This window comes from Streptomyces sp. 7-21, assembly GCF_016741785.1.
In the GTDB taxonomy this organism is placed as follows: domain Bacteria; phylum Actinomycetota; class Actinomycetes; order Streptomycetales; family Streptomycetaceae; genus Streptomyces.
This window is the reverse complement of the sequence record NZ_JAERRL010000006.1, coordinates 113549-228630: the sequence shown is the minus strand read 5'-3', so window position 1 is coordinate 228630 and position 115082 is coordinate 113549. Positions and strand designations below refer to the sequence as shown.

The 115082-nt window shown below is 74.5% G+C and carries 100 protein-coding genes (1 of these 100 cut by a window edge); 53 read left to right on the top strand and 47 right to left on the bottom strand.

What is annotated here, in order from left to right:
- Positions 1-453 precede the first annotated feature (453 nt).
- Genes JK356_RS10330 through JK356_RS10320 form a run of 3 tightly spaced genes read left to right on the top strand, consistent with a single transcriptional unit; the run spans position 454 to position 2431 of the window.
- Positions 454-879 carry an RlpA-like double-psi beta-barrel domain-containing protein gene (locus JK356_RS10330; protein ID WP_201867325.1) on the top strand — a complete coding sequence of 142 codons (426 nt, stop codon included), beginning with the start codon at positions 454-456 and terminating at the stop codon, positions 877-879.
- A 10-nt stretch (positions 880-889) separates the two neighbouring features.
- Positions 890-1504, top strand: coding sequence for a cell wall protein (locus JK356_RS10325; protein WP_201867324.1), 615 nt, complete (start codon positions 890-892; stop codon positions 1502-1504).
- Between the two features lie 33 nt (positions 1505-1537).
- Complete coding sequence (locus JK356_RS10320) at positions 1538-2431, top strand: MauE/DoxX family redox-associated membrane protein (RefSeq protein ID WP_307815516.1); 894 nt, start codon at positions 1538-1540, stop codon at positions 2429-2431.
- A gap of 96 nt (positions 2432-2527) precedes the next feature.
- On the opposite strand, the gene JK356_RS10315 is transcribed toward JK356_RS10320, so the two are convergent.
- On the bottom strand, positions 2528-4057 hold the full coding sequence (locus JK356_RS10315) for a UDP-N-acetylglucosamine 1-carboxyvinyltransferase (RefSeq protein ID WP_201867323.1): 1530 nt from the start codon (positions 4055-4057) through the stop codon (positions 2528-2530).
- Between the two features lie 383 nt (positions 4058-4440).
- Between JK356_RS10315 and acnA the strand changes: the two genes are divergently transcribed.
- The 9 genes from acnA to dxs all read left to right on the top strand — a co-directional run bounded on the left by acnA (position 4441) and on the right by dxs (position 17662).
- On the top strand, positions 4441-7161 hold the full coding sequence (gene acnA / locus JK356_RS10310; protein ID WP_201867322.1) for an aconitate hydratase AcnA: 2721 nt from the start codon (positions 4441-4443) through the stop codon (positions 7159-7161).
- Between the two features lie 228 nt (positions 7162-7389).
- On the top strand, positions 7390-8811 hold the full coding sequence (gene ngcE, locus JK356_RS10305; RefSeq protein ID WP_201867321.1) for an N-acetylglucosamine/diacetylchitobiose ABC transporter substrate-binding protein: 1422 nt from the start codon (positions 7390-7392) through the stop codon (positions 8809-8811).
- A gap of 27 nt (positions 8812-8838) precedes the next feature.
- Positions 8839-9873 carry a carbohydrate ABC transporter permease gene (locus tag JK356_RS10300; protein WP_201867320.1) on the top strand — a complete coding sequence of 345 codons (1035 nt, stop codon included), beginning with the start codon at positions 8839-8841 and terminating at the stop codon, positions 9871-9873.
- A gap of 30 nt (positions 9874-9903) precedes the next feature.
- A complete protein-coding gene (locus JK356_RS10295) occupies positions 9904-10779 on the top strand; it encodes a carbohydrate ABC transporter permease (protein ID WP_201867319.1) in 876 nt (291 codons plus the stop codon).
- A 139-nt stretch (positions 10780-10918) separates the two neighbouring features.
- Positions 10919-12097 (top strand): ROK family transcriptional regulator, encoded by a 1179-nt coding sequence (locus JK356_RS10290; RefSeq protein ID WP_201867318.1) that lies wholly within the window; start codon positions 10919-10921, stop codon positions 12095-12097.
- A 130-nt stretch (positions 12098-12227) separates the two neighbouring features.
- A complete protein-coding gene (locus JK356_RS10285; RefSeq protein ID WP_201867317.1) occupies positions 12228-13325 on the top strand; it encodes a substrate-binding domain-containing protein in 1098 nt (365 codons plus the stop codon).
- Between the two features lie 84 nt (positions 13326-13409).
- The gene (locus JK356_RS10280; protein WP_201867316.1) at positions 13410-14234 is read left to right on the top strand and encodes an ATP-binding cassette domain-containing protein; all 825 of its coding nucleotides are present in this window, start codon (positions 13410-13412) and stop codon (positions 14232-14234) included.
- A gap of 41 nt (positions 14235-14275) precedes the next feature.
- Positions 14276-15580: a sugar ABC transporter permease gene (locus JK356_RS10275; protein WP_201867416.1), complete on the top strand. Its 1305-nt coding sequence runs from the start codon at positions 14276-14278 to the stop codon at positions 15578-15580.
- Positions 15581-15748: 168 nt separating this feature from the next.
- A complete protein-coding gene (dxs, locus tag JK356_RS10270) occupies positions 15749-17662 on the top strand; it encodes a 1-deoxy-D-xylulose-5-phosphate synthase (RefSeq protein WP_201867315.1) in 1914 nt (637 codons plus the stop codon).
- Between the two features lie 114 nt (positions 17663-17776).
- Here the strand turns inward: dxs and JK356_RS10265 are convergent, their stop codons facing one another.
- The 8 genes from JK356_RS10265 to hemE all read right to left on the bottom strand — a co-directional run bounded on the left by JK356_RS10265 (position 17777) and on the right by hemE (position 27439).
- Positions 17777-19921, bottom strand: coding sequence for a 3-hydroxyacyl-CoA dehydrogenase NAD-binding domain-containing protein (locus JK356_RS10265; RefSeq protein ID WP_201867314.1), 2145 nt, complete (start codon positions 19919-19921; stop codon positions 17777-17779).
- The gene (locus JK356_RS10260; RefSeq protein ID WP_201867313.1) at positions 19918-21132 is read right to left on the bottom strand and encodes an acetyl-CoA C-acyltransferase; all 1215 of its coding nucleotides are present in this window, start codon (positions 21130-21132) and stop codon (positions 19918-19920) included. The genes JK356_RS10265 and JK356_RS10260 overlap by 4 nt, the downstream gene beginning before the upstream one ends.
- Positions 21133-21243: 111 nt before the next feature.
- Positions 21244-22503, bottom strand: a complete 1260-nt coding sequence (locus tag JK356_RS10255) for an HRDC domain-containing protein (RefSeq protein ID WP_201867312.1) — start codon at positions 22501-22503, stop codon at positions 21244-21246.
- 101 nt (positions 22504-22604) lie between these two features.
- On the bottom strand, positions 22605-23183 hold the full coding sequence (locus JK356_RS10250; protein WP_307815514.1) for an ABC transporter: 579 nt from the start codon (positions 23181-23183) through the stop codon (positions 22605-22607).
- A 100-nt stretch (positions 23184-23283) separates the two neighbouring features.
- Positions 23284-24180, bottom strand: a complete 897-nt coding sequence (locus tag JK356_RS10245) for a metal ABC transporter ATP-binding protein (protein WP_201867311.1) — start codon at positions 24178-24180, stop codon at positions 23284-23286.
- Positions 24181-24223: 43 nt separating this feature from the next.
- Positions 24224-24931, bottom strand: coding sequence for a hydrogen peroxide-dependent heme synthase (hemQ, locus tag JK356_RS10240; RefSeq protein ID WP_201867310.1), 708 nt, complete (start codon positions 24929-24931; stop codon positions 24224-24226).
- A gap of 26 nt (positions 24932-24957) precedes the next feature.
- Positions 24958-26370, bottom strand: a complete 1413-nt coding sequence (hemG, locus tag JK356_RS10235) for a protoporphyrinogen oxidase (RefSeq protein ID WP_201867309.1) — start codon at positions 26368-26370, stop codon at positions 24958-24960.
- Between the two features lie 37 nt (positions 26371-26407).
- Positions 26408-27439 (bottom strand): uroporphyrinogen decarboxylase, encoded by a 1032-nt coding sequence (hemE, locus tag JK356_RS10230; RefSeq protein ID WP_374100640.1) that lies wholly within the window; start codon positions 27437-27439, stop codon positions 26408-26410.
- 91 nt (positions 27440-27530) lie between these two features.
- Here hemE and JK356_RS10225 point away from each other — a divergent pair, with 91 nt between their 5' ends.
- The gene (locus JK356_RS10225) at positions 27531-28178 is read left to right on the top strand and encodes a DUF3000 domain-containing protein (protein ID WP_201867307.1); all 648 of its coding nucleotides are present in this window, start codon (positions 27531-27533) and stop codon (positions 28176-28178) included.
- 157 nt (positions 28179-28335) lie between these two features.
- Positions 28336-28995: a response regulator transcription factor gene (locus JK356_RS10220; RefSeq protein ID WP_201867306.1), complete on the top strand. Its 660-nt coding sequence runs from the start codon at positions 28336-28338 to the stop codon at positions 28993-28995.
- Positions 28996-29099: 104 nt separating this feature from the next.
- On the opposite strand, the gene zapE is transcribed toward JK356_RS10220, so the two are convergent.
- Complete coding sequence (zapE, locus tag JK356_RS10215) at positions 29100-30167, bottom strand: cell division protein ZapE (RefSeq protein WP_201867305.1); 1068 nt, start codon at positions 30165-30167, stop codon at positions 29100-29102.
- Between the two features lie 45 nt (positions 30168-30212).
- Here zapE and JK356_RS10210 point away from each other — a divergent pair, with 45 nt between their 5' ends.
- The 5 genes from JK356_RS10210 to JK356_RS10190 all read left to right on the top strand — a co-directional run bounded on the left by JK356_RS10210 (position 30213) and on the right by JK356_RS10190 (position 34247).
- Positions 30213-30998, top strand: coding sequence for a pyrimidine reductase family protein (locus JK356_RS10210; RefSeq protein ID WP_201867304.1), 786 nt, complete (start codon positions 30213-30215; stop codon positions 30996-30998).
- A 133-nt stretch (positions 30999-31131) separates the two neighbouring features.
- Positions 31132-31599 carry an indole-3-glycerol phosphate synthase gene (locus JK356_RS10205; RefSeq protein ID WP_201867303.1) on the top strand — a complete coding sequence of 156 codons (468 nt, stop codon included), beginning with the start codon at positions 31132-31134 and terminating at the stop codon, positions 31597-31599.
- Between the two features lie 64 nt (positions 31600-31663).
- Entirely contained in the window at positions 31664-33103 is a 1440-nt protein-coding gene (murC, locus tag JK356_RS10200) for a UDP-N-acetylmuramate--L-alanine ligase (protein WP_236671072.1), read from the top strand.
- An 11-nt stretch (positions 33104-33114) separates the two neighbouring features.
- Positions 33115-33519, top strand: a complete 405-nt coding sequence (msrB, locus tag JK356_RS10195) for a peptide-methionine (R)-S-oxide reductase MsrB (protein ID WP_201867302.1) — start codon at positions 33115-33117, stop codon at positions 33517-33519.
- Between the two features lie 92 nt (positions 33520-33611).
- Positions 33612-34247, top strand: coding sequence for a LysE family translocator (locus JK356_RS10190; protein ID WP_201867301.1), 636 nt, complete (start codon positions 33612-33614; stop codon positions 34245-34247).
- Here the strand turns inward: JK356_RS10190 and treZ are convergent.
- Entirely contained in the window at positions 34210-36015 is a 1806-nt protein-coding gene (gene treZ / locus JK356_RS10185; protein WP_201867300.1) for a malto-oligosyltrehalose trehalohydrolase, read from the bottom strand. The two genes, JK356_RS10190 and treZ, sit on opposite strands and share 38 nt — an antisense overlap.
- Positions 36016-36699: 684 nt before the next feature.
- A complete protein-coding gene (gene treY / locus JK356_RS10180) occupies positions 36700-39147 on the bottom strand; it encodes a malto-oligosyltrehalose synthase (RefSeq protein ID WP_201867299.1) in 2448 nt (815 codons plus the stop codon).
- Between the two features lie 146 nt (positions 39148-39293).
- Here treY and JK356_RS10175 point away from each other — a divergent pair, with 146 nt between their 5' ends.
- The 4 genes from JK356_RS10175 (at position 39294) to JK356_RS10165 (ending at position 42794) form a co-directional block, all read left to right on the top strand.
- Positions 39294-40535, top strand: coding sequence for an SAV2148 family HEPN domain-containing protein (locus JK356_RS10175; protein WP_201867298.1), 1242 nt, complete (start codon positions 39294-39296; stop codon positions 40533-40535).
- Between the two features lie 225 nt (positions 40536-40760).
- A complete protein-coding gene (locus JK356_RS10170) occupies positions 40761-41681 on the top strand; it encodes a sulfite exporter TauE/SafE family protein (RefSeq protein WP_201867297.1) in 921 nt (306 codons plus the stop codon).
- 232 nt (positions 41682-41913) lie between these two features.
- Entirely contained in the window at positions 41914-42057 is a 144-nt protein-coding gene (locus JK356_RS22545; protein WP_374100639.1) for a putative leader peptide, read from the top strand.
- Between the two features lie 224 nt (positions 42058-42281).
- Entirely contained in the window at positions 42282-42794 is a 513-nt protein-coding gene (locus JK356_RS10165; protein ID WP_201867296.1) for a winged helix-turn-helix domain-containing protein, read from the top strand.
- A 34-nt stretch (positions 42795-42828) separates the two neighbouring features.
- Here the strand turns inward: JK356_RS10165 and JK356_RS10160 are convergent, their stop codons facing one another.
- From JK356_RS10160 to JK356_RS10125, 8 genes are all read right to left on the bottom strand, one after another.
- Positions 42829-43611 carry a sirohydrochlorin chelatase gene (locus JK356_RS10160; RefSeq protein ID WP_201867295.1) on the bottom strand — a complete coding sequence of 261 codons (783 nt, stop codon included), beginning with the start codon at positions 43609-43611 and terminating at the stop codon, positions 42829-42831.
- A gap of 55 nt (positions 43612-43666) precedes the next feature.
- Complete coding sequence (locus JK356_RS10155) at positions 43667-44998, bottom strand: sulfate adenylyltransferase subunit 1 (protein ID WP_201867294.1); 1332 nt, start codon at positions 44996-44998, stop codon at positions 43667-43669.
- Positions 44998-45933: a sulfate adenylyltransferase subunit CysD gene (cysD, locus tag JK356_RS10150; protein ID WP_201867293.1), complete on the bottom strand. Its 936-nt coding sequence runs from the start codon at positions 45931-45933 to the stop codon at positions 44998-45000. Before cysD ends, JK356_RS10155 begins: the two co-directional genes overlap by 1 nt.
- A gap of 46 nt (positions 45934-45979) precedes the next feature.
- Positions 45980-46540: an adenylyl-sulfate kinase gene (gene cysC, locus JK356_RS10145; protein ID WP_374100638.1), complete on the bottom strand. Its 561-nt coding sequence runs from the start codon at positions 46538-46540 to the stop codon at positions 45980-45982.
- A gap of 52 nt (positions 46541-46592) precedes the next feature.
- The gene (locus tag JK356_RS10140) at positions 46593-47312 is read right to left on the bottom strand and encodes a phosphoadenylyl-sulfate reductase (RefSeq protein ID WP_201867291.1); all 720 of its coding nucleotides are present in this window, start codon (positions 47310-47312) and stop codon (positions 46593-46595) included.
- A 12-nt stretch (positions 47313-47324) separates the two neighbouring features.
- Positions 47325-47537, bottom strand: coding sequence for a hypothetical protein (locus tag JK356_RS10135; protein WP_201867290.1), 213 nt, complete (start codon positions 47535-47537; stop codon positions 47325-47327).
- The gene (locus tag JK356_RS10130; protein ID WP_201867289.1) at positions 47534-49231 is read right to left on the bottom strand and encodes a nitrite/sulfite reductase; all 1698 of its coding nucleotides are present in this window, start codon (positions 49229-49231) and stop codon (positions 47534-47536) included. Before JK356_RS10130 ends, JK356_RS10135 begins: the two co-directional genes overlap by 4 nt.
- 315 nt (positions 49232-49546) lie before the next feature.
- Positions 49547-51220, bottom strand: a complete 1674-nt coding sequence (locus JK356_RS10125) for an acyl-CoA dehydrogenase family protein (RefSeq protein ID WP_201867414.1) — start codon at positions 51218-51220, stop codon at positions 49547-49549.
- A 186-nt stretch (positions 51221-51406) separates the two neighbouring features.
- On the opposite strand from JK356_RS10125, the gene JK356_RS10120 reads away from it, so the two are divergent.
- The 5 genes from JK356_RS10120 (at position 51407) to JK356_RS10100 (ending at position 57620) form a co-directional block, all read left to right on the top strand.
- Positions 51407-52300, top strand: a complete 894-nt coding sequence (locus JK356_RS10120) for a helix-turn-helix transcriptional regulator (protein WP_201867413.1) — start codon at positions 51407-51409, stop codon at positions 52298-52300.
- A 298-nt stretch (positions 52301-52598) separates the two neighbouring features.
- Positions 52599-55007 carry an endopeptidase La gene (lon, locus tag JK356_RS10115; RefSeq protein WP_201867288.1) on the top strand — a complete coding sequence of 803 codons (2409 nt, stop codon included), beginning with the start codon at positions 52599-52601 and terminating at the stop codon, positions 55005-55007.
- A gap of 122 nt (positions 55008-55129) precedes the next feature.
- Positions 55130-55594, top strand: a complete 465-nt coding sequence (locus JK356_RS10110; protein WP_201867287.1) for a PPOX class F420-dependent oxidoreductase — start codon at positions 55130-55132, stop codon at positions 55592-55594.
- Positions 55595-55662: 68 nt separating this feature from the next.
- Positions 55663-57141: an AlkA N-terminal domain-containing protein gene (locus tag JK356_RS10105; RefSeq protein ID WP_201867286.1), complete on the top strand. Its 1479-nt coding sequence runs from the start codon at positions 55663-55665 to the stop codon at positions 57139-57141.
- The gene (locus JK356_RS10100; protein WP_201867285.1) at positions 57141-57620 is read left to right on the top strand and encodes a methylated-DNA--[protein]-cysteine S-methyltransferase; all 480 of its coding nucleotides are present in this window, start codon (positions 57141-57143) and stop codon (positions 57618-57620) included. The genes JK356_RS10105 and JK356_RS10100 overlap by 1 nt, the downstream gene beginning before the upstream one ends.
- On the opposite strand, the gene JK356_RS10095 is transcribed toward JK356_RS10100, so the two are convergent.
- Positions 57613-58626 carry a DUF2637 domain-containing protein gene (locus JK356_RS10095; protein ID WP_201867284.1) on the bottom strand — a complete coding sequence of 338 codons (1014 nt, stop codon included), beginning with the start codon at positions 58624-58626 and terminating at the stop codon, positions 57613-57615. The genes JK356_RS10100 and JK356_RS10095 overlap by 8 nt on opposite strands.
- A gap of 175 nt (positions 58627-58801) precedes the next feature.
- Entirely contained in the window at positions 58802-59653 is an 852-nt protein-coding gene (locus JK356_RS10090; RefSeq protein WP_201867283.1) for a (2Fe-2S)-binding protein, read from the bottom strand.
- Between the two features lie 203 nt (positions 59654-59856).
- On the opposite strand from JK356_RS10090, the gene JK356_RS10085 reads away from it, so the two are divergent.
- Entirely contained in the window at positions 59857-60552 is a 696-nt protein-coding gene (locus JK356_RS10085) for a GntR family transcriptional regulator (RefSeq protein WP_201867282.1), read from the top strand.
- A gap of 44 nt (positions 60553-60596) precedes the next feature.
- Here the strand turns inward: JK356_RS10085 and JK356_RS10080 are convergent, their stop codons facing one another.
- Both JK356_RS10080 and JK356_RS10075 read right to left on the bottom strand, forming a co-directional pair.
- Complete coding sequence (locus tag JK356_RS10080) at positions 60597-61433, bottom strand: hypothetical protein (RefSeq protein WP_374100637.1); 837 nt, start codon at positions 61431-61433, stop codon at positions 60597-60599.
- 154 nt (positions 61434-61587) lie between these two features.
- Complete coding sequence (locus JK356_RS10075) at positions 61588-63213, bottom strand: PucR family transcriptional regulator (RefSeq protein WP_201867281.1); 1626 nt, start codon at positions 63211-63213, stop codon at positions 61588-61590.
- A 252-nt stretch (positions 63214-63465) separates the two neighbouring features.
- On the opposite strand from JK356_RS10075, the gene JK356_RS10070 reads away from it, so the two are divergent.
- The 4 genes from JK356_RS10070 to JK356_RS10055 are packed head-to-tail and all read left to right on the top strand — an operon-like array spanning position 63466 to position 68412.
- The gene (locus JK356_RS10070) at positions 63466-64401 is read left to right on the top strand and encodes a xanthine dehydrogenase family protein subunit M (RefSeq protein WP_201867280.1); all 936 of its coding nucleotides are present in this window, start codon (positions 63466-63468) and stop codon (positions 64399-64401) included.
- Positions 64392-64880 (top strand): (2Fe-2S)-binding protein, encoded by a 489-nt coding sequence (locus JK356_RS10065; protein WP_201867279.1) that lies wholly within the window; start codon positions 64392-64394, stop codon positions 64878-64880. The genes JK356_RS10070 and JK356_RS10065 overlap by 10 nt, the downstream gene beginning before the upstream one ends.
- Complete coding sequence (gene pucD / locus JK356_RS10060) at positions 64877-67258, top strand: xanthine dehydrogenase subunit D (RefSeq protein ID WP_374100636.1); 2382 nt, start codon at positions 64877-64879, stop codon at positions 67256-67258. The genes JK356_RS10065 and pucD overlap by 4 nt, the downstream gene beginning before the upstream one ends.
- Before the next feature lie 50 nt (positions 67259-67308).
- Entirely contained in the window at positions 67309-68412 is a 1104-nt protein-coding gene (locus JK356_RS10055; RefSeq protein ID WP_201867278.1) for an XdhC family protein, read from the top strand.
- Positions 68413-68427: 15 nt separating this feature from the next.
- Here JK356_RS10055 and JK356_RS10050 read toward each other — a convergent pair whose 3' ends face one another.
- Entirely contained in the window at positions 68428-69030 is a 603-nt protein-coding gene (locus tag JK356_RS10050) for a hypothetical protein (protein WP_307815511.1), read from the bottom strand.
- A gap of 399 nt (positions 69031-69429) precedes the next feature.
- Here JK356_RS10050 and JK356_RS10045 point away from each other — a divergent pair, with 399 nt between their 5' ends.
- On the top strand, positions 69430-69786 hold the full coding sequence (locus tag JK356_RS10045) for a DUF5955 family protein (RefSeq protein WP_201867276.1): 357 nt from the start codon (positions 69430-69432) through the stop codon (positions 69784-69786).
- Positions 69787-69993: 207 nt separating this feature from the next.
- Here the strand turns inward: JK356_RS10045 and JK356_RS10040 are convergent, their stop codons facing one another.
- Both JK356_RS10040 and JK356_RS10035 read right to left on the bottom strand, forming a co-directional pair.
- Positions 69994-70644 carry an NTP transferase domain-containing protein gene (locus JK356_RS10040; RefSeq protein WP_201867275.1) on the bottom strand — a complete coding sequence of 217 codons (651 nt, stop codon included), beginning with the start codon at positions 70642-70644 and terminating at the stop codon, positions 69994-69996.
- A gap of 7 nt (positions 70645-70651) precedes the next feature.
- A complete protein-coding gene (locus JK356_RS10035) occupies positions 70652-71443 on the bottom strand; it encodes an IclR family transcriptional regulator (RefSeq protein WP_201867274.1) in 792 nt (263 codons plus the stop codon).
- Positions 71444-71801: 358 nt separating this feature from the next.
- Between JK356_RS10035 and JK356_RS10030 the strand changes: the two genes are divergently transcribed.
- Positions 71802-72224, top strand: coding sequence for a ribonuclease domain-containing protein (locus JK356_RS10030; RefSeq protein WP_201867273.1), 423 nt, complete (start codon positions 71802-71804; stop codon positions 72222-72224).
- A 642-nt stretch (positions 72225-72866) separates the two neighbouring features.
- Here JK356_RS10030 and JK356_RS10025 read toward each other — a convergent pair.
- A complete protein-coding gene (locus tag JK356_RS10025; RefSeq protein ID WP_236671069.1) occupies positions 72867-73913 on the bottom strand; it encodes a LacI family DNA-binding transcriptional regulator in 1047 nt (348 codons plus the stop codon).
- Positions 73914-74506: 593 nt separating this feature from the next.
- On the opposite strand from JK356_RS10025, the gene JK356_RS10020 reads away from it, so the two are divergent.
- From JK356_RS10020 to JK356_RS10010, 3 genes are all read left to right on the top strand, one after another.
- The gene (locus JK356_RS10020; protein WP_201867272.1) at positions 74507-76054 is read left to right on the top strand and encodes an ABC transporter substrate-binding protein; all 1548 of its coding nucleotides are present in this window, start codon (positions 74507-74509) and stop codon (positions 76052-76054) included.
- Positions 76055-76338: 284 nt separating this feature from the next.
- Positions 76339-77487 (top strand): ROK family glucokinase, encoded by a 1149-nt coding sequence (locus tag JK356_RS10015; protein WP_201867271.1) that lies wholly within the window; start codon positions 76339-76341, stop codon positions 77485-77487.
- Entirely contained in the window at positions 77484-78044 is a 561-nt protein-coding gene (locus JK356_RS10010; RefSeq protein WP_201867270.1) for a hypothetical protein, read from the top strand. Before JK356_RS10015 ends, JK356_RS10010 begins: the two co-directional genes overlap by 4 nt.
- A gap of 21 nt (positions 78045-78065) precedes the next feature.
- Here JK356_RS10010 and JK356_RS10005 read toward each other — a convergent pair whose 3' ends face one another.
- The 4 genes from JK356_RS10005 to JK356_RS09990 all read right to left on the bottom strand — a co-directional run bounded on the left by JK356_RS10005 (position 78066) and on the right by JK356_RS09990 (position 84216).
- Positions 78066-79208 carry a glycerate kinase gene (locus JK356_RS10005; RefSeq protein WP_201867269.1) on the bottom strand — a complete coding sequence of 381 codons (1143 nt, stop codon included), beginning with the start codon at positions 79206-79208 and terminating at the stop codon, positions 78066-78068.
- 178 nt (positions 79209-79386) lie between these two features.
- On the bottom strand, positions 79387-80817 hold the full coding sequence (locus JK356_RS10000; protein WP_307815510.1) for an NAD(P)/FAD-dependent oxidoreductase: 1431 nt from the start codon (positions 80815-80817) through the stop codon (positions 79387-79389).
- A 135-nt stretch (positions 80818-80952) separates the two neighbouring features.
- Positions 80953-82008, bottom strand: coding sequence for a hypothetical protein (locus JK356_RS09995; RefSeq protein ID WP_201867268.1), 1056 nt, complete (start codon positions 82006-82008; stop codon positions 80953-80955).
- A gap of 375 nt (positions 82009-82383) precedes the next feature.
- Positions 82384-84216, bottom strand: a complete 1833-nt coding sequence (locus JK356_RS09990; protein ID WP_201867267.1) for a gamma-glutamyltransferase family protein — start codon at positions 84214-84216, stop codon at positions 82384-82386.
- A 23-nt stretch (positions 84217-84239) separates the two neighbouring features.
- Here JK356_RS09990 and JK356_RS09985 point away from each other — a divergent pair, with 23 nt between their 5' ends.
- Together JK356_RS09985 and JK356_RS09980 are read left to right on the top strand one after the other, a co-directional pair.
- Entirely contained in the window at positions 84240-85010 is a 771-nt protein-coding gene (locus tag JK356_RS09985) for a Sir2 family NAD-dependent protein deacetylase (protein ID WP_201867266.1), read from the top strand.
- Positions 85011-85068: 58 nt separating this feature from the next.
- Positions 85069-85893, top strand: coding sequence for a hydrolase (locus JK356_RS09980; protein WP_201867265.1), 825 nt, complete (start codon positions 85069-85071; stop codon positions 85891-85893).
- 278 nt (positions 85894-86171) lie between these two features.
- On the opposite strand, the gene JK356_RS09975 is transcribed toward JK356_RS09980, so the two are convergent.
- Positions 86172-87116, bottom strand: coding sequence for an endonuclease/exonuclease/phosphatase family protein (locus JK356_RS09975; RefSeq protein ID WP_201867264.1), 945 nt, complete (start codon positions 87114-87116; stop codon positions 86172-86174).
- 136 nt (positions 87117-87252) lie between these two features.
- Entirely contained in the window at positions 87253-88872 is a 1620-nt protein-coding gene (locus JK356_RS09970; protein ID WP_201867263.1) for an FAD-binding oxidoreductase, read from the bottom strand.
- A 233-nt stretch (positions 88873-89105) separates the two neighbouring features.
- Between JK356_RS09970 and JK356_RS09965 the strand changes: the two genes are divergently transcribed.
- Entirely contained in the window at positions 89106-89849 is a 744-nt protein-coding gene (locus tag JK356_RS09965; protein ID WP_201867262.1) for a hypothetical protein, read from the top strand.
- A gap of 79 nt (positions 89850-89928) precedes the next feature.
- A complete protein-coding gene (locus JK356_RS09960) occupies positions 89929-90744 on the top strand; it encodes a GntR family transcriptional regulator (RefSeq protein WP_201867261.1) in 816 nt (271 codons plus the stop codon).
- Here the strand turns inward: JK356_RS09960 and JK356_RS09955 are convergent.
- The 9 genes from JK356_RS09955 to JK356_RS09915 form a co-directional block, all read right to left on the bottom strand.
- Positions 90720-91145: a DUF6278 family protein gene (locus tag JK356_RS09955; RefSeq protein WP_201867260.1), complete on the bottom strand. Its 426-nt coding sequence runs from the start codon at positions 91143-91145 to the stop codon at positions 90720-90722. The genes JK356_RS09960 and JK356_RS09955 overlap by 25 nt on opposite strands.
- Before the next feature lie 114 nt (positions 91146-91259).
- Complete coding sequence (locus JK356_RS09950) at positions 91260-92039, bottom strand: exodeoxyribonuclease III (RefSeq protein WP_201867259.1); 780 nt, start codon at positions 92037-92039, stop codon at positions 91260-91262.
- A gap of 30 nt (positions 92040-92069) precedes the next feature.
- A complete protein-coding gene (locus JK356_RS09945) occupies positions 92070-92717 on the bottom strand; it encodes an MBL fold metallo-hydrolase (RefSeq protein WP_201867258.1) in 648 nt (215 codons plus the stop codon).
- Positions 92718-92757: 40 nt separating this feature from the next.
- A complete protein-coding gene (locus JK356_RS09940) occupies positions 92758-93543 on the bottom strand; it encodes a phosphatidylcholine/phosphatidylserine synthase (protein ID WP_201867408.1) in 786 nt (261 codons plus the stop codon).
- An 85-nt stretch (positions 93544-93628) separates the two neighbouring features.
- Positions 93629-94276 carry a phosphatidylserine decarboxylase gene (locus JK356_RS09935; protein ID WP_201867257.1) on the bottom strand — a complete coding sequence of 216 codons (648 nt, stop codon included), beginning with the start codon at positions 94274-94276 and terminating at the stop codon, positions 93629-93631.
- A gap of 372 nt (positions 94277-94648) precedes the next feature.
- On the bottom strand, positions 94649-95644 hold the full coding sequence (locus JK356_RS09930) for a CoA ester lyase (RefSeq protein ID WP_201867256.1): 996 nt from the start codon (positions 95642-95644) through the stop codon (positions 94649-94651).
- Positions 95645-95768: 124 nt separating this feature from the next.
- Entirely contained in the window at positions 95769-96542 is a 774-nt protein-coding gene (locus JK356_RS09925) for a TetR family transcriptional regulator (RefSeq protein WP_201867255.1), read from the bottom strand.
- 41 nt (positions 96543-96583) lie between these two features.
- On the bottom strand, positions 96584-97240 hold the full coding sequence (locus JK356_RS09920; RefSeq protein WP_201867254.1) for a response regulator transcription factor: 657 nt from the start codon (positions 97238-97240) through the stop codon (positions 96584-96586).
- The gene (locus JK356_RS09915; RefSeq protein WP_201867253.1) at positions 97237-98433 is read right to left on the bottom strand and encodes a sensor histidine kinase; all 1197 of its coding nucleotides are present in this window, start codon (positions 98431-98433) and stop codon (positions 97237-97239) included. The genes JK356_RS09920 and JK356_RS09915 overlap by 4 nt, the downstream gene beginning before the upstream one ends.
- A 121-nt stretch (positions 98434-98554) precedes the next feature.
- On the opposite strand from JK356_RS09915, the gene JK356_RS09910 reads away from it, so the two are divergent.
- From JK356_RS09910 to prcB, 3 genes are all read left to right on the top strand, one after another.
- Positions 98555-99499, top strand: a complete 945-nt coding sequence (locus JK356_RS09910) for an ATP-binding cassette domain-containing protein (protein ID WP_307815509.1) — start codon at positions 98555-98557, stop codon at positions 99497-99499.
- Complete coding sequence (locus tag JK356_RS09905) at positions 99496-100308, top strand: ABC transporter permease (RefSeq protein WP_201867251.1); 813 nt, start codon at positions 99496-99498, stop codon at positions 100306-100308. Before JK356_RS09910 ends, JK356_RS09905 begins: the two co-directional genes overlap by 4 nt.
- Before the next feature lie 581 nt (positions 100309-100889).
- On the top strand, positions 100890-101735 hold the full coding sequence (gene prcB / locus JK356_RS09900; RefSeq protein WP_307815508.1) for a proteasome subunit beta: 846 nt from the start codon (positions 100890-100892) through the stop codon (positions 101733-101735).
- Between the two features lie 77 nt (positions 101736-101812).
- Here prcB and JK356_RS09895 read toward each other — a convergent pair whose 3' ends face one another.
- Positions 101813-102046, bottom strand: coding sequence for a hypothetical protein (locus JK356_RS09895; RefSeq protein WP_201867249.1), 234 nt, complete (start codon positions 102044-102046; stop codon positions 101813-101815).
- A 73-nt stretch (positions 102047-102119) separates the two neighbouring features.
- On the opposite strand from JK356_RS09895, the gene JK356_RS09890 reads away from it, so the two are divergent.
- Positions 102120-103055, top strand: a complete 936-nt coding sequence (locus tag JK356_RS09890; RefSeq protein WP_201867248.1) for a LysR family transcriptional regulator — start codon at positions 102120-102122, stop codon at positions 103053-103055.
- A gap of 15 nt (positions 103056-103070) precedes the next feature.
- Here JK356_RS09890 and JK356_RS09885 read toward each other — a convergent pair whose 3' ends face one another.
- The gene (locus JK356_RS09885) at positions 103071-103571 is read right to left on the bottom strand and encodes a hypothetical protein (RefSeq protein WP_201867247.1); all 501 of its coding nucleotides are present in this window, start codon (positions 103569-103571) and stop codon (positions 103071-103073) included.
- Positions 103572-103800: 229 nt separating this feature from the next.
- Positions 103801-105936, bottom strand: coding sequence for an alpha-galactosidase (locus tag JK356_RS09880; protein ID WP_374100635.1), 2136 nt, complete (start codon positions 105934-105936; stop codon positions 103801-103803).
- A gap of 74 nt (positions 105937-106010) precedes the next feature.
- Between JK356_RS09880 and JK356_RS09875 the strand changes: the two genes are divergently transcribed.
- The 5 genes from JK356_RS09875 (at position 106011) to JK356_RS09855 (ending at position 112870) form a co-directional block, all read left to right on the top strand.
- Positions 106011-107057, top strand: coding sequence for a LacI family DNA-binding transcriptional regulator (locus JK356_RS09875; RefSeq protein ID WP_201867246.1), 1047 nt, complete (start codon positions 106011-106013; stop codon positions 107055-107057).
- Positions 107058-107084: 27 nt separating this feature from the next.
- The gene (locus tag JK356_RS09870) at positions 107085-108410 is read left to right on the top strand and encodes an ABC transporter substrate-binding protein (protein ID WP_201867245.1); all 1326 of its coding nucleotides are present in this window, start codon (positions 107085-107087) and stop codon (positions 108408-108410) included.
- 140 nt (positions 108411-108550) lie between these two features.
- Positions 108551-109465, top strand: a complete 915-nt coding sequence (locus JK356_RS09865; protein ID WP_307815507.1) for a sugar ABC transporter permease — start codon at positions 108551-108553, stop codon at positions 109463-109465.
- A complete protein-coding gene (locus JK356_RS09860) occupies positions 109462-110292 on the top strand; it encodes a carbohydrate ABC transporter permease (RefSeq protein ID WP_201867244.1) in 831 nt (276 codons plus the stop codon). Before JK356_RS09865 ends, JK356_RS09860 begins: the two co-directional genes overlap by 4 nt.
- 61 nt (positions 110293-110353) lie before the next feature.
- Positions 110354-112870 carry a CBM35 domain-containing protein gene (locus JK356_RS09855; RefSeq protein ID WP_201867243.1) on the top strand — a complete coding sequence of 839 codons (2517 nt, stop codon included), beginning with the start codon at positions 110354-110356 and terminating at the stop codon, positions 112868-112870.
- A 97-nt stretch (positions 112871-112967) separates the two neighbouring features.
- On the opposite strand, the gene JK356_RS09850 is transcribed toward JK356_RS09855, so the two are convergent.
- Complete coding sequence (locus tag JK356_RS09850) at positions 112968-114020, bottom strand: Rv2578c family radical SAM protein (protein WP_201867242.1); 1053 nt, start codon at positions 114018-114020, stop codon at positions 112968-112970.
- 215 nt (positions 114021-114235) lie between these two features.
- Between JK356_RS09850 and JK356_RS09845 the strand changes: the two genes are divergently transcribed.
- Together JK356_RS09845 and JK356_RS09840 are read left to right on the top strand one after the other, a co-directional pair.
- Positions 114236-114688 (top strand): SRPBCC family protein, encoded by a 453-nt coding sequence (locus tag JK356_RS09845; RefSeq protein ID WP_201867241.1) that lies wholly within the window; start codon positions 114236-114238, stop codon positions 114686-114688.
- Positions 114689-114758: 70 nt separating this feature from the next.
- Positions 114759-115082: the start of a M55 family metallopeptidase gene (locus tag JK356_RS09840; RefSeq protein ID WP_201867240.1), read on the top strand. 510 nt of this gene lie beyond the right edge of the window; the window shows 324 of its 834 coding nt (coding positions 1-324); it begins with the start codon at positions 114759-114761; its stop codon lies off the right edge, out of view.

Sequence of the window (115082 nt, the reverse complement as noted above, 5' to 3'; positions counted from 1 at the left end):
AACTCCTCAGCACAGCCGGGTGGTTACCGTCCCGTGATATGTCCCCCGTGAAGGCGCCGTTTAATCCGCGTCGACGAGGTGGCTGTTCGGTCATGAAACCGGACGGATTCGGTCACGAAGTGCATGTTGCTGTGAAGTTTTCTTCCAGCTTCTTGCTGGTTTCCGTTGCAGGTCGCGGTGGCCGCCGCGGGGAGGGGGGCGTGCCGCCGTCACAGCGCGGACCAATGGTGTTGCCGCGCCCCTCTGGCCATCGTCGCCGGGGCCGTGGATGATGAGCCCGTTCGGTGTTCCGCCTGTTCTGCCACGACAGTCCCGATGGCCTCGGCGCTACCCGCCGGCACAGGAGGAAGTCCCCCCACCCGCGCCACCCTCGCACGCCTGTGCGCGCCCGCCCTTTGAAATGTCATGTACAGAACAGGCTGCGTGACCATCTCACAGCGAAGGGAGTCCGCAGTGGCCTGCTCGACCACTCCCCTCTGGGCAGGGGAGACCACCTGGTTCTGCTGCGGCGCCGCCTGGGGTCCGTGCGACAGCGCGGGCGGCGGCGCCTGCGGCAACTGCAGCTCGGCCGCCAACCACGGCGCCTGGCCCAACGCCTCGCAGGCGTGCTGGGACATCACCCGCCCCGATCTCTGCGGCGAGGGCGGCCTGCCCCGACGCGGCTGCGGCTCGGTGATGAACGTCCGGCACCAGTGCACCAACGCGACCGTCTGCATCACCATCACCGACTGCGGTCCGCGCACCAGAAGCTTCTGCGGCGAGCAGTCCTGCTGCGGCGGGAACTGCCGCGTCAACCGGGTGCTCGACCTGACGCCCGCCGCGTTCTCCGCCATCGGCAGCCTCGACTCCGGCGTGCTGCCCGTCGTCATCACCGAGTGAGGAGGCCCGCATGTCGTCATCCGTCCCGGCCAGCCGCGTCGGCCGGAGAAGCTTCCTGACCTCCGCTGCCGTCGGCGGCGCCACCATCGTCGGCGCTTCCGCGCTCGGCGCCCTGGACGCCGACGCCGCCTTCGCCGCGCCGACGCCCTCCCTCGACCCGGCGATCGCGCGTACCTCGTTCGCCGAGGGCCGGATCAGCGCCGTCTCCGGGCGGCTGCTCCACGTCACCGGCTCCCACGGCGAGCGGCACCGCATCCAGCTCACCCACGCCACCAGCGTCTGGAAGGCGCGCCCCACCACCCCGGACGCCGTCGAGCCCGGCGACGGCCTGTACGCCCGGGGCGTCGAGATGCCCGATGGCACCCTTGCCGCCGACGCGGTGTGGGTCAACATCGTCAACCTCTACACGACGATCCAGGGCATCCAGCGGGACCGCCTCTACCTCGCGCACGGCAACCGGGAGCTGCTCGGCCGCACCCTCCCGGAGACCACCGCCTCCTACGCGGGGAGCGCGCTCACCTCGGACCTGTCGCGGCTGCGGATCGGCCAGCCTGCCCAGGTGCTCGGCGCCTGGCGCCCGGCCGACGACTCCATCGACCTGGTCCGTGTCACCGTCGGCCACTGACCCCGGCCGCACCCCGGAAGGAGGAATCCGCACGTGACCAACGTGACGCTGGTGGCGAGCATGGTGCCGCTGCTGCTGGGAGGACTGCTCGCGTGGACCGGCGCGGGGAAGCTGCTGAGCCGGGCGGCACGGGTCCAGGCGGCGCGCACCGCGCTGCCGCGCCTGACCGGCGGCCCCGGCCGGGCCGCGGTGGTGCTCCGGGCCGCCGGCGGCGCGGAGGCGGTGCTGGCGGCCGGGCTGCTGGCCGCGCCGGCCGCGCCCGTCACCGGGGCGGCCACGGCGCTGCTGGGCGCCGGGTTCCTGGCCTACCTGGCGTACGCCAGGGCCGTGGATCCCGGCGCGTCCTGCGGCTGCTCCGCCCGCGAGACGGACCCGGTGACCTGGCACTCCTTCGTCCGTGCCGCTGCCGTGGCGGGCGGCGGGGTGCTGGCGGCCGCGGCGGCGCAGCCCTGGTGGCAGGCGCTGGCCGAGCGGCCGGCGGCCGCCGCCGTGGTGCTGGCCGGAGGAGCGGCGGGACTGGCGTTCCTCTCGGCGGGCCCGCGGCGCCGCTGGGCCGTTCCGCTGCGGCGGCTGCGGCTGCGGCTGTCCGGTCACCCGCTGCGGGCGGCGGGACACGGCGGGACGGTGCCGGTCGCCGCCTCCGTGGAGCTGCTGGAGCGCTCCCTGGCCTGGGAGGCCGCCGCCCCGCTCATCCGCTCCGGGCTCGTCGAGCACTGGGAGGAGGACGGCTGGCGGATCCTGCACTACACCGGCGTGGACGCCACGGGTGAGCGGGAACGGCCGGTGTCCGTGGTCTTCGCCATGGACGCCACCGCCACGCTGGAGGCGGCGCGCGGCCACGTCATCCGCGTCAGCGTCGTGGACCAGGAGACGGAGGAGGTCGTGACCGGGCGGCTGATCCGCGAACCGCTGCGGCTCGCCGGCTAGGGCGCATCGGCAGGGGAGAACCGGGGGACCGGAGAACGCAAAAGCGAGGGGTGTCCCGTGCCCTGCCGCGGGACACCCCGTGCGGTGCCGGTGCCGTCAGATGTCGCGGAACGTCTCGATCTGGGCCCCTACGGAGTTGAGCCGCTCGGCCAGGTCCTCGTAGCCGCGGTTGATGACGTACACGTTCCGCAGCACGGACGTGCCCTCGGCCGCCATCATCGCCAGCAGCACCACGACGGCCGGGCGCAGCGCCGGCGGGCACATCATCTCCGCCGCGCGCCAGCGCGTCGGCCCCTCAACCAGGACCCGGTGCGGGTCGAGCAGCTGGAGCCGGCCGCCGAGGCGGTTGAGGTCGGTCAGGTAGATCGCGCGGTTGTCGTAGACCCAGTCGTGGATCAGGGTCGAGCCGTGCGCCGAGGCGGCGATCGCCGCGAAGAACGGCGCGTTGTCGATGTTCAGCCCCGGGAACGGCATCGGGTGGATCTTGTCGATCGGCGCCTCCAGCTTGGAGGGCCGCACGGTCAGGTCGGCCAGCCGGGTCCTGCCGTTGTCCGCCGCGTACTCCGGCCCCAGGTCGTGGTCCAGGCCCATGCCCTCCAGCACGGCCAGCTCGATCTCCAGGAACTCCAGCGGCACCCGGCGGATCGTCAGCTCCGACTCGGTCACCACGGCCGCGGCGATCAGGCTCATGGCCTCGACCGGGTCCTCGGAGGGCGAGTAGTCCACGTCGCGGTCGATGTCCGGCACGCCGTGCACCACCAGCGTGGTGGTGCCGACGCCCTCGATCCGCACGCCGAGCTGTTCCAGGAAGAAGCACAGGTCCTGGACCATGTAGTTCGACGAGGCGTTGCGGATCACCGTCACGCCGCCGTGGCGGGCAGCGGCCAGCAGCGCGTTCTCCGTGACCGTGTCGCCGCGCTCGGTGAGCACGATCGGCCGGTCGGGACGGATGTCCCGGTTGACCGTCGCGTGGTACATGCCCTCCGTCGCCGTGACCTCCAGGCCGAAGCGGCGCAGCGCCATCATGTGGGGCTCGACCGTGCGCGTGCCCAGGTCACAGCCGCCGGCGTAGGGGATCTTGAACCGGTCCATGCGGTGCAGCAGCGGGCCGAGGAACATGATGATGCTCCGGGTCCGGCGGGCCGCCTCCTCGTCGATGGCGTCGAGGTTCAGCTCGGCGGGCGGCACGATCTCCAGGTCGGCGCCGTCGTTGATCCAGCGGGTGCGGACGCCGATGGAGTTGAGTACCTCCAGGATCCGGAAGACCTCCTCGATCCGCGCCACCCGGCGCAGGACGGTGCGGCCGGAGTTCAGCAGCGAGGCGCACAGCAGCGCCACGCAGGCGTTCTTGCTCGTCTTGACGTCGATGGCGCCCGAGAGCTGTCTGCCGCCGACGACCCGCAGATGCATCGGCCCTGCGTACCCGAGCGAGACGATCTCGCTGTCCAGGGCCTCGCCGATCCTGGCGATCATCTCAAGGCTGATGTTCTGGTTGCCTCGTTCGATGCGGTTAACGGCGCTCTGACTTGTCCCCAGCGCCTCCGCGAGCTGGACCTGCGTCCAGCCACGATGCTGGCGCGCGTCCCTGATGAGCTGTCCGATCCGGGCGAGGTAGTCGTCGGTCATAGCTTCGACTTTATCTCACATATGAGATGAGCGCCCCTTGAGGGGGTGGTGTGTCGGGCTGTTGTCGTCCGGGGTGCTTTCCGGGTCCTGTCCGGGTCCTGTCCGGCTTGCCGTCCGGCTTCGGACCCAGTCAGCCATCTCATCTCATCATCTCCCCCGCACTCTCTCATCTGGAGGGGGTGCGTCCGCGCGCGGGGCGTCCCCGGCGTGTCCTGGCCCTGCGGTGCCCAACTGCCTGGCGGCAGGCGTCTGCCCGGTTTCCGCTGGGGCGGCTCCGGACACCCGTACGGGCGCGGGCGGGGCGGCATGACCCGGTGACCGCGATGTACTAGGGTGGTATCTCGACATCGAGATATCTGGCGAGGACGCTGAAGGAGACAGTCGTGTCGGCGAACAGCTTCGACGCCCGCAGCACGCTTGAGGTGGGCGGCGAGTCGTACGAGATCTTCCGGCTGGACAAGGTGGAGGGCTCCTCCCGGCTGCCGTACAGCCTGAAGGTGCTCCTGGAGAACCTCCTGCGGACGGAGGACGGGGCGAACATCACCGCCGACCACATCCGTGCGCTGGGCTCCTGGGACCCCAAGGCCCAGCCGAGCCGGGAGATCCAGTTCACCCCGGCCCGCGTCATCATGCAGGACTTCACGGGCGTGCCGTGCGTGGTGGACCTGGCCACCATGCGCGAGGCCGTCCGCGAGCTCGGCGGTGACCCGGCCCGCATCAACCCGCTGGCCCCGGCCGAGCTGGTCATCGACCACTCCGTCATCGCTGACAAGTTCGGCACGCCCGACTCCTTTCAGCAGAACGTCGAGCTGGAGTACGGCCGCAACCGCGAGCGCTACCAGTTCCTGCGCTGGGGGCAGACCGCCTTCGACGAGTTCAAGGTCGTGCCGCCGGGCACCGGCATCGTCCACCAGGTGAACATCGAGCACCTCGCCCGCGTCGTCATGGTGCGCAACGGCCAGGCGTACCCCGACACCCTCGTCGGCACCGACTCGCACACCACGATGGTCAACGGCCTGGGCGTGCTCGGCTGGGGCGTCGGCGGCATCGAGGCCGAGGCGGCCATGCTCGGCCAGCCGGTGTCCATGCTGATCCCGCGCGTCGTCGGCTTCAAGCTGACCGGTGAGCTGCCCACCGGCACCACCGCCACCGACCTGGTGCTGACCATCACCGAGATGCTCCGCAAGCACGGCGTGGTCGGCAAGTTCGTCGAGTTCTACGGCGAGGGCGTCGGCGCGATCCCGCTCGCCAACCGCGCCACGATCGGCAACATGTCGCCGGAGTTCGGCTCCACCGCGGCCATCTTCCCCATCGACGCCGAGACCATCAGCTACCTGCGGCTGACCGGCCGCACCGAGAGCCAGCTGGCGCTCGTCGAGGCGTACGCCAAGGAACAGGGCCTGTGGCACGACCCGGCTGTGGAGCCGGAGTACTCCGAGTACCTGGAGCTCGACCTGGCCAGCGTGGAGCCCTCCATCGCCGGCCCCAAGCGCCCGCAGGACCGGATCGCGCTGACCGAGGCGAAGAGCAAGTTCTGCGAGGACGTCCGCGCCTACGTGCCGTCCACCGACGCTGACGAGGCGGGCAAGGAGTCCTTCCCGGCCTCCGACTCCCCGGCCGTCTCCAACGGCGTGCCCAGCAAGCCCGTCCCCGTGAGCCTGGCCGACGGCACCACGTTCGAGCTGGACCACGGCGCCGTCACCGTTGCCGCCATCACCTCCTGCACCAACACCTCCAACCCCTCGGTCATGGTGGGCGCCGCGCTGCTCGCCAAGAAGGCCGTGGAGCGCGGCCTGACCCGCAAGCCGTGGGTGAAGACCACGCTGGCGCCCGGCTCCAAAGTCGTCATGGACTACTACGACCGCGCAGGGCTGACGCCGTACCTGGACAAGCTCGGCTTCAACCTGGTCGGCTACGGCTGCACCACCTGCATCGGCAACTCCGGGCCGCTGCCCGAGGAGATCTCGAAGGCCATCAACGACAACGACCTGGCGGTCGTCTCCGTCCTGTCCGGCAACCGGAACTTCGAGGGCCGCATCAACCCCGACGTCAAGATGAACTACCTGGCGTCCCCGCCGCTCGTGGTCGCCTACGCCCTGGCCGGCTCCATGAAGGTGGACATCACCAGCGAGCCGCTGGGCGCCGACAGCGAGGGCAAGCCGGTGTACCTGCGCGACATCTGGCCGTCGGAGCAGGAGATCGAGGAGATCATCGCCGGCGCCATCGGGCAGGAGATGTTCAGCCAGAGCTACGCCGACGTCTTCGCCGGCGACGCCCAGTGGAACGCGCTGCCCATCCCGACCGGCTCGACGTTCGAGTGGGACCCGGAGTCCACCTACGTGCGCAAGCCCCCGTACTTCGAGGGCATGACGCGTGAGCCGCAGCCCGTCTCCGACATCGAGGGCGCCCGCGTGCTGGCCAAGCTCGGTGACTCGGTCACCACCGACCACATCTCGCCGGCCGGCGCGATCAAGGCCGACACTCCGGCCGGGAAGTACCTCACCGAGCACGGCGTGGCCCGCCGCGACTTCAACTCCTACGGGTCGCGCCGCGGCAACCACGAGGTGATGATCCGCGGCACGTTCGCCAACATCCGGCTGCGCAACCAGATCGCTCCCGGCACCGAGGGCGGCTACACCCGCGACTTCACCCAGGAAGGCGCCCCGGTGTCGTTCATCTACGACGCCGCCCAGAACTACCAGGCGGCGGGCGTGCCGCTGGTGGTGCTCGCGGGCAAGGAGTACGGCTCCGGCTCGTCCCGCGACTGGGCCGCCAAGGGCACCGCGCTGCTGGGCGTGCGGGCCGTCATCGCCGAGTCCTACGAGCGGATCCACCGCTCCAACCTCATCGGCATGGGCGTGCTGCCGCTCCAGTTCCCCGAGGGGGAGAGCGCCGCGTCGCTCGGCCTGACCGGCGAGGAGACCTACTCCATTACGGGCATCACCGCCCTCAACGACGGCGGCATCCCCGAGACCGTGCGGGTGACCACGGACACCGGCGTCAGCTTCGACGCCGTGGTCCGCATCGACACCCCCGGTGAGGCGGACTACTACCGCAACGGCGGCATCATGCCGTACGTGCTGCGGTCGCTGCTGCGCAAGTAAGGCACACATCAGTCACTGCTGCGACGCCGCGGCGCGCGCAGGGCACCGGGCCGCTCCCGCCATGAGGCGGGGGCGGCCCGTGCGCATGCGGCCAGATTGCGACTCGGACACGCCTGCGCGCACAGGCTGTGCGCGACCTACCGCCGTTCGGGGGATTGGACTATACCTGTCGGGATCCGGGCCACCACCCGTCCCGCCCGGGTCCCGACAGAAGGCGAGGACGCGAACATGACCGCGAGTCCGCATGTCAACCGCCGCATCTTCCTGACGAGAACCGCCGCCGCGACCGCCCTGTCCGTACCGGCCCTGGGAGCGCTCAGCGCCTGCGCCAGCGGCGGCAGCAGCGGGTCCGGCACCGTTGAGACGGTCGACAGGACCGATGACAACCCGTTCGGCGTTCCCAGCGACGAGCAGCTCGAAGTCGTCATCTTCGACGGCGGCTTCGGCGACCAGTACGCTCTCGACACCGAGGAGCTGTACCAGGAGCGGTTCGGCCCGGTCGACCACACCGCCACCCAGGAGATCCAGTCCCGGCTCCAGCCCCGCATGGTGCAGGGCGAACCGCCGGACGTGGTCGACAACTCCGGTGCCCAGGCGATGGACATCGCCGCCCTCATCCGCAACGACCAGGTCCACGACCTGACCGAGCTGCTGGACGCCCCGTCGCTGGACGACCCGGAGGTCCCCGTCCGCGACACGCTCATGCCCGGCACCCTGGAGATGGGGCAGTTCGGCAGCGACGCCTTCTACCAGCTCAACTACGCCTACCACGTCTACGGCCAGTGGTACTCGCGCACCGCCCTGCAGCGGCTGGACGTCGAGTACCCCCGGACCTGGGACGAGATGATCGACGTCTGCCGGCGTGCCCAGCGGGAGGGCATCGCGGGCTGGACCTACCCCGGCGTGTACCCCTACTACCTGGCCTTCACGCTCTACCCGTTCATCGCCAAGATCGGCGGCATCGAGGTGCTGCGGGCGCTGGACAACCTGGAGCCCAACGCCTGGCGCCACGAAGCGGTCCGGGCGGCGTTCGAGGCCTACCACGAGCTCTACGCGCGCGGATTCATCCTGGAGGGAACCCCCGGCCTCAACCACGAGGACGCCCAGAGCGAGTGGACCGCCGGCCGGGCGCTGTTCATCCCCAACGGCTCCTGGGTGGAGAACGAGGCGAAGTCCACCACGCCCGAGGACTTCGACATGGCCGTCGGCCCGCCCACGGGCCTGGACTCCTCCGACGCCATGCCGTTCGAGACCCTCTGGGCCTCGCCCGGCGAGCCCTTCCTGGTGCCCGCCGACGCGCGCAACGTCCCCGGCGGCATGGAGTTCCTGCGCATCATGCTCGGCAGGCAATCCGCGCAGAACTTCACCCGCCTGGTCTCCTCGCTGACCTGTGTGCGCGGCGCCGCGGACGGCATGGAGCTGGGCCCCGGCCTGAGCAGCGCGGTCGAGGCGATCGAGGCCGCCGGCGACAACCTTGTGCTCTCCCGGCTGCCCGACTGGTACAAGCAGCTCAACGACGAGGAGATCGGCGGGGCCGTCGCCGCCATGATGGCCGGGGAGATCAACCCCACCGAGGCCATCGACCGCTGTCAGCGCGCCGCCGACGCCACGGCACGCGACGACTCCATCGAGAAGTTCCAGCACGCCTGACCACGACACGGGAAGGACCGGGGCGGCATGGCACCCTCGACCCGCATACCTGACAGCCCGTCACCGGGCAGCAGGCTCACGTTCGCGGCGGCGGCCCTCGTGGCTCTTCTCCTGCCGCCCCGGCTGACCCCGCGCCGGATACGCGCGGACCGGCGGTACCGCCGGCTGGACGAGTACCGGTTCATCCTCTGGTTCCTCGCCGCGCCGGTGCTCATCTACGTCGTCTTTGTCGTCTCGCCGTTCCTCCAGGCGTTCTTCTACTCGATGACGGACTGGACGGGCTACAGCAGCGCCTACACCTTCACCGGCTTCGAGAACTACGAACGGCTCTGGAACGACGACAAGTTCTGGGACGCGCTGCGCAACAGCCTGCTGCTGCTCGTCGCCGCGCCGGTGATCACGCTGGCGCTGGGCCTCTTCTTCGCCTTCATGCTCAGCGCCGGCGGCAGCAAGCGGCGCGGCGAGGCGGTCTCCGGCGTCGCCGGGTCCGCGTTCTACAAGGTCGTCTTCTTCTTCCCGCAGGTGCTCTCGCTGGCGATCATCGCCGTCATCTGGGCGCGGGTGTACAGCCCGCGCAGCGGCGCGCTCAACGAGACCCTGGAGCTGACCGGCCTGGGCGGGCTGCGGCAGAACGACTGGCTCGGCGGCGACCTCGCCATCTGGTGCGTGCTGGCCGTGCTGTGCTGGTCGTTCGTCGGCTTCTACGTGGTGCTCTTCTCGGCGGCGATGAGCTCCATCCCGCGCGAGACCTACGAGGCCGCGCTGCTGGACGGCGCCAGCCGCCCGGTGACGTTCTTCCGCATCACGCTCCCGCTGACCTGGGACACCGTCCAGACCGGCTGGATCTACATGGGCATCCAGGCGCTCGACGGCTTCGCCCTGGTCAGCGTGATGGTGCCGGAGCACGGCATGGACGTGGTGCCCACCTACCTGTTCGACAAGGCGTTCCGCGACGGGCAGGCCGGATACGCCACCGCCGTCGGCGTGGCCCTGTTCGTCGTGACCCTGCTCTTTGCGGTCCTGATGATGCGGCTCGCCCGGCGCGAGCGCATCGAGTACTGAAGCCGTCCGCGCGCAAGGGAGCCCCCAACGATGAGCCTCACCAAGTCCGCCCGCCCGCGCGGGGACCGGGAACAGACCACCGGCCGGGTGCTGAACGTGTTCTCCCACTCCTTCCTGGTGGTGTGGGCGGTGATGGCGGCCGGGCCGCTGCTGTGGGTGGTGCTGTCCAGCCTGCGGGAGCACGGCGATCTGGTCACCGAGCCCTTCGGGCTGCCGACCTCACTGCACTGGGAGAACTTCAGCAACGCCTGGACCTCGGCGAACATCGGCCGCTATACGCTCAACTCACTGATCATCCTGTCCGGTTCGCTCACCGGCACGATGCTGTTCGGCGCGATGGCGGCGTACGTGCTCGCCCGCTTCCGGTTCCCGGGCAACCGCGTGGTGTACCTGCTGTTCACCGGCGGGATGATGTTCCCCGTCTTCCTGGCGCTGGTGCCGCTGTTCTTCATCCTGGACAACCTCGGCATGCTCAACACCCGCCAGGGCCTGATCCTCGTCTACATCGCCTACTCGCTGCCGTTCACGGTCTTCTTCCTCGTCTCCTTCTTCCGCACGCTGCCCACGGCCGTCCAGGAGGCGGCCACGCTGGACGGCGCCTCGCACGCGCGGACGTTCTTCCAGATCATGCTGCCGATGGCGCGGCCCGGCCTGATCAGCGTCGGCATCTTCAACTTCCTGGGGCAGTGGAACCAGTTCGTGCTGCCGCGGGTGCTGAACATCGGCAGCGAGGAGGACGCGGTGCTGCCGCAGGGGCTCGCGGCCCTGATGGTGCAGCAGGGCTACGAGGGGGACTGGGGAGCGCTGTACGCGGGTATCAGCCTGGCCATGCTGCCGGTGCTCGTGGTCTATCTGGCGTTCCAGCGGCAGGTCCAGACCGGGCTGACGGCGGGCGCGGTCCGGTGAGACGGCACGCGTCCGGCCCGCCGGAATGCAAGCGGTTTCACTCCCGTTTCCCCGCGCCGGGCTCCGACTTCCTATAGTGGGCCCGGTCGGCGGGCGCCGCGTCCGCGCCCGCCCGGGAGACCGGGAAATGGAGTGAGCCGTGGAAACTCCGGGGTCGCAGTCCTCGCTGCACCGGGCCAATCTGGAACGAGTGGTACGCGCGGTGCGCGGGGCGGGTTCGCTCACCCAGGCCGAAATAGCCCGGACCACGGGCCTGTCCGCCGCCACCGTGTCCAATATCGTCCGGGAATTGAAGGAACGGGGCACCGTCGAGGTCAGAACCACCTCCGCGAGCGGGCGCCGGGCCCGGAGCGTTTCCCTTTCCCCGGATGCGGGCATTGTCGTGGGGGTCGATTTCGGCCACTCCCATCTCCGGGTGGCGGTCGGGAATCTGGCGCAGCAGGTGCTCGCCGAGGAGGCCGAACCGTTCGACGTGGACGCCTCGGCGGGCCACGGGTTCGACCGCGCCGAGAGACTCGTGACCCGGCTGCTGGCCGCCGCGGGCGTGGACCGGCGGAAGATCATCGGCGTCGGCCTGGGTGTGCCCGGCCCGATCGACGTGGCCACCGGCGCGCTCGGCTCCTCGGTCATCCTGCCGGGCTGGCGCGGCACCAACCCCCGTGAGGAGCTGGCCGCCCGCCTCGGCGTGCGGGTCCATATCGACAACGACGCCAACCTCGGCGCGCTGGGGGAGCTGGTGTGGGGAGCCGGGCGCGGCGCCTCGGACCTGGCGTACATCAAGGTCGCCAGCGGCCTGGGCGCCGGACTGGTGATCAATGGCCAGATCTACCGGGGGCCGGGCGGCACGGCGGGCGAGATCGGGCACATCACGCTGGATGAGTCGGGCCCCGTGTGCCGCTGCGGCAACCGCGGCTGCCTGGAGACGTTCACAGCCGCCCGCCACGTGCTGCCGCTGCTGCACGGCAGCCACGGCACCGGGCTGAGCATGCGCCAGGTGGTGCGGATGGCCCGCGACGGCGATCCGGGCTGCCGCCGCGTGGTCGCCGACATCGGCCGCCACATCGGCAGCGGCGTCGCCCAGCTGTGCAATCTGCTCAATCCCAGCCGGGTGGTGCTCGGCGGGGACCTGGCCGAGGCGGGGGAGCTGGCTCTGCAACCGATCCGCGATTCCGTGGGGCGTTACGCCATTCCAAGTGCGGCCCGGCAGCTGACGCTCGTGCCCGGGGCGCTCGGCGGCCGTGCGGAAGTGCTCGGAGCACTCGCCCTGGTTTTGCAGGAAATGGGAGAGAAGGCCTTTCTCGAACCACCCCGGCCGTGAGCGGTTTCGTTGATTTCCGGTTTGGTTCTTGAGTGCTTCAGGTATTGACGGCATCGGAGGTGAGGGAGTTAGCTCTCTGCCGATCCGTGGCCGCCCCCTCGCGGCCTGAGCGGGAAGGCGATGCCGAATTATGCGTAACCCACTGCGGCACCCGGTCATTGCAGCCACCGTACTGGCGCTCGCCGCCACCCTTGCCGCCTGCGGCGAAGCCGGAGGCGGGAACCAGGACGACGGGAATTCCCAGGAGTCGGGGACTATCGGCCTGCTGCTCCCCGACGATGTCACCGAGCGGTACGACACCTTCGACCGCCCTTACATCGAGGCCAAGATCGAAGAGCTGTGCCCGGACTGCGACGTCCAGTACAGCAACGCCGGCAACGACACCAGCAAGCAGCGGCAGCAGTTTGACGCGCTGCTGACCTCCGGTGCGGAGGTCATCATCCTCGACCCGGTCGACGCGGAGGCCACCGCCTCGTGGGTGGAGGAAGCCCAGGCCGAGGGCGTCCCCGTCATCGCCTACGACCGGCTGGCCGAGGGCCCCGTCGACGGGTACGTCTCCTATGACAACGAGCGGGTGGGCCAGCTCCAGGGCCAGGCGCTGCTCGACGCGCTGGGCGACGACGCCGAGGGCGCCGACGTCGTCATGATCAACGGATCTCCCACCGACCCCAACGCCGCCCAGTTCAAGCGCGGCGCCCACGCCGTGCTGGACGACCAGGTCAACATCGTCTTCGAGCAGGACGTCCCCGGCTGGGAGGCGGCCGGCGCCAACCAGGAGATGAGCGCCGCCATCGACGCACTCGGGCCGGACGGCTTCGACGCTGTCTACGTCGGCAACGACGGCATGGCCGCCGGCGTGGTCAATGCCCTGGAGGAAGCGGGCATCGAGGGCGTTCCGGTGGGCGGCCAGGACGCCGAACTCGCCGCGATCCAGCGGATCGTGGCGGGCCAGCAGACGTTCACCATCTACAAGGCGCCGCGGCCTGAGGCCGAAATCGCCGCCGAGATGGCGGTGCGGGCCATGCGCGGCGAGGAGTTCGGGGACGAGCTGGCCCCCGAGACCGTCGACAGCGGCACCGCCGAGGGCATTCCCAGCCAGCTGCTGGAGCCGGTGGCGGTGACCGTGGACAACATCGCCGACACCGTCATCGCCGACGACGCCCACGCGGCCGAAGATATCTGCCGAGGCGAGTACGCCGCGGCCTGCGAGGAAGCCGGACTCGGCTGACCGCGCCGCCGCCTGCCCGGGCCCGGCCGCACGCTGCGGCGGCCGGACCCGGGGCCCAGCCCACCCAAGGAGCTGACCCGAAGCATGACCGCCGCACCCGTTCTGGAGCTGCGCGGCGTCTCCAAGCGGTTCGGCGCCATCCAGGCGCTGACCGACGTCGATCTGGAGATACGCGCGGGAGAGGTCACCGCGCTCGTCGGTGACAACGGCGCAGGAAAGTCCACCCTCGTCAAGACCATCTCCGGGGTTCACCCCATCGACGCGGGCTCCATCGCCTTCAAGGGCGAGACCGTCCGCGTCACCCGCCCCCACGACGCCCAGGAGCTGGGCATCGCGACCGTCTACCAGGACCTGGCGCTCTGCGACAACCTCGACGTCGTCGCCAACCTCTTCCTCGGCCGCGAGATCCGCACCCGCCACGTCCTGGACCAGGTGGCGATGGAGCAGCAGGCCCGCGAGCTGCTCGACACCCTGTCCATCCGCATCCCCAGTGTCCGCGTCCCCGTCGCCTCGCTCTCCGGCGGCCAGCGGCAGGTCGTGGCCATCGCCCGCGCCCTGATCGGCTCGCCCGAGGTCGTCATCCTTGACGAGCCCACGGCCGCGCTCGGCGTGGAGCAGACGGCGCAGGTGCTCGACCTCGTCGAGCGGCTGCGCGACCAGGGGCTGGCCATCCTCCTCATCAGCCACAACATGGCGGACGTGCGGGCCGTCGCCGACCGGGTCGCGGTGCTGCGCCTCGGCCGCAACAACGGCGTCTTCCGCGTGGCTGACACCACCGGGGAGGAGATCATCGCCGCCATCACCGGGGCCACCGACAACGCCGCCTCCCGCCGGCTCAGCCGCGCCGGGACCGGGCAGCCGGACGCACCGTCCGGCGAGAGCGCCAGTGCGAAGGAGGGACAGCGGTGAGCGACACCACCGGCACCACACCTACCGGGACCGGCGGGCGGCTGGCCAAAGACGCGGCGCAGGACGGCACCGGTGCCGCGGCCAGCGCGTCCCGCAGCGGCGACCGGGCAGGCGGCGAGCCCGACGCCCTGGCCGCCGACCCCCGGCTGCTGGTCCGCGAGCGAGGGCTGGCGGGCTACTGGGAGGCTTTCGTGCGCCGCCTGCGCGCGGGCGAGCTCGGCTCGCTCCCGGTCGTCGTGGGCCTGCTGGTCATCGCCATCGTCTTCCAGGCGCAGACGGGCACCTTCCTCACCCCCCGCAACCTCAGCAACATCGCCGTCTATATCGCCGGTCCCGGCATCATGGCCGTCGGCATCGTACTGGTCCTGCTGCTCGGCGAGATCGACCTGTCCGTTGGCTCTATGGCCGGGCTGGCCGCCGCCATCTGGGCGGTCACCTCCGTCAACCACGGCGTGCCCGACCTGCTGGCGATCCTGCTGGCCGTCGCGGCCGGTGCGGTGGTCGGCGCCATCCACGGCACCTTCTTCGCGTACGTCGGGGTCCCGGCCTTCGTCGTCACCCTCGCGGGCTTCCTGGGCTGGTCCGGGCTCCAGATCTGGGTCATGGGCGAGGAGGGGACCATCAACATCCCCAACAACAGCCTCGTCAACGACTTCGGCGGCTACTACTTCAGCGACATCTCCGCCGCCTACGGACTGGCCACCGTGCTGACGGCGGCGTACGCGGCGGCGCTGTGGCGCGGCGAGCGCCGCCGGGAGCGGGCCGGGCTGCCGTTCCGTACCCGGGGCGAGATCCTGCTGCGCACCGGGCTGGTCGCCGTCGCCGCCTTCCTCCCGGCCTACACCTTCAACCAGCACCGCGGCCTGCCGCTGGCCCTGGTGGTGTTCCTGGGGGTGCTGCTGCTGGCCGACCTGATGGTGCGCCGGACGACCTACGGCCGGCAGATCTTCGCGGTCGGCGGCAACGCCGAGGCGGCGCGCCGCGCGGGGATCAACGTGGAGCTGGTGCGGATGAGCGTGTTCGCGATCGCCAGCGCCCTGGCCGCGCTCGGCGGGCTGTTCTACGCGGCCAACGCGGGCGGCGCCTCCAAGCAGCTGGGCTCCGGCAACCTGCTGATGAACGTGATCGCCGCCGCCGTCATCGGCGGGACCAGCCTCTTCGGCGGCCGGGGCTGGGTGTGGTCCGCGCTGCTGGGCACCCTGGTCATCCAGTCGATCACCACGGGCCTGAACCTGATGGGCATGGCGAGCGAGATCCAGTTCATGATCACAGGTGTCGTGCTTCTGATCGCGGTTGTCGTCGACTCGGTCTCCAGACGGACCAGAAGAACTGCGGGACGGACATAACCGTTCGACAATCGGCCGGTGAAGCGGTCTGGAACGCGCCGCGCGTTCCCGGCCGCCCCGCCCGGGTGACGCCGCTCACCTCCTGAGACGATAGTCATCCCGGGCGGAACACTAGACTCGACGGACCGGCCGAGCGCAGACCACAGTGCCCGACAGCGAGGAGGAACGGTGCCGCTGCTGACCCGTATCTCGGGACCACGCGATCTGGACGGTCTCACCCTGGAGGAGCTCGACGAGCTCGCCGCGGAGATCCGTTCCTTCCTCATCTCCTCGGTCGCCCGCACCGGCGGCCACCTCGGGCCCAACCTCGGCGTTGTGGAGCTGACCATCGCCCTGCACCGTGTGTTCGACTCGCCCGCCGACCGCATCCTGTGGGACACCGGGCACCAGTCCTACGTGCACAAGCTGCTCACAGGGCGACAGGACTTCTCCCGGCTGCGTGCCTCCGGCGGCCTGTCGGGCTACCCGTCCCGGTCGGAATCCGACCACGACGTGATCGAGAACAGCCACGCCTCCACCGTGCTGGGCTGGGCCGACGGGCTCGCCAAGGCGAACCAGCTGCGCGGTCTTGACCGGCACGTCGTCGCCGTCACCGGCGACGGCGCGCTGACCGGCGGCATGGCCTGGGAGGCGATGAACAACATCGCCGCCGCCAAGGACCGCCCGCTCGTCATCGTCGTGAATGACAACGCCCGCTCCTACGCCCCCACCATCGGCGGCCTCGCCAACCACCTCGCCACGCTGCGCACCACCGACGGCTACGAGCGCTTCCTGGAGCGCGGGCGCCAGGTCCTCGCGAAGACCCCCGTGGTCGGCAAGCCGCTGTACGGCACCCTCCACGGCGCCAAGAAGGGCCTGAAGGACGTCATCGCCCCGCAGGGCATGTTCGAGGACCTGGGCCTGAAGTACCTCGGGCCGATCGACGGCCACGACATCGGCGCCCTGGAGTCGGCGCTGCGCCGCGCCAAGCGCTTCGGCGGCCCCGTCATCGTGCACTGCCTCACCGAGAAGGGCCGCGGCTACCAGCCGGCCCGCGAGGACGAGGCCGACCAGTTCCACTCGGTCGGCGTCATCCACCCTGACACCGGCCTGCCGGTCGCGGCCTCGGGCGCCGACTGGACGTCCGTCTTCGGCGAGGAGATCGTCCGGATCGGCCGGGAGCGCGAGGACATCGTCGCCATCACCGCGGCCATGCTGCGCCCGGTCGGCCTCCAGGCGTTCGCCGAGGAGTTCCCCGACCGCGTCTACGACGTGGGCATCGCCGAGCAGCACGGCGCGGTCTCGGCCGCCGGGCTGGCCACCGGCGGGCTCCACCCGGTCTTCGCCGTCTACGCCACCTTCCTCAACCGTGCGTTCGACCAGCTGCTGATGGATGTCGCGCTCCACCGCTGCGGCGTGACGTTCGTCCTGGACCGGGCGGGCGTGACGGGACCGGACGGCGCCTCCCACCACGGCATGTGGGACATGTCGATCCTCCAGTGCGTGCCCGGTCTGCGCCTGGCCGCGCCCCGCGACGCCGACCAGCTGCGCGCCCAGCTCCGCGAGGCCGTCGAGGTCCGCGACGCCCCCACCGTCGTGCGCTTCTCGCGCGGCAAGGTCGCCGACCCGGTCCCGGCGGTCGGCACCGTCGGCGGCATGGACGTCCTGCGGGAGCCCGGCACCGACCAGCCCGACGTGCTGATCGTCTCGATCGGTGCCCTGGCGCCGGTCTGCCTGGAGGCCGCCGAGCTGCTGGGGCGGCAGGGCATCAGCGCCACGGTGGTCGACCCGCGCTGGGTGCGGCCGGTCGACGAGGCCCTGCCCGGCCTCGCCGCGCGCCACCGCGTCGTGGTGACCGTCGAGGACAACTGCCGTGCGGGCGGCGTCGGTTCCGCCATCGCCCAGGCGCTGCGGGACGCCGACGTGGACGTGCCGCTGCGGGACTTCGGCCTTCCCTCCCGCTTCCTGCCGCACGGCAGCCGTCAGGAGGTGCTCGAGAGCGTGGGCCTGACCGGACCGGCCATCGCCCGGCAGGTCACCGGCCTGGTGGCCCGGCTGGCGGGCAGCTTCGACGCCGACGAGGCCCGCCTGGCCAGCGACTGACCCCGCGGCGGCCCGGCGCCGGGTGCCGGGCCCCATGACACGGCACGGCGCCCGGCCGGGCCCCGCAGGGCCGGCCGGGCGCCGTGCTGCTGTCAGGTGCCAGCGGCGCGCGTCTTACGGCACGCTCGCCACGCCCCGGGGAAGGAACCGCGAGCCCGTCACCCGCTCGGAGATGCCGGCGCGGTCCAGGTACGGGGTGATCCCGCCGAGGTGGAACGGCCAGCCCGCCCCGGTGATGAGACACAGGTCGATGTCCTGCGCTTCGGCCACCACGCCCTCGCGCAGCATCAGCCCGATCTCCTCGGCGATCGCCTCCAGCGCCCGGCGCCGCACCTCCTCCTCGGTGAGCCCTTCACCGCGCTCGCCCTCCGGCGCGAACAGCGCCTCGACGGCCGGGTCCAGCCGCGGTTCGCCCTCACCGCGCAGGAACAGACTGGTCTTGCCGGACTCCACCAGCCGCGTCAGGCCCGGCGAGACGCCGAACCGCTCGGGGAAGGCGGCGTGCAGCGTGCCCGCCACGTGGTGCGCCACGGCGGGCCCGACCAGCTCCAGCAGCTCCACCGGCGACATCGGCAGTCCCAGCGGCGCCAGGGCGCGGTCCGCGACCGCCGGGTCGGTGCCCTCGTCGATGGCGCGCAGCACCTCGCCCATGAACCGCGTCAGCACGCGGTTGACGACGAAGGCCGGCGCGTCCTTCACCAGCACCGCCGTCTTCCGCAGCTTCTTGGCCACGGCGAGCGCCGTCGCCACCGCCGCGTCGTCCGTCTGCTCGGCGCGGGCCACCTCGACCAGCGGCAGCACCGCCACCGGGTTGAAGAAGTGGAAGCCGACGACGCGCTCGGGGTGCTTCAGCTGCGAGGCCATCCGCGTCACCGACAGCGAGGAGGTGTTCGTCGCCAGCAGCGCGTGCTCCGGCGCCACGGCCTCCACCTCGGCGAAGACCTTCTGCTTGACGTCCATCTCCTCGAAGACGGCCTCGATGACGAAGTCGGCGTCGCCGAAGGCCGCGGCGGTGTCCAGCGTGCCGGTCACCGATGCCTTGAGCCTGCTGGCGGCGTCCTGGCTCAGGCGCCCCTTGAGCAGCAGCATGTCCGCCTGCTCGTGCACCCACGCCACGCCCTTGGCCAGCCGCTCCTCACTGACGTCGGTCATCACCACGGGCACCTTCAGCCGCCGCGCGAACAGCAGGGCGAGCTGCGAGGCCATCAGCCCGGCGCCGACCACGCCGACCTTGTTCACCGGGCGCGCCAGCGAGGCGTCGGGCGCCCCCGCCGGCCGCTTGGCACGCCGCTGCACCAGGTTGAACGCGTACAGCGCGCTGCGCTGCTCGTCGCTGACGATCAGGTCGGCGAGCACGTCGTCCTCGGCCGCGAACCCGGCGCGCAGGTCGCCGTTGCGGGCCTGGCCGATGATGTCCAGCGCCCGGTAGGCCGCGGGCGCCGCTCCGTGCACCTTCTCGTCGGCGATGGCCCGGCCGCGCGCCACCGCGCGGTCCCACGCCTCGCCCCGGTCCGGGTCCTGGCGCACGACCTCGATCTCGCCGCGCAGCACGGCCGAGGTCCACACCAGCGACTGCGCCAGGAAATCGGCCGGCTCGAACAGCGCGTCGGCGATGCCGAGCTCGTAGACCTGCGGGCCCTTCAGCATGCGGTTCTGGTTCAGGGCGTTCTCGACGATGACGCCGACGGCCCGGTCGGCGCCGATGAGGTTGGGCAGCAGTGTGCAGCCGCCCCAGCCCGGCACCAGGCCGATGAACACCTCAGGCAGCCCGAAGGCGGTCACTCCGGAGGAGACCGTCCGGTAGGTGCAGTGCAGGCCGACCTCGACGCCGCCGCCCATGGCCGCGCCGTTGTAGTAGGCGAAGCTCGGCACCGGCAGCCCGGCCAGGCGGCGGAACACGTCGTGCCCGCCGCGGGCGATGACCAGGGCCTCCTCGCGTTCCCGCAGCGTGCCGATGCCCTTGAGGTCGGCGCCCACCGCGAAGATGTACGGCTTGCCCGTCAGCCCCACGCCCACGATCTCACCGGCGGCGGCCTCGGCCTCCACCTGGTCGAGGGCATCGCTGAGGTTGGCCAGCGACCTCGGACCGAACGTCGTCGGCTTCTTGTGGTCGTAGCCGTTGTCCAGGGTCAGCAGGGCGAAGCGGCCGCCGCCGTGCGGCAGGTCGAGATGGCGGACGTGTACCTGCGTCACGACCTCGTCGGGGAACCGCTCGGCGGCCTCCCGCAGCTTCGCGGCCGTCGGCGTGCTGGCTGTCATGCGCCCTCCCAGTGCGGGTTCTCCCAGATGACGGTTCCGCCCATGCCGAAGCCGACGCACATCGTCGTCAGCCCGTAGCGCACGTGCGGCTGCTCCTCGAACTGCCGGGCGAGCTGGATCATCAGCCGCACGCCCGAGGAGGCCAGCGGGTGACCGAAGGCGATCGCGCCGCCGTACTGGTTGACGCGCGGGTCGTCGTCGGCGATGCCGTAGTGGTCCAGCAGCGCGAGCACCTGCACGGCGAACGCCTCGTTGACCTCGATCAGGCCGATGTCGTCCATCGTCAGCCCGGCCCGGGCCAGCGCCTTCTCCGTGGCCGGCACGGGGCCGATGCCCATCACCTCCGGCTCCACGCCGGCGAAGGCGTAGGAGACCAGCCGCATCTTCACCGGCAGCCCCAGCTCGGCGGCGGTCTCCTCGGCCGCGATGACCGACGCGGTGGCGCCGTCGTTGAGCCCCGCCGCGGTGCCGGCCGTGACCCGGCCGTGCGGGCGGAACGGCGTCTTCAGGCCGGCCAGCGCCTCGCGCGTGGTGCCGGGCCGCATCGGCTCGTCGGCCGTCGCCAGGCCCCAGCCCAGCTCGCCGCCTTCCTCGGTGGTGCGGCGCACGGCGACCGGCACCAGGTCCGGCTGGATCTTGCCGTCGGCGTACGCCTTCGCGGCCTTCTCCTGGCTGCGTACCGCGTACTCGTCCGCACGCTCCCGCGTCAGCGCCGGGTACCGGTCGTGCAGGTTCTCCGCCGTCATGCCCATGATCATGGCGGACTCGTCGACCAGGCGCTCGGAGACGAACCGGGGGTTGGGGTCCACGCCCTCGCCCATCGGGTGCCGGCCCATGTGCTCGACGCCGCCGGCGATGGCCAGGTCGTAGGCGCCGAAGGCGAGGCCGCCGGCCACGGTCGTCACGGCCGTCATCGCGCCCGCGCACATGCGGTCGATGGTGTAGCCCGGGACGTGCTGCGGCAGGCCGGCCAGCAGCGCGGCGGCGCGGCCCAGGTTCAGCCCCTGGTCGCCGGTCTGCGTGGTGGCGGCGATGGCCACCTCGTCGATCTTCCCGGGCGGCAGCCCCGCGTTGCGGCGGAGCAGTTCGCGGATGCACGCGATGACCAGGTCGTCGGCGCGGGTCTCGTGGTAGATGCCCTTCGGCCCCGCCTTGCCGAAGGGAGTGCGGACGCCGTCCACGAAGACGACGTCCCTGAGGGTACGCGGCACGATGGTTCTCCTCCACACGTGGGTCCCGGTGTCCACCGCCCATGCTACTCGCGGGTAACTCGGTGGCAAGGGCTGCCCGGGAGGAGACGGATACCCGTCACAGAACCGGTGTCAGTCCTGCTGAAGGGCCCGCGCGAGCAGCTCGGACGTCTGCGCGATCTGCCACTCGCGCGCCCCCAGCGCGCGCAGCGCCGCCGCGACCGCCCCGGGCGTGCGCTCGGCGGGCGGGTCCCAGCACAGCCGCCGCACCACATCGGGCGCCACCAGGTTCTCCTGCGGCAGCTTCAGCCGCGCCGCGTGCTCCATCACCGCGGCCCGCGCCGCCGCGAGCCGGGCGGCGGCCTGCGGGTCCTTGTCCGCCCACGACCGCGGCGGCGGCGGCCCCGAGGCGGGCTGACCCGGCTGCGGCAGCTCCTCCTCCGGCATCTCCCGGGCCCGGTCGACCGCCGCCTGCCACAGCTGCAACTGCTTGCGGCCCATCCGGTGCCCGAAGCCGTGCAGCCCGGCGAGCGCCCGGTGGTCGCGCGGCATCGCCTGCGCCGCCGCGATGATCGCGGCGTCCGACAGCACCTTGCCGGGCGACAGATCGCGGCGCCGCGCGACCTCGTCCCGCGCCAGCCACAGCTCCCGGACCACCCCCAGCTGCCGGCGGCGGCGCACCTTGTGCAGCCCGGACGTCCGGCGCCACGGGTCCTTGCGCGGCGGCGGCGGGGGAGCGGCGGCGATGGCGGCGAACTCCTCCAGCGCCCACTCCAGCTTCCCCTGCCGGCGCAGCTCCTCCTCCAGGGCGTCGCGCAGGTCCACCAGCAGCTCGACGTCGAGCGCCGCGTACCGCAGCCAGGGCTCCGGCAGCGGCCGACTCGACCAGTCCACCGCCGAATGCCCCTTCTCCAGGCTGTAGCCCAGCAGGGTCTCCACCATCACGCCGAGGCCCACCCGGGCATAGCCGGCGAGCCGGGCCGCGAGCTCCGTGTCGAACAGCCGCCGCGGCCGCATGCCTATGTCCCGCAGGCACGGCAGGTCCTGCGACGCCGCGTGCAGCACCCACTCCGTCCCGGCCAGGGCCTCGCCCAGGGCGGACAGGTCGGGAAACGCCACCGGGTCGATGAGCGCGGTCCCCGCGCCGGCTCTGCGGAGCTGTACGAGGTAGGCACGCTGGCCGTACCGGTATCCGGAGGCGCGCTCCGCGTCCACGGCGACCGGCCCGCTGCCCCCCGCGAAGGCGGCGACCACGGCATCCAGTGCCCGCGCATCCGCGGTGACCGGGGGGATGCCGTCGCGAGGGCTCAGCAGGGGTACAGGCGCCGGACCGGACGGCTCGCGAGGGGAGAGGCCAGTAGAAGCATCGGCGGTCTGCTGAGCGTCGGTCACCCGACAAGGGTAACCGTTCGGCCCGTCCTCGTGACCAGCGGTAATACCCGCCGGTACGTTCTGACGTGCGAAAACGCCCGCAGGCCCGTTTCCGGCCCGGCTCAGCCGCCGCGCCGCGCCGCGCGGCAGGCCACCGCCGCGGCCCCCGCCACCAGCGCCGCCGCGGCCGCGCAGGGCAGCACCGGGTACGTCACCGCGCCCTGCCGGGAGCCGGTGACGAGCGTGCGCACCGCCGCGTTCGCGGGGGAGACCGGGCCCACCAGCAGCGCCACCGCGGCCACCACCGTCACCAGCAGGGACCGCGCCCGGCCGGGCAGCACCGGGCGGCTGCCCAGCGCGCCCAGCGCCACGCCCAGCAGCGCGCAGGTCAGCACCGCCAGCAGTCCGGATCCGGCAGCCGCCGCCAGCGGCACGCCGCCCGCTGAGCCGCCCGGCCGCCGTCCGCTCACCGCCACCACCACGCCGGTGGCGGCCGCACCCGCCGCGACGGCGCCGGCCAGCGCGGTCAGCAGGCTCGCCAGGTGCGCCCGCGCCGGGCCGGCCGCCGCGGCCGTGCAGGCCCGGGCGGCCGCGGGCTCGGCCGTGACGCAGACCCGTACCAGCCAGGCCGCCGCCGGCAGCAGCGCCGCCGCGGTGGTGCCCAGCGAGTCCAGCACCGGCTCCCCGGGGCTGACGCCCACGGCCAGTACGCCCGCGTAAACAGCAGCAGCGGCGGCAGCCAGCGGTTGCTGCGCAGCAGCAGCGCCGCCTGATAGCGCACCAGCGGCACCAGCCCGCCCCTCACCGCTCCTCTTCCTCTCCGGCGGCCCCCGGCCGCGGCATGCCGCCCGGCTGCGCACCGGGCCGCTGCCCGGTGGCGACGGCTCTGACGTGCCAGGCCGGCCGCGCCGCGAGCAGCGCCGCCAGCACCGCGTCCGAGTCCGCGTCGGCCACCGTCAGCCGCAGCGCTCCGTCCGGCAGCCGCCGCCAGCGGGGACGCCCGGGCAGCCTGGCCGGGGGCGCACCGCCCGGCGGCCCCACCGCCTCGATGACGGCCACCCGGTCCTGCGGCGGCACCGCCGCAGCCGGTGCCGCGGTGAGCCGCCCGCCGGCCAGCAGCAGCACGCGGGACGCCTCGCCCGCCAGCCGCCGCGGATCGTGGTCCACGAACACCACCGCGGCCCCGTCGGCCACCCGCTCCCTGACGGCGGCGTCCAGCGTCTCGCGGGCGGGCAGGTCCAGCCCGGTCCAGGCCTCGTCGAGCACCAGCAGCGCGGGCCGTGCCAGCAGCGCCTGCGCCACCGCGACCTTCTGGCAGCTGCCCTTCGACAGCTCGCGCAGCGGATGCGCCGCCAGGCCGTCCGCGCCCAGCCGCGCCAGCCACCTCCCGGCCTCCCGCGCGGCGTCCGCGCCGGGCAGCCCGTGCACCCGTCCCAGGTGGGTGAGGTAGCCGAGCGCCGTGAGCGGCAGACCGGGCGGGAACCGCTCCGGCACGTACGCCACCGCGCGGGGGCGGCCCGTGATCCGGCCAGCGTCCGGCGCGTCCACCCCCGCGAGCAGGCGCAGCAGCGTGGACTTGCCCGAGCCGTTGCCGCCCGTGACGCGCGTCAGGGAACCGGGCGTGAGCTCCAGGTCGACGTCCCGGAGCACCCAGGGCCCCGTCCGCCGGTACCGGCGGCTGACACCGCGCAGCCTCATGGCACGCACGCCAGCCGCCCGCGCACACCCGCGGCAGGGGCCGTCACGCCAGCTGCGCGACCAGCTCCGGCAGCGGCTTGCGGCGGCCGGTGAAGAAGGGGACCTCCTCGCGCACGTGCCGGCGGGCCTCCGAACCGCGCAGGTGGCGCATCAGGTCGACGATGCGGTGCAGCTCGTCGGCCTCGAAGGCGAGGATCCACTCGTAGTCGCCGAGCGAGAAGGACGCCACGGTGTTCGCCCGTACGTCGGGGAAGCCGCGCGCCATCCGTCCGTGCTCGGCCAGCATCCGCCGCCGCTCCTCGTCGGGCAGCAGGTACCAGTCGTAGGACCGGACGAACGGGTAGACGCTCACGTACGCGCGCGGCTCCTCGTCCGCCAGGAAGGCCGGGATGTGCGACTTGTTGAACTCCGCGGGGCGGTGGAGCGCCATGTTCGACCAGACGGGCTCCACGGCCCGGCCAAGCCGGGTGCGCCGGAAGAGGTTGTACGCCTCCTGGAGGGCGTCCGGGGTGGGGGCGTGCCACCAGATCATCAGGTCGGCGTCCGCCCGCAGCCCCGAGACGTCATAGGTGCCGCGCACGGTCACGTCCTTGGCGGCCAGCTGCTCGAACAGCTCGCTCACCTCCTCCGCCAGCCCGCCGCGCTCCTCGGGGAGCGGCTCGCGGAGCCGGAAGACGGACCAGAGCGTGTACCTGATCACCTCGTTGAGATCCTTGGCTCGCTTGCCCGCGTGGGCTGCTGGGGCAGTCATGAGTCCATTATCTCCGGCGTGCCCGGCTAGCTCCCCGCCGGGGCCTCGGTCCCGGGGGCCGGTCCCGGCGGCAGCGTCATCAGCAGTTCCCGCGCGGCGCGCCGGCCCGAGGCCACGCACGCGGGGATGCCGACGCCGTCGTATGCGGCGCCCGCCAGCCGCAGCCCCGGCAGAGCCGACAGGTACCGCCGGATCCGCTCCACGCGCGCCGCGTGCCCGACGGCATACTGCGGCAGCCCGTTGTGCCAGCGGGTCACCAGGCTGTCCACCGGCCGCCCCGGCAGGCCCGATGCCTCGTGCAGGTCGTGCAGGGCCGCGCGCACCAGGTCCTGGTCGTCCCAGCCCAGCGGCGCGTCGTCCCCATAGCGCCCCAGCGAGACGCGCAGCACGAACAGCCCGGGATCGGCCGCCGCCGCCCAGTCCCACTTGGAGCTGGTGAATGTCGCGGCCTTGATGGCGCGCCCGTCCACCGCCGGCACCAGGAAGCCGCTGCCGCGCGGCAGCGCCGGCAGGTCCTCGCGCCGGAAGGCCAGCGTGACGATCGCCATCGACGCGTACTCGATCGCCGACAGCTCCCCGGCCGCCGCCGGCGCCTCTGCGGCCAGCAGCCGCGCGGCCTCCTCAGCCGGGACGGCCAGCACGACGCCGTCCGCCGCCAGTGACCGCCCGTCGCGCAGGGACACGGCCCAGCCGCGTGCGGTCCGGCGCAGCCCGGTGGCGGGCGCGCCCGTCAGCAGGTCGGCGCCCTGTGCCCGGCAGGCCCGCGCCACCGCCTCCGGAAGCGTGCCCAGCCCGCCTTCCAGGCCGGCGAAGACCGGCTCGCCCGGCCGCGCCGGGGAGGCGCTGCGCAGCGCGCGCACCGCCGCCAGCAGCGAGTCGTGCTGGCGCGCCGCCTCGAACAGCCGCGGCAGCGCCGACCGCATCGATGTGCGGTAGGCGTCCCCGGCGTACACGCCGCCCAGCAGCGGGTCCACCAGCCGGTCCACGATCTCCGGGCCCATCCGGTCGGCTACCAGGCGGCCCACCGCGATGTCCTCACCCAGCTGCGGCGGCGGCAGTTCGGTGTCGCGGGCGATGCGCGCCAGCCCGGCGTCCGAGAGCACGCCCGCGAGGGAGGCAGCGGTGCTCGGCACCCCCATGACGTGGTCCTGCGGCATCGGCCGCAGCGCGCCCCGCGTCCAGATGGCCGACGACACCACCGCGGGCGGCCGCAGCGCGTCGCCGAGCCCCACGGCCTTCGCCAGGTCCGTTCCCTCCGGGCGGCGTGCCAGCATCGACTCCGCGCCGAGGTCGGTCTGGACGCCCGCGACGTGCCCCGTGCGGAGTTTGCCGCCCACCCGCTGTGAGCCCTCCGCCACGGTGACCCGGACGCCCGCGGAGCTGAGCTGGTGCGCCGCCGCCAGCCCCGAGATGCCGCCGCCGATGACGATCACATGCATCGCTGAAGCTCTCTCCCCGTGGACAGTCGGCCCGCTGTCAGCGGGCGGTCCGCTCGTGCACGTAGGCCACCAGCCGGGTGAGGGCGTCCGGGTCGGTGTCGGGAAGGACGCCGTGCCCGAGGTTGAAGATATGCCCCGGCAGGCCGCTCGCGGCGGCGAGCACGCGGTCGGCCTGGGCCTCGACCGCCTCCTGGGGCGCAAACAGCACGGCCGGGTCCAGGTTCCCCTGGAGCGCCACGCGGCCCCCGGTACGCCGGGCCGCCTCGTCCAGCGGCACCCGCCAGTCGACGCCCACGACGTCGGCGCCGGCCTCGGCCATCAGCCCCAGCAGCTCGCCGGTGCCGACCCCGAAGTGCACGCGGGGCACGCCGCGGTCCGCGACCGACGAGAAGACCTTCGCGGAGGCGGGCAGCACCGTGCGCCGGTAGTCCTCGGGCGCCAGCGCACCGGCCCAGGAGTCGAAGAGCTGGACGGCGGACGCGCCCGCGTCGATCTGCACGGCCAGGAACGCGGAGGTGATGACGGCCAGCCGGTCGAGCAGCTCCGCCCACAGCTGGGGATCGCCGTACATCAGGGCCTTGGTCCGCTCGTGGTTGCGGGACGGGCCGCCTTCCACCAGGTAGCTGGCCAGCGTGAACGGCGCGCCGGCGAAGCCGATCAGCGGCGTGTCCCCCAGCTCCCGCACCAGCATGCGGACCGCCTCGGTGATGTACGGGACGTCGCCGGGCTCCAGCGGCCGCAGCTGCTCCAGACCGGAGCGGTCGCGGATCGGCCGCTCGACCACCGGGCCGATGCCGGGCTTGATGTCCAGGCCGACGCCGATCGCCTTCAGCGGCACCATGATGTCGCTGAAGAAGACGGCCGCGTCCACGCCGTGGCGGCGCACCGGCTGGAGCGTGATCTCCGTGACCAGGTCGGGCCGCGTGCAGGACTCCAGCATCGGTATGCCCTCGCGTACCTTGCGGTACTCCGGCAGCGACCGCCCGGCCTGCCGCATGAACCAGACGGGGGTGTGGGGCACGGGCTCACGGCGACAGGCCCGCAGGAAGGGGGAGTCGGTCACAGTCACATCCTGAAGTCTCGCATGCCCGGGGATTGACCGGGGCCGGGTGGGTGTGGCAACCACCGGCCGGGGCGGCGGGCGCCTAGGGTTACCGGCCATGGCAGCGTCTCGAAGTCACACGGCGGGGGAACCGGGAGAAGTCCACGACGCCGCGACGAGGGGGCCGCTCCCGTTCCAGCGGGCCGTCGCCTCGCTGGCGGCCGCGCGGCCCCGCCCTGAGGTGCGCCTGGCCCCCCTGCCGGCCCCGCGGCGGCTGGCACCGTTCTCCTGCGCGCTCCAGGCGGGAGTCACCGCCGACGGCGAAGAGGTCGCGGACGGGCGCTTCATCCTGCTGCACGATCCCGCGGGCGACGAGAACTGGCGGGGCGAGTTCCGCGTCGTGACGCTGGCGCGTGCCGAGCTCGACCTGGAGCTGGGCACCGACCCGCTGCTGCCCGAGGTGGCGTGGTCGTGGCTGACCGAGGCGCTTGACGTGCGGGGGGTCCGGCGGCGCGAGCCCAGCGGCACGGTGACGCGCGCGGGCTCGGCGTTCTTCGGCGGCCTGGCGGGGCAGCCGCCGCGCGCGGAGCTGGAGCTGCGGGCGTCGTGGACGCCGGTCGATCCCGATGAGGCCGGGGCGCACCTGCTGGCGTGGTGCGGGCTGCTGGCCCACTGCGCCGGGCTGCCGCCCGAGTTCCCCGGGGACGGTGACGGTGCCGCCGCGGTGACGGCGCTGCCGCGCCGCCGGGGGCCGCGGCCTGCGTGACGCGGGCGTGATCTAGATGACGAATCACCGGTTCGTGATCGTTTTCTAAAGGCCCGGGGTTCTCCTGCCGAAGGATTCAGTGACCCTTCCATCCGGATCACCCCGACTTATGACCATAAGTCGGCTATGTCCCCGCTCCCCACTCTCAGGAGGCCCGGTGTCTGTTCTTCTAGAGCACCCCACAAGCCTGGTCGCCTACCGCCCCAACAAGCCGACCGCCATGGTCGTCGTGGCCGACCCTCGCGTCCGCTCCACCGTCACGCGCCACCTGTGGGCGCTCGGCGTGCGGGACGTGATCGAGGCGTCGTCCATCGCGGAGGCCCGCCCCCGAGTCGCCACCCCCCGGGACATCTGCGTCGCCGAGGTCCACCTGCCCGACGGCTCCGGGCTGACCCTGCTGTCCGAGACCCGGGCCGCGGGCTGGCCCAACGGGCTCGCTCTCTCCGCCGCCGACGACATCTCCGCCGTGCGGAACGCCCTGGCCGGCGGCGTCAAGGGGTACGTCGTCACCGGCACCCGCAACTCCCTGGGCCCGCCCGTCCGTCACGGCGCCGCCCACATCGGTGCCGCCGCCCGCATGCACCGGCGCCAGCCGGGCGCCCCGGCGCACCAGGGCGGGTACCGGGAGCTGTCGGGCCGGGAGGTCGAGGTGCTCCGGCTGGTGGCGGAGGGCCAGTCGAACAAGGCCATCGGCGTCTCCATGGGGCTGTCCGCGCTCACCGTCAAGAGCCACCTGGCCCGCATCGCCCGCAAGCTCGGCACGGGCGACCGGGCCGGCATGGTCGCCGTCGCCCTGCGCACCGGCATCATCCACTAGCACCATCCCACGAGCACCATCCGTCAGCCCGGCTCACGGGCACGGTTCCTCAGCTGAACAGGTCATCAGCACCTCGCCTGCTCCGGCGCATGGCCACGGGTTTCTCAGCCCGTGGCCGCTTCGCGTGCCAGGGCGGTCAGCCGGGATATGGCCCGGTAGTACTTCTTGCGGTAGCCGCCCCGCAGCATGTCCTCGCTGAACAGGCGGTCGAACGGCACCCCCGAGGCCAGCACCGGGATCTCCCGGTCGTACAGCCGGTCGGCCAGCACCACCAGCCGCAGCGCCGTCGCCTGGTCCCGCACCGGCTCCACGCCGGTCAGGCACACCGCGGCCACGCCCTCGCACAGCGCGCCGTACCGGCTGGGATGGACCCGCGACAGGTGGGTGAGCAGCGCGGGGAAGGAGTCGAGCGAGGCGCCGGGAAGCCGGTGCGCCGCGGCGGTCACGTCCTCCTCGGGCGGCGGCTCGGGCGCCTCCGGCAGCCCGCGGTGGCGGTAGTCCTCGCCGTCGATCCGCAGCGTCGTGAAGTGGGCGGCCAGCCCCTGGATCTCGCGCAGGAAGTCGGCGGCGGCGAAGCGGCCCTCGCCGAGCCTGCCGGGCAGCGTGTTGGACGTGGCCGCCAGGGCGACGCCCGCCTCGACGAGCCGGGACAGCAGCGAGGACACCAGCACCGTGTCGCCGGGATCGTCCAGCTCGAACTCGTCGATGCACAGCAGCCGGTGCTCCGAGAGCGTCTGCACGGTCCGGGCGAAGCCCAGGGCGCCGGCCAGGTTCGTCAGCTCCACGAACGTGCAGAACGCCTTGCGTGCGGGCGGCGCGGGCGCCGCGTGCCACAGCGACGCCAGCAGGTGCGTCTTACCGACGCCGTAGCCGCCGTCGAGGTACACCCCCCGCCGCGCGGGTGCGGCGGCCGCGCGCCGCCGCCGCCACGGCAGCCCCCGGCCGGCCCGGCCGCCGCCGCGCGCGGGGGCACCGAGCCCGGCGGCGAAGCCGCGCAGCGCCTCCACCGCCTCGCGCTGGCTGGGCTGCCCGGGGTCGGGCACGTAGGTGTCGAAGCGCACCGCGTCGAAGCGCGGCGGCGGCGCCAGCTCCGCGACCAGGCGCTCGGCAGGCACGTCGGGCACCCGGTCGCACAGCGACAGGGGAGCGGCGAGGGGGGCGGCGGCTGACACGGTGTCCCACTGTAAGCCCGCCCGGCGTGTGCCACACTGCGCCCCATGCGACGCCTGTATCCCCCGCCCGCCACCGCGGACAGCGCCGAGGACCGCGAGTGGACCCTGGCCGAACTGGCCGAGGCGTACGCCTACCCGGACCCGAGGCCCGGCGGCGCGGCGGACCGGACGGCCTGGCTGCGCGCCAACATGGTCGCCTCGGCCGACGGCGCCGCGCATCACGGCGGGCGCTCCCAGCCGCTGTCCGGCGCCGCCGACATGCGCGTCTTCGGGGTGCTGCGGGCGCTGGCCGACGTCATCGTCGTGGGAGCGGAAACGGTCCGGCGCGAGGAGTACCGGCCGGCCAAGCGGCGCGCGGACTTCGCGGCCCGGCGCGCGCGGGACGGCCAGGCGCCCGTGGCCGCCATCGCCGTCGTCTCCGCCAGCCTGCGCCTCGACTTCGGCGCGCCGCTGTTCACCTCGCCGCTTGTCCCCACCCTGGTGCTGACCGGCGGTGACGCGCCCGGGGCCGGTGTGGCCGCCGCCCGGGCGGCGGGCGCCGAGGTGGTGGTGGCGGGGGAGGGCTCCGCCGTCGATCCGCTGCGTGCCAAGCGGGAGCTGGCCGCGCGCGGGTACACCCGGATGCTGACCGAGGGCGGCCCGCGGCTGCTCGCGCAGTTCGCCGCCGCGGGCGCGCTGGACGAGCTGTGCCTGACCACGTCCCCCCGGCTGGCGGCCGGTACGGCCGAGCGGGTGATGCACGGGCCCGGCCTGCCGGTGCCGCAGGAGCTGGCGCTCACCAGTCTGCTGGAGGACGCCGGCTTCCTGTTCGCCCGGTACCAGCGGGCATGACAGCGGCCGGAATATCACCTTCCGCTTATCCTGATGCGGGCGGACGCGCGTGCGGCGCACGGCTCCCCGTCATCGCGGGAAGTATGGTTTCTGCCGGGGTTCGCGGGACCCGGCCCGACGAAGGGCTCTCGCCGTGATCACGACAGTTCTCATGATCGAAAAACCCCTGGCGCCCACAGACGTGGAGCTGGTCACCACCCTGCACGGCGAGGATCGGCAGTCCTTCGTGGTGCTTCTGCGTCCGCGCGGCGACCAGGACCGGCTGCTGCGCGCGCTGGACGACGTCGCACTGGGGGAGTTCGGCGAGGCGGTCCGGGAGACGCGCGAGCCGGAGGAGCACGACGGGCGGGAGGCGGACCAGCGCGCCCTCGACCACTCGGTGCGCGCCCTGCGCGCGGCCGGTGCCGACGCGGCCGGGCGCCTCCTCGGCGACGACCCGATCGGCGAGCTGTCGGCCGTCGTGAAGGAGACCGGCGCCGACGAGGTGATCGTCCTGACCGCGCCGCACTACGTCGAGGAGCTGTTCCACCGCGACTGGGCCTCCCGCGCGCGCCACCGGACGGGCGTCCCGGTGCTGAAGCTGTTCGCCCACGCCGAATAGCGCGGGAGCGGCCCCGCCGGGTGCGACAATCGTCGGGCCACGCTTCGACCAGGGAGAAACACGCATGACACCGGCGCACCCGGCCGCCCCGCCCATGGGCGGCGCCATGGCACGGCCCCACCTCATCGGTATCGGCGGGGCCGGCATGTCGGGCATCGCGAAGATCCTCGCCCAGCGCGGCGCGCGCGTCGCGGGCAGCGACGCGCGCGACTCGCGGACGGCCGCCGCGCTGCGCGCCCTGGGCGCCCGCGTCGACATCGGCCACGACGCCGCGCACCTGGCGGCCGATGCCAGCTGCGTGATCGTCTCCAGCGCCATCCGGGACACCAACCCGGAGCTGGCCGAGGCCCGGCGCCGCGGCCTGCCCGTGATCCACCGCTCCGAGGCGCTGGCCGCGCTGATGGCGGACAAGCGGGCCATCGCGGTGGCCGGCACGCACGGCAAGACCACCACGACCTCCATGCTCGCCGTCGCGCTGCGCACGCTCGGCCTGGCCCCGTCCTACGCGATCGGCGGCGACCTCGATGTCCCCGGCTCCAACGCGGAGCACGGTGACGGCGAGCTGTTCGTGGCGGAGGCGGACGAGAGCGACCGCAGCTTCCACCGCTACGCGCCCGAGGTCGCGGTCATCCTCAACGCCGAGCTGGACCACCACGCGCACTACGCGTCGCTGGAGGAGGTCTACGAGTCCTTCGAGACCTTCGCCGGCCGGATCGTGCCCGGCGGCACGCTGGTGACCAATGCCGACCAGGCCGGAGCCAGGGAGCTGGCCCGTCGCATCGGCGCCAGCGCGGCCGGGCCGCGCCTGCTGACCTACGGCGAGTCACCCGGCGCCGACGTGCGCATCACCCGCGTCGAGCCGCGCGGCCTCACCAGCGAGGTCACCGTGCTGCTGCGCGGCGAGGAGCTGACCATCCCGGTGTCTGTGCCCGGCCGGCACTACGCGCACAACGCGGTGGCCGCGCTCGCGGCGGGCGTGGCGGCGGGCGTGCCCGCCGACGGCCTGGCCAAGGCGCTGGGCACCTACACCGGCGTGCGGCGGCGGCTGACACCGGTGGGGGAGGAGCGCGGGGTGCGGGTCGTCGACTCCTACGCTCACCACCCCACCGAGATGGCCGCCGACATCGAGGCCATGCGGGACGCCGCCGGCGAGGGCCGGGTGCTGGTCGTCTTCCAGCCGCACCTCTTCAGCCGCACCCGGGAGCTGGGTGCCGAGATGGGCCGGGCCCTGGCGCTGGCGGACGCCTGCCTCGTGCTGGACATCTACCCGGCCCGCGAGGACCCGCTCCCCGGCGTGACCAGCGAGCTGGTCGCGGACGCCGCCCGCAGCAGCGGCGCCCGGGTGCTCCCCGGTTCCGCGCTCGCCGAGGCGCCTGGAATCCTGGCGGGAATGGCGCGCCGCGGTGACCTGGTTGTCACCATGGGCGCGGGCGACGTGACCGAGCTCGGGCCCCGGATCCTGGCCCGCCTGGCGGCGGAGCCGGGAACCGACCGGACAGCGTGAAGGAGACAGTGATGGCGTACCGGGTGCAGAAGACCGAAGAGGAGTGGCGCGAGCAGCTCAGCCCGGAGGAGTACCGCGTGCTGCGGCAGGCGGGCACCGAGCCCGCCTTCACCGGTGAGTACACAGACACCAAGACGCCTGGCGTGTACCACTGCCGGGCCTGCGGGGCGGAGCTGTTCCGGTCCGAGACGAAGTTCGAGTCGCACTGCGGCTGGCCGTCGTTCTACGACCCGGCGGACAGCGACGCCGTCGAGACCCGCCCCGACTACTCGCTGCCGGGCCGTCCGCGCACCGAGGTGCTCTGCGCCACCTGCGGCTCGCACCTCGGCCACGTTTTCGAGGGCGAGGGCTACGACACGCCGACGGACCTGCGGTACTGCATCAACTCGATCGCGGTCCGGCTCGAGGAGCGCTGACCGGCGGCGATCCGGCGGCGGGCGGCGGGTGAGCGCCGCACGAGGGGGGTCCGCCAGACCGGCCGGACAAGCGTGGAGGGGACGATACGGGGATGCTGAGCACCCTGCCCGCGTTCCTCGCCGCCTGCCTGCTGATCGCCGCGTCGCCGGGGCCGAGCACCATCCTGATCATCCGCAACGCGCTGCGGGGCCGCCGCGCCGGGATGATGACGGTCCTCGGCAACGAGACCGGCGTGTTCGTGTGGGGGCTGTGCGCGGCCCTCGGCCTGACCACCCTGCTCCAGGCCTCGCGGCTCGCCTATGACGGTATGCGGATCGCGGGCGTGGCGGTGCTCGTCGGCTTCGGCGTGCACACGCTGCGCCAGGCCCGGCGCGCGGACGGGGCGGATCTGGCCGGCGCCGCGGCGGACGCGGCGCCGCGGCCCTGGCGGGCCTACCGCTCCGGGCTGCTGCTGAACCTGGCTAACCCGAAGGCCGGGGTCTTCGCTATGGCCTTCCTGCCGCAGTTCGTGCCGCCGTCGGTGCCCGCGGGAGTGCCGCACTTCGCCGCGATGACCGCGCTGGCAGGCGTCTGGGCGGTGTTCGAGACCGGCTACTACGCCGCGTACGTCTGGGGCGTGGGCCGGCTGCGGCGGGTGCTGGAGCGCCCCGGCGCGCGCCGCCGCCTGGAGCGGATATCCGGCTGCGTCCTCATCGCCCTGGGCGTCGGCCTGGCGGTCGAGTCCTGACCGGCTCCCGCAGCAGCACGGCCGCTGACAGCGGCGGCAGCCGCAGCCGCCCGTCGCCGCCAGGCGGGTCACAGCGGCAGGTAGCGGCCAGCGGCGTGTACCGCCCCGGGGCCAGCCGGGCGGCCGTGGTGTGGCCGGCCGCCACGTTGACGGCGACGACCAGCGGGCCGGAGCGGACGGCCAGCCAGCCCTCGCGCTCGTCATGGCGCACCTCCACGTCCGCCAGCCGCAGGTCCGGCGGCAGATGGGCGCGCCGGGCTGCGATCAGGCGGCGGTGCCAGCCGAGCATCCGGTTCCCGGCGGGGTCCGCGGGCCAGCGCAGGCAGGAGCGCTCGCGTGTCGCCGGGTCCTGCGGGTCGGGGATGTCCCCGGCGCGCCAGCCGTGCCCGGCGAACTCCCGCCGCCGCCCCTCGCTCACCGCCCGCGCGAGCGCCGGGTCCTGGTGGTCGGTGAAGTACTGCCAGGGCGTCGTGGCGCCCCACTCCTCGCCCATGAAGAGCATCGGCGTGAACGGCCCGCACAGCACCAGCGCCGCTGCCAGCGCCGCCCGCTGCTGGCCGGCCAGCGCGGCCAGCCGGTCGCCGAGCGCGCGGTTGCCGATCTGGTCGTGGGTCTGGGCGTAGCCGACGAACCGTCCCGCCGCCGTGGCGTCGCGGTCGGGCGCACGGCCGTGGGCGCGGCCCCGGAAGGAGGAGTAGCCGCCGTCGTGGAAGAACGCCCCGGTGAGGGTCTTGGCCAGGGCGGCGAGCGGGCGCTGGGCGAAGTCGGCGTAGTAGCCCTGTGACTCGCCGGTCAGCGCGGCGTGGAGCGCGTGGTGGAAGTCGTCGTTCCACTGCGCGGCCAGCCCCATGCCGCCTTCGGCGCGGGGCGCGGTCGTGGCGGGGTCGTTCTGGTCGGACTCGGCGATCAGGAAGAGCGGGCGGCCCAGCTCGGCGGCCAGGTCGTCCACGGCCCGTGACAGCTCCGCCAGGAAGTGCGGCTCGCTGTCGTCGCACAGGGCGTGCACGGCGTCGAGCCGCAGGCCGTCGAGCCGGTAGTCGCGCAGGAACGCCAGGGCGCTGCCGGTGAAGTAGGCGCGCACCTCGGCGGCGTCGGGCCCGTCGAGGTTGACTGCCCAGCCCCAGGGAGTGTGGTGGCGGTCGGTGAAGTAGGGGCCGAACTCTGCCAGCCGGTTCTCCCACGGGCCCAGGTGGTTGTGGACCACGTCCAGCACCACACCCAGGCCGTGGCCGTGCGCCGCGTCCACGAAGCGCTGGAGTCCCTCGGGGCCGCCGTACGGCTCGTGCACCGCCCAGGGCGCGACCCCGTCGTAGCCCCAGCCGTGCCGGCCGGGGAACGGGCAGACCGGCATCAGCTGGACGTGGCTGACGCCGAGGGCAGCCAGGTGGCCCAGGCGCGCCGCCGCCGCGTCGAAGGTGCCCTCGCGCGTGAACGTGCCGACGTGGAGCTCGTACAGCACGGTGTCCGCCCCCAGCCCCCGCCCGGCCCAGGAGTGGCGCCAGCGGTACGCGCCGAGCGCGGTGACCGCGCCGGGGCGTCCCGGCCCCTCCGGCAGCCGGCGCGCCCGGGGGTCGGGACGGACCGGGCCGCCATCGAGCGAGAAGCCGTACCGGTCGCCGGGCGCGGCGGGCTCCTCAGCGCGCCACCAGCCAGCGCGCGCCGGGTCGGGGCGCATCGCCACCGCTCGGCCCGCGAGGTGGAGCGTGACGCGCTCCGCACGCGGCGCCCAGACCGAGAACGGCGTCACGGACGGGCTGGGTGCTGTCATGTGGTCATGGTTCCACCGCCCCGCGCGACGTGGGGGCGCCGCGCGGGACGGTGGGCAAGGACGGAATCCGGCCTGCCACCCAAGCGGGGGCTGGGAGGTGGGGCAGCAGGCCGGAAATCCGGAACCGCTCAGCCGGCCAGGGCGGCCTGCCGTGCGGGGCCGGAGGCCCAGGGCGGGGCGGCGGCCCCGCCGTGCGTGCGACGGCTCGTACGGGCGTCACGGCGCGCTGGCTCCGCGGCCTCCGGGGGCACCTCACGGGCCGTCACGGGAAAGGACGGGCGCGCCGGGACCGCCCGGACGGCGGCGGAACTGCGCGGCCATGCCCGCCGCGGTGGGTGGTCACGCATCGCGCTGTGTCCCTTCCGGCCGTGATGAGGTGGGGGATGACCCATGAGGCGGTGGGAGCGCTCCCACCACGAGGGACCGTAACCCTGCCGACGTACTGCTGTAAAGACTCCTGACGCAACGGCAGCACGATCCCGTCGCCGGTGCCCTCGCCCGGCGCGGGTCCGCGCGCGGCTGGCAGGACGACAGGCGGCGGAGCCGGTCCGGCCGTGCCGCCCGCGCGTCGCCCGCCGTGACGTGGCCGGAACCGCGCGGTGGGCCCGCCGGTGACGGCCCGTCGCCGCGGGCGAGGGCGCGGCAGCTGGTGGACGGCAGGCCCGCAAGGGGATCAGAGGGGGGTCAGCGCCGCTCGTCCCGGACCAGCAGCGCCACCGGGCCGTCGGCGAACAGCTCTGCCAGCCGTGCCTTCTTCGCCACCGCACGGCCCGTCAGCACGTCGCGCCAGCGCCCGGCGTCCGGCAGCGGCAGGTGGGTGCCGGCCCAGCCGCCCGACTCCGCCAGGCGGCGCGGCAGCCGGGTGACGGCCGTGATCACCCGCCCGGCGCGGGCGAACGCCAGGCAGTGCGCCGCGGCGGGTCCCTCCGCCGGAAGCGGCTGGTAGCCGCCGCGCGGGCCGAACCACCCGGGGTGTTCCCGCCGCAGCCGCAGCGCCGCCGCCGTCACCCGCAGCTTCTCCGCCGGCAGGTCGTACGCGGGCGGTGCCCCGCCGCCCTCGGTGACCGCGCCCGGCGCCTGAGCGTCCAGCGCGGCGAGCGCGGCGACCGGCAGCTGCGGCAGCCGGCGGTTGTCGGGGTCCACCAGCGCGAGATAGCGGGTCTCGCTGCCCCAGTACACGTCCGGCACGCCGGGCATCGTCAGGTGCAGCAGCGCCGTCCCGAGCGTGGCGGCCCGCACCCGCGGCGCCAGCGCCCGGCGGAACTCGCGCAGCGCGTACGGCTGCCGCCCCGGCCCGGCCAGCACGAACCGCTCGACCGCCGCCTCGTAGGCCGTATCGCGCTCCGTCCAGGAGGTGTGCAGCCCCGCTTCCCGCGCCGCCTTGAGCACCGCGGCCAGCAGCCGCTCGTGGTCCGGCTCGCCGAGCCCCAGCGCCGTCTGCCAGGCCGCCCACGCCAGGTGCGGGTCAGGGGCCCGCACGCCCGCGCGCGCGGTCTCCTCGGTCAGCCGCGCCACCAGGTCCGCCCAGTCGTGAGGATGCTCGCTCAGCGCCGCGAGCGCCGCCCGCACGTCACCGCTGCGCTTGGTGTCGTGCGTGGTCAGCACCGTGCCGGTGCGCGGCCAGTCCCGCTGCACGCGGGCGCAGAACGCGTGGAACGTCTCCGGCGGCAGCGCCGGCCGGCCCGGGTCGCCGCCGACCTCGGCGGCCGACAGCAGCGGCACGTACCGGTAACACGCGGTGTCCTCCACGGCCTTGGCGCGCACCGCCGAGGCGACCTGCGCGAACCGCACCCGCACATCCGTCAGGTCGCCGCCCTCGCCGAAGCGTCCCAGCACCAGGTCCCGCACGGTGTCCACGGCCGCCGCCTCCTCGCCGGACTCGAACCTGGCCCGCGCCGCGGCGGCGGCCGTCTCCAGCATGGCCTCGTCCACCGGCGAGGGAGGCGAGGAGGCCTCGACATAGGGCCGGTACACCGGCAGCCGCACCAGCAGCTCCGTCAGCGCCGTGCGCAGTGCCCAGGGCGCGTGGTCCCGCAGCCGCAGCCCGGGATCGGCGGCGCAGACGCGTTCCGCCGCGCGGGCCAGGCGGCTGGTCTCGGCGGCCAGCTCGTGGGTGACCACCTTGTACGCGGCGCGCAGGACGGTGGCGTCCCATTCGCCCCCGTGGTCGGGCGGGGCGCCGGTGAACGCCCGGTAATGCTCGGTCAGCTCCGCACAGCCCTGCGGGTCGTGGAAGACCCCGTCGATGTGGCGCAGCGCGTCGTATCCGGTGGTGCCCGCCACCGGCCACGCGGCGGGCAGCTGCTCACCCGCGCCGAGGATCTTCTCCGTCACGATCCAGGCCCCGTCCGCCCGTTCCCGCAGCCGCCGCAGATAGCCGCCGGGGTCGGCGAGGCCGTCGGGGTGGTCCACGCGCAGGCCCTCGATCACCCCCTCCGCCAGCAGCCGCAGCATGGTCGCGTGCGTGGCCTCGAACACCTCCGGATCCTCCACCCGCAGCCCGATCAGGCCGGAGACGGTGAAGAAGCGGCGGTAGTTGAGCTCGGTCCGCGCCAGGCGCCACCAGGCCAGCCGGTAGTGCTGCGCCTCCAGCAGCGCGGGCAGCGGCAGGCCGGCCGTGCCCGCCGCGAGCGGGAAGCGGTGCTCGCCGTAGCACAGCGCCCCGTCCTCGACCGTCAGCGCCGGCAGCTCGTCCGCGAGCGGGCCGCCGAGCACCGGCAGCAGCACCCGGCCGCCGCCGGCCTCCCAGTCGATGTCGAACCAGCGGGCGAACCGCGAGGCCCGCCCGTCCCGCAGCACCTCCCACAGCGGCCGGTTCAGCTCGGTGCGCGCGGGCACCGCCATGTGGTTGGGCACAATGTCGGCGATCAGGCCCAGGCCATGCGCCCGGGCCGTCCGCGACAGCCGCCGCAGCCCCTCCTCGCCGCCCAGCTCCTGGCGCACCCGGCCGTGGTCGGTGACGTCGTAGCCGTGCGCGGAGCCGGGCACCGCTTCCAGCACCGGTGACAGGTGCAGGTGGCTGACGCCCAGGGAAGCCGCGTAGGGGACGATCTCCTCAGCCGCCGCGAAGGGGAATGCGGGCTGCAGCTGCACGCGGTAGGTGGCGGTGGGCATGCGGTGCGCAGGCGTCATGGGAACCCTCTGCCCCGGCAGCCGCGCGGGCAAGCGCGGCACGGCCGGGCCTCGGCCGGTACATCATGGCGGACCGGGCTGCACGCCCGGGGGGAGCCGCAGTAGTCTTCCTTGATCCATCAGCGGGGCGGAAGGCGGTGCGGTTGGTGAGCTCTTCGGAGCTGGAGCTGCCCTCGGGCAACGGGGGCGACGCCACCGAGCCTCCCGAAGAGGGGGCGCTCCCGGCCGGGGCGGTCTCGGTGCCGAGACCGGTCGAGATCGGCGTGGACCTGGAATGGAGCGCCGAGGACTGGTCGGAGGTCCGTACCCGCGTCGAGCGCGCGGGCCGGGCGTACGTCTGGCTCAACCTGGTCGAGCAGCGGCTGCGCGCCGTCGTGGGAGCGGTGCTGCGGCCGGTGTACGAGCCGCTGCACGGCGCGGAGTGGGAGATCGCGGCGGCGGGCCCGACCGGGCAGGAGTGGGTGCAGCGCGCCGCGGCGCTGCGCGAGGTGAGCCGGCGCAAGGGGCACGTGCTCGATCCGGCCGACGACACCGTGCTCTCCTTCCTGACGCTCCCGCAGCTGCGTGAACTCATGGTGCAGCACTGGCCCTGCTTCGCGCCGTATTTGGACAACCGCCGCGAGGTGGAGCTGACCCTGGATGAGCTGGAGGTGGCGCGCGCCGCCGTCAGCCGCAACCGGGGCCTGAGCCGGGCCGTGCTGGAGCAGGCCGAGCGCGCCTGTGCGCGGCTGCTGCGGCTGCTGGACTCCGGCGCCGCCCCGCCGTCGGCCGGGCGGCTGCCCGCCGACGTCCTGGAACATCTGGTGGGCGACAGGTTCACCGACGTGGCGGGCGTCCATCCCGACCGGGTGCGGCTCCAGCGCCACCTGCCCGCCGACGAGCTGTTCGGTGACGCCCGGCGGCTGGACGCCATGGGGATAGGGCTGGGCCTGCTGGTGCAGAACTTCCCCGGCCGCCGCCTCGTCCGGCTGGCGGACGCCGGGTGCCGGGTGCGGCTGCTGTTCCTCAACCCGGCGAGCGGCGCGATGCGGCGGCGCGAGCGGGAACTGGGGCTCAAGCGCGGAGAGCTGGGGCGTTCGGTGGAGACGGCCATCCTGCACGTGCGGCGAGTGCGGAGCCGGGTGCGCGACCCGGAGGCGTTCGAGATCCACGTCTACGATGACACCCCGCGCTTCAGCGCCTACTTCGTCGACGCCGACGGACCGGACGGGGTGGCGGTCGTGCAGTCCTACCTGCGGCGCACCCGCGGCATGGAGACGCCGGCCTTCGTACTGCGGCGCAGCGGCCGTGATCTGCTGAAGGACGACCGCCACGGCGAGCAGGGGCTGTTCGATATCTACCGCGACGAGTTCGAGTGGACGTGGGAGCGGTCGCGGGCGGTGTCCTGACCCCGGCGGCACACCCGCGGGGTGAGACCCTTATCGCGCACGGAACCCGTGCCACCGGAAGGTGTCGGCCATCCGCCCGGTAAATCCGAGCCGTTACCGCGTGGTTACTGGGGCAGGTGGCCCGGGGGAGGCTTGCCGGGTGTCCCCGCTCCTGCCACCGTGGGAGCACCGGTAGGTTACGGCAGGTTGACGTGTGCGAACGCCCGGGGCTGGAGGAGCGGAGCCGTGGACTGGTGGATGGCGTTGTCCGGCCTGTTCGTTGGCGTGGTCGTCGGCATGACCGGCATGGGCGGCGGGGCGCTGATGACCCCCATCCTCGTCCTCTTCTTTGACGTCCCGCCCCTGGCCGCGGTCTCCAACGACCTCGTCGCCTCCGCCGTCATGAAGCCCGTGGGCGCGGGTGTGCACCTGCGCCGGGGCACGGTGAACAGACGGCTCGTCTTCTGGCTGGTGCTGGGCTCCGTTCCCTCGGCCTTCGCCGGCGTGCTCATCGCCCGCGCTCTCGGAGACGGCGCGGAGGTCCAGGACATCATCAAGACCGCCCTCGGCGTGGCGCTGCTGCTGGCCGCCGCGTCCATGGTGGTCAAGGCCTATCTCCAGCTGCGCGAGCGTGCCCAGGGCGGCAGGGCGCAGGACGACGATGCGCTGTCCATCAGGGTCAGGCCGGTGCCCACGATGCTGGTCGGGGTGGCCGGCGGCATCGTCGTCGGCCTGACGTCCGTCGGCTCGGGCTCCCTGATGATCATTGCGCTGCTGCTGCTGTACCCGACGCTGAAGGCCGGCTCGCTCGTCGGCACGGACCTGGTGCAGGCCGTGCCGCTGGTCTGTTCCGCCGCCATCGCGCACATCCTCTTCGGAGACTTCGAGTTCGGCATGACCGGCACCCTGCTCCTGGGCTCCCTGCCCGGCGTCTACCTCGGCGCCCGCCTCTCCTCCCAGGTCTCCGGCGGGCTGGTGCGCCGCGCGCTCACGCTCGTGCTGCTCGCCTCCGGGCTCCAGATGCTGCACGTACCGCTGGGTGTCACGGGCGTCATCGTCGGCGCCGCGCTGGCGCTCGGGCCGCTCGCCTGGATGTGGGCGCGCAAGCGGCACGGCCTTCCCGCGCTGGCGCGGGTCGAGACCCGGCAGCAGGCGGTGAGCCCGTAACCGGGTGCGGCGCCGGACACGGCCGGTGGCCGGGCGGACGCGTGCCGTGGGAAGGTCACTGGCGGTATGCGGGCGCTCGCTTTACGATGACGGCCCGGAGTGGGGGTGACGCCCGGCCGGCGGCCCGTGGAGCGGGGCAGGGGGAAGCGCCGGCCGGGCAGCGCGCGCCGCGCCCGGCACTGCCCTGGAGAACTCCCTGCGGAGAGCGGCGAGTTCCCCACATGTCCGGTAGGTGAGACGTGCCGTATTACACCTTGACGCGGACCGTGACCCGCTGGCACAGTCCCGTACTGTGAGCCAGGCTGACTTCCTCGTTCAGCGCCTCCACGTCGACCTCCGGCGGCAGGCGAGCGCTCTCTGTGCGCGCGAACACTGACGCGCGGCCCGCTGGCGTCGGCGTTCCCCGCTCCTGACTCTTGCGCGTTCTCGTACGCCACGTCGTCACGCACGCCGGCCCCGGCCCCGCTGGCCGTGAGCTGCCGCGCTTCTCATCCCTCGCAGGTCCGTTCCGCCGGGCGTCGTGGTCCGCGCTCCGCGCGTGGCTTCCGCCGCCCGTGCCCGACGAAGCCGCACCGACCACGACAGAGGAAGGACACCACCATGCGGCAGCGTGCCGTTCTCCGCCCGCTCTCCGCGCTTCCCGGACGCCCCGGGCGCCCGGCGCCCTCCGGCACCCCCAGCCTGACCGTGACGCTGGCCCCCCGCGCCGGCACGGGCCAGGACGGCGGCGGCAGCACCGTGCCCCTGCTCGGCTACGTGGTCGTCCCGCCCGGCGCCGCCGCGGCCGCCGCGGGCACGCGCGGGCCGCTGCGTGCCGTGGAGGGCGACGCCGGGCTGGTCATCGACGAGACCCAGCGCACCGCCGAGATCGAGGGCCGCAGCCTCGATCTGACCTACCTGGAGTTCGAGCTGCTCGCCCACCTCGCGCGCCATCCCCGCCGCGTCTACAGCCGCGAGCACCTGGTCACACACGTGTGGGGATACGAAGCCGTCGGCGACAAGCGGACGGTGGACGTGCACGTCGCGCGGCTGCGCCGCAAGCTCGGCCCGCGCCACCGCAACCGCATCGCCACGGTGCGCGGCGTCGGCTACCGCTACGTCCCGGCCGCCTGAGAGAACCTGCCGAGGCGGTGCAGGGCGGCGGGGTTCAGCCCGCGAGCCGGGCTCCCGGGCCGCCCAGCGCCGCCTCGTAGCGGCGCAGCAGCAGCCGGGCCAGCTCCGGGGCGTCGCCGAGCACCGGCGCCAGCACGTCGGCGCCCGCCTCGGCGGCGCCCGCCGCGATGCGGTCGGGCAGCAGCCCCGGCGCGATCACGTACGGCGCGACGGCCACCCGGCGCGCGCCGGCCGCCCGCAGCGCCCGCACCGCCTCGGCGGTGCGGGGCGGAGAGGCGGAGGCATAGGCGGGTGTCACGGCGTGCCATCCGGCCGCGCGCTGCCACTGGCGCGCCAGGTCGCCGAGCACGGCGCGGGCCGCCGGATCCGAGGTGCCCGCCGAGGCCAGCACCACGCCGGTGTTGCCGCGTGGCCCGCTCAGCCCGGCCTCGGCCAGCCGCCGCTCCAGCGCCGCCGTCAGCAGCGGCTCCGGGACGGGACCGAGCACATCCGCCTGGTGGATGGTGAGGTCCGGCATGCGGACGCGCTGCTGCGCCAGCAGGGCGGGAAGGTCATGCGTGGCGTGGTAGGCGCGGCTGAGCAGCAGCGGAAGAACGACGACCTCCCGCTCGCCGGCCTCGCGCAGCCGGAACAGCGCCCGCTCGGCGAGCGGCACGCTGAGTTCGAGGAAGCCCACGGCAACACGCGCGCCGGGGCGGTGCGCCCGCACCCGCTCCGCCACCGCCGCCACCGTCGCCGCGTGCCGCGGATCGCGGCTGCCGTGGGCGACGATGAGCATCGCGGCGGGGCGTACCGGACGGGATATCTCGCTGGTCATGGCCGTGCTCCGCACAGGCGGGGCGGCCGCTGGACCGGCCGCCCCGCCCGCCGCGTCAGAAGTCCCAGCCGTCGTCGTCCGCGGCGCCCGCGGTCCTGGCCGCGGCCTCCGCGAAGGCGTTGCCCGCCATGCCCGCGGTGAGCGTCGTACCGTCCGCCGGGTCGATCAGCAGGAACGAGCCGGTGGTCCGGGAGTCCGCGTAGGCGTCCATGGCCAGCGGCTCCGAGGTGCGGATCACCACGCGGCCGATGTCGTTGACCGCCAGCTCACCCGGGTCCGGATGCTGGGACAGGTCGTCCAGCGTCAGCCGGGACGGGATCTCCTTGACGATCGCCTTGACCGTGCGCGTGGTGTGCTTGAGCAGCACCCGGGCTCCCGGCGTCAGCGGCCGGTCGTGCAGGTGGCACACCGTCGCCGTGATGTCGCGGGTCGGCGTCACCGCGGCGTCCGCGGGCACGATCATGTCGCCGCGCGAGACGTCGAGGTCGTCTGAGAGCGAGATGGTCACCGACTGCGGGGCCCAGGCGAAGTCCACGGACTGGCCCAGGGCCTCGATGCTTGAGACCGTGCTGGACAGCCCCGACGGCAGCACGGTCACCCGCTGGCCGACGCGCAGCACGCCGGAGGCGATCTGGCCGGCGTAGCCCCGGTAGTCCGGGTACTCGGGCGTCTGCGGCCGGATCACGTACTGCACGGGGAACCGCGCCGGGGCGGCCGACGGGTCGTTGCTGACGGACACGGACTCCAGGTGCTCCAGCACCGTGGGACCGCCGTACCAGTCCATCGTCGCGGACGGCGTCACGACGTTGTCTCCGACGAGCGCGGAGATCGGGATGGCGGTGATCTCCGGCACGCCCAGCGAGGCCGCGTAGCGCGTGAACTCCTCGGCGATCGCGGCGAAGACGGGCTCGGCGTAGTCCACCAGGTCCATCTTGTTGACGGCGAGCACCACGTGCGGGACGCGCAGCAGGGCCGCGACGGCCGCGTGGCGGCGGGTCTGCTCGACCACGCCATTGCGCGCGTCCACCAGGATGATCGCCAGCTCGGCGGTCGAGGCGCCGGTGACCATGTTCCGCGTGTACTGCACGTGCCCGGGCGTGTCGGCGAGGATGAACCGCCGCTTGGGCGTCGCGAAGTAGCGGTAGGCCACGTCGATGGTGATGCCCTGCTCGCGCTCGGCGCGCAGGCCGTCGGTCAGCAGCGCCAGGTCGGGCGCGTCGGCGCCGCGGTTGCGGGAGGCCAGCTCGACGGCCTCCAGCTGGTCCGCGAGCACGGACTTGGAGTCGTGCAGCAGCCGGCCGACCAGGGTGGACTTGCCGTCGTCCACGGACCCCGCCGTCGCGAACCGCAGCAGCGAGGTGGCGGACATCTCGATGGTCGTGCTCATTAGAAGTACCCCTCGCGCTTGCGGTCCTCCATGGCCGCCTCGGACAGCTTGTCGTCGGCGCGCGTGGCACCGCGCTCGGTCAGCCGGGAGGTGGCGATCTCGGCGATGATCTGCTCGATGGTCTCCGCGTCGGAGTCCACCGCTCCGGTGCAGGACATGTCGCCCACCGTGCGGTAGCGCACCAGGCGCCGCTCGACCGGCTCGCCCTCCTTCGGACCGCCCCACTCGCCCGGGGCCAGCCACATGCCGTTGCGCAGGAACAGCTCGCGTTCGTGGGCGAAGTAGATCTCCGGGATCTCGATCTTCTCGCGGGCGATGTACTGCCACACGTCCAGCTCGGTCCAGTTGGACAGCGGGAAGACGCGCACGTGCTCGCCGGGGGCGTGGCGGCCGTTGTAGAGCTGCCACAGCTCCGGCCGCTGGCGGCGGGGGTCCCAGCCGCCGAACTCGTCGCGGAGCGAGAAGACGCGTTCCTTGGCCCGGGCCTTCTCCTCGTCGCGCCGCCCGCCGCCGAAGACAGCGTCGAAGCGGTTCCGCTCGATGGCGTCGAGCAGCGGCACGGTCTGGAGCGGGTTGCGGGTGCCGTCGGGGCGCTCACGCAGCTGCCCGCGGTCGATGAACTCCTGCACCGAGGCCACGTGCAGCCGCAGCGAGTGCTGGGCCACCACGCGGTCGCGGAAGGCGATGACCTCGGGGAAGTTGTGCCCGGTGTCGACGTGCAGCAGAGCGAACGGGATGGGCGCCGGCGCGAACGACTTCAGCGCCAGGTGGAGCATCACGATGGAGTCCTTGCCGCCCGAGAAGAGGATCACCGGGCGCTCGAACTCGCCCGCGACCTCGCGGAAGATGTGCACCGCCTCGGACTCCAGCACATCGAGGTGCGACAGGGCGTAGGGGTTATCGGAATCCCCGGAGGCCGGGAGAGCCGCTGTCATGCCGTCTTCCTTTCGCTCGCTTCTCCGCCTCCGTTCGCCGGACGGCTCACAGCATTCCCCTCTCGGCGAGCAGCGCGTAGAGCGCGTCGGCGGATTCCTCGATTGTCTGCTGATGCGCAGCGATCCGCAGGTCGGGATCGACCGGGACCTCGTAAGGGTCGTCCACGCCGGTGAGGCCGGACAGCTCCCCCGCCGCCTGCTTGGCGTACAGGCCCTTGACGTCCCGCTGCGCACAGACCTCGACGGGGGTCGCGACGTGGACCTCGAGGTACCCGGTGCCGGCCTCCTGGTGCCGCTTGCGCACGGCCTCGCGGCTCTCCGCGTAGGGTGCGATCACGGGCACCAGCACTTTGACCCCGTGGGAAGCCAGCAGCTCGGCGACGTATCCGATCCGCTGGACGTTGGTGTGCCGGTCCTCGCGGGAGAAGCCCAGCCCGGCGGTCAGGAAAGTGCGGAGCTCGTCTCCGTCCAGCACCTCGACCCGCTGGCCCTCACTCTCCAGCTTCTTGGCCAGGGCGCGGGCGATGGTGGTCTTGCCCGCACTGGGCAGCCCTGTGAGCCAGATAGTGGCGCCCTTGCCGGTATCGCTCATCTCCCGCTTCCTCACTGTCGGTTCATGGGGGGTCACTGCTGTCTTCAGGTGTCTGCGGGGGGCGGTTTCAGGTGTGGATACCGCACTCCGTCTTGGCCAGACCGGCCCAGCGGCCGGCCCGTTCGTCCTCGCCCTCCAGGATGCGACGGGTGCAGGGTGAGCAGCCTATCGAGGCATATCCCTCCTGGAAGAGAGGGTTGGTGAGGACCCCGTGTTCGGCGATGTAGCTTTCCACGTCCGCGCGCGTCCAGCGGGCGATGGGGGAGATCTTCACCTTGCCGCGCTTGGCGTCCCAGCCGACGACCGGCGTCGCCGCCCGTGTCACGGACTCGTCACGGCGCAAGCCCGTGGCCCACGCATCGTACCCGCGCAACCCCTCCTCGAGAACCTGCACCTTGCGCAAGGCGCAGCATAGGTCAGGGTTTCGGTCGTGCAGGCGTGGCCCGTACCGGGCATCCTGCTCGGCGACGGACAAGCGGGGCCGCAATGTGATCACGTTCACGTCCATGGACGCGGCGACGGCGTCCCGCATGCCGATGGTCTCGGGGAAGTGGTAGCCGGTGTCGAGGAAGATAACGTCGACCCCGGGCGCCACCCGGGAGGCCAGGTGCATCAGCACGGCGTCCTGCATTGAGGACGTCACGCAGAAGCGCGCCCCGAAGGTACGGACGGCCCAGCGCAGGATCTCCAGCGCGGGGGCGTCCTCCAGTTCGCGTCCGGCCCGTTCGGCGAGCGTGCGCAGCTCGTCCGCTGTGTACGGCTCCGTAGAGGTGACGGTGCAGTTCACGGGTACCCCTCCTCAGCTAGCGTCCGTGCCCGAGCCGTCCCCGGTGCGGGGACGTGCTCCGGCCGTGCCGGGGCGTGCGAACCCTCTGGCCAGCAGCCCGAGGAAGGCCAGCCGGAAGGCGCGGTTGCAGGACGCGCACTCCCACGCGTCGTGTCCCCCCTCGTGGGGGCGGAGATCCTCGTCGCCGCAGTACGGGCAGTAGAACGGCGCGGCTCTGCCGGTCACCGCAGTGACTCCTCGTCGGCGCGCGCGGCCCACTGGGCGAAGCGCTCGCCCTCCTGGCGCTGCTCCAGGTAGGCCCGCAGCACCCGCTCGACGTAGTCGGCCAGGCCGTCGGCGGTCACCTTCAGCCCGCGGATCTTGCGGCCGAAGCCCGGCTCGAGGCCCAGGGAGCCGCCCAGGTGCACCTGGTAGCCCTCGACCTGGTTGCCGTCGGCATCGGTGACGAGCTGGCCCTTGAGGCCAATGTCCGCGACCTGGATGCGGGCGCAGGAGTTGGGACAGCCGTTGATGTTGATCGTCAGCGGCTCGTCGAACTCGGGCAGGCGGCGTTCCATCTCCTCGACCAGCCAGGCGGCGCGGCTCTTGGTCTCGACGATGGCGAGCTTGCAGAACTCGATGCCGGTGCACGCCATCGTGCCGCGGCGGAAGGTGCTGGGCGTGGCCGTCAGTCCCAGGGACTCCAGCCCTGCGGTGAGCGAGTCGACCCGGTCCCCGGGCACGTCGAGGATGATCATCTTCTGCTCGACGGTGGTGCGCACCCGGGAGGAGCCGTGCGCCTCGGCGAGGTCCGCGATTTTGGAAAGGGTTGCGCCGTCCACGCGCCCGGCGACCGGCGCGAATCCGACGTAAAAGCGTCCGTCGCGCTGGCGGTGCACGCCCACGTGGTCGCGCCAGCGGCTGACGGGCTGCTCGGGCGCCGGGCCGTCGATCAGGCGCCGCAGCAGGTACTCCTTCTCCAGCACCTCGCGGAACTTTTCCGGGCCCCAGTCGGCGACGAGGAACTTCAGGCGGGCCCGGGTGCGCAGCCGCCGGTAGCCGTAGTCGCGGAACACCGACACCACGGCCTCGTGGACGTCGGGGACCTCCTCCAGCGGCACCCAGGCGCCGAGCCGGACGCCGAGCTTCGGGTTGGTCGACAGGCCGCCGCCGACCCACAGGTCGAAGCCCGGCCCGTGCTCGGGGTGGTTGACGCCGACGAAGGCCACGTCGTTGATCTCGTGGGCCACGTCCAGCAGCGGCGAGCCGGAGACCGCGGTCTTGAACTTGCGCGGGAGGTTGGAGTACGCCTTGTTGCCCACCACGCGGCGGTGGATCTCCTCGACGGCGGGGGTGCCGTCGATGATCTCGTCGGCGGCGATCCCGGCCACCGGCGAGCCGATGACGACGCGGGGGGTGTCGCCGCACGCCTCGGTGGTGGACAGGCCCACGCCCTCCAGGCGGCGCCAGATCTCCGGCATGTCCTCGATGCGGATCCAGTGGTACTGGATGTTCTGCCGGTCGGTGATGTCGGCGGTGCCGCGGGCGAACTCCTGGGAGATCTCACCGATCACGCGCAGCTGCGCCGTGGTGAGCTGGCCGCCGTCGATGCGCACCCGGAGCATGAAGTACTCGTCGTCCAGCTCCTCCGGCTCCAGCACGGCCGTCTTGCCGCCGTCGATGCCGGGGCGGCGCTGGGTGTACAGGCCCCACCAGCGCATCCGGCCGCGCAGGTCCGCTCCGTCGATGGAGTGGAAACCCCGGTGCGCGTAGATCGTCTCAATGCGTGTCCGCACATTGAGACCGTCATCGTCCTTCTTGACCTGCTCGTTGGCGTTGAGCGGCGTGAAGTGTCCTGCCGCCCACTGGCCTTCGCCGCGGTGGCGGCCGGCCTTGCGACGACGGGACGTGGCAGCGGGCGTCGTGCGGTGATCGGGCATGATGAGCGGTCCTTCGGCAGGCTCCAGGGCGGCTCTGGCCTGCGGGGACGGCCGCACCATCGCGGTCGTCAGGGCAGAGTCGGCGCGCGTTCAGTCGGGGACGGCAGTCGAAGAGCGTCGGGCTCGGTCAGGAGGTGGTGCACACGCGGATGCGGCGATGACGGCGGGAAGCGGCGATGCCGCGGTTCAGTACGCCGGACACATGGCGCTCGACATTCGACCGAAGTCGACGTGGCGCCGGCTCGCCAGAGGGATTCCACCTTGCGACATGAAGGCAGCGTGACACGCGGTGACGCCGGAGTCCACCAGCTACCGCTATTCGGACAGCCCCGTCTCGGCATCCGAGATGTTGGGACGGGCGCGCTCCACGATGGCCGCGAGATCCAGGCCGGCGGGCAGCGTACCGAACGCACCGCCCCAGTCCCCGCCCAGACGGGAGGCGCAGAACGCGTCCGCCACCGCGGGCGGCGCGTACCGCACCAGCAGTGACCCCTGGAGCACCAGGGCGAAACGCTCCGCCACCCGCCGTGCCCGGCCCTCCGCCGCCGCGAGGTCGGACAGTTCCGTCAGCAGGTCCCTGATGGCCGCGTCCAGCCGGTGGTCCGCCCCCGACGCCTCGCCGATCTCCGCCAGGAAGGCGTCGAGCGCCCCCGGATCGCGGCCCAGCGCCCGCAGCACGTCCAGCGCCTGGACGTTCCCCGAGCCCTCCCAGATGGAGTTCAGCGGCGACTCGCGCAGCAGCCGCGGCATCCCCGACTCCTCCACGTACCCGTTGCCGCCAAGGCACTCCAGCGCCTCCGCCACCAGCGGCGTGCACCGCTTGGTCACCCAGTACTTGGCCGCCGGCACCGCCAGCCGCAGCAGGTGGCGCTCCCGCGCGCTGCCGTCCGCCGCCGCGTCGCAGGCCGCCGCCAGCCGCATCGCGAGCGCCGTCGCCGCCTCCGATTCCACTGCCAGGTCCGCCAGGACGTTGCGCATGAGCGGCTTGTCCAGCAGCCGGCCACCGAACGCCTCGCGGTACGCGGCGTGGTGCGTGGCCTGCGCCACCGCCTGCCGCATGACCGCCGCCGAGCCGGTGACGCAGTCGATCCGGGTGGCGGTCACCATGCCCATGATGGCCGCCAGGCCCCGGCCCTCCTCGCCGACGCGGAAGGCCACCGTCGTGCCGTCGAACTCCACCTCCGAGGAGGCGTTGGCCCGGTTGCCCAGCTTGTCCTTGAGCCGTTGCAGGCGGAAGGCGTTCCGCGTGCCGTCCGGCAGCACGCGCGGCAGCAGGAAGCACGTCAGCCCGCCGGGGGCCTGGGCCAGCACGAGGAAGACGTCCGACATCGGCGCCGAGCAGAACCACTTGTGCCCGGTCAGCGCGTACGCGCCGGGCTCCGCCAGCGGCTCGGCGCGGGTGGTGTTCGCCCGCACGTCCGAGCCGCCCTGTTTCTCGGTCATCCCCATGCCCGCCAGCGCACCCGCCTTCGACGCCGCGGGCCGCAGCCCCGGATCGTAGACCCGCGAGGTGAGCAGGGGTTCCCACACCTGTGCGAGCGCCGGCTCGGCCCGCAGCGCGGGCACCGCGGAGTGCGTCATCGATACCGGGCAGCCGTGCCCGGCCTCCACCTGACTCCACACCAGGAACCCCGCCGCGCGCGTGACGTGCCCGCCCGGGCGCGAGACCGCGTCGGTCAGCCCGGCCGCAACGGCGCGGTCCAGCAGCTGGTGCCACGCCGGGTCGAACTCCACCTCATCCACGCGGTGGCCGAACCGGTCGTGGGTGCGCAGCACCGGCGGGTGGGTGTCCGCCCGCACGCCCCACTCCTGCGCCCGCGCCGAGCCCGCCTCGGCGCCCAGCGCGGTCAGGTGACCGGCCGCCTCCTCGGCGGCCTGCGGCGCGGCGTGCCGCGCCACGGCCTCCCGCAGCGCGGCGTCCTCGGTGAACACGTTGTAACCCGTCAGCGGCGGGACCTGGTTGGTGACGGTGTGCGTGGCCGGCGCCACAGCCGGGGTGTCGGAGCCCATGACGGCTACCGTAGGCGCGCGCGCCGGGCGGCGCTACGGGCCGGCGCCCGTGCCGGGTGTGTGAAGGTCCGGTCGCTGCCCCGGCAAGACGGGTAGGACTCGGTAGAGTTGGCGCTTTCGCGGTTACGGCATGGAAGCGACGTGGCGGACCTGGGCGGGACGAGCATGAACGAGATCCTGAGCGAGCGCGGCATCCGCCGCATCCCCGACTACGCGCAGACGGGCCCGACCGTGGCCCGGATGATCCTGGGCACCCGGCTGCGCCAGCTGCGGGAGGCCCGGCAGATCACCGGGGGAGAGGCGGGCGAGGAGATCCGCGCCTCCCATTCCAAGATCAGCAGGCTCGAGATGGGCCGCACGGGCTTCAAGACCCGTGACGTCCTTGACCTGCTCGACCTGTACGGCGTGACCGACGAGGCCGAGCGCGCCACGCTGCTCGCCCTCGCCCGCCAGTCCAACACCCTTGGCTGGTGGCACATCTACCACGAGGTCGTCCCCAGCTGGCTGAACGTCTACCTCGGGCTGGAGCAGGCGGCCAGCGTCATCCGCAGCTACGAGCTCCAGTTCGTCCCCGGCCTGCTCCAGACCGAGGACTACGCCCGGGCCGTGCTCCGCCTGGCCCACGACCAGCCGGAGCTGCTGGAGCGCCGGGTGGAGCTGCGCATGGCCCGGCAGCGGCTGCTCTACCGTGAACGGCCGCCGCACGTCTGGGTCGTCATCGACGAGGCGGCACTGCGCCGCCCGCTCGGGGGCAGCGCCGGGATGCGCGCCCAGCTGGGGTGGCTGCTGGAACTGTCGGACCTGCCGCACGTCACCGTCCAGGTCATCCCGTTCTCGGTCGGCGGGCACCCCGGCGTCGGCGGGCCGCTCACCGTGCTGCGGCCCCCCGGCGCCGAACTGCCGGACGTCGTCTACCTGGAGCAGCTCACCGGCGGCGTCTTCCCCGACAAGCCCGCCGAGATCGAGCACTACCGGCACGTGATGAACCGCCTCGTGGTGGAGGCGCTGCCGCCCGAGGAGAGCCGCGACTTCGTGCACCGGGTGCGCCGGGAGACCTGACGCCCTCAGCCCCCACGCGCCGGGCCGGTCCCCGGCGGCAGGACGGCCTGCCCGGACACGAGGGCGGCCACGCCCCGCACGCACCGCCCCGGCGCGCGAAGGCACCGGCCGTCCTCTCCCTCCGGTGGCCGGTCAGCTCCAGCGGTACGGCGCGCCCGCCCGGTCCCGGCCAGGCGGGGGCAGGCCGTGCGCGCGCCGTGGCTGATCGCTCACAGCGAACGCGCGGACCCGGGGGAACATCGGCGGGCTCGCTGGCATTGAGTCCACATAGCTCAAGATGCCTGCCGAGGGAGAAGTCATGGATTCATCGTTGGACGTGCTCACCCTGCCGGTGCTTCCGCTCGATGACGAGGTGGTGCTGCCGGGCATGGTGGTGCCGCTGGAGCTCTCCCAGACGGACGTCCGCGCCGCCGTCGAGGCGGCGCAGGCGGCCGCGGCCCGTGGCGAGAAGCCCCGCGTGCTGCTCGTGCCGCGCACCGCGGGCTCGTACGCCGACATGGGCGTGCTCGGCCGGGTCGAGCAGGTCGGGAGGCTCGCCGGCGGCGACCCCGGCGCGCTCGTGCGCGGCCTGCGCCGCGTGCGCATCGGTTCCGGCAGCACCGGCCCCGGCGCGGCCCTGTGGGTGGAGGGCACGGCGGTCGAGGAGGCCGCGCCCAGCCCGCTGCCCGGCGCCGTCGCCGAGCTGGTGCGCGAGTACAAGGCGCTGACCACCACCTGGCTGCGCAAGCGCGGTGCCTGGCAGGTGGTCGACCGGATCCAGCAGATCGAGGACGTCGGCCTGCTCGCGGACAACGCCGGCTACCTGCCCTTCCTCACCGCCGAGCAGCGCCTTCAGCTGCTGACCACGACCGATCCGGTCGAACGGCTCCGGATGGCCGAGCGCTGGCTGCGCGATCACCTGGCCGAGCAGGACGTGGCCGAGGCGATCGCCAAGGACGTCCAGGACGGCGTGGACAAGCAGCAGCGTGAGTTCCTGCTCCGCCGCCAGCTGGAGGCCGTCCGCAAGGAGCTGGCCGAGCTGAACGGCGACGCCGCCGGCGAGAGCGAGGACTACCGCGCCCGCGTCGAGGCCGCGGACCTGCCGGAGAAGGTCCGCGAGGCTGCCCTGAAGGAGGTCGACAAGCTGGAGCGCGCCTCCGACGCCAGCCCGGAGGGCAGCTGGATCCGCACCTGGCTGGACACCGTCCTCGACCTGCCGTGGAACACCCGCACCGAGGACTCCTACGACATCGCCGGCGCGCGTGCCGTACTGGACGCCGACCACGCCGGGCTGACCGACGTCAAGGACCGCATCACCGAGTACCTGGCCGTGCGCAAGCGGCGCGGCGACCGCGGCCTGGGCGTCATCGGCGGCCGCAGGGGCGGGGCGGTCCTGGCGCTCGTCGGTCCTCCGGGCACCGGCAAGACGTCGCTCGGCGAGAGCGTGGCCCGCGCCATGGGGCGGAAGTTTGTGCGCGTCGCCCTCGGCGGCGTCCGTGACGAGGCGGAGATCCGCGGCCACCGCCGCACCTACGTCGGCGCCCTGCCGGGCCGCATCGTCCGCGCCATCAAGGAGGCCGGGTCGATGAACCCCGTGGTGCTGCTCGACGAGATCGACAAGGTCGGCAGCGACTACCGGGGCGACCCGGCGGCGGCCCTGCTGGAGGTGCTCGACCCGGCGCAGAACCACACGTTCCGCGACCACTACCTCGAGGTCGAGCTCGACCTGTCCGACGTCGTCTTCCTGGCCACGGCCAACGTCCTTGAGGCTATCCCGCAGCCGCTGCTGGACCGGATGGACCTGGTACAGCTGGACGGCTACACCGAGGACGAGAAGGTCGTCATCGCCCGCGACCACCTGCTGCCGCGCCAGCTGGAGCGGGCCGGGCTGACCGCCAGCGAGGTCACGGTCGGCGAGGACGTGCTGCGCAAGCTGGCCGGCGAGTACACCCGCGAGGCGGGCGTGCGGAGCCTGGAGCGGCACCTGGCGCGGCTGCTGCGGAAGATCGCCGCCGCCAACGAACTGGGCCAGCTGCCGCTGCCGCACACCGTCACCACCGACCGGCTCCGCGAGCTGATCGGCCGCCCGCACCACACCCCGGAGGCGGCCCAGGCGCCGGAGGAGCGGCGCACGGCCGTGCCCGGCGTCGCGACCGGCCTCGCCGTAACGGGCGCGGGCGGCGACGTGCTGTACATCGAGGCCTCGCTGGCCGACCCGGAGACCGGCGGCGCCGGGCTGACCCTCACCGGGCAGCTGGGCGACGTGATGAAGGAGTCCGGCCAGATCGCCCTGTCCTACCTGCGCTCGCACGGCGCCGAGCTGGAGCTGCCGGTCGGTGACCTGAAGGAGCGGAGCGTGCACCTGCACATCCCCGCCGGCGCGGTGCCCAAGGACGGCCCCAGCGCGGGCATCACGATGACGACCGCGCTGGCCTCCCTGCTCTCGGGCCGCCGGGTCCGGCCGGAGGTCGCCATGACCGGCGAGGTGTCGCTGACCGGGCGGGTGCTGCCGGTGGGCGGCGTGAAGCAGAAGCTGCTGGCCGCCCACCGCGCCGGGATGACCACGGTGATCATCCCGAAGCGGAACGAGCCGGACCTGGACGACGTGCCGGAGGAGATCCTCCAGCGGCTCGACGTCCGCACGGTCACGGACGTGCGGCAGGTGCTCGAGCTGGCGCTGGAGCCGGCGGGCGCCGCCGCCGAGCCGCGGCTGCCGCTGGCCGCCTGAACCCCGCCGGCGCCCCGGGCCTGCCCGCCGGCAGCCCCTCTCCGGCCCTTCCCGTACCGGCCCCGCGCCGGGCGGGAGGGCCGCGGCCGGGGCCGCCGGCGGGCGGCGTAGTGTGCTGCCCCATGAGTCCATCGATCGCGACGAACAGGCGCGTCACACGGGAGGAACTGCTCGACTTCCTCCGGCCGCGGCACCGCGCCGTCCTGCTGACCCGCCGTGCCGACGGCAGCCCTCAGGGATCGCCGCTGACCTGCGGTGTCGACGACGACGGTCGCCTGGTCATCGCTACCTACCCCGAGCGCGCCAAGACGCGCAACGCCCGCCGCGACCCGCACGTCAGCCTCATCGTCCTCTCCGACGAGTGGGACGGCCCCTGGGTGCAGGTCGACGGGACGGCCGAGGTGCTCGACGTACCCGAGGCGGTCGAGCCCCTCGTGGAGTACTACCGCAACATCGCGGGGGAGCACCCCGACTGGGCCGAGTACCGCGCGGCCATGATCCGCCAGAACAAGTCCCTGATCCGCGTCACCATCACCCGCTGGGGGCCCGTCGCCACCGGGGGTTTCCCCGCCCGTCTCGCCCCCTGACGCCCGCCCGCACCGCCATGTCCGGAACCCGCCAGTGACGCGCCCCGCGCGGCCGCACACTGGACGGCGTGACAGGCGAACACACCAGGGCTGACACCAGGTACGAGGCGGTCCGCGGCCGGGACGAGCGGTTCGACGGCGTGTTCTTCACCGCCGTCCTGACCACCGGTGTCTACTGCCGTCCGAGCTGCCCCGCGACCACCCCCAAGCGGGAGAACGTGCGCTTCTACCCCTCGGCCGCCGCCGCGCAAGCGGCCGGGTTCCGCGCCTGCCGCCGCTGCCGCCCCGACGCCGTGCCCGGGTCCCCCGAGTGGAACACCCGGGCTGACGCCGCGGGCCGGGCCATGCGCCTGATCGCCGACGGTGTCGTCGACCGTGACGGTGTCGCCGGCCTCGCCCGCGGCCTGGGCTACAGCGAGCGGCAGGTGCGGCGGCTGCTGACCGCTCAGGTCGGCGCGGGCCCGCTCGCGCTGGCGCGGGCCCAGCGCGCTCACACCGCGCGCGTGCTGCTGGAGACGACCGCGATGCCCGTCACGAGCGTGGCGTTCGCCGCGGGCTTCGCCAGCGTCCGGCAGTTCAACGACACCATCCGCCGCGTCTACGCCCGCACCCCCTCCCAGCTGCGGGCCGCCGCCCGCCGGGGCCAGGTTGCGCCGGGTCCCGGCGTCACCCTCCGGCTCGCCTGCCGCGGCCCGTATGACGCCGCGCAGGTCTTCGGTTTCCTCCAGCGCCGCGCCCTGGCCGGCGTCGAGGAGGTGTGCGGCGCGCCCGGTTCGCGTACCTACCGCAGGTCGCTGGCGCTGCCCCACGGCACCGGCGTGGCCGAGGTCGGCGAACCGCCCCCGGCCGCCCGCGGCCGCTGGCTGCCGTGCCGGCTGCGGCTGACCGACTACCGCGACCTCACCACCGCCGTGCAGCGGATCCGCCGGCTGTTCGACCTCGACGCCGATCCGCGGGCCGTCGCCGGCCGGCTGGCGGCGTCCCCCGCTCTCGGCCCGCTCGCCGCCGCCCGCCCCGGGCTGCGCGCGCCCGGCGCGGCCGACCCCGCCGAACTCGCCGTCCGCGCCGTGCTCGGCCAGCAGGTCACGCTCGCCGCCGCCCGTGCCCTGGGCGCCGGCCTCGTCGCCGCGTACGGCACGCCGCTGCCCGCGCCCGACGGCGGTCTCACCCACCTCTTCCCCGAACCCGGCATCCTCGCCGAGGCTCCGCTGACCCAGCTGCGCATGCCGGCCGCCCGGCGTGCCGCGCTCCGTGCCCTGGCCGCGGCGCTCGCCGACGGCTCGCTCCGCCTCGATCCCGGCGCCGACCGGGAGGAGTCCGAGCGGCGCCTGCGCGCGCTGCCCGGCATCGGGCCCTGGACCGCCGGGTACGTGCGGATGCGCGCGCTCGGTGACCCCGACGTCTTCCTGCCCGGCGACGCGGGCGTCCGGCACGGCCTGGCCCTGACCGGAGCCGCGCCCGGCGAGCCGGAGACCTGGCGCCCCTGGCGCTCCTACGCCGTGCACCACCTGTGGCACGCACCGTTCACCCGCGAGGAGACCGCGTGATGCTGTACACCATCCACCCCAGCCCGCTCGGCGACCTGCTGCTCGCCGCCGAGGAGCCCGGCACCCTCGCCTCGGTGTCCGCGCCGGGCCAGCGGGGCGGCGCCCGCGTCGGCCCCGGCTGGCGGCGCGACCCGGGCGCGTTCCGTACGGCCGTGCGCGAGCTGGACGCCTACTTCGCGGGCGAGCTGAAGGAGTTCACCGTGCCGCTGGCCGCCCGGGGAACGCCGTTCCGCCAGCGGGTCTGGGAGGCGCTGGACACCATCGGCTACGGCGCCACCGTCACCTACGGCGAACTGGCGGTGCGGGCGGGCGCCGACCCGCGCGCGGTGCGGGCCGTCGGCGGCGCGGTGGGCGCTAACCCGCTGCTGGTGGTGCGCCCCTGTCACCGCGTCATCGGCGCCAGCGGAGCGCTGACCGGCTACGCGGGCGGGCTGGAGCGGAAGCGCTGGCTGCTCACGCTGGAGGGCGTGCTCAGCTGAACTGCCGCTCGATGCGGGCCAGTTTCTCCTCCAGGGAGTCCAGCCGGCCGGTGGCCTGCCCGATCGAGGCGGGGTCGGTGAACCCGGCCGGCTCCGCCGAGGGCACATCGAGCGCCGGCCGCTGCGCCGGCTGGAGCGCGGCGGGCTCCGTGCCGCCGCTCGCGCCGGTGCCCTGGCCGGCCGCGGCGAGCTCCCTGCGCTGCCGCCCCCGGCCCAGCATCCGGTGGTGCCTGCTCACGGCGCGCAGCCGGGCCTTCTCCAGCCGCCGCTGCTCGCGGCGCCGGGCGCGCGCGGCCTCCTTGGCCCGCCGGTCCTCGCGCACCTCCTCGACCGCCTCGTCCAGCGACCGCACGTTCTCCAGCAGCATCAGCGACCAGGCGGCGTAGGTCTCGCGCGGGGCACGCAGCCAGCGCACGAACCGGATCTGCGGCAGCGGGCGCGGCACCAGGCCCTGTTCCCGCAGCGCGGCTTTCCGCGTCTGCCGCAGCGCGCGGTCGAAGAGGATCGCGGCGGCCAGTGACATGCCGGCGAAGAACTGCGGGGCGCCCGCGTGCTCCTCCCCGCGCGGGGCGTGGACCCAGTTGAACCACGCCGCCGCCCCCGCGAACAGCCAGACCAGCAGCCGCGAGCCGAGCGAGGAATCGCCGTGGCTGGCCTCGCGTACCGCGAGCACCGCGCAGAACATCGCCGCGCCGTCCAGCCCGAACGGCACCAGGTACTCCCAGCCGCCGGAGAGGCCGAGGTTCTCCCGGCCGAAGCCGACCAGGCCCTGGAACGACAGCGCGGCGGCCACCCCGGCACAGCAGAACAGCAGCGCGTAGGAGGCCACGGCGTAGGCGCGCTCCCGCTGGCGGCGGCGGGCCTCAAGCCGTTCCCACGAGTCGCTCTCGGCGTCGTCGGTCCCGGCCTTGCGGCCGCGCACCAGCAGCGTGGCCGCCGCCGACATGCCGCCGACCAGGACGGCGCCCGCCAGCACCCAGCCGAGATGTATGTCCGTCATCGTCATGAGGGAAGCTCCCTGCGTGTCCCTGCGCGTTTACCCGCGTGCCTGCACGCCGCCGTCCGCGTGGCGGAAGCCGATCGTAGCTGAGGCTCCGTCAGCTGATGAGCGGTAAACCTACACCAACGGGTGAGCTGACTGAGAATCCGGTGTTCTCGTGGCAGAGGTGTGAGAGAGGACGTCAGGAGTCGCGCCGCGGGGCGCCGCCGCTGAGCCGTGCCACCCGCTCCTCGTCGCAGACGCGGGGGCAGGTCACGCAGGTGTCCTGCGGGCGCAGCGTGTAGTACATGCAGCAGCTCACCCGGTCGCGGGTGGTCAGCCGCTCGCCCGACGGGCCCGCCAGGTCGCGGAACGCCGCGCCGCCCGCGTAGGGGGCGGTGGAGCCGGGCAGCAGCAGGTTCGCCTCGGTCCTGGCGCGCTCCTCCTCGCCGAGCAGGCTCCCGAGGTACCACAGGCCCTCGGTCAGCTCGTCGGTCGCCATGCCCCACAGCGCCCGGGCGCGGCGGCGCATCACGGGGCCGAACGCGGCAAGCACCGGGCCGAGGTGGTCGGCGGCCTCCCGCCGCACCACCGCGCGCAGCTCCTCCTCGTCCGCCACCACCCGGGCCCGCGGGTGGCCGGCGGCCGGGTCGTCCGGCAGGCAGGAGAACGACACCGACCGCACCGTCATCCGGCCGGCCTCGGGATGGAACGAGACGTCGGCCAGGCCGATCCGCGGCACGCGCCGCAGCAGGAAGTAGGGCAGCGTGAACAGCACCCCGGCCGGCCAGGCGTAGCGGTGGAGCGCGAAGCTCGCCACCACATCCGGCCGCGCGGGCCGGCCGTGGGAGCGCACCGCCTGCTCGCCCTCCCACGCCAGGAAGCGCTCCAGGGCCTCGCCGCCGGCCGCCAGGGCGTCGCCCCGGAGCCAGCCCTCGCCGTGCCGGGGCGTCTCTTCGGTGATCCGCAGCGACGGCAGCACCGCGGCGGCGCGCTCGTAGGCGGGAGCGCACGGCGACGCCGGCAGCACGGCGGGGAAGGCGGATCTGGACACGGTGCCCCGTTTCGTCGATCGAACACAGGTTAGCCTTACCTTACCTAATCTTCCCGCGGAGGGGGACAGGAGGCAGGGGCGAGTTTTCGCCGCTGCGCCGGACGGGGCTTGCCGTTGCGCGCGGGGGCCCTACTAGGGTGCTCGCTACCGCCGCGCCACGCACGGTTGCGCGGCGGCAGGCGGAACGGACGGAGCGGCACCCGATGGACTCGGCGACGGGCCCCGGAGCGGACCACGGCACGGCTGACCGCCCGCCGCTGCCGGTCCGGCCCCGCTCCCTGCCGGAGCGCCACTCCGTGCGCGCCCAGGTGCTCGCCGCGCTGCGCGACGCTCTCGCCAGCGGTGAGCTGGCCTCCGGCGAGGTCTACTCGGCGCCCGCGCTGGCCGAACGGTACGGCGTCTCCGCCACCCCCGTGCGCGAGGCCATGCAGCGGCTCGCCAGCGAGGGCGTGGTCGAGCCGGTGCCCAACCGCGGCTTCCGCGTCGCGGGCCGCACCGCCCGGGACGCCGCCGAACTCGCCGAGGTGCGCGTGGCGCTGGAGGTCCCGGCCGTGGAGCGGCTGGCCCGCGCGCTGCCCCCGGAACGGTGGGAGGAGCTGCGCCCGCTCGCCGAGGCGACGGTGTCGGCCGCGCGCGCGGGCGACCGGGCCGCGTACGCCGAGGCCGACCGGGCCTTCCACCGCGCGCTGCTCCAGCTGACCGGCAACCGGCAGCTCGTCCTCGTCGCCGAGGACGTCCACCGCCGCGCCCAGAGTCCGGCGGCGCACGGCCGCCTGCCGGACCGCGACGCCCTGCTGCGGGACGCCACCGAGCACACGGCGCTGCTCGACGCGCTGCGCGGCGGCGACGCCGAGGCGGCCGGCCGGCTGGCGCGTGCCCACCTGTCGCCGGACGCCTGACCGGCGACAGGCGGCCCGGGCCCAGCCGCAGTCACCGGCCGGAATCAGTCGCCGTCCGGGCGCTCCCGGTCCGCGAGCTGCGCCCCAAGCCACCGGGGCACGCCGTCGAGCAGGCGGTACAGCCGCGCCGCCTCGGCGCGCAGCCGCGTGGCCTCCTCCGCGGGCACGGCTTCCGCGAGCGCGACCAGCGCGGGCGCGATGCCGACCAGGTAGCCGGCGTCCTCCCGCAGCCGCAGCGACTCGGCGAACCCGTGCCGCGCCTGCCCTGTCTCGCCCTCGCGCAGCGCCAGCGCGGCGAGGTGGCGCCAGGTGTAGGAGGCCAGCAGGACGTCGCCGCTGGCCAGGGCCCCGTCGTGGGCGCGCTGGTAGGCGGCGCCGGCGGCCTGCGGAGTGCCGCTGACGTGTTCGGCCATCAGCCCGCGCCGCAGGTCGAGCAGCGGCCTGGCCGGGGACGAGGGGGGCAGCAGCGCGGCGGCCCGGCCCAGGGCGGCGCGCGCCTCGTCGGCGCGGTCGCGCACCCGCAGCAGCGTTGAGGCGTAGGCCAGGTAGCCGCGTTCGCAGGCGGCGGCGCCGCGTTCCTCGTCGCTGCGTGACAGCGACTCGGCCGCCCGCAGTGCCTCTTCGGCGCGGCCCCAGCCGCTGCTGGTGTACATGCACCGCTCCACCAGCAGCTCCGCCCGCAGCAGCGCCGCCGTGGCGTCCCCGGTCGCGAGCGGCTCCAGCAGCGCGGCCGCGTCGTCCCAGCACCCCCGGGACCGCAGCCGCCACACCGCGCCGTCCAGGGCGCGCCGCCCCGTCTGCCTGGCAGCAGGGTCGTCGCCCGCTCGCCCAGGCTGCCGGGCCTGCCACCCGGCCGGACGAGGTATGGCGGTCTCCGTCACAATGCCCTCCCCAGCGCGCCATCGAGCCGATCACCTATGTGAGGTGAGTGCATCTCAGCACGAGGGAGCGCGGCAGGCCAAGAGGGCTGCGTGAACGAATTCACAAGTGCTGGCCCGCCGCGGGCGGGTGCGGGCCGGCGGCCGGCGCACCGGATCAGGCCAGGCGGAGCGCGAGGAAGAAGTCCACCCGGTCCTCCAGGCGGCTCAGGTCGCGGCCGGTCAGCCGCTCGACGCACCCGATGCGGTACCGCACGGTGTTGACGTGCAGGTGAAGCGCGGCGGCGCAGCGCGTCCACGAGCCGTCGGCCGCCAGGAACGCCGCCAGCGTCGGCAGCAGGGCGGCACCGTTGCGCTGGTCGTAGGCGCGCACCGGGCCCAGCAGCCGCGCGGCGAAGCCGCGGCGCACCTCCCCGGGGAGGAACGGCAGCAGCAGCGCGTGCGAGGCCAGATCGCCGTCGTCGGCCGCCGCCACCGGCCCCGGGCGCGAGGCCGCCACCCGCAGCGCGTGACGCGCCCCGGTCAGCGCGCCGCACAGCGCGTCGGCGGTGGCGACGGCGGCGCTGACGCCGAGGCTGAGCCCGCCGCGGCTGCCGAACCAGGCGGTCAGCGGGCCGCGGGCGGCCCGCAGCAGCGCGGCGGCCCGCAGCGGCGCCGGGCCGTCCGCGGTGGCCGGGGGCAGCGGCACCAGCGCGAGCTGCTCGCCGCACTCCGCCGCCCCGGCCGCCCGCTCCGGCCGCGCCTGAGGTCCGGTGCCCGGGGCGTCGGCGCAGGCGGTGCCGGGCGTGCCCGCCGCGGCGAGCAGCTCCTCCAGCGCAGCGCCCGCGTCCCGGCCGCCCCCGCACCGCGCCGCCACCACCTGCCACCGCGGCGCGGCCAGCCCGGGCGCCAGCACGGTCGCGGCGGCCCGCAGCCGGGCCGCCGTTTCCGCCGGCGGCGCGTCCGCCGCCGCGAGGGCCAGCACCTCGCCGGCCAGCCGGCGCGGCGCGGCGCGGCCGGCCTCGTGCCGCTCCCGTTCCTGCGTCAGAAACCGCGCCACGCTGGCCATCAGCTCGCGGCGCGGTCCGTGCCACTCCCGGGCGTCGGCCCGCACCACCAGGGCCCACGCCGGGCCGCCGCCGACGGGGAACAGCGAGTACGGCCCGCCCGCGCCCGCCACGACGTGGAACGGCGCCGCGCGCCCGGCCGCCTCCGCCGCCGCGTGCCGGGCCGCCAGGCGGGCGGCGGTCGTCTCCGGCAGCGGCCCGCACCCCGAGTCCGCGACCAGCGCGCCCGCCGCCGACACCACCCACGCGGCCAGGTCCAGGTCGGAGCCCAGCAGCCCCAGCACCGCCCCCGGCCCGCCGCCGGGCAGGCCCGCCGCGACCAGGCGCCGGTGCCGCTCCACCACGGCCGCGAGGTCCCCGGCCCGCGCCGCCGACAGCCGGCGCGTCACGTGCTCGGTGATCGTCGCGAAGCTCACCTCCTCGGCCACCGCGAACAGCGGCAGCCGGTAGGCCGTGCACACCTCGGTCAGCGCCGGCGGCACCTCGCCGAACTCCGCCGTGCCCGCCGCCAGCGCGGCCACACCCGCCCGCGTGAGCACGCGCACGAACGGCTCGGCATCCGCCGGGCCGCGCCACCACGCCAGGCCGGTCAGCACCAGCTCACCGCCGCTCAGATACCGCCCCGGGTCACGCAGGTCCGTCGTCATCACCCCGCGCAGCGGCCGGTCCAGGGCCGCCTCGCCCGCCAGCAGCGTCAGGCCGAGGCCAGCGGTCCCCAGCAGCGCGCGCACTCGCATTCCGCCCCGCCCCTCTCCCCCCGCCTCCCCGCGTCGTACGAAGCTACAGAAGGAGCGGGCCGCCCGGCGGAGTGCTTCGGTGCTTCGGTGACTGCCGCCGCCGCGCCCGCATCCGCTGTCATGGCAGGACACGCCCCTCCGCGCCCCTTTGTCCTGGATTTATCCAGATCTACCCCGGATCTACCCCGCTTTTACCCCGGATCCATCCCGGCTCTAGCCCGGGTTACCCCGTATCACCCCATGGAGGACGCCATGGAGTTCCTGCGACCGGACAGCTGGGACGAGGCCCTCGCCGCCAAGTCCGCACTCCCCGGCGCGCTGCCGCTGGCGGGCGGCACCGACGTGATGGTGGCGCTCAACGCCGGCCGCGCCTCGCCCGAGGCGCTGCTCGACCTCTCCCGCCTGGCGGAGCTGCGTACCTGGGAGGAGCGCGGCGGCACCGTACGGCTCGGCGCCACCGTGCCGTACGCGGCGTTCACCGGCCGCCTGGGCGGCCTGCTGCCCGGCCTGGCCATGGCCGCGCGTACCGTCGGCTCGCCGCAGATCCGCAGCCGGGGCAGCGTCGGCGGCAACCTCGGCACCGCGTCCCCCGCCGGCGACGCGCACCCGCCGCTGCTCGCCGCCGGCGCGGTCGTCGAAGCCGCCTCGGTGCGCGGCACCCGCCTCATCCCGGCCGAGGAGTTCTACACCGGCCCCAAGGCGAACGCCCTGGCGGACGACGAGCTGATCCGGGCGGTGCGTGTCCCGGTGGCGCGCGGCCCGCAGCTGTTCGCCAAGACCGGTACGCGCAACGCCATGGTCATCGCCGTCTGCTCCTTCGCGCTGGCGCTCGACACCCGCGCCCGCGCCGTGCGCACCGGCCTGGGCTCGGCGGCGCCCACGCCCCTGCGCGCCCGCCGCGCCGAGGAGTTCCTCACCGCCGTGCTGCACGAGGAAGGGCTGTGGGACAGCGGCGGGCCGCTGCCGCCGTCCGCCGTGCGGCGGTTCGCCGAGCTGGCCGCGGCCGCCTGCCGCCCCGTGGACGACGTCAGGGGCACCGCCCGCTACCGCGCCCACGCCGTGGGCGTGCTCGCCCGCCGCACCCTGGCGTGGGCCTGGGAGACCCACCGCCGGGAGCTGCGCACCCGGCGCTGCCAGAGCCAGGCCGCGGGAGAACCAGCCGCGGAGGGGGTGCGGCCGTGCGCGTGACGCTCACCGTCAACGGCCGTCCGGTCACCGCCGACGGCGTCGGCGCGGACGAGAGCCTGCTCCGCCTGCTGCGCGAGCGCCTCGCCCTGCCCGGCACGAAGAACGGCTGCGAGCAGGGCGAGTGCGGCTCGTGCACCGTTCGCCTCGGCGGCTCTCTGGTCTGCGCGTGTCTCGTCGCCGCGGGCCAGGCCGACGGGCTGGCCGTCGGCACCGTCGAGGGCCTGGCCGGCGGCGACGGCCCGGACGGCGGACGGCGGCTCGCCCCGCTCCAGCGCGCCTTCCTCACCGCCGGCGCCGTGCAGTGCGGCTTCTGCACTCCCGGCCTGCTGATGGCCGCCGACGACCTGCTGCGGCGCGATCCGGACCCGGCCGAGCCCGACATCCGCGAGGCGCTGTCCGGCAACCTCTGCCGCTGCACCGGCTACGAGGCCGTCATCGCCGCCGTCCGGATGGCCGCGCGCGGCGAGGCAGCGCCGTGACGGCCCCCCTGCCGCCGGATGCGGCACCGGCCGCGGCGCCGGGCCAGCGCACCGCCGCCGCAGGCCGCGTCGGCGAGGCCGCACCCCGCCCCGACGGCGTGCCGAAGGTGACCGGCGCCTTTGCCTACTCCTCGGACCTGCGGCACCAGGACATGCTGTTCGGCCACACCCTGCGCAGTCCGCACCCGCACGCACGGATCACCGGCATCGACCTCTCCGGCGCGCTGGCCGTCCCCGGCGTGCGGGCTGTGCTGACCCACCGCGACCTGCCCGCCGCCACCCGCTACGGCCTCGACGTCCCCGACCAGCCCGTGCTCGCCGAGGGCCTGGTGCGCTACCAGGGCGAGCCGGTCGCGCTGGTAGCGGCTGAGGACGCGGCCACCGCGCGCCGTGCCGCCGGCCGCATCCGCGTCGGCTACGCGCCGCTGCCCGTCGTCCGCGACGAGGCCACCGCCACCGCGCCCGGTGCGCCCGTGCTCCACCCCGGCCGCACCGACCGGTACGCGGCCCGCGCCCCGCACCCGAACGTCGTGCACCGGCAGCCGGTGGTGCGCGGCGACGTCGCCCGCGCCCGCCGGGAAGCGGACGTCATCGTCACCGGCGAGTACGAGGTCGGCATGCAGGACCAGGCGTTCCTGGGGCCGGAGTCGGGGCTGGCGGTGCCCGCCGCCGACGGCGGCGTCGACCTGTTCGTCGCCACCCAGTGGCTGCACATGGACCGGGCGCAGCTCGCCCCCGTGCTCGGGCTGCCGGAGGAGAAGGTGCGGCTGACCCTGGCCGGCGTCGGCGGGGCGTTCGGTGCCCGCGAGGACCTGTCGGTGCAGGCCCACGCCTGCCTGCTCGCGCTGCGGACCGGACGGCCCGTCACGATGGTCTACGGCCGCGAGGAGTCGTTCTTCGGGCACGTCCACCGCCATCCGGCCCGGATGCGCTACGAGCACGGCGCCGCCCGCGACGGCCGGCTGCTGTACGTGCGGGCCAGGATCGTCCTCGACGGCGGCGCCTACACCTCCTCCTCCGCCGCGGTCGTCGGCAACGCCGCCTCGCTGGGCGCCGGGCCCTACCGGGTGCCGCACGCCGACATCGATGCGCTGGCTCTCTACACCAACAACCCGCCCTGCGGCGCCATGCGCGGCTTCGGCGCCGTCCAGGCGTGCTTCGGCTACGAGCCGCAGATGGACAAGCTGGCCGCTGCCCTCGGCATGGACCCGGTGGTGCTGCGGCAGCGCAACGCCCTGTCCCAGGGCTCCGTCATGCCCACCGGCCAGCGTGTCGACGCCCCCGCGCCCGTGGCGGACCTGCTGCGCCGCGTCGCCGCCCGCCCGCTGCCGCCCGCGCCGCCCGCCGGCCCGGGCCAGGATCCCGACCCGCGCACGCTGCCCGGAGGGCTGGGCCGTACCACCCGGGGCGAGGACGTGGTGCGCGGCGTGGGCTACGCGGTGGGCGTGAAGAACGTCGGCTTCTCCGAGGGGTTCGACGACTACGCCACGGCCCGGGTCCGCCTGGCGCTGGCGGGCGGCGAGCCCGTCGCCGCTGTCCATACCGCCCTGGCCGAGGTCGGCCAGGGCGGCGTGACCGTGCAGGAACAGATCGCCCGCACCGAGCTGGGCGGCGTGCGGGTCACCGTCGAACCGGCCGACACCTGCGTCGGCTCGGCCGGTTCGACCTCCGCCTCCCGCCAGACGTACATGACGGGCGGGGCGGTGAAGCGGGCCTGCGAGGCGGTCCGCGCCGAGGTGCTGCGCCGGGCCGGCGCGCGGCTGGGGCGGCGGCCCGGTGACCTGCGGCTGGCGGACGGCGCCGTGGTGGCGGCGGACGGCCGGACGGTGGCCGCGCTCGCGGATGTGCTGGCGGCCTGCGGGCCGGTGACGGCCGAGCGGGAGTTCCGGCACCGGCCCACCGAGCCGTTCGACCCGGAGACGGGGCAGGGGAACGGGCACGTGCAGTACTCGTTCTGTGCCCACCGCGCCGTCGTGGACGTCGACACCGCGCTCGGCCTGGTCCGGGTCGTGGAGCTGGCCGCCGCCCAGGACGCCGGCCGGGCCGTCAACCCGCCCGCCGTCGCCGGGCAGATCCACGGCGCAAGCGCCCAGGGCCTGGGGCTGGCGGTCATGGAGGAGATCGTGGTCGGCGAGGACGCCCGCGTCGGCAACCCCTCGTTCACCGACTACCTGGTTCCCACCGCCCTCGACGTGCCGCCCATGCCGCTCGACGTGCTCGAACTCGCCGACGAACGCGCCCCGTACGGGCTGCGCGGCATCGGCGAGGCCCCCGCGCTGTCGGCCGCCCCAGCCATCGTGGCGGCCATCCGGCAGGCCACCGGGCGCGCCCTGCGGCGCGTGCCGGTGCGGCCGGAGCATCTGACGGACACCGGCTGACAAACCGGCTGGAAGAACCGGCCTGACACCCCGGTGAAAGGAGGTCCGGGATGCTGGCGATCGCGGCGCCGCTGCGCGCCTGGCTGCGCGACGGACGCGGCTTCGCGGTGGCCACCGTCGCCGCCACGCGCGGCAGCGCGCCCCGCGGGCCGGGCGCCGCGCTGGCGGTTGACGGCGCCGGCACGGTGCTCGGCTCGGTGTCAGGCGGCTGCGTCGAGGCAGAGGTGTACGAGCGGTGCCGCCAGGCGCTGGCCGACGGGGTGCCGCGGACCGCCCGGTTCGGCCCCGAGGCAGCCGACCCGTTCGGGGCGGCGCTGACCTGCGGCGGCGGCATCGAGGTGCTGATCACCCCGGCTCCGCCGGGCGGGGCGGCCCGTTTGGCGCTCGGCGCGGCGGCGCAACGGGCGGCGGCGGGGCGGCCGGGGGTGCTGGTCCGCGTGCTGCGCGCGCCCGGCACGCCGGTAGCCGGGGCGCTCGCTGTCGGCTCCGGCGGCGACCGCACGGGCACGCTGGGGCGCGGCCCCGCCTTCGACGAGGCGGCCGCCAGGGCCGCTGCCGCCGCTGCCGCCGCCCGCGTCCCGGCCACCACCGTCCGCGCCGGGGACGCCACGCTCCTGGTCGAGACGAGCGTGCCGCCGCCCCGGCTGCTGGTCTTCGGGTCCACCGACGTCGCCGCCGCCCTCGCTGAGGCCGGCCGGTTCCTCGGCTACCGCGTCACGGTCTGCGACGCCCGCCCGGTGTTCACCACGCCCGAGCGCTTTCCCGCCGCCCACGAGACCGTCGTCGCCTGGCCGCACCGCTATCTGGCCGCCGAACGGGACGCGGGGCGGCTGGACGACCGCACCGCCGTCTGCGCGCTGACCCACGACCCGCGGACCGAGACGCCGCTGCTGGCGCTGGCGCTGCGGCTGCCCCTCGGCTACGTCGGCGCGCTCGGCTCCCGCCGCACCCATGCCGCCCGGCTGCGGCGGCTGCGCGCGGAAGGCATCGGCTCCGGCCAGCTGGCGCGGCTGCGCGCCCCGGTGGGGCTGGACCTGGGCGGCCATACGCCCCGCGAGACGGCTCTGGCCGTCGTGGCGGAGCTCACCGCCCTGCGTCACGGTGGCTCTGGTGTGCCGCTGACCCGTACCACGCGGCCGCTGCACCGCCGTTAGCGTGTGCGTCCCGCGTCAGCCGTCGCCGTCTCCGCCGCCGGGCCCTGTGCGCAGCAGCGTGTCGGCGGCCTGGTTGACCGGCTGCGGCGTGCCGGCGAGGTCGAAGACGAACAGGGCGACGTCCAGTCCGCCCGCGCGCTGCCGCGCCCGCTGGTCGTAGCCGGCCAGGGAGAACGCCACGGGCGCGGCCGATTCGTTCAGGCCGTGCAGCCAGAGCGTCTCGATGATCCGCTCTTCCGTCGGCAGGGTCGCCGGGTCCACGGTCGCGACCACGCCGGGCCCGCGCAGGTCGATTCCGGAGCCCGGCGCCGACATGGCGGCGTGGACCTCGGCGAAGCCGAGCCAGCGCAGGAAGCGCGCGGCGCAGGCGAGCGCGTCGTAGGCCGTCCGGATCGTCAGCGGCCGGAACGGCGCGCGCTCGGCGGCCGGTTCGGGCTCCGGCGGCCGGCCTGGCGCGGTGGCGGACGCGAGGCGCAGTGTCGTGCCGCACGGGCAGTCGACCTCCGGCTGCGGCCACTGGCCGGGCCGGCCGCACACGGCGCAGGCCACCTCCGTCCAGGCCGCCGCCCAGGTGCGGTGGTGCACCGGCACGCTCGTCCCCGCGGTTGCCAGCGTCACCTGCGCGCCGCACGAACAGGGGTACTGACACGGAACATAGGTGTGCTCCCGGCCGCACTCCGGGCACCGGACCCGCACGCTTTTCGCCATGTTCGCCATCTGCCGCTCCAGGGACGGGACTTCCCGACGGAATCCTCACAGTGTCACCGACAGACCCGCCATGCCGCAGGCGTATGCTCATACCGGCCGGATCTGGCATGGTGACGCGCGGAGACCGCCCCGTCTGTGCCGTGCGGCGTTCACCGGAATGTGACACGGAATTTCGCCCTCCGTATGGCGTGATGCGCGGACAGTGATATTTACTTTCCTTGTCTGCCTGACTGTTCGCCAGTTGCGTCGCGGGACAGGCGACTGGCCGGTGCGGGCACCGTCGAGGAGGACGTCATCGGGAGGGGCCGAGTGGCGGCACGAGAAGCTGAGGCTGCCCAGCGGGCGCGGAGTGCCGGGGCCGCAGGCACCGATCCGCGCGTCGCCGCGCTGCGCGCCGCGGCCGACCGGCTGGAGCGCGAGCTGCGAGGGTTCCGTTCGCCGCTGGCGGACCGCGAGGTGGCGGAGCGTCAGCTCGCGGTGCTGAGCGGCATGAGCGACGATGCCGTGCCGGACGGGGCAGCGCTGCGGGACGCTCTGCTGCTGATCGCCGCGGCGCTCAACTCCGTGAGCGTGCTGGCCCCCGCGGTCGCGCAGCTGCGCGAGGCGGTCGAGCTGTTCGGCATGCCCCGGCACCGGATTCCTGCCGCGCGCCCCGCCGGTTCCTGACCCGGTACGCGCCAGACGCGTCGGCGCACGCGGGCCGGCCGCGGCGCGGAGTCCAGACCGCCGGCGCGTGCGGTCTCCGCGCGCCGTTCCGCCCGGCGCGCGAGCAGCTTGTCGCGCCGGGGCGTGAAGGCCGGTGCGTGACGGCGGGATACGCCAGCGCGTCGTCGGTGAGCACCTCGTGCTGGCAGGGGACGGCGGGCCTGCTCATCACTCCGTCGCGGCAGACGGGCCGCCCTCCAGTCCGCCCGCCGCGCCGCGGTCCCGGTACGCCGCGAGATCGGCTGGGGTGTCGAGGTCGGCGGGGTCCGCCACGGCGCCGCACTCGACGAGCAGCAGCTGGCCGGCGTGCTCCCGCAGGTAACCGCGCGCCCCCTTATCGCCGGTGGCGCTCGCGCACACACCGGCGAAGTGCGCGGCCCCCAGCAGCACGGGGTGCCCGCGCACCCCGCCGTACGCCGCCGCCGCCAGCGACCGCGGCGAGCGGTACGCCGCGCGCACCCGCGCCATCGCCGCCGCGCCGACGCCGGGCTGGTCGACGAGCGCCACCAGGGCGCCGCCCGCGCCGGTGGCCGCCAGCGAGGCGAGGCCGGCGCGCAGCGAAGAGCCCAGGCCGGTGCGCCATTCCGGATTGCTCACCAGGACGCAGCCCGGCAGCCGCGCCGCCGCGCGCACCCGTGCCTCCTCGGCGCCCAGCACCACATGCACCGGGGCGCAGCCCGCCGCCCGCAGCGCCGCCGCGGCGTGTTCGACCAGCGGCCTGCCGTTCCGCTCCAGCAGCGCCTTGCAGCGCCCGCCGAGCCGCCGCCCGCCGCCCGCGGCGAGCAGCAGGCCGGCCACGCCATCGCGCCCGCCGGCCATGGCGTGCCTACGCCCCGGCGGGCGCCGTGCCCGCCAGCGTCGCCGCCAGCTCCTTGGCCACCTCCTGCAGCAGCGGCACCGTCTTCTCGGTCGCGGCGTCCGTCACCCGCCCCGAGGGGCCCGAGACGGAGATAGCGGCGGGGGTGGGGGAGCCGGGCACGCGCACCGCGATCGACCGGGCGCCGATCTCCTGCTCGCTGTCGTCCACCGCGAAGCCGTCCCGCCGCACCGCCGCCAGCGCGGCGAGGAAGGCGTCCGGCGTCGTGATCGTCCGTTCGGTCGCCGGCCGCATCCCGGTGCGGCGCAGCAGCGCCCGGACCTCTCGGTCCGGCAGCCCGGCCAGCAGTGCCTTGCCGACCGCCGTCGCGTGCGGCGGCACCCGGCGGCCGATCTCCGTGATCATGCGCATCGCGTGGCGGGAGGGCACCTGCGCCACGTACACCGCCTCGTCGCCGTCGAGCAGCGCCATCGTCGCCGTCTCGCCCGTCTCCTCGGCCAGGCGGGCGAGGTAGGGGCGCGCCCAGATCGACAGCGGGCGCGCCGCGCTCTCGCCGAGGCGGATCAGCCGCGGGCCGAGCGTGTACCGGCGGTTGGGCTGCTGGCGGACGTAGCCGCAGGAGACCAGCGTCCGCATCAGCCGGTGGATGGTCGGCAGCGGCAGCCCGCTGCGGGCGGCCAGTTCGCTCAGGCCCGTCTCCCCGCCGGCGTCGGCCATGTGCTCCAGCAGGGAGAAGGCCCGTTCCAGGGACTGCACGCCGCCGCTGCTGGCGGCGGGTCTGCGGGCTTCGGACGGCGGCACGACGTCGGTCCTTTCCGGCTCCGGCTCCGGTCCCTTACGGGCGGTAACGCCCGCAGCCTACCGGGGACTTGGCCAACTCGGACGGTCGATCGGAGATCGTGGACCAGTTCGCGCCGCACGGCACACCGCACGGCCGCCCCAGGTGCGCGGCGGCCATCCGGCCGGGGGCACTCCCGCCGCCGGGCGGCACTGAGCCGGGGCCGCTCACGGGGGCGCCCGCCAGCGTGTGACGGCCCGGCACGTGTGCCGTCGCCGTGCGAAGAACATGTGGAGCGGTCACCCGGAGGTGTGAACTCCCCGGGAACATCCGGCGGGTAGCGTTGACGCACGACACACTACGCGCGTCACACTATTTGGCATGGGCATGAACTCGCGCACCCTCACGGCCGGCGCCGCCGGCGCCCTGCTCTCGCTGCTGCTGCTCGGCGGCCACGCCGGCGCGGCGGCACCCGCGGCTCCCGCCCCGGCCCCCGCCGGTACCGCCGTCACCCTGGACGTCGGTGACATCTGCTACACGGACCTGCCGTCCGAGGCCCACGACACCCTGGACCTCATCGAGCAGGGCGGTCCCTTCCCCTATCCGCAGGACGGCGGCGTCTTCTACAACCGCGAGGGCCTGCTGCCGCCGCAGCCCACCGGCTACTACCACGAGTACACCGTCGAGACCCCGGGCAGCGACGACCGCGGCGCCCGGCGCATCGTCACCGGCGAGTCCTACCAGGAGGACTACTACACGGCCGACCACTACGCCTCGTTCGACCTGGTCGACTACGGCTGCTGAACCGCCGGCACCCGCTGACCTTCCCTCCCGTCCCCCCACACGGCGCCGGGGCCTCCCCCCACCTCGTGGCCCCGGCGCCACCCCGTTCTCCCGGCCTGCTCAGCCCTGCGCTGACGCAGCGCGCCCCCCTCCCGCCCGCGGCGGGCCCGCCACCATCCGTGCAGCGCCCCGTCCCCAGCCGCCGGGCCGTTCTCCTTTGGCGCCGCCGGCTCCGCCCGGAGGGCGGCTCGCCGCTCTGGCTGACGTGCCAGACGAATGTCCTGCCGCCGTCGCGCACCGGCGCGGGCGCCGTGTCCGCCGGCCGGGCCGCGGTCCGCGCCCTCGCCGGAGGCGAAGTCCGTTGGCAGGCCAGCCCCTCCAGGACCACCGGCCTGCCGAACGTGCCGGTCAGCCGCGGACCCAGGCCGCCGCGTGATGCTGGCGGACCGTGCCGTCCGCCGTCCGGGGCGCGGGCGGGCTGGACGAAGCCGCACCGCGCGGCCGCGTCCGCCGGCCGGAAGCCTCTGTCGTGCCCAGGTTTTCCCAGCCCGCACGCGAACGCGGGTACATGACAGCGGCCAGCCGGCGGGCGGCCGGGCCGGAGCAGGGCGGTGCTATACCGGTTCAGCGCCACGTTTCCGGACGTGCTGTACGTGCGCTGGTCTAAACCGGTTTACCGCTGCCGTCCGCCGGTGCCGGCCCGGTCGAGCCGCGGAGCGTCAGCGACGGAGCGGGCGGCTCCTCCAGGCCGCCGTGGGGACCGCCGCCCGCCGCCTGCCGCAGCCGCCGCGCCGCGTGCGCGCCGTGGGCGACGACGTCGCGGCTGAGCGCGGTCAGCGACGGGCTGACCAGCTCGCACAGCGCGGAATCGTCCCAGGCCACCAGCGACAGGTCGGCCGGGACCCGCAGCCCCAGGCCGTGGGCCGCCGTGAGCCCGGACAGCGCCATCACGTCATTGTCGTAGAGGATCGCCGTGGGCCGCGCGGCGGGGTCCGCGGCCGACAGCAGCTCCCGCGTGGCGGCGGCGCCGCGCTCGCCGCTGTAGTCCGCCTCCACCGAGCGGCCCGTCAGCCCCCACTGGGCCGTGACCCGGGCGAACGCCTCCTCACGGATGCGGATGTGCCGCAGATGCGCTGGCCCGGAGACGCGGGCGACGCGGCGGTGCCCCAGCTCGGCCAGGTGCCGCACGGCCACCTCGACGCCCGCGGCCTCGTCGTGCCCCACCGCCGGGGGCCCGCCGGTCCCGCACGGCGCCCCGATGATGACGGCGGGCATGCCCAGCTCCTGCAGCACCGGCACCCGCGCGTCATCGACCTGGAGGTCCACAACGAACACCCCGTCCACCAGCCGCCGCGCCCACCAGTCGCGGTACAGCGCGATCTCCGCGGCCTGGTCCTCCACCATCGTCAGCAGCAGCGGTGTGGTGTCCCGCGTCAGCTCGGCCTGGATCCCGGACAGCAGCTGCATGAAGAACGGCTCGAGCCCCAGCGTCCGCGCGGGCCTGCCGATGACCATGCCGAACGAGCCCGCGCGGCCGCCGGACAGGGCGCGTGCCGCACTGCTGGGCCGCCAGCCGAGCTCCTCGGCGATGGCCAGGATCCGCCGCCGCGTCAGGTCGGAGACCCCGGGCCGGCCGTTCAGCGCGAACGACACGGCGGCCTTGGTGACGCCCGCCCGCCGGGCGATGTCCTGCATCGTGGGACGCTTCAAGGGCTCTCCTGACAGCTCGTCGGACGCCGGCCCCGCCGGCCCCGCCGGCCGCCCGGCCGTGACCGGGCAGCCTCCGGGCAGCCCCGGGGAGCACCTGCGGGAGCGCCGGGGCAGCTCCGGGGAAACCTCCGGCGGAACCTCCGGGGAAACCTCCGGGGAAACCTCCGGGAAACAACGCTGCCCCGGCGTACGCTCGCTAATCCGGTTCAGTCAATGCGGCGACCGCGTGGGGGACATGGTCGTCCAGAACTCAAGACCGGGGCAATGCAACGGCATTGACACTTCGTTCTCAGCGGTTCTAATTTCCTCCCACAGGCCGCCGGGCGGCACGCCGCGGCCGCCGGGCCGTGGAACCGCACACACGCCACCACCGCACCACACCCCCACACCGTCCACGAGCAGCACGCCGCGCCACGCCCGCGCGCACCGAGCAAGGGGATCCCATGATCCGACCGTCACCGCACATCCGCAGACCCATGCGAGCGCACCGCCGGCGGCGGCTCGCAGCGGCGGCCAGCGCTGTCGCCCTCGCTGCCGTGACCGCCGGATGCGCCGGCGAGGGGGGCGGGAGCGGTGACGGCAGTGTGCTGACGGTGACCACCGGTTCCATCGGCGACAACGACGTGGCCAACTTCAACCCGTTCTCCTCGGAGCCGCTCCAGGCCACCAACGGCTGGATCTACGAGCCGCTGTTCTTCTTCAACGGGGTGCAGGCGGGGGACGTCAAGCCGTGGCTGGGCCAGACCTACGAGTGGTCGGAGGACGGCACCAGCCTGACCATCACGGTGCGCAGCGACGTCACCTGGAACGACGGCGAGCCGTTCACGGCCGAGGACGTGGCCTACACCTTCGGCGTCGTGGCCGGCAACGAGAGCCTCAACAGCTACGGTCTGCCCATCGAGTCCGCCCGCGCCCAGGACGAGAGCACCGTCGTCCTCACCTTCAGCGAGTCCGCGCTCGCCCAGGAGTACTACATCCTGGGCAAGCAGAAGATCGTCCCCGAGCACGTCTGGTCGGAGATACCCGACAACGACAAGGCCACGGTTCTCAACGAGAATCCGGTGGGCACCGGCGCCTGGGCCGTGGACTCCGTCGAGCCGACCACCATGGTGCTGCGGGCCCGCGACGACTACTACGTCGAGGGCCTGCCGCACTTCGATACCGTCCGGTTCCGGTCCTTCTCGGACAACAACGCCGCCAACGCCGCCATCACAGACGGCAGCATCGACTGGGGCGGCACGTACATCCCGCAGGCCGAGAAGAACTACCTCAGCAAGGACGAGTACTTCGACCTGGTCAACATCCCCATCGCCACCGCGTTCCTGATCCCGAACGCGCAGGAGGGCCCGACGGCGGACGCGGACGTGCGCCACGCCCTGAGCGCCGCGCTCGACCGCGACTTCATGAACCAGAACGTCTACGGCGGTGTCAACGAGCCCGCCCACCCCAGCGGCCTGCTGCTGCCGAACCTCGAGTCGGTCGCCGACCCCGACCTGGCCGACGCCCAGTTCGAGACGGGCGAGGACGCGGTCGCCGAGCATCTGACCAGCGCCGGGTACACCCGGAACGAGGACGGCGACTGGACCAGGGACGGTGAGCAGCTGTCGCTGGAGCTGTCCATCGTCAGCGGCTGGTCCGACTACATCAGCATGGCGGACATGGCCAGGCAGCAGCTGGCCGAGGTAGGCATCGAGCTGACGGTCAATGCGGTCTCCTACCAGGAGTGGACCGACCTGCGTAACCGCGGCGAGTTCGAGCTGGTCCTGGACAGCGCCGGGTTCACGCCCGACCCGCGCGCCTACTACTACAACCTCCTGTCCAGCAACCTCGCCCGCCCGATCGGCGAGGAGTCCCCGGAGGGCAACTACGGCCGCTACGAGAACGAGGCGGTGGACGAGGCGCTCCGGGCCATCGCCCAGACCACCGAGGTCGAGGAGCAGCTCCCGCACTACTACGAGATCCAGCGGCTGTTCATGGAGGACATGCCGCTGATCCCGCTGTTCGCCGCCCAGAACATGATGGAGTTCAACGGCAACAACGTGACCGGCTACCCCACCAACGAGAACCCGTACGCCTCGCCCGCCATCTGGCTCGACCCCGACGGGGGCTGGGTCGCCGCCCGGCTCGAGCCGGTGGAGTGAACCCGGAAGCGGGGTCCGTCCTCAGCGCTTCCCCCGGCCCGGCTCCGGAAGCGCCGGTCACCGGTTTCCCCGCCCCGGTCAGCGCCGCCGCCAGCCGTGGCCTGAGGCGACGCCGTCCGGGGCGGCGCGGCAGCTGGCCGGACCCGCGCACGCACCTGGCCGTGCCGCCCGTGCCGCACCTGCCGCACCACCCGGCCACCGCCCGCCGCCCCGCGGAGCGGACCAGGCTTCCGACGGCGCCCCTGAGCACGCCCGGCGGCGCGGGGTAGGGCACAATCGAGCCGATGAGTACCTACCGTGAGCGGGCTCGCAGGCGATCCGCCCGGGGCACCGTGCTGCGGACGGTCGCCACGCGCGAACGGCGTTCACACCTGTCTGCCCCCCGCGTGCCCACCGTGGGCATTGACATCGGGGGCACCAAGGTGATGGCGGGCGTGGTCGACGCCGACGGCACGGTACTGGAGCGGCTGCGCACCGAGACGCCCGACAAGTCCAAGCATCCCAAGGTCGTCGAGGACACCATCACGGAACTCGTCCTCGATCTCTCCGACCGCCACGACGTGCACGCCGTGGGCATCGGCGCGGCCGGCTGGGTCGACGCCGACCGCTCCCGCGTGCTCTTCGCCCCCCACCTGGCCTGGCGGAACGAGCCGCTGCGCGAGGCGCTCGCCGCCCGCCTGGCGGTGCCCATCCTCGTCGACAACGACGCCAACGCCGCCGCCTGGGGCGAGTGGCGCTTCGGCGCCGGCCAGAACGAGGAGCTGCTGGTGATGATCACGCTCGGCACCGGCATCGGCGGGGCCATACTGGAAGGCGGCCGTGTCAAGCGCGGCGCCTACGGGGTGGCGGGCGAGTTCGGGCACATGCAGACCGTGCCCGGCGGCCACCGCTGCCCCTGCGGCAACCGCGGCTGCTGGGAGCAGTACAGCTCGGGCAACGCCCTGGTCCGTGAGGCCCGGGAGCTGGCCGCGGCGGACTCTCCCGTGGCCCAGCCGATCCTGGACCGCGTCGGCGGGCGGACCACCGACATCACCGGCCCGCTGATCACCGAACTCGCCCGCAGCGGCGACCCGATGTGCGTGGAGCTGTTCCAGGACATCGGCCAGTGGCTGGGCGTCGGGCTCGCCAACCTGGCGGCCGCCCTGGACCCCACCTGCTTCGTGATCGGAGGAGGCGTGAGCGACGCGGACGACCTGCTCATCGGCCCCGCCCGCGAGGCGTTCGGCCGGCAGCTGACGGGCCGCGGCTACCGCCCGGCCGCCCGCATCGTGCGGGCCACGCTCGGGGCGGACGCCGGCATGGTGGGCGCCGCCGACCTGGCGCGCCTGGTGGCCCGCCGCTTCCGCCGTGCCAACCGGCGCCGGGCGGAGCGGACCCAGCGCTCCACGTTTGACCTGCGGCTGGCGCCGCGCGGCTGGGCGGCTCGGTCATGACGGCCGCCGCCACCACGGCCGCCGCCCCGGCGCTGCCGCCCCCGCGCCGGCCGCGCCGCCGCTGGCTGGCGGCGATCGCCGTCGTGCTGATGGTCGCCATCCCCGCCGGGTACCTGGTGCTCTCCGGCTACCAGAGCCGCGCCTCCGGCGAGAGCAAGGCCCGGGCCGCCTCAGCGGACGCGATGCGCTACGGCTGGCCCACCAAGCTCCAGCGCCGCATCTACGACGTCCCGGTGCCGGACGGCGCGTCGTACGTGGGGCACTACGAGACCAACGCCTGGGGCCGCAGCAGCCTGTACGTCCAGTTCCGCGTCTCGCCCGTACAGCTCGGCTCGTTCCTCGACCAGCTGGGTACGAGCACCACCGAGCTGCGTGAGGGCGTGGCCCTCACCGAGCGCGACACCGCCGCCACCGGATGGGTGCTGGACGACCCGGACCGCACCTATGTCAGCACGGTCGTGCAGCACGGGCCGGACCGGCCGCGGGTCGCGGTGACCGTGGATCTCACGCCGGAGGAGCAGCCGCGGGTCTACGTCGCCTCGACCAGCCAGCTGTAGCCCGGCCGACCGCGCGGGCGGTCAGGGCAGCCGCTCGACCGCCAGCCGCTCGGCCGCGCGCTCCAGCAGCGGGCCGGCCTCGGCCATGCAGCGGTGCGGGTCGGACTCCAGGTCGGTCAGCGGGTAGGCCGCCTCGATCCCGGCCGCCCGCAGCTCCTCGGCGTCCAGGGCGAGCCGGCCGCAGACGGCGACCACGCGCTTGCCGGCCGCCCGCGCCGCCGAGGCCACGCCCGCGGGCGCCTTGCCGTGCAGCGTCTGCGCGTCGAGCGAGCCCTCGCCGGTGATCACCAGGCTGGCCGGAGCCAGCGCGTCGGCGAAGCCCAGCACGTCCAGCAGCACCTCGATGCCGGGGCGGAACGTCGCGCCCAGGCCCAGCAGCGCCCCGAAGCCGACGCCGCCCGCCGCGCCCGCGCCGGGCGCCTGGGCGCACTCGGCGGCGCGCGGGCCGGAGCCGGACTCGCCGAGCACCTTCACGAAGTGGGTGAGCGCCGCGTCCAGCAGCTCGACGTCCTGCGCGTCGGCGCCCTTCTGCGGCCCGTAGACGGCCGCCGCGCCCTGGGGGCCCGTCAGCGGGTTGTCGACGTCGCTGGCCAGCACTACCTCGGCCGAGGCCAGGCGTTCGTCCAGGCCGGCCAGGTCCGCTGCCGCCAGGCTGCGCAGCGGGCCGCCGCCCAGCGGGAGCGGGTCGCCGTCGCGGTCCAGCAGCTTCGCGCCGAGCGCCGTGAGCATGCCCGCCCCGCCGTCGGTGGTCGCCGAGCCGCCGACGCCCAGCACGATGGTGCGCGCCCCCGCGTCGAGCGCCGCCGCGATCAGCTCGCCCGTGCCGTACGTCGTGGCCGTCAGCGGCGCGAACGCGCCGCGCGGCAGCAGCCCGAGCCCGGACGCCTGCGCCATCTCCACCACGGCGGTGCCGCCGCGCACCGCGTAGCGGGCGGTCACCGGCAGGCCCAGCGGCCCGGTCACCTCCGCCTCGCGGGGGGTGAACCCCGCGGCCACGGCGGCGTCAACCGTGCCGTCCCCGCCGTCCGCCACCGGCAGCGCGGCGACGTCCGCGTCGGGCCGGACCCGGTGGATGCCCGCCGTCACGCGGGCGGCGACCTCCGTCGCCGTCAGCGAGCCCTTGAACTTGTCCGCGGCGATCAGCACGCGCCCCGTCTCGGTCATGGTGTTGCCCCTGTAAGTCGTTGCGATCGGACATGGGTCACGCCGGGGCGACCCTACCGGGCCGCTTGCCGCCGAGGCCATGGCCGTCGGGCACGGCGAAGATCACATGTCGCCTTGTTTCGCGACCGCGATCGTCACCGCGATCGTCACCGTGACCGCTGACGCCGGGGCCGGGGCGTCAGGCCGCGGCGGCGACGCGGCGCAGGTGCCGCCAGACCGCCTTGGCGGCGTTGTGCCCGGACATGCCGTGCACCCCCGGGCCCGGCCAGGCAGCCGACGAGCACAGGAAGACCGCCGGGTGGGAGGTGGCGTACGGCCGCAGCGCCGGGCGCGGCCGGAACATCGCCTGGAGGCCGGAGAACGCCCCGCAGGCGATGTCGCCGCCCACGTAGTTGGCGTTCCGCCGGGCCAGCTCGCGCGGCCCGGCGACCGCGCGCGCCAGCACCAGGTCACGGAAGCCGGGCGCGAACCGCTCGATCTGCCGCTCGATGGCGTCCGTCAGGTCCCCGTCCCAGCCGTTCGGTACGTGCGCGTACGCCCACAGCACGTGCTTGCCCTCCGGCGCGCGGCTGGGGTCGAACAGCGTCGGCTGGGTCGTAATCAGAAACGGCACCTCGGGCGCCCGGCCCCGCGCGGCGGCCGCCCGCAGCGCCGTGCCGATCTCGCCGCTCGACGGGCCGATGTGCACCGTTCCAGCGCGGCGCGCCTGCGGCGACTCCCACGGCACGGGGCCGTCCAGCGCGTAGTCCACCTTGAACACGGCCGCGCCGTACCGGAAGCTGTCGAAGGCCCGGCCCAGCCCGGCGATCCGGGCCATGGCGGTGGGGGAGGTGTCGAAGACGTAGGCGAGTGCGGGCGGCAGTTCGTCGAGCCGCCGCACCTCCACGCCGGTGTGGACGACGCCCCCGAGGTCGCGCAGATAGCCCGTGAGCGCGTCGGCGATGGCCTGCGAGCCGCCCCGCGCGAACGGCCAGCCGACCTCGTGCCCGGCCAGCGCGAAGACCAGCGCCATGCCGCCGGTGACCGGCGTCGACGGGGGCGTGATGGCGTGCGCCGCCATGCCGTACATCAGGGCGCGCGCCGGGTCGTCGCGGAACCGCCGCGCCAGCAGGGACACCGGCTGCACCCCGGCGAGCCCGAACCGGGCCAGCGTGACCGGCGAGCGGCGCATCCCGTCCCACGGCACGGTGAGGAAGTCGGCCGACAGCTCGCGCCACCTGCCCAGGTACGGCGCGACCAGCCTGCGGTACGCGCCCGCGTCGCGCGGGCCGAGCGAGGCCGCCGTCTCGCCCACGGACCGCGCCAGCACGGCGGCCCGGCCGCCCGGCAGCGGGTGGGCCATCGGGATGTCGGGGTGCACCCACGTCAGGCCGTAGTCGCCCAGCGGCATGTTCCGGAACGCGGGGGAGCCCACGCCCAGCGGGTGCGCGGCCGCGCACGGGTCGTGGCGGAAGCCGGGCAGCGTCAGCTCCTCGGTGCGTGCCCCGCCGCCCACGGTCTCCCGCGCCTCGAAGACCTCCACCGACATGCCGCGCCGCGCCAGTTCGGCGGCGGCGGTCAGCCCGTTCGGACCGGCACCCACCACGACCACGTCACGCATGGACGGCACTGATCGGCTCCCCTCGACCGTGAGGTTCACAGCGGCCGCCCGGGTCGGCCGGCCAGGACCCCCGAGGATACGCGGCGCTCCCGCGCCGCCCGCGGGTGCCCCGGGGCCGCCGCAGGTCCTGCTGCCGCTGGCGGATCAGCCGGTCAACCCGCTGCCCCTGCGGCGGAGTTCGCTGAGCAGGGCGTACCGGTGGCCGGGCGAGACGCGGCCGGCCGCGTCCAGCAGCAGCGGCGTGACGACACCTGGCGCCCGTTCCGCCGCGCGCGCCGCCTCGCTCGGTGTCTTGGCGCGCACGACCGACGCGAGCAGCGCCAGCGCGTGGTCGGTCTGCCCTGCCTCGGACAGCCGGGCCGCCACCGAGCCGGCCTCGGGCGCGGGCCGCGCGGCGGACTGCCGCAGCAGGCTGGCGCAGTCCTCGTCCCGCCCGGTGGCGGTCAGCGCCCGCGCCGCCGCCGCGAGCCGCTCGGGCGGCAGGGCCGACGCCTCCCACAGCAGCAGCGCGGCATCGGAGGGCATGCCCGCGCCGTGGAGCGCGGCGACGAGAGCGGCGAAGCGGCCGGCGGGGCCGTTCGCCGCCTCCGTCAGCAGCGCGTGCGCGGCGCCGCCGTCGCCCTCGGCGCGCAGCCGCCGCAGCCGGGCGGTGGCGTCGGCGGCCGCGCGGCGGTCCTCCTCCGAGTGCTGGGTGGCGTCGCGCGCCGGAGCGGGCGCGGGCGCGCCGGCGAACCGTGCGCCGCGCGGCGGAGGTGCGGCCGGTGCGGGGGCGGGCCGCTCGCCGGGGTGCCCGCCGGGCTGCCCGGTCAGGTCCAGGCCCGCGAACCGTGCGCCCCGCGGCGCCCGGCGCGGGGGCGGTCCGGTTAACGCGGCGGCCGCCGCGGGCGGCGCGGTGCTCTCGCGGGGCGGCCAAGGCTCCGGCCGGGCGTGTTCCCCGGCGGCGGCCGGGCGCAGCGCGTCGCGGCGGGCCGACAGCTCCGCCAGCCGGGCCGCCACCCGGCTGGCGTCGTCGCGCAGCCACCGCCGCGACAGCGCGAGCCGCCCGGCTTCCTCCTCGCGGCCCGAGCGCCGTGCCGCCACCTCCTTGGCGGCCAGCCGCCGCGCGCGTTCCTCCAGCCGGGCCTGCTGCTCCTGCAGCTTTGCCGCACGCCCCGCGAGCGCGGCCTCCGCACCGGGCAGAGCGTCCTCGGCGCGGACCACCGCGTCGTAGCGCTCCGCAGCGAGCGGGCGGTGCGCGCGGCGGCTTCGCGCCCCCGCACCGCGGCGAGATCGCGCAGCAGGCAGTCCGCGACGTCCCACGGCGGCAGCGCCTCGCCCGCCAGCCACCCGGCCAGCTCTCCGGGGGAGCGCCGCGCGAAGGCCGCATACCAGCCCGCGCGCGGGTCGAGCGCCGCCGCGACGGCCCCGAGCTCCGCCGTGAACGACGCCAGACGCGCGGCATGCTCCCGCTGGGCCCTGGTCACTTCCGCGGACTCCTCAGCCATGACGGCTACTGAAGCCCTGCCGTGTTACATCCCGGGTTTCGGCGGTGCTACAGCCGGTTTTCGGGCATGCGGCCCGAGCGCGTGCGCGGCCTCAGCGGCCCGCCGCGTAACCCTGCGCGCCCCGGGGGTTGGCCGCGGCGGAGAGCACGCCGGTCTCCGGGTCGCGCGCGACGGCGCACAGCCGGCCCTCGGTCCACGGCGGCGCCACCGTCACGTCGTGTCCCCGGCTCCGCAGCCCGCCGATCACCACCTCGCCCGCCCGCGACTCGATCACGACCCGGCCGGGCGCGGCCAGCCGCGGGTAGAACGAGCCGGGGAAGCTCTCCTGGTGCCAGTTGGGAGCGTCGATGGCGCCCTGGAGGTCCAGCTGGCCGCGCACGCGCGGGCGCAGCGCCACCGCCAGGAAGAAGTGCGTCTGCCACTGGTCCTGCTGGTCGCCGCCCGGGGTACCGAACGCCAGGACGGGCTCGCCGCCGCGCAGCGCCAGCGAGGGCGACAGCGTGGTCCGCGGCCGCCGCCCCGGCACCAGCGAGGCGGGCAGCCCGGGTTCGAGCCAGGTCATCTGGAGCCGCGTGCCGAGCGGGAAGCCCAGGCCGGGGACGACCGGGCTGGACTGGAGCCAGCCCCCGCTGGGCGTGGCGCTCACCATGTTCCCGAACCGGTCGACGACGTCCACGTGGCAGGTGTCGCCGCGGGTCTCCCCGGTCGGCGCCACCGTGGGCTCGCCCGTGCCCAGCGGCTGCTCCGGCACCGCGGCGCCGCTGACGGCCCGCCGGGCGTGGGCCGCCAGCCGCGGCCGCCGGCCGCCAGGGCTGCCGGGCCGCAGCTCGCGGGAGGCGACGGGGCCGATCAGCGCCCGCCGGGCGTCGTTGTACGCGGGCGACAGCAGCTGCGCCACCGGCACCGCGTCCGCGCCCTCCGCGTCGCCGTACCACGCCTCGCGGTCGGCCATGGCGAGCTTGCTGCCCTCGATGAGGGCGTGCACGTACTCCGGCGTGCCGTACGCCTCCGGCCCGATGCCGGCGTCCAGCAGGGCGAGCTGCTGCGGCAGCACCGGGCCCTGGCTCCACGGCCCCGGCTTGCACACGGTCCAGCCGCGCCAGTCGTAGGTCACCGGCTCCTCGTAGCCGGCCTCCCAGCCCGTCAGGTCGTCGCCGGTCAGCACGCCCGCGTGGCGGCTGCCCGAGGAGTCCATGGCCGGCCGGGCGGCGTGCGCCACCAGCGCCTCGCCGATGAAGCCCTCGCGCCACACCCGCCGCGCCGCCTCGATCCGCGCTTCGCGGGTCGCGCCCCCCGCCGCCTCGCGCAGCAGCCGCCGCCATGTCGCCGCCAGGTCCGGGTTGCGCAGCAGGACGCCGGGCGCGGGCGGCTCGCCGTCCGGCAGGTACACCTCGGCCGACGACGTCCACTCTGTGGTGAACAGCTCCCGCACGCTCGCCACCGCCCGGCCGATCCGCTCGACGGCCGGGTGGCCGCGCTCGGCGTACCCGATGGCATACGACAGCACGTCCGCCAGCTCCTTGGTGCCGTGGTCGCGCAGCAGCACCATCCAGGCGTCGAACGCACCGGGCACCACGGCCGCCAGCGGCCCGGTCCCGGGCACCAGCTCCAGCCCCAGGGCGCGGAAGTGGTCCACGGTCGCGCCGGCCGGGGCCGGGCCCTGCCCGCACAGCACCCGCACCGGGCCGCCCGCCGGCGCCAGGATCAGCGGCAGGTCGCCGGCGGGACCGTTGAGGTGCGGCTCCACGACGTGCAGCACGAAGCCGGCGGCCACCGCCGCGTCGAAGGCGTTGCCGCCGTCCTCCAGCACCGCCATCGCCGACTGGGAGGCCAGCCAGTGCGTGCTGGAGACCATGCCGAAGGTGCCCTGGAGCGTGGGCCGCGTGGTGAACGAGTCCTCGGGAGCGGCAGGGAAGGCAGACATGCGGCGGAGCATACGCTTTTCCTATGAGCAGCGACGGAGGCCGTCCCCTGGTCGCCCTGCTGACCGGGGCGGGCATCTCGACCGACTCGGGCATCCCCGACTACCGCGGCCCCCAGGGGCTGTGGCGGCGCGACCCCGAGGCCGAGAAGCTCGTGACGTACGACTTCTACATGACCGACCCGGACGTGCGCCGCCGCTCCTGGCTGCTGCGGCGCGACAACGCCGAAATCGCCGCCCGCCCCAACGCCGCGCACGAGGCGGTGGCCCGGCTCGCCCGCGCGCTGCCGGTGCGGGTGCTGACGCAGAACGTGGACGGGCTCCACCAGGCCGCCGGGCTGCCGGAGCACAAGGTCCTCGAACTCCACGGCACCGCCCGGGCCGTCGTCTGCACCGGCTGCGGCGCCCGCACCAGCATGGCCGAGGCGCTGGCGCGGGTCGAGGCGGGCGAGGAGGACCCGCCGTGCCGCGACTGCGGCGCCATCCTCAAGGCGGCGACCGTCATGTTCGGCGAGCCGCTGGACCCGGAGGTGCTGGGCCAGGCCGAGCAGATCGCCCGCGCCTGCGACCTCTTCATCGCCGTGGGCACCACCCTTCAGGTCCAGCCCGCCGCCGGGCTCGCCGGGGTGGCGGCACGCGGCGGCGCCAGGCTCATCATCGTCAACGCCGAGCCCACGCCGTACGACGCGCTGGCCGACGAGGTCATCAGGGAGCCGATCGGACAGTCACTGCCTGCCCTGCTGGACCGGATCGCCGGGGCGGGCGGCGGTCTCGTGCCGGAGCGCGCGGAAGAGTAAGGTGCCTGCGGGCTGGGAGGAGAGCCGCGTTCACCCCCCACCTGGAGGTCCTGACACCATGGCCAGCTCTCCTCAATCACCTGGGCGCCTGCTCAGGCGTCTGCGCGTCCCCGCCGCGGCCGCCGCCGTGCTCGCTCTCGGCGTCGCGGGCGCGCCCGCCGCCTCCGGCGACGCCGGGGCCGCTCCGGCCGCCGAGTGCGGCACCGACGGTTTCTGCGAGGACTTTGAGTCGCAGACCGGCACCGAGCCCTCGGGCCGCTGGAGCTTTACGGCGCCCGACTGCTCCGGCACCGGCACGGCCGCCATCGACACCTCCGTCGCCCACTCCGGCAGCACGTCGCTGCGCGTGGACGGCGGCGGCGGGTACTGCAACCACGCCTTCGCCGGCACCACGCTCGACGAGGTGCCCGCGGGCTCCCCGCTGTACGTGCGGTTCTGGGTGCGCCACACCACACCGCTGCCCGCGCAGCACGTGACGTTCCTGGCGATGGAGGACGCCAACGACGGCGCCCGGGACCTGCGCATGGGCGGCCAGAACGAGGCGCTCCAGTGGAACCGCGAGTCCGATGACGCCACCCTGCCCGAGCAGAGCCCGGCCGGCGTGGCGCTCAGCGCGCCGCTGCCCACCGACACCTGGGCCTGCCTGGAGTTCGAGATCGACCCGGCGGCCGGACACCTGACGACGTGGCTCGACGGCGAGCCCGTCGAAGGGCTGGCCGTCGACGGCGAGCCGACCCAGGACATCGACTCGCAGTGGCTGAGCCGCGGCGACTGGAGCCCGGGCCTGGTGGACCTGCGGCTGGGATGGGAGAGCTACGGCGGCGACAGCGACACGCTGTGGTTCGACGACGTGGCGGTCGGCACCACCCGCACCGGCTGCTGACGGCACGGCGGGCACCCGCCACCGACCGGTACCGCCCGGCGGACCACGGAAAGGACCGCCGGGCGGCCGCCCCGCTCCTCCTCACCGTGCTGATGTCCGGCGGCTCCCTGCTGGTGCGGGCCGCATGTCGCCTGGGCGCTGCGCTCGCCGGGCCGGGCCTGGCCCCGCCCCCGCCCCGCAGGCGCGCGGCGGGGGCGGCCGGGGCTGCTGCGGCAGGTCGCCGGGGCCCGGCGGCCGGGAGGCCCGGCTGCTGGCTGCTGGCGTTGCCCTGGCAGCCGTCAGACCAGGCGGACGAGGGCCTGCACCGGGGCGTGGTCGGAGGGCCAGCGGCCGCGGACGCGGAAGTCGTTGATCGCAGCCGCCAGCACCTCCACCCGGTCGCTGACCAGGATCCAGTCGATACGGTCGCCGCCCTCGACCGGGTCGCCGTAGCCGGGGAACGTCCCCCAGCCCGGGGTGAGCTGGCGGCCCGCCAGCCAGGCGTCCGACAGTCCGCCCCCGGTGAGGATCCGGTAGGACTCCGAGCCCGGCGCGGGCGTGTTGAAGTCGCCGGTGAGCACGACGGGCAGCTCCGCGGGGAAGCCCTCGATCCGCTCGCGCACCAGGGCGGCGCTGCGCTGCCGCGACGGCTCCGACTGGTGGTCGAAGTGGGTGTTGACGTGGACGAACTCCCGGCCGGTGCGGCGGTCACGGAGCCGCACCCACGTCACCATCCGCACTATCGTGTTGCCCCACGTGGCCGAGCCGATCACGTTCGGGGTGTCAGACAGCCAGAAGTGGTCGAAGTCGAGCGGCTCGACGCGGTGGGTGTCGAAGTACACCGCCATGAACTCGCCGCGCCCGCCGCCCTCGCGGCCCAGCCCGATCCAGTCGTAGTGCGGCGGCAGATCCGCGCTGACCTGCGTGACCTGCGGGTACAGCGCCTCCTGCACGCCGAGGACGGTGGGCCGCTCGGTGGCCAGGAACGCCGCCAGCACCGGCCGCCGGTCCGTCCAGGAGTCGTCCGAGCCGGGCTCGGCGCCGCTGTCGTACCGGATGTTGAACGAGATGACGTGCAGCCGGTCTCCCGTCGCCTGGCCGATCACCGGCCGCCGCCGCGGCGCCGCGGCGGCGCGCGGCGTCCCGCCGCCGGCCGTCGCGGGGCCGGCGCCGAGGAGGCCGGCCGCCCCCGCGGCCCCGGCGGCGCCCGCTGCTCCCAGCACCCGTCTGCGTGACACGTCCATGGCTCGCTCCCCTGTGGTTCCGGAGTGGTCTTCCAGCGCCGCGCGCCGGTACTGCCGTGACGAGGGTGACGAGTGCGCGTGTGGGGCTGCCGAGGAGAAGGTTGCGCCCGGCCGAACGGCAGCCGAACCGCCGTGTTCAGGACGGCAGCCGCACCGAATGGCGGTGGCGGAACACGTCCGCCGGGTCCCACAGCCGCTTGGTCTCCTGGAGCCGGGCGTAGTTGTCCTTGAAGTACAGCCGGTGCCAGGGCACCCCGGAGGCGTTGTAGGCCGGATCGGTGAGGTCCGGGTCGGGCGAGTTGATGTAGCAGCCGTCGTACCGGTCGCCCGGCACCGGATAGCCGCCGCTGTCCGCGAAGACGTCGGCGTACAGGCCGCGCTGCCACGCCAGGTGCGCCTCGTCCTCGCCCGGGTCAGACCAGAAGCTCTCGAACAGCGCCAGGTAGGAGGCGTTGCGGTGGGCGTAGGCGACGGCGTCCTCGGGCACGTCGTTGCCGGGGCCGCCGCACACCGCGTACAGCGTGACCGTGGCCTCCGGGTTCGCGTAGTCCTCGCGGCTCATGGCCGCGTACATCGCGGCGCACTGCGCGCGCGTGAACGGCCCGCGCATATAGGCCGACTTCACGGCGCTGCGCTTGGTGCTGTCCGTCAGCGTGCCCGGGTCGAGATTGCCGATCAGCCGCACCAGGTCCAGCCACGCCAGCCGCCGCGCCGGCAGGTCCGGCATGCCCGTGCCCGCCGTCAGGGCCGCCACGTGCTCGGCCAGCATCCCCTCCGCGCCGGGCACCGTACCGTCCATCACGCACAGCACCGGAATCGCCAGATTCGCCCGGTGCCGCAGGAACACGCCGCCCGAGACGCTGTCCAGCGGCGCGCCCGCGGCGGCGTTGTCCGTGTACCAGGTGCCGAAGTTGCGTACCAGCGCGGTGAACGCCTCCTCCGTCAGGCCCTCCCACGGCAGCTCGCCGAAGCTGGCGAGCATCTCCTGGGGCGGGCGCGGCAGCAGGCCGCCCGGGTCCGGGCCGGAGGCCCCCGCGCTGCGGAACCAGAACCGCGTGATCACGCCGAACGAGCCGCCCCCGCCGCCCGTGCACGCCCACCACAGCTCCCGCAGCGCGCCCGTGGACTCGCGGGAGGCGATCACCGCGCGGGCCCCCTCCTCCTCGTCCGCCACGACCACCTCGACGGCCTCGATGTGGTCGGCCACCACGCCGTGCCGCCGCGACAGCAGGCCGTAGCCGCCGCCGGTGGCGTGCCCGGCGATCCCGACGTACGGGCAGACACCGCCGGGAACGGCCACCCCCCAGCGCCGGTAGAGCGTGTCGTAGATCTCCCCGAGACGGGCGCCCGCTTCCACCATGAACGCCTGCCGGCCGGTGTCGAAGCCGATCCGGTTCATCGTGGACAGGTCGACGATGACGTCGGCATCCGCGTGGTACACGAAGTCGGCGTAGCAGTGCCCGCCGCTGCGCACGGACAGCCGCTTGCCGGACCGGACCGCCTCGGCGACGACCGCGACGGTCTCCGCGGTGGTGCGCACCAGGTGCACCGCTTCGGGGGAGGCGACCCAGCGCTGGTTGTTGCCGACGACCAGGTCGCCGTAGCGCGGATCGCCAGGGCGCACCGTGACCAGGCCGTCCGCCGTGCCGGCCCGTGTCCCGTCCTCGCCGGCGGCGCGGGCCGGGCGCGGAAGCGCCCCGGCGCCGGCGACGGCGGTGGCTCCCGACAGCACGGCACGACGGCTGAGATTCGACATCACCAGGTCCTCCTGCCCGCGAACGTCCGGCCCGGACGCCTCAACTCACGCCTCGGTGACCAGCAGCCTAGGGGGAGCCAGGCCGCCGGTGCTTCACTCGCAGTGATGAGTCCGGGGTGATGAGTGACCGCCAGGCGCCCGGCGCGGACGGCAGGGGACAGGCGCGGGCGGGGGCGCGGGCGGGGCGCGACGGGTCTCGTCGGCCACCGGCCGCGCCGGTAGAGTCCGCGCCCATGAACGCAGACGCGCGCACGCTTCTCATCACAGTGGCGGCGACCGCGGTCGCCGCCCTCATCCTGGGCTGGGTGGCCCGGAGCTACGTCACGGAGCGCTCGCTCCGCCGGGTCCAGCGGTTCTTCGGGCTGCCGGACAACTCCGAGTGCGTCCTGGTCGTCGGCCGCGACACCGGCGCCGAGGGAGCCGTCGCGCGCAACGACGTCTTCGCGCTCCTCGAACTCGCCGCCGTCATCAAGAACTGCCGCGCCAAGGCCGAGGTCATATCCGGCGAGAGCGCCCGCCAGGGCTTCGGGGAACGCACCGAGTTCTGCATCGGGGGCCCGGTCTCCAACCGGCGCATGGCCGCCCACCTGTTCTCCCTGCTGCCGGGCGTGTCCGTCAACACGGACGCCGAACCGGGGCCCGACCGGGGGGCGTTCGTCATCGGCGGCGAGCGGTACCGCCTGGACATCGGCTCCGTCGAGTACGTGCTGCTGGCCCGGCTGACGGCCGGCCAGGAGGGGCGGCCGGTGTTCCTGCTGTGCGGGCAGCGCTCCGTCACCAGCCAGGCCGCCGCCCGGTACCTCGCCCGCCACCACGCCAGGCTCGCCCGCAAGCACGGCGCGCGCGGCAACTTCTGCCTGCTGCTGCGGGTGGTCAACTCCCAGGCCTACGGCCCGGACGTCGTCGAGCTCGTCGGCGACGTCACCCGCGCCGCCACCACCGCGCCCTCGGAGGTCACCTCTGGTAAGCGCAGCTGACGGTAAGTGACATTTCCTCGCCGGGCGGGTACGACAGCAGTCGGCTCGGGCTTGCGGACGGCCCGGAGAGGAGACGGTGATGAGCGACACCCGGCCGGTGTACCAGCGGATCGCCGACGACCTGCGGCGGCAGATCGACGAGGGACGGCTTCCCGTGGGCTCCCGTCTGCCCTCGCGCACGGAGCTGAAACGGGTCTACGCGGCCAGCGACCAGACGGTCGACCGGGCCGTGCGGGTGCTGAAGGCCGCCGGGTACGCCGTGGGACGGTTCGGGCTGGGGGTGTTCGTCAGCGACCGGGAGCCCGCCGGGTGCCTGGTGCGCTCCACGGGTGCCGTGGACAGCCCGCTGGCCGCGCTGCTGCGGCTGGGCGGCCCGGGCGCGGCCGGGCCCGCCGAACTCGACTGGGAGGCCGCCTCGGCCACCATGCCCGCGCCCGGGCCGGTCGCCGCGCGGCTGGGCATCGAGCCGGGCGACCCGGTGATGCGCACCCAGTACGAGTACCTCGCCGGCCGCCGCCCGCTCCAGCTCTCCACCAGCTGGGAGCCGCTGGCACTCACCGAGGGCACCGACGTCGCCTACCCCGAGCGGGGACCCTACGCCCGCAGGGGCGTGCGCGGGCGGTTTGCCGCCATCGGCATCCCGGTGGTGCGCGCCCGCGAGTCCGTCGGCTCCCGGCCCGCCACCACCGCCGAGGCCGAGGCGCTGGGCTGCTCACCGGGGCAGTGCGTCACGACTGTGGAGCGCACCCACTACGCCGCCGACGGCCGCGCCGTGGAGACCTCCGACACGGTGGTGCCGGGCGACCGCTGGCGGCTGGAGTACGCGCTGTCCTTCGGGGCGCCGCAGGCCGCCGCGTGGGCGGCGTCCGGTCAGGACTCGGAGACCTCCGCGTAGACCTGCGACAGCTGCGGTGAACCGGCGTCCGCCCACCCCTGCCCGGCGGCCACCACGTCGACCTCACGGCCCGAGGCCATCACCACCACCGGCTGCCCGCCGGAGCCCTGGGCCCAGCGGGCGCCCGGGACGGTGCGGACGATGACCGTCCCGAGGTACAGGCCCGCGTCGTTGCCCAGCCGTTCCAGCTCCTCCGGGTCGTCCCGCCAGCGGGGCAGCAACTGGTCGAGCTCCTCCAGCGAGGCGGGGTCGTCCGCCAGCTCGACGCCGCCGCTCTCGGCGCGGGCCCGCAGCAGCTCGCACTCGGACAGCAGTTCCGCGACCCCTTCAGGATCGGACCACACACCGGGCGGGGCCTCGTCCGGTCGCCTGCGCCAGCGTTCCAGGAAGGGGAAGTTCATGGCCACAGACTGGCATCCCGGCGGCGCCGGTTGCCACAGGCACGCGGCAACAGGCCGCAACACACGGCAACATGGGGCGCCGCGCCGCCCGCAGCGGGCCGGCGCGGCGCCGGCTCAGCCCGCCAGGTCGACGACGACGGGCGCGTGGTCCGAGGCGCCCTTGCCCTTGCGCTCCTCGCGGTCCACGTACGCGTCCTTGACGGCGGCGGTGAACGGCGCGTTCCCGAAGACGAGATCGATGCGCATGCCGCGGTTCTTCGGGAAGCACAGCTGCCGGTAGTCCCAGTACGTGAAGGGCACGTCGTACTTCAGCGCCCGGGGCATCACCTCGGACAGGCCGGTCTCCCGCAACGCGTCCAGCGCGGCGCGCTCCGCCGCCGTGACATGCGTGGCGCCCTCGAAGGCCGCGCGGTCCCAGACATCCTCGTCCCGGGGCGCGACGTTGAAGTCGCCCAGCACCGCGAACGGCGCGCCGCCGGCCGCCTCCGCCGCCGCGGTCTCCCGCAGGGCCTCAAGCCAGCGCAGCTTGTACGCGTAGTGCGGGTGGTCCACCTCCCGCCCGTTCGGCACGTACACCGACCACACGCGCACGCCGCCGCACGTCGCCCCGACCGCCCGCGGCTCGACCACGCCCTCGTACTCCGGGGCGCCCGGCAGCCCCGTCGTCACCGCCTCCAGACCGACCCGGGACAGCACCGCCACCCCGTTCCACCGGCCGCTGGCGTGCAGCGCGGCCTCGTACCCGGCCGCGCGCAGCGGCTCGGCGGGGAACGCCTCGGGGCCGCACTTGAGCTCCTGGAGGCACAGCACGTCCGTGCCGCTGCGCTCCAGCCAGGACAGCAGCCGCTCCAGGCGGACGGTGATCGAATTGACGTTCCAGGTGGCGATGCGCATGGGGCAGCCTTCCGCGGTTCGGCCAGGGGGTCAGAGGGTGACGGACTCGCCGGGGGCGAGCCGGACGTAGGCAGCGCCGCCCGTGCCGGGGCCCTGCGGGCCGAAGTTCCGCCCGTAAATGGCGAGCCCGGCCTCCGACAGCAGCGCGTCGTGGACCGCCAGCGCCTGCCGCGGGGAGACCTGCCGGACGTAGTCGGCGACCTCGGAGAACTTGTTCCACGGTGCGTGCACGGGCAGCAGCAGCGTGTCAACGGGGCGGCCGGGATCGGTGAGCGCGTCCCCGGGGTGGAACACGGCGCCGCCGTTCACCGCGAACCCGATGTTCGTGATCCGCGGCAGGTCCGGGTGGATCACCGCGTGCAGCTGGCCGTGCACCTCGACGCCGAAGCCGGCGGCTTCGAAGGTGTCGCCCTCGCCGACCGTGTGCACCCGGCCCGGATAGGCGGCGGACAGCCGCTCGGCGACGCTGCGCAGCGTCCACAGCTGCACGGCCGGGTCGGCGTCCAGGGCGGCGCGCAGCCGCCCCTCGTCGAAGTGGTCCGGGTGCTCGTGCGTGACGAGGAGGGCCTCAGCGCCCTCGGCCGCGTCCGGCTCGCTGAACCCGCCGGGATCGATGACGAGGGTCCGGCCGCCCTCGCTGAGCCGGACGCAGGCGTGCCCCTTCTTCGTGAGCTCCATGCCCACATTCTGCTATGCCGCACCGGCACTGCCGCCGCGGCTACGGCTGGCCGGCCCCCGCGCGCGCCTCGCGGCGGTGGTCGCGGAAGGCGTGGACCCGGCGGGCCATGGCGAACAGCGGGATCACCGCGCCCAGCACCAGCTGGAGCGAGCACCCGGTCTGGAGCATCAGCTCGCCCCCGGGCGCGTCGAGGGCCCAGGCGGTCAGCAGCGTCATGCTCAGCAGGATCCACGCCAGCATGGCGCCGGCCAGCGTGCCGCGCGGCTTGGGGTACTCCACCCGGCTCGCCATCAGCCAGGCCACGCCGAGAATCGCCAGCAGCGTGGGGACGAAGGGAAGCTCCAGCAGCACGATCGAGACGACCGTGAGCGCCCCGAACGGGCTCGGCATGCCCTGGAAGACGCCGTGGGGCGTGGCGACGCAGGAGAACCGCGCCAGGCGCAGCACGACGGCGAGCAGCACCGTGATCGCCGCGAGCGCGGAGAGCGGTTCGTGCACGTCGCCGACGACCATCCCCCACACCACGACGAAATAGGCGGGCGCGAGGCCGAAGCTGACCAGGTCGGAGAGGTTGTCCAGTTCGGCGCCCATGGGAGAGCTGCGCAGCTTCCTGGCCACCAGGCCGTCGAACAGGTCGAAGACAGAGGCGAACAGCATCAGCAGCACGGCCGTGGCCGCGTTGTTGCGCACCACTCCCTCGTCGCCGTGGCGGACCAGGTGCGGGATGAGCACCCCGGTGGTCGTGAAGTAGACGGCCAGGAAGCCGCAGGTCGCGTTCAGCAGGGTCAGCGTGTCCGCTATCGACAGCCGCATCGACAGCGGCATCTCCTCGTCGGCGTCCTCGGTTCCTGCCTCGGGGCGCCAGCGCCGCCGGACCTCGGAGGCCGCCTGCTCGGCGCGGTTGGCACGGTCAGTCACGGTCAAGGCGCGTCACCCCCGCCGTCGTGCGCTCGCCCACCGTGACGGCGGGCTCGATGCCCTCCGGGAGGTAGACGTCGACGCGCGAGCCGAAGCGGATCAGGCCGATCCGCTCGCCCTGCTCGACCTTCCGGCCCTCGGGCACGTACGGCACGATGCGGCGGGCTACGGCGCCGGCGATCTGCACGACCTCCAGATCGCCGAGTTCGCAGTCGAAGTGCCAGTGCACGCGCTCGTTGTTCTCGCTCTCCTTGTCGAACGCGGGCACGTAGCCGCCGGGGATGTGCTGGACCGAGGCCACGGTGCCCGCCACGGGAGCGCGGTTGACGTGCACGTTCAGCGGGCTCATGAAGATCGCCACCCGCGTCCTGCCGTCCTCGCGCGGCAGGATGCTCTGCACCACGCCATCGGCGGGGGACAGCACCCGCCCCTGGCCCAGCTCCCGTTCCGGGTCGCGGAAGAACCACAGCATGCCGGCGGCCAGCAGCGTGGCAGGAACGGCGGCGGCCGCCCAGCGACCGGAGCGGCGGGCGCGTACCAGGCTGACGGCGCTCGCGGCCACCGTGGGCAGCAGCCACGGCGAGGCCCCGCGGGCCAGACGCACCCGGACGCCGGTGGGAGAAACAGAGCGGTGAGGCATGGGAGACCTTCGTAGCGGGGAGAAGCCACGCGGAAACACTGCGGGCGGCTTACGCGAATGCTATAGGTGCCGGGCCGTAACTCGGCAAGCCAGCAGGCCGGTCGCGGCGATAACCGGCTGCCGTGCGGGACGGCCTCCGCCCGCCGGATGCCGCCGCGGCCGCGGGCGGAACTCCCCGGCGCCGGGCCGCCAAGCCGCCTGAAATGGGGGCATGCCGGACGGCTTGCGGCCGCGGGCCGTTCCCTTTTGTCCGCGCCGCGGAGCGGGAGGCGGCCACGGGCGGTGCCGGCGGCAGCGGTGATCATTATCCGGAAACCAGCGGTTGCCCCCGGCGCCAGGACCGGACGGCGCTCCGCAAGCGGGCGGAGGGCGCTACCGCCGGGTCGGGTCCGGGCTGCCGCCGTCCGTCCCCGCCGGCGGTTCGAAGGCGGTCGTGCGCCGCAGCCCCGCCGCGCGCCCCTTCCCGGCGATGACCAGCGCCATCTTGCGGCTCGCCTCGTCGATCATCTCGTCGCCCAGCATCGCCGCCCCCTTCGCGCCGCCCCGCGCGGAGGTGTGGTAAGCGTAGGCCTCGAGGACCAGCTCGGCGCGGTCGTAGTCCTCCTGCGAGGGCGAGTAGATCTCGTTGCACGCCTCGATCTGGGACGGGTGCAGCACCCACTTGCCGTCGAAGCCGAGCGCGGCGGAGCGGCGCGCCGATTCCCGGAAGCCGTCCAGGTCCCGGATCCGCAGGAACGGCCCGTCGATCGCCTGGAGGCCGTGGGCGCGGGCGGCGACCAGGATCCGCATCAGCGGGTAGTGGAAGGCGTCCGCCGGATACCCCGGCGGCTGCGCGCCGACGGCGAGGGACCGCATGTTGAGCGATGCCATGAAATCGGCGGGCCCGAAGATGAGGGCCGCCAGGCGCGGCGAGGCCGCGGCGATCTCGTCGACGCGCGCCAGCCCCGCCGCGTCCTCGATCTGCGCCTCCAGGCCGATGCCGCCGGCCGGCAGCCCCACCGCCTTCTCGATCTGCGTCAGCAGCAGATCCAGCGCCTGGATCTGCGTGGCGTCACGGACCTTGGGCAGCATCAGGCAGTCCAGGTGCTCCCCGGCGCCCTCGACCACCGTGACGACGTCGCGGTACGTCCACTGCGTGGTCCAGTCGTTGACCCGCACCGCCCGGGTCTTGCCGCCCCAGTCGCCCTGGGTGAGCGCCTCCACCACGGCCTGGCGCGCCCGGTCCTTGGCCAGCGGGGCGCAGGCGTCCTCCAGGTCGAGGAAGACCTCGTCGGCGGCCAGGCCCTGCGCCTTCTCGAGGAAACGCGGGCTGCTGCCCGGCACGGCCAGGCAGGAACGGCGGGCTCGGGGAAGACCGCGGTCGCTCATCGTGGGATCGCTCCTTGGGGAAGACCTCGGGGGAAGTGCCAGGGGTGCGCGGGATACGGAGAGGGGCGGCGGGAGGGTGCGGCGGGAGGGTGCGGCGGGCGCCCTGGAGGCCCGGCGGGCCGGGTCAGCCGCGGCCGCGCAGCGCCTGCTCGATGGTGCGCATGACCTCGCTCAGCGGGGCGTCGGTCCGCGCGACGGTCACCAGCACCTCACCCTGCGCGGACGCCGAGGCGGCCTCGTTCCGGGCGGGCAGCGTGGTCTCCGGCAGCGCTTCGAAGGCGCTGCGCACGATCGCGAACGCCCGGTCCAGATCCGCCTCCACGTCCCCCTTGCCGTCGCGCCGCAGCCAGCGCCGCAGCACGTGGTTGTGCGCCGTCACCACGGCGGAGGCCGCGACCTCGGCGAGCAGCGGCTCGTCCCCGTGGTGGGAGTTCTCGTCGAAGTGCGTCAGCAGGTAGCGCGTGAACAGCCGCTCGTAGCGTGACACCGAGGCGATCTCCCGCTCCCGGAGCGCCGGGACCTCGCGGGTCAGCTTGTACCGCTCGACGGACACGGCCGGGGAGGCCGCGTACATCTTCATGACCTCCTTGATGCCCCGGCAGACGGTGTCGATCGGGTTCTCCTGTGCGGGGGCGGCGTCCAGGACGGCCTTGACGCGCTCCAGGGTGTCGTCGTGGTCCGGGAAGATCGCCTCTTCCTTGGAGCGGAAGTGGCGGAAGAACGTGCGCCGGGCCACGCCGGCCGCGGCGGCGATCTCGTCCACCGTCGTGGCCTCGTACCCCTTCGTCGCGAACAGCTCCATGGCCGCCGCGGCGAGCTGGCGGCGCACCTTCAGACGCTGGGAGACCTGCGGACGAGCGGGATGTGCGGGCTGGACCATGGAAGGAACGTACTGCATCACTGTGTCCGGCCGCCCCCGGGTGGAAGGCGCCGAGCGCCTCACCCGCCCGGCGGCCCGGCCGCGTCGCGCACCAGCAGCGCTGCCTGGACGCGGTTGGCGCACCCCAGCCGGGCAAGCACCCGGCTCACGTAGGTCTTGATCGTCCGTTCGCTCATGTGCAGCCGCCGGCCGATCTCGGCGTTGGACAGGCCCTCGGCCACGAGCCGGGCCACCTCGTCCTCGCGCGGCGAGAGCGCGGCGAGCCGGGCGGCGGCCTCGCGGCGCCTGCGCACGTCGCCGGGGCTGACGACGCTGAGGACGGTCCGGGCCACGGCGGGGGAGAGGTAGGCGTCGCCGGCGTGGGCCGCCCGCACGGCGCGGATCAGCTCGTCGGGGGCGCAGTTCTTCAGCACGAACCCCGCGGTGCCGTTCTGGAGCGCGCGCAGCACGTTCGGCTCGGTCCCGAACGCGGTCAGCACCACCGGCCGCACGCCAGGGGCGCGCCGCCGCAGTTCCCCGGCGGCGGCGAGCCCGTCGAGGACGGGCATGGTGATGTCCAGCAGCGCCACGTCGGCGCGGTGACGCACCGCCAGCTCGACGGCGGCGCGGCCGTCGGCCGCCTGGGCCACCACGCCGATGTCGCCGGCCGACTCCAGCACGGCGCGGATGCCCGCCGTAATGAGCGGTTCGTCGTCGGCGACGACCACCCGGATCATCCGAGCCCCACCAGCATGCTCGCGGGCAGCACCAGCAGCACGCAGGCGGCGGAGGCCAGCGCCAGCGCGGTCGTCCGCGCCGGACCGGGCCCGGCCGGCGGCGCGGCGGGGCGGTCGTCCGCGCGCGGGGCCGCGGGCAGCATCGCCCGCAGCCGGAACTCCCCGTCCGTCACCTGGTGGTCGGCGAACCCGCCCGCGGCGCGGGCCCGTTCGGCCAGCCCTCGCAGCCCGTGCCCGCCCCCGGGCGGCGCGGCGGGAGCGGCGCCGGGCAGCGGGTTGGCGACCGCCAGCAGCACGGCGTCCGGCTCCCACGTGACCGACACGGCGACCGGCCGCCCCGGCGCGTGCCGGGCCGCGTTGCTCAGTCCTTCCTCGACGACGCGGTAGGCGGCCCGGCGCGTCTCCGCGGGCAGCGGCGGCGGCGTGCCGTGCTCGGTGAAGGACACGTCCATCCCGGCCGTGCGGAACTCGGCCGCCAGCCCGGCCAGTGCGGCGGCGTCCGGTGCCGGACCGGGCGGGCCGTCCGGCTCGCCGGCCCGCAGCGCGCCGACCAGGCCGTGCAGGTCGGTGAGGGCGTCGCGGGCCGCCCGCGCCAGATGGCGTGTCGTCTCGCGCTGCTCCGGCGGCAGGTCGGCCACTTCCAGCGCGGCGGCCTGGACGGACACCAGGCTCAGCCGGTGGCCGAGGGAGTCGTGCACCTCCCGCGCGATGCGCAGCCGTTCCCGCAGCCGCTCCCGCTCCGCCCAGCTGCGGTCATACCGCTCCAGGGTCTCGACCAGGCGGCGGTGCTGCGCCAGGTAACGGCCGGTCAGGCAGGGCAGCAGCACGAACACCAGGTGCAGGGTGACCAGGTGCGGCAGCGCGTCCGCTCCCGCGCCCGGCGCGGCGGCACGCGCAACCAGGCTGCCCGCCGCCGCCCCCGCCACCAGGGCCGCATCCCGCCGGGAGCCGAGGGCGTGCCCGGCCGCGCAGGCGGTCCACAGCAGCGAGCAGTAGGCCGCCTGGGAGACCGCCGCCAGCGCCAGCGCACCGGTCAGCGCCAGCGGTGGCCAGCGCCGCGCGGCCGCGGCCAGCAGCGCGGCGGCGCCCGCGAACGCCGCGAGCGCCCACGCCGGCGCGGCGCCCGCGTGCGCGGCGGCGGCGATGGCGGTGTCCGCCACCACCACGGCGGCGGCGAGGAGGAACCGGGGCATGCGGTTCAGCGTACGGGGCGCGCGGCGGGGCGGACCAGGGCCGGACCAGGGACGATGGTGGACACCGGGCGGCGACTTTCGCCGACAGCGCCGCGCTGGCCCCGTCCCTAGCGTCGGCCCCGTGATCGCCATCAGCAACCTGCGGAAGACCTACGGAACGGCGGCCGTCGTGGACGGCCTCACCTTCACCGTGCGGCCGGGCCGGGTGACCGGCTTCCTCGGCCGCAACGGGGCCGGGAAGACCACCACGCTGCGGATGCTGCTCGGGCTGTGCCCGCCGAGCGCGGGCACGGCGCTCATCGGCGGGCGCCGCTACCGCGACCTGCCGCGCCCGCTGTGCCAGGTGGGGGCGCTGCTCGACGACACGGAGCCGCACGGCGGGCACCGGGCGGAGCAGCACCTGCGGTGGCTGGCCCGCACCCACCGGCTGCCCGCGCGGCGCGTGCCGGAGGTGCTGGCCGCGACCGGGCTGGAGGAGCAGGCGCGCACCCGCGTGCGCGCGCTGTCGCTGGGCATGCGGCGCCGGCTGGGGATCGCCGCGGCCCTGCTGGGCGACCCGGCGACGCTGGTGCTCGACGAACCGGGCAACGGCCTCGACGCCGAGGGCACCCGGTGGCTGCGCGGCTTGCTCAAGGGCCTGGCGGCCGAGGGGCGGACGGTGCTCGTCTCCAGCCACCTGATGGGCGAGATGGCGCTGACGGCGGACCATGTCGTGGTGATCGGGCGGGGGCGGCTGCTGGCCGACAGCCCCACGGCGGAGCTGCTGCGGACGCACTCCGGCGCCCGGGTGCGGGTCCGCACGCCCGAGCCGGAGCGGCTGCTGCGGGCGCTGGCCGGGGCGGGCATCGAGGCCGCGCCCGGGCCGGACGGCGCGCTGCGGGCGTACGGCGTGCCCGCCGCGCGGGTGGGAGAGGTCGCGGCGGCGGCCGGGGTGCCGCTGCACGAGGTCGTGGCCCTCGCGGCCTCCCTGGAGGAGGCGTTCCTTCGGCTGACCGGGGACGACGGCGAGCACGGCGCTTGCCGCCCGGACGGGGCTGACGGCGCTGGCGAGGGGGTGCGGCGGTGAGCGGCGGCCGGAGCGAGGGCCGGGGGAACGGTCTGCGGGATATCGTGCGCGCCGAGTGGGCGAAGGTGCTCACCCTGCCCGCCGCGCGCTGGGCGCTGGCCTCGGTCCCGCTGCTGGGGGTGGCGTTCGGCGTGATGGTGGCGGCGGGGCAGGCCGGTGACGAGCCGGACGGCGCACCGGACGACGAGCTGGCGCGGATGCACCCGCTGTTCCCCTCGCTGCTCAGCCTGACGCTGGCGCAGCTCGGGCTGGTGGTCTTCGGGGTGCTCGCCGCGGGCGGTGAGTTCCGCGGCGGGCTGCTGCGGGCCTCGCTGCTGGCGGTGCCCCGGCGCGGGCGGTTCTTCGCGGGCAAGGCGCTGGCTGCCGCGGTCCCGGCCGCGGCGGTGTCCCTGGTGACCGTGGCGGCGACGTACGGGGTGACGCGCGCGGTACTGGGCGAACGGGCCAGCGGGCTGCGGGAACACGGGACGATCTGGGCCCTGGCCGGGGCGTGGCTGTACCTGACGCTGATCACGCTGATCAGCCTGGGCGCCGCCATGGTGCTGCGCGGTTCGGCACGCGCCCTGGGGCTGCTGCTGCCGCTGCTGTTCCTCAGCTCGCAGGGGCTGGGGAATGTTCCGGTGCTGCGCAGCGTGCTGCAGTTCTTCCCCGACCAGGCGGGCCTGGTGCTGATGCGGCTCGTCGCGCAGTCAGGGGCGGAGCGGTTCACGCGGGACTACGGCCCGGGCACGGCGGTGCTTCTGCTGCTGGCGTGGTCCGCCGCCGTCCTCGCGGCCGGCTGCGCCGTGCTGCGCCGTCACGAGGCCTGACGCCCCCGCCCGGCGGCGCGGCCCGCGGTCACCGTGCCGCCGGCAGCGCCGCCGCGTCCCGCGCTTCGGTCACCCGCGTCCCCGCGATCCCGGCCGTCCGCTCCGTCCCGCGCCGGTGGAAACGCCGGGCGCACGGACAGCGCGTGCAGCCCGCCGTCCCCGGCGCCGCTGGCGTCCGTAGTCCTGTCCGGCCGGTAAGGGCCGGCATCCGCCCGGCCCAGGATGTCCGTCGGCGGCGGTCCGGGCGACCAGGTGCACCGACCGGGCCGGCCGCTGCTGCGCCGCGGAACGCAGGCGCTCGGCCGTGCGCTGCACGCTGATGCTGTCCGGGTAATCCTGCGGCAGCAACCCGCGGTAGGCGCGGCGCCAGCCCCGAGCGCGCACGTCAGCGAGCCAGCGCCTCGTCGGCCGACACCTGTGTGATCTCCCGGATCTCCAGCTCCTCATGCCGTCGATCCAGGCCCGCCGGTGACAGCCCGTCAGGGCGTTGCGCGCGCCCGGCGGTCCCGTTCCGCATGGCCTCACGGGGTGCTTACGATGGGTGCCGCCCGCTGCGGGCGCGCCGTGACGAAGGGAGAGCAGTGTCCGTCGACGTCTCCGGCTGGGGGGAGCTTCCCGCGTCGTTCCTCGCCCCCGGTACGCCCTCGTTCCTCGACTTCCTCGCCCGCCACTCGCCGCAGTCCCTGCCGTCGCACCGCACCCCGCCGCCCGGAACGGACGCCGGTGAGGTGCCGCACGGCACGACGATCGTTGCCCTCACGTACGCCGACGGCGTGCTCATGGCCGGCGACCGCCGCGTCACCGCGGGGAACGTGATCGCCCACAAGGAGACGGAAAAGGTCTTCCCCGCGGACGACTACGCGGCCGTCGGTATCGCGGGCAGCCTGGGCCTGGCCGTGGAGATGGTGCGGCTCTTCCAGCTGGAGCTGGAGCACTACGAGAAGATCGAGGGCGTCCCGCTGTCGCTCGTCGGCAAGGCCAACCGCCTGACGTCCATGATCCGGGGCAACCTGGGCATGGCGCTGCAGGGCCTGGCCGTGGTGCCGCTGTTCGCGGGCTACGACCTGACGGCGCGGCGCGGCCGTATCTTCGTCTACGACGTCACCGGCGGCTACCAGGAGGAGCGCGCCTTCGCGGGCACCGGGTCCGGCTCCCCGTACGCCAAGAGCGCGCTGAAGAAGCTCTACCGCGAGGGCATGGGCGAGACGGACGCCGTCACCGCCGCCCTCCAGGCGCTGTACGACGCCGCCGACGACGACACCGCCACCGGCGGCCCCGACGCGGCGCGCGGTCTGTACCCCGTGGTGGCCACCGTCACCGGGGACGGTTACCGCCGGCTGACGGACGACGAGGTCGCCGCCCTGGCGCGCCCCGTCCTGGAGGGCCGCGACGCCGATCCGGACGGTCCGCGCGCGCCGGTGCGCTGACCGCGAAGACCACGGACGGGCGAAGGGCCCGGGGGCAGCATCCCCCGGGCCCTTCGCCCGTCCGTCACGCCCGTCCGTCACGCGCGGCCGGGGTCGCAGTCGGGGCAGCCGGGCGTGCCGCCCCCGGCGGTCAGCGGCCGCTCGCCCGCGGGATCGGGGTCATCGGGCGCGTACGCCATCCGCAGCCGGCCGCACGAGCAGCGGCTCCACACCACCAGGCCACCGCTGACCCGGTGCCGCGAGAGCTCGCGCGGCCGGGGGCGGGACGGAGTCGGGTCAATGCCGGTGCTGAGGGGGATCGCTGAGGTCATACCAGAGAGTCTCGGACCCGGATTCGTGTACGTCCATCGCACGTTTCTGAGGGTAATCGTGCAAAATTATTGCATGATTGATCTCCGCCGGCTCCAGGTGCTCCGCGCCGTCCACCAGCACGGCACCGTCACCGCGGCCGCCGCTGCCCTCCACCTGACGCCCTCCGCGGTCTCCCACCAGCTGAGGGAGCTGGCCAAGGAGCTGCGGATCACCCTCGTCGAGCCGCAGGGCCGCCGGCTCCGGCTGACGGCCGCCGCCCACCTCGTCATCGAGCACGGCGAGGCGCTGCTGGCCCGCTGGGAAGAGGCGGACGCCGCCCTGGAGTCCTACCGCCAGGGCGAGGCCGGGCTGCTGCGCCTGTGCGGCTTCCCCAGCGCCGTCACGAGCCTGCTCGCCCCGGCCACCGCCCTGCTGCGCGAGCGTGCCCCCGGCCTGACGGTGTCCGTCACCGAGTGCGAGACCCCCGCCGGCTTCGACATGCTGATGTCCACCGACGCCGACATCGCCGTGCTCGCCCCCTCCGAGGACTTCCCGCACCCCGGGGACGCGCGATTCGACCAGGAACCGCTGCTCGACGAGCCCCTCGACCTGCTCGTCCCTGCCGGCCACCGCCTCGCCGGGCGGAGCGAAGCGGGGCTGGACGAAGCCGCCGCCGAGGACTGGGTGCTCCCGGTCCCCGGCTCGTGCGACCACTTCGCGCGCGTCATGGTCTTCTGCTCGCTGGCCGGCTTCACCCCGCGCGTCACCCACCGCGCCAAGGAATGGTCCGCAATCTCCGCGATGGTCTGCCACGGCCTGGGAGTCTCCCTCTATCCCCGGCTCAGCCACATCCCGCCGCACCACTCCGTGGTCCGGGTGCCCGTCACCGGCCAGCCCCGGCTGCACCGCCGGATCCTCACGTGCGTGCGCCCCGGGGGGCGCTCCCACCCCATGGTGCGGCAGGGGCTCGACGCGCTGCGCGAGGTGGTCGCCGGGCACGCGCTGCGGCCCCTCGGCGCGGCGGCGTGAGCGGCCCGGCGGGCGTCAGCCGCCGCAGGTGAGGCGGGGGTTGTCGGCCGCGAAGAGGTCGTGCGGTGCGGGCTCCCACAGCCAGACGTGGAGCGTGTAGTACCCCACCGCCGGCGACTGCTCGAACTCCTGGCCGAAGAGCGTGGCGGGGGTGTGGGAGACGTACTCGATGCCGTGGAGCACCAGCGTGCCGTCCGGGCCGGCGTCGTAGACGAGGGCGTTGGGCCGCAGCACGTCCAGCTCCTCCGGGCCCTGGGCCACCTCGCGCAGGTAGTGGATCCCCTTCTCCGGCGTGCAGGGAGAGGTCTGCTGGTACCCGTCGGACTCGGCCCGCGCCACGTCCCGGTACGGGGCGGTGGCCGCCTTCGCCGCGAGGAGCTGCCCGGCGTACACCGCGCCGGCGGCGGTGTGGTGGCCTCCGGTGCTCACCGGAGCCCCGGCGAGCGCGGCGGACGGGCCCAGCGCCAGGGCGGCCGTGAGGGCGAGCGGCCCGGCCAGAAGAGCGTGCGTGCGCATGGCGGCTCCGGTGTCTCTCTGCTGCGTCTGGTGAATCTCTGGTGAGCGAGGGAACGGGCCCGCGCGGTCGCGCGGCTGCGGCCCGGCCGGAGGACAGCCAGCCGGCCAGCGCCAGCGTAGCCGCGCCGCACCGCACCGGGCGCCGGCGCACGCGCCGTGGCGCGGCCCGCCGGACGCGCCGCTGACCAGGCGGTTCCGGGCGCGCCAGGCCGCCACGGCTCCCCAGGTTTCACCCCATCGGGGTCAGCCGCAGCAGCAGCGCGGTGGGTGTGCGGGGCAGCGAGACGGTCAGCTGCGCCGCGTCCGGCGCCCACGTGGCGGTGCCCGCCGGCGCCGCCGGGTGGAGCACCTCGACCGCCAGCGGGACGTCCCGCAGCGCGGGCAGCGGCAGCACCCGCTCGGTGTCCCCGCCGGCGCGGTGCCAGACCGTCAGGTAGCGGCGCTCGCCCGCCCGCAGGCCCAGCGCCAGCCACGGGTCCTCCCAGCCCGGCAGGCCGAGCGGCCAGAACGGCACCGCCCCCGGCAGGTCGGCGCGGATGTCCTTGTAGACGGCCACCGCCTGCGCGACGCACCGCCGCTGCGCGGGAGACATGCGGTCCAGGTGCCCGGACAGGTGCACCCGCCCCAGCAGCGCGCCCGCCAGCGCGAACGCGATCTCGTCGTCGCTGAACTCCGGCTGCGGGTACGCCCACACCGCCCCCTGCTCCGGCGGCACGGCCGTCGGCGCCGCGGCGGCGATCGGCGGGTAGCGCAGGAAGTCCTGCTGGTCGCTGGTGGACTGGAGCGGCAGCAGGCTCAGCGAGGCGCCGTCCATCCGCATGCCGCCGGAGGCGCAGTTCTCCAGGACCAGGTCCGGGTAGCGGTCGAGCACGTCCGCCAGCCACGCGTGGTACGCCCGCACGTGCCCCAGCAGCCCGGCGCCCGGGCCGGCCGCACCGGCGTCCGTGCCCGGCGGCACGCTGATGTTGTAGTCCAGCTTCAGGTAGCCCACACCCCACTCGCCGGCCAGCCGGTCCACCGTCGCGTCCAGATGGGCCCGCGCCGCCGGGTGGCGCAGGTCGAGCTGGTAGCGCCCGTGCTCCCGCACCCGCACGCCGCCGCGCCGGAAGAACGCCTCGTCGGGCAGCGACCGCGCCAGCGGGCTGCGCACGCCGACCACCTCAGGCTCCAGCCACAGCCCCGGCACCATGCCGCGCTCCCGGATCCGGTCGAGCACCTCATGGATGCCGCGCGGCCCCGGGAACCGGCTCGCGGCCGGCTCCCAGGCGCCGACGCTGTCCCACCAGCCGCGGGCGTCGTCGTCGTACCAGCCGGCGTCGATGACGAAGTACTCGGCGCCCGCCTCGGCCGCGGCATCGATCAGCGGCAGCAGCTTCCCGGTCGTGGGGTCGCCGCGCAGGGTGTTCATGTAGTCGTTGAAGATCACCGGCAGCCGGGCGTGGTCCGGGTGCGGACGCCGCCGGGCGCGGCGGCAGGCCGTCAGCGCCGCCAGGGCGCCCTCGAAGCCGTCCGCGCAGACCGCCAGCGCGGCGGGCACCGTCGTGAACGACTCGCCCGGGCCCAGCGGCTGCGACCAGTGGTGCTCGGTGTCGACCGGACCGTGGAGCGCGAGGTACGTGCTCCGCTCGCGTTCGCCCGCCTCCCAGCGCCAGCCGCTGGCAGACTCCACCTCCCACAGCCACGCCGTTCCGGTGCGGCGGTCGGTGAGCGCGCCCATCGGCAGGTGCCCGGCGGTGGGCCAGCTGCCCTGCCCGGCCAGGACCACCGCGCCCCGGCCGTCGTGGTCGTGGACGGCCCGGTGCAGGTCCGGCAGCCGCGCCCGCAGCGGCTCGCGGCGCCAGCGGCACTCCGCCAGCCAGTCGTTGTCCGCCCAGCGCACATCGAGCGCGGCGGGGGAGGGCAGGCCGCCGAGGGTGAGGGAGGAGACGGCCAGCAGCACCAGCGGCGCCTCCCCCTCGTTGACCAGCCGGACCCGGGACCGCACGGCCGGCACGCCGTCGGGGGAGTCGAGCAGCACCTCGGCCGCCAGGCCCGACTCCTCGTCACGCAGCCGCAGCCGCAGCCGGTGCCAGACGCCCTCCCGCGATGCCTCGTGGCTGCGCAGCCGCAGCCGCGCCCCCGCCGCCGTCTCGATCGCGCGCCGTCCCGACCAGTCGCTGCCGTGCCCCAGCAGCAGCACCTCCACCACGGGAAGGGCCGCCGCCAGCGGCAGGTCCGGCGCCCCGGGCGGACCGAGCCGCACCGTCCGCACGGAGCCGTCCGGGGCGGTGGCGAACGCGGCGGTCAGGGCCGCGTGCCCCCACTCCACCGCGGGTACACCGCCGCCGCCCGTCCCCGTCCCGCTGTGCTCCGCCTGTTCTGGCACGTCACTCGCCTCGCTCTCGGTCCGCCGTGTCCGGTGTCTTGACCGCCCTAGTGTGACCGGTCACAATCCTCCCCATGCCTGTGACCGGTCACACAAGGGGCGCCCGGCGCCCGGCGAGCATCCGCGACGTCGCCACCGCGGCGGGCGTCTCGCACCAGACGGTCTCCCGGGTCATCAACGGACACCCGAGCGTCCGCCCCGCCACCCGCGCCCGGGTGGAGGCGGCCATCGCCGAGCTGGGCTTCCGGCGCAGCGCCACCGCGCACGCGCTGGCCAGCGGCAGGTCGCGCAGCGTGACCGTCCTGACGTCCAACACCACCCACTACGGTTACGCCGCCGCCCTGAAGGGCATCGAGGAGGCCGCGCGCGCCGCCGCGTTCGCCGTCGGCATCACCGTCGTCGAGACCGACGAGGAGGCCGAGGTGCGCGGGGCACTGGAGCGGGCGGCCGACACCGGCGGCGGCCTGATCGTCATCGCCTACGACCGCCCCGGCGTGCGGGCGCTCGGCATGCTGCCTGAGGGACTGCCGGTGGTGGCCGCCGTGGAGACCCCGGGGGAGCCGCCGCCGCAGGGCAGCCCGTGGGTGTGGACCGACGACCGGCAGGCGGCGCGGGAGGCCACCCGGCACCTGCTCGCGCTGGGCCACCGCACCGTGCACTACCTGGCGATTCCCTCCTCCACCCGCACCAGCGGCGGCAGCCAGCGCGCCGCGGGCTGGCGCGAAGCGCTGCGGGAGGCGGGCGCCCCGGTGCCCGAGCCGGTGGCCGGCGGCTGGGAACCGGCCGACGGTTATGCGGCCGGGCGTGAGCTGGCCCGCGACCCGGAGGTCACCGCCGTGCTGTGCGGGAACGACGCGCTGGCGCTCGGCGTGCTGCGCGCGCTGCGGGAGGCGGGGCGCGACGTACCGGGCGACGTGAGTGTCGCCGGGTTCGACGACGCGCCCGCCTCGGCGTTCCTCACGCCCGCGCTGACCACCGTCCGCCTCGACTTCACCGGGCTGGGGCGGGCCTGCTTCTCGCTGCTGCACGGCCTCGTCGAGCAGGGCGAGCCCGTCGGCCCCCACCCCGTGGCCGTACCGCGGCTCGTCGTCCGCGAGTCCACCGGCCCGGCGCCCCGCTGACGCCCCCGACGTACGACGGAGGTCCGGATGAGGAGAACGGCGACCGCACTCGCACTGATAGGCGCGGCCCTTACGCTGCCGCTCAGCGCGTGCAGCGACGACACCGCCGGGCCCGCCACCCACAGCGGCGTGAACGGCCAGGACATCGACCCGACGGCCCCGCTGGACGGTGTCGAGCTGACGTTCTGGACGGCCCAGAACACCGCGACCGCCGCCGACCCGGTCATCGAGGCGTTCGAGGCGGAGACCGGCGCACAGATCCACACCGAGGCCATCCCCGACCTGTACGAGCAGAACGTGCCCACCCGCCTCGCCTCCGGTGAGCGGCCCGACCTGATGTTCTGGCAGCCCAGCATCAGCACGCTGCCGTTCATCCAGCCGCAGCGGAACCTGCTGCCGCTCGATGACGAGCTGTGGGTGGACGACCTCGGCCCGGTGGAGAGCTCCCTCGGCGTCATCGACGGCACCCGCTACGCGGCGATCGTCACCAGTCCCGCGATGCTGGGCGTCTACTACAACAAGCAGGTCTTCGCCGAAGCGGGCCTGACCGAAGCCGACTTCCCCCGCAGCTACGACGAGCTGCTGCGCCTGGGCCACACCGTCCAGGAGCGGACCGGCGCCTCCGCCTTCTACGAGGTGGGCGGTGACCAGTGGCCGTTGCAGTGGCAGGTGCAGGTCCAGCTCACCGACCTGCCCGACTCCTGGTGGGAGCGGCTCAACCGCAACGAGGAGTCGTGGACCGACCCGGCCGTGGTGCGGGCCATCGAGAAGTACAACGAGGAGCTGCTCGGCGCGGGCCTGGCGCAGGACAGCTACCGGACCGGCACGTTCACCGGCCAGGCCGAGGCGCTGTGGGAGGGCAGCGCGGCCATGGCGCTGAACGTCACGTCCCTCCAGACGCAGCTCCAGGCCCAGCACAGCACCGAGGAGATCGACGAGCGCATCGGCTGGTTCCCCGTCGCCAACTCCGACGCGCGCGGCCTGTACTCGCCGGACCAGACCAACGGCGTGGTGGCGTTCGCCACCGGTGACGGCGAGCGGGAGACCGCCGCACGGCAGTTCCTCGCGTACTGGCTCGGCCCCGGCTACCGGGACTACATCGAGGCCCGCAGCATTCCCTCGGTGCGGCCCGACGTGCCCAGCCCCGAGGGCATGCCTGAGACGGCCGCCGCCCAGCTGCGGGCGCTGCCCGGCGCGCACGGGGTGTTCCAGGCCAAGGCCATCGTCGCGCCGGAACTCCACATCGCGCTCGCCGAGATGCTCTACGGCGAGCGGTCGCCGCGCGAGGTGGCCCAGTTCGTGGAGAACCAGTTCGACGACATCGCCAGAGCCCAGGCGGCCGAGGGCTTCTAGCCCGGCCGCCGCCCCGTCCGGGCCCGGCCGCGGCAGCGGCGAAGCCCCGTGAAGGCAGCGAGAGCACACAGCAGGACACGCAGCGAGGAAGCACAGCGAGCCGGCCAGCGAAAAGGACCAGCGAGAAGGAGAGCCCCGCCGTGGCGCAGCCAGCCACTACCCGCCCCCGCGCGCCCGGGCGCGTCCCGCGCGCCGCCGTGCACCACCCCTGGTGGTTCGCGCTGCCCGCCCTCGTCGTCTTCGGCGGTTTCTTCCTGCTGCCGAACCTCCTCAACTTCGTCTACCCGTTCACCGACTGGTCGGGGTACCACACCGACATCTCGTTCGCGGGCCTGGACACCTTCCGCCAGATCCTCGAGGACGGCACCCTGTGGCGCGCGCTGCGCACCACGCTGGTGTACGCGCTGCTCGCCGCCTTCTTCCAGAACCTGTTCGGACTGCTGCTCGCGCTGCTGCTGGAGCGGGACACCCGCTTCAACCGCTTCTTCCGCGTGCTGTTCTTCCTGCCGGTGCTCATCTCTGCCCTGGCCGTCGGCTACGTCTTCCGCGCCCTGCTGGAGACCGACGGCGCCGTCAACGCCACGCTGTCGTCGCTGACCGGCGGCGAGGTGACGATCCCCTGGCTCGGCTCGACGACGTGGACGCTGGTGGTGGTCGCCGTCGTGCACGGCTGGAAGTGGATGGGCCTGGCCATGCTCATCTACCTGGCGGGCCTGAAGGGCATACCCGGCGAGGTCACCGAGGCCGCGCGCGCCGACGGCGCCGGGCCGTGGCGGATGTTCTGGTCGGTCCGCTTCCCGCTGCTGGCGCCGGCCGTCACGTTCAACGTCACGACCTCGCTGCTGGGGTCGATGAACACCTTCGACATCGTCCAGGCCACCACGGGCGGCGGGCCCGCGTCGTCCACCGAGGTCATGAACATCTACATGTTCCGCGTCTTCGGCCAGGGCCTGTACGCCCAGGCGTCCGCGATGAGCCTGGTTCTCTTCCTGGTTGTGGTTGTCATGGCCATACCCCTTATCAGCGGGCTGCGGCGGAGGGAGCGGTTCCTGTGACCACGCGTTCCGCCTGGCGCTGGCTGCGGCCCGCGGTCGTCATCCTCCTCGCCGCCGTGGTGATCGGCGTCCCGCTGTGGCTGGTCCTCGCCACCTCCGCCAAGCCGCAGGGCGAGGCGGTGCGGCCCAACCTGGACCCGCCCCGCCAGTGGCAGCCGGCCGGCAACTACGCCGACGCCTACCAGGAGGGCGAAATCCTGCGGGGCCTGGTCAACAGCCTGCTGGTCATCGTGCCGTCCGTGGTGCTGGTGCTGCTGCTCGGCGCCGCCGCGGCCTGGGTGTTCGCCCGCCGCAAGGGCCGCCTGGTGGCCGCGGCCTACGCGGTGTCCCTCAGCGGGCTGCTGCTGCCCCCGGCGATCATCACCATCGTCCTGCTGCTCCGCCAGCTCGACCTGGCCGGCACCCGCCCCGGCATGATCGCCGTCTACACGGCGATGTACCTGTCCACGTCCATCTTCTTCATGACGGGTTTCATCCGCGCCATCCCCTACGAGCTGGAGGAGGCCGCCCGGATGGACGGGGCCCGGCCGCTGACCGTCTTCGTGCGGATCATCCTGCCGCTGCTGCGGCCGGTGATCGCCACCGCGACGATCATGGTCATGCTCTACGCCTGGGGCGACATCTTCTACGCGTTCTTCGTGCTCGGCGGCGGCGGCGCGGCCACGCTGCCGATCAACCTCTACCAGGTCGCCAGCGCCGAGCTCTACCTCAACAACTGGCACCTCATCTTCGCCTACGTGGTGCTGATGAGCCTCCCCATGATCGCGGTCTTCCTGGTCGCCCAGCGAAAGATCGTGTCCGGAATCACCAGTGGAGCCGTCAAGTAATCCGGAAGGGACACCCATGACGCGTTACGGCACGACAGGGAGAAAACGGAAGAGGAGCCTGATGGCCACAGCAGCGGCAGCCGCGCTCGCCGGAGCGACGGCACTGACGGGCGCGGGCCCCGGCGCCGCCGCGGCGGACGGCGGACCGGCCGCCGCCCAGCGGATCACCATCGATCTCGCCCAGCCCGAGGGTGAGGTGCTGCACGGCGCCAACGGCGCGCTGTACGGGCTCAGCGACGACGGCGTGCCCGGCGACGCCGCGCTGGAGCCGCTGCACCTGACCACCATCTCGCAGAAGCCCGAGGGGGGCCTGCAGCACCCCAACGGCGACGCGCTGACGGTCTCCGAGTCGTTCTTCCGCAACGGCGGCGGCGACGTCTACGTGATGATGCAGGACGTCTACCAGCAGTGGCCGTACGAGGACCTCGGCCTGGAGGACTACCTCGGCAAGGTCGACGCCATCGTCCGCGACGTCGCGGCGCACGAGCACAGCGACCGCTTCGTGCTGGTGCCGTTCAACGAGCCGGACTTCATCTGGTACGGCCTGAACACCGGGGACGAGGCCGAGTACGCCCGCAACCGTGACCGGTTCCTCGCGGACTGGGAGACGGTCTACGACCGCATCCGCGCCATCGACCCCGACATCCGCATCGCGGGCCCGAACGAGTCGGCCTACGACCGCCGTTTCCTGCCCGACTTCTACTCCTTCGCGCTGGAGCACGACTGCATGCCGGACGTGACGACCTGGCATGAGCTGTCGTCCTCGTCGCTGGCGCAGTTCCAGAGCAACTACGACCACTACCGCGCTCTGGAGGAGGAGCTGGGCTTCGGGCCGCTGCCCGTGAACGTCAACGAGTACGCCAACCGCCGCGACCTGTCGGTGCCCGGCCAGCTCGTGCAGTGGGTCAGCATGTTCGAGCGCAACAAGGTCTACGCCGACCAGGCGTACTGGGACGCCGCGGGCAACCTGAGCGGCAACGTCGTGCGCACCTCGGTGCCCAACGGCGGCTGGTGGTTCTTCCGCTGGTACGCCGCGCTGAGCGGCCAGACCGTCCAGGTCACGCCGCCCCAGCCGAACACCATCGACACCCTCCAGGGCCTGGCCTCCCTCGACACCGACAGGCGCCAGTCGCAGGCGATCGTCGGCGGCGCGGACGGCGACGCCGAGGTCGTCTTCGAGAACGTCGACCCCGGCGTCTTCGGCCAGACGGTCAGCGTGAGCGTCGCCGAGGCCACCTGGTCCGGCTACGACGGCCCGCACCCCGCGCCCCAGGTGCTCTCCCGCACCCTCGCCGAGGTCTCCGCTGACGGCACCGTGACCGTGCCGCTGACCGGCATGGACCGCATGTCGGCCTACCGCATCGTGCTGACCCCGGCCGGCGAGGGCACCCCCGACCAGCCCGAGGTGCCGTGGACGGCCTCCTATGAGGCCGAGGACGCCGAGGTGACCGGCGGCGAGATCTTCACGCACGGCACCGTGGAGAACGCCAACGGCTACGCCGCCTCCGGCACCCGGGACGTCGGCTCCCTCAACCAGGAGAACAGCCAGGTCGCGTTCACGGTCGAGGTGCCCGAGACCGGCGCCTACGACCTGGAGGTCTACTACGGCAACCAGACCGGCTCGCCGGCCACCCAGCGGCTGCTGGTCGACGGCGCCGAGGCGGCCACCGTCACCTACGCCTCCACCCTCAACTGGACCTACCGCGCCACGACCACGGTGCGGATCGAGCTGACCGCCGGGAGCCACACCCTGACCCTCGCCCGCGGCACCGGGGAGGCCACCCTCGACAAGATCGACCTCACCGCCGCCACCGAGCCCGCCGCCGCCTACGAGGCGACGCTCGCGGACACCACCGGCGACCCCGGCTACGACTACTCCAGCTCCGCGGGCACCGGCACCGGCTCCCTGGTGCTGGCGGACGCCCAGGACGGCGCGGTCTTCGACGTGTACGCCCCGCGCCACGGCTACTACACCGTCACCCCGCAGGGCACCGGCGACGGCCTGACGCTGGAGGTCAACGGCGCCACCGTCACCGCCGAGCCCGGTGAGGAGGTGCGCCTGCTGCTGGCCGAGGGCAACAACCGGGTCACCGTGGCCTCCGCCGGCCAGACCGCGCTGCGCGCCCTGGAGGTGGCCGGCGCGGGCGACACCGGCGGCATCACCGCCTACCAGGACACCGAGGCAGTGCTTACGGGCGACACCGTGGTGCAGGAGAACCCGCACGCCTCCGGCGGCAGCGCCCTGGGGTACCTCGGGGGCGGGCCCGGCAACACCGCCGAGTTCACCGTCGAGACCGCCGCGTCCGGCACGCACCTGCTGATCCTGCACTACGCCAACGACGACCGCGCCAACAACGGGCACGACTACAACACCGACGTCATCTCCCGCGCCCTCGACATCGAGGTGGCGGGGCAGACCGAGCGCGTGATGTTCCGCAACACCTTCAGCTGGGACAGCTTCTGGTCCGTCGCCGTCCCGGTCGAGCTTGACGCGGGCACGCACACCGTGCGGCTGTCCAACGCCGAGGACTTCGGCCCGGACCTGGACTACATCGAACTCGCCCCGGTCATCGGCTAGCCCGGCGAAGCCGGCGCCCGCGCCGGCTGCTGAGCGCCCGCCGTGCCCGCGGCCTGGTGCCGCGCGGCGCGGCGGGCGTGCCGCTGCCGCCGGGGCCTCACAGCAGGGTCAGCTGCTGGGCCGGGGACGGCCGGGCCGGCGGCTCCTCCCCGTCTTCAGGGTCTTCAGGCTCCGCCGGGGCGGGCGAGCGGTGCCCGCCGCCGCGCGCGGGCCCCATGCCGTACTCGGCGGCGAGCTCGTGCACCTGCCGGGTGATCCGCCGCTGGTACCAGCGCGGCGCGTAGGCACCGTCGGCGTACATCACCTCGTAGCGCCGCACCAGGTCGGAGCGGTTGGCCGCCAGCCACCGCCAGAACCACTCGCGGGCGCCCGGCCGCAGGTGCAGCGTCAGCGGCGTCACGGACGTGGCGCCCGCCGCCGCGATGGCCCGCACTGTCTGCCGCAGCTGGGCGGGGGAGTCGGTCAGGTACGGCAGCACGGGGGCCATCAGCACGTTGCACGGGATGCCCGCCGCGCGCATCTGCCGCACCACGTCCAGCCGCCGTGCGGGCGCGGGCGTGCCCGGCTCGATCGCGCGCCACATCGCCTCGTCGGTGAAGCCGACCGAGACCGCCACGCCGACGTCGGTGACGTCAGCCGCCTGCCGCAGCAGCGGCAGGTCGCGCAGGATCAGCGTGCCCTTGGTGAGGACCGAGAACGGGTTGGCGTGGTCGCGCAGCGCCTCGATGATCCCCGGCATCAGCCGGTACCGTCCCTCCGCCCGCTGATAGCAGTCGACGTTGGTGCCCATGGCGATGTGCTCGCCGGTCCAGCGGCGGGCCGCCAGCTCCTTGCGCAGCAGCTGCGGCGCGTTGACCTTCACCACGATCTGGGTGTCGAAGCCGGCGCCGGTGTCCAGGTCCAGGTAGCGGTGCGTGTTCCGCGCGAAGCAGTAGACGCAGGCGTGGGTGCAGCCCCGGTAGGGGTTGACCGTGTAGGTGAACGGCATCCGGGAGGCGCCGGGCACCCGGTTGATGACCGAGCGCGCCCGCACCTCGTGGAAGGTCACCCCGCGGAACTCGGGCGTGTCGAAGGTCCGGGTCACGACCGAGGTGCCGAAGAGCGCGGGCGCCGCTCCGGGAGCGTCGTCGCTGAGGTTGTTCCAGCGCATGGTGGGCCTCCTCGCAGCTGTCGCGGCTGCCTCAATAGGACACCTGTTCGAATAAACCTGTCAAGCCGGACACCCCGCGGCCGCCCGCGTGCCGGGGAACGTAAACCGGACGGCCCGAACGGTGCGGCCGGAATTCCCCCGCCGGCGGGCGGGGTGATGGGATGGCGGGCCAGGGTTTTTGGACACACCGGCACACCGTCGAAAGGACGAGGGCCATGGGACTGCTGACGGTCGAGGCGCGGCGGGAGATCGCCGCCGCCCCGGACGACGTGCTCGACGCCATCGCGGACTACCGCACCACCCACGCCCGGCTGCTGACCGGACAGTTCACCGACTACGAGGTCAGGGAGGGCGGCGACGGCGAGGGCACCGTGCTGTTCTTCCGCTTCCACGCCACCTCGCGGCGGGTGCGCGAGGTCCTGGCGGACATCACCGAGCCCGACGACCACACCATCGTGGAGACGGACCGGAACTCCACGATGGTCACCACCTACCACGTCGTGCCCGGCACGGCCGAGGGCAGCTCGCTGGTGACCCTCCGCAGCACCTGGGAGGGAGCGGGCGGCGTCGGCGGCTTCTTCGAGCGGCTCTTCGCGCCCCGGGTGCTGCGCGCCACGTATGACCGGGTTCTGGCCAATCTCGCCCGGGAGACCGAGAAGGGCTCCTGACCCCGGCCGCGCCGGCGAAGTGCCGGGCGGTGCTGGCTGGCCGCCGTACGCGAAGGTAGCGTGGCCGCCCATGAAGGTCCTGATCTCGGCCGACATGGAGGGCGCCACCGGCGTCACGTGGCCCGCCGACTGCCTGCCCGGCACCCCCGAATGGCAGCGCTGCCGACCGATGCTGACCTCCGACGTGAACGCCGCTATCGCCGGCTTCTTCGACGGCGGGGCCGACGAGGTCCTCGTCAACGAGGCCCACATGTCGATGCGGAACGTGCTGATCGAGCAACTCGACGACCGTGCCAGCATGCTGACCGGCCGCCACAAAGACCTCAGCATGGTCGAGGGCGTCCAGCACGGCGACGTCGACGGCATCGCCTTCCTCGGCTACCACGCCGGAGCC

Bases quoted from the DNA above. Each gene is read 5' to 3' on its own strand.
- JK356_RS09955 (WP_201867260.1), bottom strand. From the start codon at position 91,145: ATGAACTTCCCCTTCCTGGAACGCTGGCGCAGGCGACCGGACGAGGCC.
- JK356_RS10190 (WP_201867301.1), top strand. From the start codon at position 33,612: ATGCTGAGCACCCTGCCCGCGTTCCTCGCCGCCTGCCTGCTGATCGCC.
- JK356_RS09895 (WP_201867249.1), bottom strand. From the start codon at position 102,046: ATGACCTCAGCGATCCCCCTCAGCACCGGCATTGACCCGACTCCGTCC.
- msrB (WP_201867302.1), top strand. From the start codon at position 33,115: ATGGCGTACCGGGTGCAGAAGACCGAAGAGGAGTGGCGCGAGCAGCTC.
- JK356_RS09985 (WP_201867266.1), top strand. From the start codon at position 84,240: ATGAGCAGCGACGGAGGCCGTCCCCTGGTCGCCCTGCTGACCGGGGCG.
- JK356_RS10005 (WP_201867269.1), bottom strand. From the start codon at position 79,208: ATGACCGAGACGGGGCGCGTGCTGATCGCCGCGGACAAGTTCAAGGGC.
- JK356_RS10325 (WP_201867324.1), top strand. From the start codon at position 890: ATGTCGTCATCCGTCCCGGCCAGCCGCGTCGGCCGGAGAAGCTTCCTG.
- JK356_RS09845 (WP_201867241.1), top strand. From the start codon at position 114,236: ATGGGACTGCTGACGGTCGAGGCGCGGCGGGAGATCGCCGCCGCCCCG.
- JK356_RS10300 (WP_201867320.1), top strand. From the start codon at position 8,839: ATGGCACCCTCGACCCGCATACCTGACAGCCCGTCACCGGGCAGCAGG.
- lon (WP_201867288.1), top strand. From the start codon at position 52,599: ATGGATTCATCGTTGGACGTGCTCACCCTGCCGGTGCTTCCGCTCGAT.
- JK356_RS10210 (WP_201867304.1), top strand. From the start codon at position 30,213: ATGCGACGCCTGTATCCCCCGCCCGCCACCGCGGACAGCGCCGAGGAC.
- JK356_RS10075 (WP_201867281.1), bottom strand. From the start codon at position 63,213: ATGCGAGTGCGCGCGCTGCTGGGGACCGCTGGCCTCGGCCTGACGCTG.
- ngcE (WP_201867321.1), top strand. From the start codon at position 7,390: ATGACCGCGAGTCCGCATGTCAACCGCCGCATCTTCCTGACGAGAACC.
- JK356_RS10245 (WP_201867311.1), bottom strand. From the start codon at position 24,180: ATGAGGCTGCGCGGTGTCAGCCGCCGGTACCGGCGGACGGGGCCCTGG.
- JK356_RS10010 (WP_201867270.1), top strand. From the start codon at position 77,484: ATGACGGCCGCCGCCACCACGGCCGCCGCCCCGGCGCTGCCGCCCCCG.
- JK356_RS09935 (WP_201867257.1), bottom strand. From the start codon at position 94,276: ATGCCTCACCGCTCTGTTTCTCCCACCGGCGTCCGGGTGCGTCTGGCC.
- murC (WP_236671072.1), top strand. From the start codon at position 31,664: ATGACACCGGCGCACCCGGCCGCCCCGCCCATGGGCGGCGCCATGGCA.
- JK356_RS10155 (WP_201867294.1), bottom strand. From the start codon at position 44,998: ATGAGCACGACCATCGAGATGTCCGCCACCTCGCTGCTGCGGTTCGCG.
- JK356_RS10095 (WP_201867284.1), bottom strand. From the start codon at position 58,626: ATGACGATGACGGACATACATCTCGGCTGGGTGCTGGCGGGCGCCGTC.
- cysD (WP_201867293.1), bottom strand. From the start codon at position 45,933: ATGACAGCGGCTCTCCCGGCCTCCGGGGATTCCGATAACCCCTACGCC.
- JK356_RS09960 (WP_201867261.1), top strand. From the start codon at position 89,929: ATGAGCGACACCCGGCCGGTGTACCAGCGGATCGCCGACGACCTGCGG.
- JK356_RS10040 (WP_201867275.1), bottom strand. From the start codon at position 70,644: ATGGCCGGCGGGCGCGATGGCGTGGCCGGCCTGCTGCTCGCCGCGGGC.
- JK356_RS10280 (WP_201867316.1), top strand. From the start codon at position 13,410: ATGACCGCCGCACCCGTTCTGGAGCTGCGCGGCGTCTCCAAGCGGTTC.
- treZ (WP_201867300.1), bottom strand. From the start codon at position 36,015: ATGACAGCACCCAGCCCGTCCGTGACGCCGTTCTCGGTCTGGGCGCCG.
- JK356_RS10055 (WP_201867278.1), top strand. From the start codon at position 67,309: ATGCTGGCGATCGCGGCGCCGCTGCGCGCCTGGCTGCGCGACGGACGC.
- JK356_RS10265 (WP_201867314.1), bottom strand. From the start codon at position 19,921: ATGACAGCCAGCACGCCGACGGCCGCGAAGCTGCGGGAGGCCGCCGAG.
- hemG (WP_201867309.1), bottom strand. From the start codon at position 26,370: ATGCATGTGATCGTCATCGGCGGCGGCATCTCGGGGCTGGCGGCGGCG.
- JK356_RS09940 (WP_201867408.1), bottom strand. From the start codon at position 93,543: ATGCCGCTGTCGATGCGGCTGTCGATAGCGGACACGCTGACCCTGCTG.
- JK356_RS10110 (WP_201867287.1), top strand. From the start codon at position 55,130: ATGAGTCCATCGATCGCGACGAACAGGCGCGTCACACGGGAGGAACTG.
- JK356_RS09950 (WP_201867259.1), bottom strand. From the start codon at position 92,039: ATGCGCATCGCCACCTGGAACGTCAATTCGATCACCGTCCGCCTGGAG.
- JK356_RS09920 (WP_201867254.1), bottom strand. From the start codon at position 97,240: ATGATCCGGGTGGTCGTCGCCGACGACGAACCGCTCATTACGGCGGGC.
- JK356_RS10085 (WP_201867282.1), top strand. From the start codon at position 59,857: ATGGACTCGGCGACGGGCCCCGGAGCGGACCACGGCACGGCTGACCGC.
- JK356_RS09965 (WP_201867262.1), top strand. From the start codon at position 89,106: ATGAACGCAGACGCGCGCACGCTTCTCATCACAGTGGCGGCGACCGCG.
- JK356_RS09875 (WP_201867246.1), top strand. From the start codon at position 106,011: ATGCCTGTGACCGGTCACACAAGGGGCGCCCGGCGCCCGGCGAGCATC.
- JK356_RS10225 (WP_201867307.1), top strand. From the start codon at position 27,531: ATGGCAGCGTCTCGAAGTCACACGGCGGGGGAACCGGGAGAAGTCCAC.
- JK356_RS09925 (WP_201867255.1), bottom strand. From the start codon at position 96,542: ATGCAGTACGTTCCTTCCATGGTCCAGCCCGCACATCCCGCTCGTCCG.
- JK356_RS10285 (WP_201867317.1), top strand. From the start codon at position 12,228: ATGCGTAACCCACTGCGGCACCCGGTCATTGCAGCCACCGTACTGGCG.
- JK356_RS09990 (WP_201867267.1), bottom strand. From the start codon at position 84,216: ATGTCTGCCTTCCCTGCCGCTCCCGAGGACTCGTTCACCACGCGGCCC.
- JK356_RS10160 (WP_201867295.1), bottom strand. From the start codon at position 43,611: ATGACCAGCGAGATATCCCGTCCGGTACGCCCCGCCGCGATGCTCATC.
- JK356_RS09945 (WP_201867258.1), bottom strand. From the start codon at position 92,717: ATGGAGCTCACGAAGAAGGGGCACGCCTGCGTCCGGCTCAGCGAGGGC.
- JK356_RS10130 (WP_201867289.1), bottom strand. From the start codon at position 49,231: ATGCCCGATCACCGCACGACGCCCGCTGCCACGTCCCGTCGTCGCAAG.
- JK356_RS10120 (WP_201867413.1), top strand. From the start codon at position 51,407: ATGAACGAGATCCTGAGCGAGCGCGGCATCCGCCGCATCCCCGACTAC.
- treY (WP_201867299.1), bottom strand. From the start codon at position 39,147: ATGACGCCTGCGCACCGCATGCCCACCGCCACCTACCGCGTGCAGCTG.
- JK356_RS09885 (WP_201867247.1), bottom strand. From the start codon at position 103,571: ATGCGCACGCACGCTCTTCTGGCCGGGCCGCTCGCCCTCACGGCCGCC.
- JK356_RS10070 (WP_201867280.1), top strand. From the start codon at position 63,466: ATGGAGTTCCTGCGACCGGACAGCTGGGACGAGGCCCTCGCCGCCAAG.
- JK356_RS10100 (WP_201867285.1), top strand. From the start codon at position 57,141: ATGCTGTACACCATCCACCCCAGCCCGCTCGGCGACCTGCTGCTCGCC.
- JK356_RS09915 (WP_201867253.1), bottom strand. From the start codon at position 98,433: ATGCCCCGGTTCCTCCTCGCCGCCGCCGTGGTGGTGGCGGACACCGCC.
- JK356_RS09975 (WP_201867264.1), bottom strand. From the start codon at position 87,116: ATGGACGTGTCACGCAGACGGGTGCTGGGAGCAGCGGGCGCCGCCGGG.
- JK356_RS09855 (WP_201867243.1), top strand. From the start codon at position 110,354: ATGGCCACAGCAGCGGCAGCCGCGCTCGCCGGAGCGACGGCACTGACG.
- JK356_RS09980 (WP_201867265.1), top strand. From the start codon at position 85,069: ATGGCCAGCTCTCCTCAATCACCTGGGCGCCTGCTCAGGCGTCTGCGC.
- JK356_RS09970 (WP_201867263.1), bottom strand. From the start codon at position 88,872: ATGTCGAATCTCAGCCGTCGTGCCGTGCTGTCGGGAGCCACCGCCGTC.
- JK356_RS10165 (WP_201867296.1), top strand. From the start codon at position 42,282: ATGCGGCAGCGTGCCGTTCTCCGCCCGCTCTCCGCGCTTCCCGGACGC.
- JK356_RS09930 (WP_201867256.1), bottom strand. From the start codon at position 95,644: ATGAGCGACCGCGGTCTTCCCCGAGCCCGCCGTTCCTGCCTGGCCGTG.
- JK356_RS10315 (WP_201867323.1), bottom strand. From the start codon at position 4,057: ATGACCGACGACTACCTCGCCCGGATCGGACAGCTCATCAGGGACGCG.
- JK356_RS10295 (WP_201867319.1), top strand. From the start codon at position 9,904: ATGAGCCTCACCAAGTCCGCCCGCCCGCGCGGGGACCGGGAACAGACC.
- hemQ (WP_201867310.1), bottom strand. From the start codon at position 24,931: ATGACTGCCCCAGCAGCCCACGCGGGCAAGCGAGCCAAGGATCTCAAC.
- JK356_RS09890 (WP_201867248.1), top strand. From the start codon at position 102,120: ATGATTGATCTCCGCCGGCTCCAGGTGCTCCGCGCCGTCCACCAGCAC.
- JK356_RS10015 (WP_201867271.1), top strand. From the start codon at position 76,339: ATGAGTACCTACCGTGAGCGGGCTCGCAGGCGATCCGCCCGGGGCACC.
- JK356_RS09870 (WP_201867245.1), top strand. From the start codon at position 107,085: ATGAGGAGAACGGCGACCGCACTCGCACTGATAGGCGCGGCCCTTACG.
- JK356_RS10030 (WP_201867273.1), top strand. From the start codon at position 71,802: ATGGGCATGAACTCGCGCACCCTCACGGCCGGCGCCGCCGGCGCCCTG.
- JK356_RS09850 (WP_201867242.1), bottom strand. From the start codon at position 114,020: ATGCGCTGGAACAACCTCAGCGACGACGCTCCCGGAGCGGCGCCCGCG.